General features: G+C 42.5%; 131 protein-coding genes, 1 tRNA gene and 1 pseudogene (2 of these 133 only partly in view). 21 read left to right on the top strand and 112 right to left on the bottom strand.

Features of this window, described 5'->3' with window-relative positions:
* A protein-coding gene (gene nagB / locus NRF22_RS08255) for a glucosamine-6-phosphate deaminase (protein ID WP_263780036.1) crosses the window boundary here: on the top strand, positions 1-486 show its 3' portion. It extends 228 nt beyond the left edge of the window; only the last 486 of its 714 coding nucleotides appear in the window; its start codon lies beyond the left edge, outside the window; the stop codon is at positions 484-486.
* Between the two features lie 134 nt (positions 487-620).
* Here the strand turns inward: nagB and NRF22_RS08250 are convergent, their stop codons facing one another.
* The 3 genes from NRF22_RS08250 to NRF22_RS08240 form a co-directional block, all read right to left on the bottom strand.
* Entirely contained in the window at positions 621-884 is a 264-nt protein-coding gene (locus NRF22_RS08250; protein ID WP_007745935.1) for a phosphocarrier protein HPr, read from the bottom strand.
* A 112-nt stretch (positions 885-996) separates the two neighbouring features.
* Positions 997-1,185 (bottom strand): hypothetical protein, encoded by a 189-nt coding sequence (locus NRF22_RS08245; RefSeq protein ID WP_263780035.1) that lies wholly within the window; start codon positions 1,183-1,185, stop codon positions 997-999.
* A complete protein-coding gene (locus NRF22_RS08240; protein WP_263780034.1) occupies positions 1,182-1,871 on the bottom strand; it encodes a hypothetical protein in 690 nt (229 codons plus the stop codon). The genes NRF22_RS08245 and NRF22_RS08240 overlap by 4 nt, the downstream gene beginning before the upstream one ends.
* 177 nt (positions 1,872-2,048) lie before the next feature.
* Between NRF22_RS08240 and NRF22_RS08235 the strand changes: the two genes are divergently transcribed.
* Entirely contained in the window at positions 2,049-4,172 is a 2,124-nt protein-coding gene (locus tag NRF22_RS08235) for an ATP-dependent Clp protease ATP-binding subunit (RefSeq protein WP_263780054.1), read from the top strand.
* A gap of 89 nt (positions 4,173-4,261) precedes the next feature.
* Positions 4,262-4,609 (top strand): YisL family protein, encoded by a 348-nt coding sequence (locus NRF22_RS08230; protein WP_263780033.1) that lies wholly within the window; start codon positions 4,262-4,264, stop codon positions 4,607-4,609.
* 55 nt (positions 4,610-4,664) lie between these two features.
* Here the strand turns inward: NRF22_RS08230 and NRF22_RS08225 are convergent, their stop codons facing one another.
* The 48 genes from NRF22_RS08225 to hisS all read right to left on the bottom strand — a co-directional run bounded on the left by NRF22_RS08225 (position 4,665) and on the right by hisS (position 39,425).
* Positions 4,665-5,879 (bottom strand): phosphoglycerate kinase, encoded by a 1,215-nt coding sequence (locus NRF22_RS08225; RefSeq protein ID WP_263780032.1) that lies wholly within the window; start codon positions 5,877-5,879, stop codon positions 4,665-4,667.
* 174 nt (positions 5,880-6,053) lie between these two features.
* Positions 6,054-6,371, bottom strand: coding sequence for a heavy metal-binding domain-containing protein (locus NRF22_RS08220; protein WP_263780031.1), 318 nt, complete (start codon positions 6,369-6,371; stop codon positions 6,054-6,056).
* A gap of 35 nt (positions 6,372-6,406) precedes the next feature.
* Positions 6,407-7,723, bottom strand: coding sequence for a glucose-6-phosphate isomerase (locus NRF22_RS08215; protein WP_263780030.1), 1,317 nt, complete (start codon positions 7,721-7,723; stop codon positions 6,407-6,409).
* 10 nt (positions 7,724-7,733) lie between these two features.
* The gene (gene glmS / locus NRF22_RS08210) at positions 7,734-9,539 is read right to left on the bottom strand and encodes a glutamine--fructose-6-phosphate transaminase (isomerizing) (RefSeq protein WP_263780029.1); all 1,806 of its coding nucleotides are present in this window, start codon (positions 9,537-9,539) and stop codon (positions 7,734-7,736) included.
* A 109-nt stretch (positions 9,540-9,648) separates the two neighbouring features.
* A complete protein-coding gene (locus NRF22_RS08205; protein WP_263780028.1) occupies positions 9,649-10,551 on the bottom strand; it encodes a DMT family transporter in 903 nt (300 codons plus the stop codon).
* Positions 10,551-11,639, bottom strand: a complete 1,089-nt coding sequence (locus tag NRF22_RS08200; protein WP_263780027.1) for an ABC transporter substrate-binding protein — start codon at positions 11,637-11,639, stop codon at positions 10,551-10,553. The genes NRF22_RS08205 and NRF22_RS08200 overlap by 1 nt, the downstream gene beginning before the upstream one ends.
* Positions 11,636-12,442 (bottom strand): ABC transporter permease, encoded by an 807-nt coding sequence (locus tag NRF22_RS08195; protein ID WP_263780026.1) that lies wholly within the window; start codon positions 12,440-12,442, stop codon positions 11,636-11,638. Before NRF22_RS08195 ends, NRF22_RS08200 begins: the two co-directional genes overlap by 4 nt.
* Positions 12,439-13,260: an ABC transporter permease gene (locus tag NRF22_RS08190; RefSeq protein WP_263780025.1), complete on the bottom strand. Its 822-nt coding sequence runs from the start codon at positions 13,258-13,260 to the stop codon at positions 12,439-12,441. The genes NRF22_RS08195 and NRF22_RS08190 overlap by 4 nt, the downstream gene beginning before the upstream one ends.
* A complete protein-coding gene (locus NRF22_RS08185; protein WP_263780024.1) occupies positions 13,257-14,363 on the bottom strand; it encodes an ABC transporter ATP-binding protein in 1,107 nt (368 codons plus the stop codon). The genes NRF22_RS08190 and NRF22_RS08185 overlap by 4 nt, the downstream gene beginning before the upstream one ends.
* A gap of 118 nt (positions 14,364-14,481) precedes the next feature.
* A complete protein-coding gene (gene rpsI / locus NRF22_RS08180; RefSeq protein WP_007745910.1) occupies positions 14,482-14,874 on the bottom strand; it encodes a 30S ribosomal protein S9 in 393 nt (130 codons plus the stop codon).
* A gap of 18 nt (positions 14,875-14,892) precedes the next feature.
* Positions 14,893-15,339, bottom strand: a complete 447-nt coding sequence (gene rplM / locus NRF22_RS08175; protein WP_007745909.1) for a 50S ribosomal protein L13 — start codon at positions 15,337-15,339, stop codon at positions 14,893-14,895.
* 93 nt (positions 15,340-15,432) lie between these two features.
* Positions 15,433-16,284, bottom strand: a complete 852-nt coding sequence (locus tag NRF22_RS08170) for an SseB family protein (RefSeq protein WP_263780023.1) — start codon at positions 16,282-16,284, stop codon at positions 15,433-15,435.
* On the bottom strand, positions 16,268-17,026 hold the full coding sequence (gene truA / locus NRF22_RS08165) for a tRNA pseudouridine(38-40) synthase TruA (protein WP_263780022.1): 759 nt from the start codon (positions 17,024-17,026) through the stop codon (positions 16,268-16,270). The genes NRF22_RS08170 and truA overlap by 17 nt, the downstream gene beginning before the upstream one ends.
* Positions 17,027-17,030: 4 nt before the next feature.
* On the bottom strand, positions 17,031-17,822 hold the full coding sequence (locus NRF22_RS08160) for an energy-coupling factor transporter transmembrane component T family protein (RefSeq protein ID WP_263780021.1): 792 nt from the start codon (positions 17,820-17,822) through the stop codon (positions 17,031-17,033).
* Positions 17,815-18,630 (bottom strand): ATP-binding cassette domain-containing protein, encoded by an 816-nt coding sequence (locus NRF22_RS08155; RefSeq protein ID WP_263780020.1) that lies wholly within the window; start codon positions 18,628-18,630, stop codon positions 17,815-17,817. Before NRF22_RS08155 ends, NRF22_RS08160 begins: the two co-directional genes overlap by 8 nt.
* A complete protein-coding gene (locus NRF22_RS08150) occupies positions 18,606-19,406 on the bottom strand; it encodes an ATP-binding cassette domain-containing protein (protein ID WP_263780019.1) in 801 nt (266 codons plus the stop codon). The genes NRF22_RS08155 and NRF22_RS08150 overlap by 25 nt, the downstream gene beginning before the upstream one ends.
* A gap of 93 nt (positions 19,407-19,499) precedes the next feature.
* Complete coding sequence (rplQ, locus tag NRF22_RS08145) at positions 19,500-19,895, bottom strand: 50S ribosomal protein L17 (RefSeq protein WP_007745900.1); 396 nt, start codon at positions 19,893-19,895, stop codon at positions 19,500-19,502.
* 26 nt (positions 19,896-19,921) lie between these two features.
* A complete protein-coding gene (locus tag NRF22_RS08140) occupies positions 19,922-20,869 on the bottom strand; it encodes a DNA-directed RNA polymerase subunit alpha (RefSeq protein WP_263780018.1) in 948 nt (315 codons plus the stop codon).
* Between the two features lie 24 nt (positions 20,870-20,893).
* Positions 20,894-21,292: a 30S ribosomal protein S11 gene (gene rpsK, locus NRF22_RS08135; protein WP_007745896.1), complete on the bottom strand. Its 399-nt coding sequence runs from the start codon at positions 21,290-21,292 to the stop codon at positions 20,894-20,896.
* A 26-nt stretch (positions 21,293-21,318) separates the two neighbouring features.
* Positions 21,319-21,690, bottom strand: coding sequence for a 30S ribosomal protein S13 (rpsM, locus tag NRF22_RS08130; RefSeq protein WP_007745894.1), 372 nt, complete (start codon positions 21,688-21,690; stop codon positions 21,319-21,321).
* A 58-nt stretch (positions 21,691-21,748) separates the two neighbouring features.
* Entirely contained in the window at positions 21,749-21,868 is a 120-nt protein-coding gene (gene rpmJ, locus NRF22_RS08125) for a 50S ribosomal protein L36 (protein ID WP_011677525.1), read from the bottom strand.
* Positions 21,869-21,909: 41 nt separating this feature from the next.
* Positions 21,910-22,128, bottom strand: coding sequence for a translation initiation factor IF-1 (gene infA / locus NRF22_RS08120; RefSeq protein WP_007745892.1), 219 nt, complete (start codon positions 22,126-22,128; stop codon positions 21,910-21,912).
* 68 nt (positions 22,129-22,196) lie between these two features.
* The gene (locus tag NRF22_RS08115) at positions 22,197-22,763 is read right to left on the bottom strand and encodes an adenylate kinase (RefSeq protein WP_263780017.1); all 567 of its coding nucleotides are present in this window, start codon (positions 22,761-22,763) and stop codon (positions 22,197-22,199) included.
* Between the two features lies 1 nt (position 22,764).
* A complete protein-coding gene (gene secY, locus NRF22_RS08110; protein WP_263780016.1) occupies positions 22,765-24,111 on the bottom strand; it encodes a preprotein translocase subunit SecY in 1,347 nt (448 codons plus the stop codon).
* Between the two features lie 4 nt (positions 24,112-24,115).
* Positions 24,116-24,577 carry a 50S ribosomal protein L15 gene (gene rplO, locus NRF22_RS08105; RefSeq protein WP_263780015.1) on the bottom strand — a complete coding sequence of 154 codons (462 nt, stop codon included), beginning with the start codon at positions 24,575-24,577 and terminating at the stop codon, positions 24,116-24,118.
* A complete protein-coding gene (gene rpmD / locus NRF22_RS08100; RefSeq protein ID WP_007745886.1) occupies positions 24,578-24,760 on the bottom strand; it encodes a 50S ribosomal protein L30 in 183 nt (60 codons plus the stop codon).
* Between the two features lie 10 nt (positions 24,761-24,770).
* On the bottom strand, positions 24,771-25,268 hold the full coding sequence (rpsE, locus tag NRF22_RS08095) for a 30S ribosomal protein S5 (protein WP_263780014.1): 498 nt from the start codon (positions 25,266-25,268) through the stop codon (positions 24,771-24,773).
* Positions 25,269-25,286: 18 nt separating this feature from the next.
* Positions 25,287-25,643 carry a 50S ribosomal protein L18 gene (gene rplR / locus NRF22_RS08090; protein ID WP_263780013.1) on the bottom strand — a complete coding sequence of 119 codons (357 nt, stop codon included), beginning with the start codon at positions 25,641-25,643 and terminating at the stop codon, positions 25,287-25,289.
* Between the two features lie 31 nt (positions 25,644-25,674).
* A complete protein-coding gene (gene rplF / locus NRF22_RS08085) occupies positions 25,675-26,211 on the bottom strand; it encodes a 50S ribosomal protein L6 (protein WP_263780012.1) in 537 nt (178 codons plus the stop codon).
* Positions 26,212-26,250: 39 nt separating this feature from the next.
* Positions 26,251-26,652, bottom strand: coding sequence for a 30S ribosomal protein S8 (gene rpsH, locus NRF22_RS08080; RefSeq protein ID WP_007745880.1), 402 nt, complete (start codon positions 26,650-26,652; stop codon positions 26,251-26,253).
* Positions 26,653-26,772: 120 nt separating this feature from the next.
* Positions 26,773-27,315: a 50S ribosomal protein L5 gene (gene rplE / locus NRF22_RS08075; protein ID WP_263780011.1), complete on the bottom strand. Its 543-nt coding sequence runs from the start codon at positions 27,313-27,315 to the stop codon at positions 26,773-26,775.
* 18 nt (positions 27,316-27,333) lie between these two features.
* Positions 27,334-27,603: a 50S ribosomal protein L24 gene (rplX, locus tag NRF22_RS08070; protein WP_263780010.1), complete on the bottom strand. Its 270-nt coding sequence runs from the start codon at positions 27,601-27,603 to the stop codon at positions 27,334-27,336.
* 11 nt (positions 27,604-27,614) lie between these two features.
* Positions 27,615-27,983 (bottom strand): 50S ribosomal protein L14, encoded by a 369-nt coding sequence (gene rplN / locus NRF22_RS08065; protein WP_007745876.1) that lies wholly within the window; start codon positions 27,981-27,983, stop codon positions 27,615-27,617.
* A 21-nt stretch (positions 27,984-28,004) separates the two neighbouring features.
* Positions 28,005-28,271: a 30S ribosomal protein S17 gene (rpsQ, locus tag NRF22_RS08060; protein WP_007745875.1), complete on the bottom strand. Its 267-nt coding sequence runs from the start codon at positions 28,269-28,271 to the stop codon at positions 28,005-28,007.
* Positions 28,272-28,281: 10 nt separating this feature from the next.
* Positions 28,282-28,491: a 50S ribosomal protein L29 gene (gene rpmC / locus NRF22_RS08055; RefSeq protein WP_263780009.1), complete on the bottom strand. Its 210-nt coding sequence runs from the start codon at positions 28,489-28,491 to the stop codon at positions 28,282-28,284.
* On the bottom strand, positions 28,491-28,922 hold the full coding sequence (gene rplP / locus NRF22_RS08050) for a 50S ribosomal protein L16 (protein WP_263780008.1): 432 nt from the start codon (positions 28,920-28,922) through the stop codon (positions 28,491-28,493). The genes rpmC and rplP overlap by 1 nt, the downstream gene beginning before the upstream one ends.
* A complete protein-coding gene (gene rpsC, locus NRF22_RS08045) occupies positions 28,922-29,734 on the bottom strand; it encodes a 30S ribosomal protein S3 (RefSeq protein ID WP_263780007.1) in 813 nt (270 codons plus the stop codon). Before rpsC ends, rplP begins: the two co-directional genes overlap by 1 nt.
* A gap of 2 nt (positions 29,735-29,736) precedes the next feature.
* Positions 29,737-30,099, bottom strand: a complete 363-nt coding sequence (gene rplV / locus NRF22_RS08040) for a 50S ribosomal protein L22 (RefSeq protein ID WP_007745867.1) — start codon at positions 30,097-30,099, stop codon at positions 29,737-29,739.
* Between the two features lie 10 nt (positions 30,100-30,109).
* Positions 30,110-30,391 (bottom strand): 30S ribosomal protein S19, encoded by a 282-nt coding sequence (gene rpsS, locus NRF22_RS08035; protein ID WP_007745865.1) that lies wholly within the window; start codon positions 30,389-30,391, stop codon positions 30,110-30,112.
* A 12-nt stretch (positions 30,392-30,403) separates the two neighbouring features.
* Positions 30,404-31,243 carry a 50S ribosomal protein L2 gene (gene rplB / locus NRF22_RS08030; protein ID WP_263780006.1) on the bottom strand — a complete coding sequence of 280 codons (840 nt, stop codon included), beginning with the start codon at positions 31,241-31,243 and terminating at the stop codon, positions 30,404-30,406.
* Positions 31,244-31,257: 14 nt separating this feature from the next.
* Positions 31,258-31,557 carry a 50S ribosomal protein L23 gene (rplW, locus tag NRF22_RS08025; RefSeq protein WP_263780005.1) on the bottom strand — a complete coding sequence of 100 codons (300 nt, stop codon included), beginning with the start codon at positions 31,555-31,557 and terminating at the stop codon, positions 31,258-31,260.
* A complete protein-coding gene (gene rplD, locus NRF22_RS08020; protein WP_263780004.1) occupies positions 31,557-32,180 on the bottom strand; it encodes a 50S ribosomal protein L4 in 624 nt (207 codons plus the stop codon). Before rplD ends, rplW begins: the two co-directional genes overlap by 1 nt.
* Positions 32,181-32,194: 14 nt before the next feature.
* On the bottom strand, positions 32,195-32,929 hold the full coding sequence (gene rplC, locus NRF22_RS08015; RefSeq protein WP_263780003.1) for a 50S ribosomal protein L3: 735 nt from the start codon (positions 32,927-32,929) through the stop codon (positions 32,195-32,197).
* A 19-nt stretch (positions 32,930-32,948) separates the two neighbouring features.
* Positions 32,949-33,257, bottom strand: a complete 309-nt coding sequence (rpsJ, locus tag NRF22_RS08010) for a 30S ribosomal protein S10 (RefSeq protein WP_007745858.1) — start codon at positions 33,255-33,257, stop codon at positions 32,949-32,951.
* Between the two features lie 229 nt (positions 33,258-33,486).
* The gene (locus NRF22_RS08005) at positions 33,487-34,260 is read right to left on the bottom strand and encodes a hypothetical protein (protein ID WP_263780002.1); all 774 of its coding nucleotides are present in this window, start codon (positions 34,258-34,260) and stop codon (positions 33,487-33,489) included.
* A gap of 161 nt (positions 34,261-34,421) precedes the next feature.
* The gene (locus NRF22_RS08000) at positions 34,422-36,320 is read right to left on the bottom strand and encodes an acyltransferase family protein (protein ID WP_263780001.1); all 1,899 of its coding nucleotides are present in this window, start codon (positions 36,318-36,320) and stop codon (positions 34,422-34,424) included.
* A 64-nt stretch (positions 36,321-36,384) separates the two neighbouring features.
* Entirely contained in the window at positions 36,385-38,160 is a 1,776-nt protein-coding gene (aspS, locus tag NRF22_RS07995) for an aspartate--tRNA ligase (protein WP_263780000.1), read from the bottom strand.
* Positions 38,157-39,425, bottom strand: a complete 1,269-nt coding sequence (gene hisS, locus NRF22_RS07990; RefSeq protein WP_263779999.1) for a histidine--tRNA ligase — start codon at positions 39,423-39,425, stop codon at positions 38,157-38,159. Before hisS ends, aspS begins: the two co-directional genes overlap by 4 nt.
* Before the next feature lie 62 nt (positions 39,426-39,487).
* Between hisS and NRF22_RS07985 the strand changes: the two genes are divergently transcribed.
* On the top strand, positions 39,488-40,420 hold the full coding sequence (locus NRF22_RS07985) for an N-acetylmuramoyl-L-alanine amidase (RefSeq protein ID WP_263779998.1): 933 nt from the start codon (positions 39,488-39,490) through the stop codon (positions 40,418-40,420).
* A gap of 31 nt (positions 40,421-40,451) precedes the next feature.
* Here the strand turns inward: NRF22_RS07985 and NRF22_RS07980 are convergent, their stop codons facing one another.
* The 14 genes and pseudogenes from NRF22_RS07980 to NRF22_RS07915 form a co-directional block, all read right to left on the bottom strand.
* Positions 40,452-42,698 carry a RelA/SpoT family protein gene (locus NRF22_RS07980; RefSeq protein WP_263780053.1) on the bottom strand — a complete coding sequence of 749 codons (2,247 nt, stop codon included), beginning with the start codon at positions 42,696-42,698 and terminating at the stop codon, positions 40,452-40,454.
* On the bottom strand, positions 42,698-43,099 hold the full coding sequence (locus NRF22_RS07975; protein ID WP_263779997.1) for a hypothetical protein: 402 nt from the start codon (positions 43,097-43,099) through the stop codon (positions 42,698-42,700). The genes NRF22_RS07980 and NRF22_RS07975 overlap by 1 nt, the downstream gene beginning before the upstream one ends.
* Before the next feature lie 3 nt (positions 43,100-43,102).
* Complete coding sequence (locus NRF22_RS07970) at positions 43,103-43,864, bottom strand: RsmE family RNA methyltransferase (protein WP_263779996.1); 762 nt, start codon at positions 43,862-43,864, stop codon at positions 43,103-43,105.
* A gap of 21 nt (positions 43,865-43,885) precedes the next feature.
* Positions 43,886-44,947: a zinc-binding alcohol dehydrogenase family protein gene (locus NRF22_RS07965; protein WP_263779995.1), complete on the bottom strand. Its 1,062-nt coding sequence runs from the start codon at positions 44,945-44,947 to the stop codon at positions 43,886-43,888.
* Positions 44,940-45,638 carry a hypothetical protein gene (locus NRF22_RS07960; RefSeq protein WP_263779994.1) on the bottom strand — a complete coding sequence of 233 codons (699 nt, stop codon included), beginning with the start codon at positions 45,636-45,638 and terminating at the stop codon, positions 44,940-44,942. Before NRF22_RS07960 ends, NRF22_RS07965 begins: the two co-directional genes overlap by 8 nt.
* On the bottom strand, positions 45,635-47,485 hold the full coding sequence (gene lepA, locus NRF22_RS07955) for a translation elongation factor 4 (protein ID WP_263779993.1): 1,851 nt from the start codon (positions 47,483-47,485) through the stop codon (positions 45,635-45,637). The genes NRF22_RS07960 and lepA overlap by 4 nt, the downstream gene beginning before the upstream one ends.
* A 54-nt stretch (positions 47,486-47,539) precedes the next feature.
* A complete protein-coding gene (locus NRF22_RS07950; RefSeq protein WP_263779992.1) occupies positions 47,540-47,935 on the bottom strand; it encodes a linear amide C-N hydrolase in 396 nt (131 codons plus the stop codon).
* Between the two features lie 61 nt (positions 47,936-47,996).
* A pseudogene (locus tag NRF22_RS07945) lies at positions 47,997-48,467 on the bottom strand (linear amide C-N hydrolase); the annotation flags it as partial.
* Positions 48,468-48,581: 114 nt separating this feature from the next.
* Complete coding sequence (queA, locus tag NRF22_RS07940; RefSeq protein ID WP_263779991.1) at positions 48,582-49,661, bottom strand: tRNA preQ1(34) S-adenosylmethionine ribosyltransferase-isomerase QueA; 1,080 nt, start codon at positions 49,659-49,661, stop codon at positions 48,582-48,584.
* Positions 49,654-50,271 carry a pyroglutamyl-peptidase I gene (locus NRF22_RS07935; protein ID WP_263779990.1) on the bottom strand — a complete coding sequence of 206 codons (618 nt, stop codon included), beginning with the start codon at positions 50,269-50,271 and terminating at the stop codon, positions 49,654-49,656. Before NRF22_RS07935 ends, queA begins: the two co-directional genes overlap by 8 nt.
* Before the next feature lie 17 nt (positions 50,272-50,288).
* On the bottom strand, positions 50,289-51,308 hold the full coding sequence (ruvB, locus tag NRF22_RS07930; protein WP_263779989.1) for a Holliday junction branch migration DNA helicase RuvB: 1,020 nt from the start codon (positions 51,306-51,308) through the stop codon (positions 50,289-50,291).
* Complete coding sequence (gene ruvA / locus NRF22_RS07925) at positions 51,305-51,889, bottom strand: Holliday junction branch migration protein RuvA (RefSeq protein WP_007745833.1); 585 nt, start codon at positions 51,887-51,889, stop codon at positions 51,305-51,307. The genes ruvB and ruvA overlap by 4 nt, the downstream gene beginning before the upstream one ends.
* 50 nt (positions 51,890-51,939) lie before the next feature.
* The gene (locus NRF22_RS07920) at positions 51,940-52,851 is read right to left on the bottom strand and encodes a proline iminopeptidase-family hydrolase (protein ID WP_007745832.1); all 912 of its coding nucleotides are present in this window, start codon (positions 52,849-52,851) and stop codon (positions 51,940-51,942) included.
* The gene (locus NRF22_RS07915; RefSeq protein ID WP_263779988.1) at positions 52,851-53,816 is read right to left on the bottom strand and encodes a phosphoglycerate dehydrogenase; all 966 of its coding nucleotides are present in this window, start codon (positions 53,814-53,816) and stop codon (positions 52,851-52,853) included. Before NRF22_RS07915 ends, NRF22_RS07920 begins: the two co-directional genes overlap by 1 nt.
* A gap of 40 nt (positions 53,817-53,856) precedes the next feature.
* Between NRF22_RS07915 and NRF22_RS07910 the strand changes: the two genes are divergently transcribed.
* Both NRF22_RS07910 and NRF22_RS07905 read left to right on the top strand, forming a co-directional pair.
* Positions 53,857-54,966 (top strand): aminopeptidase P family protein, encoded by a 1,110-nt coding sequence (locus NRF22_RS07910; RefSeq protein ID WP_263779987.1) that lies wholly within the window; start codon positions 53,857-53,859, stop codon positions 54,964-54,966.
* 108 nt (positions 54,967-55,074) lie between these two features.
* Complete coding sequence (locus NRF22_RS07905) at positions 55,075-56,040, top strand: LacI family DNA-binding transcriptional regulator (protein WP_263779986.1); 966 nt, start codon at positions 55,075-55,077, stop codon at positions 56,038-56,040.
* 51 nt (positions 56,041-56,091) lie between these two features.
* Here NRF22_RS07905 and NRF22_RS07900 read toward each other — a convergent pair whose 3' ends face one another.
* From NRF22_RS07900 to NRF22_RS07800, 21 genes are all read right to left on the bottom strand, one after another.
* Positions 56,092-58,227 (bottom strand): AAA family ATPase, encoded by a 2,136-nt coding sequence (locus tag NRF22_RS07900; protein ID WP_263779985.1) that lies wholly within the window; start codon positions 58,225-58,227, stop codon positions 56,092-56,094.
* Between the two features lie 15 nt (positions 58,228-58,242).
* On the bottom strand, positions 58,243-58,467 hold the full coding sequence (locus NRF22_RS07895) for a transcriptional regulator (RefSeq protein WP_263779984.1): 225 nt from the start codon (positions 58,465-58,467) through the stop codon (positions 58,243-58,245).
* A gap of 125 nt (positions 58,468-58,592) precedes the next feature.
* A complete protein-coding gene (locus NRF22_RS07890; RefSeq protein ID WP_007745822.1) occupies positions 58,593-59,195 on the bottom strand; it encodes an ATP-dependent Clp protease proteolytic subunit in 603 nt (200 codons plus the stop codon).
* A gap of 53 nt (positions 59,196-59,248) precedes the next feature.
* Positions 59,249-60,196 (bottom strand): DNA-binding protein WhiA, encoded by a 948-nt coding sequence (gene whiA / locus NRF22_RS07885; RefSeq protein ID WP_263779983.1) that lies wholly within the window; start codon positions 60,194-60,196, stop codon positions 59,249-59,251.
* Complete coding sequence (locus NRF22_RS07880; protein ID WP_263779982.1) at positions 60,196-61,176, bottom strand: gluconeogenesis factor YvcK family protein; 981 nt, start codon at positions 61,174-61,176, stop codon at positions 60,196-60,198. The genes whiA and NRF22_RS07880 overlap by 1 nt, the downstream gene beginning before the upstream one ends.
* Positions 61,173-61,604 carry an RNase adapter RapZ gene (locus NRF22_RS07875; RefSeq protein ID WP_007745818.1) on the bottom strand — a complete coding sequence of 144 codons (432 nt, stop codon included), beginning with the start codon at positions 61,602-61,604 and terminating at the stop codon, positions 61,173-61,175. The genes NRF22_RS07880 and NRF22_RS07875 overlap by 4 nt, the downstream gene beginning before the upstream one ends.
* Positions 61,605-61,629: 25 nt before the next feature.
* Positions 61,630-62,571, bottom strand: coding sequence for a thioredoxin-disulfide reductase (trxB, locus tag NRF22_RS07870; protein WP_007745817.1), 942 nt, complete (start codon positions 62,569-62,571; stop codon positions 61,630-61,632).
* Between the two features lie 103 nt (positions 62,572-62,674).
* Positions 62,675-63,550 (bottom strand): UTP--glucose-1-phosphate uridylyltransferase GalU, encoded by an 876-nt coding sequence (gene galU / locus NRF22_RS07865; protein WP_263779981.1) that lies wholly within the window; start codon positions 63,548-63,550, stop codon positions 62,675-62,677.
* A 5-nt stretch (positions 63,551-63,555) separates the two neighbouring features.
* Positions 63,556-64,578 carry an NAD(P)H-dependent glycerol-3-phosphate dehydrogenase gene (locus NRF22_RS07860; RefSeq protein WP_263779980.1) on the bottom strand — a complete coding sequence of 341 codons (1,023 nt, stop codon included), beginning with the start codon at positions 64,576-64,578 and terminating at the stop codon, positions 63,556-63,558.
* Positions 64,559-65,518 (bottom strand): HPr(Ser) kinase/phosphatase, encoded by a 960-nt coding sequence (gene hprK / locus NRF22_RS07855; protein WP_263779979.1) that lies wholly within the window; start codon positions 65,516-65,518, stop codon positions 64,559-64,561. The genes NRF22_RS07860 and hprK overlap by 20 nt, the downstream gene beginning before the upstream one ends.
* A 3-nt stretch (positions 65,519-65,521) precedes the next feature.
* Positions 65,522-65,866 (bottom strand): phage holin family protein, encoded by a 345-nt coding sequence (locus tag NRF22_RS07850; protein ID WP_007745811.1) that lies wholly within the window; start codon positions 65,864-65,866, stop codon positions 65,522-65,524.
* A 14-nt stretch (positions 65,867-65,880) separates the two neighbouring features.
* Complete coding sequence (gene phoU / locus NRF22_RS07845) at positions 65,881-66,567, bottom strand: phosphate signaling complex protein PhoU (protein WP_007745810.1); 687 nt, start codon at positions 66,565-66,567, stop codon at positions 65,881-65,883.
* Between the two features lie 27 nt (positions 66,568-66,594).
* Positions 66,595-67,359 carry a phosphate ABC transporter ATP-binding protein PstB gene (gene pstB / locus NRF22_RS07840; protein WP_263779978.1) on the bottom strand — a complete coding sequence of 255 codons (765 nt, stop codon included), beginning with the start codon at positions 67,357-67,359 and terminating at the stop codon, positions 66,595-66,597.
* Complete coding sequence (pstB, locus tag NRF22_RS07835; RefSeq protein WP_007745808.1) at positions 67,359-68,213, bottom strand: phosphate ABC transporter ATP-binding protein PstB; 855 nt, start codon at positions 68,211-68,213, stop codon at positions 67,359-67,361. The genes pstB (NRF22_RS07840) and pstB (NRF22_RS07835) overlap by 1 nt, the downstream gene beginning before the upstream one ends.
* 2 nt (positions 68,214-68,215) lie before the next feature.
* The gene (gene pstA, locus NRF22_RS07830; protein WP_007745807.1) at positions 68,216-69,112 is read right to left on the bottom strand and encodes a phosphate ABC transporter permease PstA; all 897 of its coding nucleotides are present in this window, start codon (positions 69,110-69,112) and stop codon (positions 68,216-68,218) included.
* On the bottom strand, positions 69,112-70,071 hold the full coding sequence (pstC, locus tag NRF22_RS07825) for a phosphate ABC transporter permease subunit PstC (RefSeq protein WP_007745806.1): 960 nt from the start codon (positions 70,069-70,071) through the stop codon (positions 69,112-69,114). Before pstC ends, pstA begins: the two co-directional genes overlap by 1 nt.
* A 3-nt stretch (positions 70,072-70,074) precedes the next feature.
* Complete coding sequence (locus tag NRF22_RS07820; protein WP_007745805.1) at positions 70,075-70,977, bottom strand: phosphate ABC transporter substrate-binding protein; 903 nt, start codon at positions 70,975-70,977, stop codon at positions 70,075-70,077.
* Positions 70,978-71,012: 35 nt separating this feature from the next.
* Entirely contained in the window at positions 71,013-71,903 is an 891-nt protein-coding gene (locus NRF22_RS07815) for a phosphate ABC transporter substrate-binding protein (RefSeq protein WP_263779977.1), read from the bottom strand.
* Positions 71,904-72,016: 113 nt separating this feature from the next.
* Positions 72,017-73,136 (bottom strand): peptide chain release factor 2 gene (gene prfB / locus NRF22_RS07810; protein WP_263779976.1). Its coding sequence is split into 2 segments (ribosomal slippage): positions 72,017-73,063 and positions 73,065-73,136, totalling 1,119 coding nucleotides; the frame shifts between segments, so codons are not numbered across the junction.
* A 124-nt stretch (positions 73,137-73,260) separates the two neighbouring features.
* Positions 73,261-73,482, bottom strand: a complete 222-nt coding sequence (locus NRF22_RS07805) for a hypothetical protein (RefSeq protein WP_263779975.1) — start codon at positions 73,480-73,482, stop codon at positions 73,261-73,263.
* 159 nt (positions 73,483-73,641) lie between these two features.
* On the bottom strand, positions 73,642-74,025 hold the full coding sequence (locus NRF22_RS07800) for a MerR family transcriptional regulator (protein WP_007745797.1): 384 nt from the start codon (positions 74,023-74,025) through the stop codon (positions 73,642-73,644).
* Between the two features lie 108 nt (positions 74,026-74,133).
* Here NRF22_RS07800 and NRF22_RS07795 point away from each other — a divergent pair, with 108 nt between their 5' ends.
* Both NRF22_RS07795 and NRF22_RS07790 read left to right on the top strand, forming a co-directional pair.
* Positions 74,134-74,565 carry a nuclear transport factor 2 family protein gene (locus NRF22_RS07795; RefSeq protein ID WP_263779974.1) on the top strand — a complete coding sequence of 144 codons (432 nt, stop codon included), beginning with the start codon at positions 74,134-74,136 and terminating at the stop codon, positions 74,563-74,565.
* Positions 74,566-74,600: 35 nt separating this feature from the next.
* Positions 74,601-75,221, top strand: a complete 621-nt coding sequence (locus NRF22_RS07790) for an NAD(P)-dependent oxidoreductase (protein WP_007745794.1) — start codon at positions 74,601-74,603, stop codon at positions 75,219-75,221.
* Positions 75,222-75,637: 416 nt separating this feature from the next.
* Here NRF22_RS07790 and NRF22_RS07785 read toward each other — a convergent pair whose 3' ends face one another.
* Both NRF22_RS07785 and NRF22_RS07780 read right to left on the bottom strand, forming a co-directional pair.
* On the bottom strand, positions 75,638-76,807 hold the full coding sequence (locus NRF22_RS07785; protein WP_263779973.1) for a tyrosine-type recombinase/integrase: 1,170 nt from the start codon (positions 76,805-76,807) through the stop codon (positions 75,638-75,640).
* A gap of 41 nt (positions 76,808-76,848) precedes the next feature.
* Positions 76,849-77,733: a helix-turn-helix domain-containing protein gene (locus NRF22_RS07780; protein WP_186414129.1), complete on the bottom strand. Its 885-nt coding sequence runs from the start codon at positions 77,731-77,733 to the stop codon at positions 76,849-76,851.
* Between the two features lie 129 nt (positions 77,734-77,862).
* Between NRF22_RS07780 and NRF22_RS07775 the strand changes: the two genes are divergently transcribed.
* The 6 genes from NRF22_RS07775 to NRF22_RS07750 all read left to right on the top strand — a co-directional run bounded on the left by NRF22_RS07775 (position 77,863) and on the right by NRF22_RS07750 (position 80,707).
* On the top strand, positions 77,863-78,048 hold the full coding sequence (locus NRF22_RS07775; RefSeq protein WP_186414128.1) for a hypothetical protein: 186 nt from the start codon (positions 77,863-77,865) through the stop codon (positions 78,046-78,048).
* Positions 78,049-78,120: 72 nt separating this feature from the next.
* Positions 78,121-78,318, top strand: a complete 198-nt coding sequence (locus tag NRF22_RS07770) for a hypothetical protein (RefSeq protein WP_243114846.1) — start codon at positions 78,121-78,123, stop codon at positions 78,316-78,318.
* 18 nt (positions 78,319-78,336) lie between these two features.
* A complete protein-coding gene (locus NRF22_RS07765; RefSeq protein ID WP_263779972.1) occupies positions 78,337-78,903 on the top strand; it encodes a hypothetical protein in 567 nt (188 codons plus the stop codon).
* Complete coding sequence (locus NRF22_RS07760; RefSeq protein ID WP_186414126.1) at positions 78,896-79,168, top strand: hypothetical protein; 273 nt, start codon at positions 78,896-78,898, stop codon at positions 79,166-79,168. The genes NRF22_RS07765 and NRF22_RS07760 overlap by 8 nt, the downstream gene beginning before the upstream one ends.
* A gap of 1 nt (position 79,169) precedes the next feature.
* Positions 79,170-79,385 carry a hypothetical protein gene (locus NRF22_RS07755; RefSeq protein ID WP_186414125.1) on the top strand — a complete coding sequence of 72 codons (216 nt, stop codon included), beginning with the start codon at positions 79,170-79,172 and terminating at the stop codon, positions 79,383-79,385.
* Positions 79,386-79,387: 2 nt separating this feature from the next.
* Complete coding sequence (locus NRF22_RS07750) at positions 79,388-80,707, top strand: virulence-associated E family protein (RefSeq protein ID WP_186414124.1); 1,320 nt, start codon at positions 79,388-79,390, stop codon at positions 80,705-80,707.
* A 375-nt stretch (positions 80,708-81,082) separates the two neighbouring features.
* Here NRF22_RS07750 and NRF22_RS07745 read toward each other — a convergent pair whose 3' ends face one another.
* The 7 genes from NRF22_RS07745 to NRF22_RS07720 form a co-directional block, all read right to left on the bottom strand.
* A complete protein-coding gene (locus NRF22_RS07745) occupies positions 81,083-81,439 on the bottom strand; it encodes a hypothetical protein (RefSeq protein ID WP_263779971.1) in 357 nt (118 codons plus the stop codon).
* A 43-nt stretch (positions 81,440-81,482) separates the two neighbouring features.
* Complete coding sequence (locus tag NRF22_RS07740) at positions 81,483-81,923, bottom strand: hypothetical protein (RefSeq protein ID WP_186414123.1); 441 nt, start codon at positions 81,921-81,923, stop codon at positions 81,483-81,485.
* Positions 81,924-83,278: 1,355 nt separating this feature from the next.
* Positions 83,279-83,623 (bottom strand): type II toxin-antitoxin system MqsA family antitoxin, encoded by a 345-nt coding sequence (locus tag NRF22_RS07735; RefSeq protein WP_050498730.1) that lies wholly within the window; start codon positions 83,621-83,623, stop codon positions 83,279-83,281.
* Complete coding sequence (locus tag NRF22_RS08885) at positions 83,616-83,918, bottom strand: type II toxin-antitoxin system RelE/ParE family toxin (protein ID WP_412178729.1); 303 nt, start codon at positions 83,916-83,918, stop codon at positions 83,616-83,618. Before NRF22_RS08885 ends, NRF22_RS07735 begins: the two co-directional genes overlap by 8 nt.
* 434 nt (positions 83,919-84,352) lie before the next feature.
* Positions 84,353-84,559 (bottom strand): hypothetical protein, encoded by a 207-nt coding sequence (locus tag NRF22_RS07730; RefSeq protein WP_186414122.1) that lies wholly within the window; start codon positions 84,557-84,559, stop codon positions 84,353-84,355.
* Complete coding sequence (locus NRF22_RS07725; RefSeq protein ID WP_186414121.1) at positions 84,552-84,836, bottom strand: hypothetical protein; 285 nt, start codon at positions 84,834-84,836, stop codon at positions 84,552-84,554. Before NRF22_RS07725 ends, NRF22_RS07730 begins: the two co-directional genes overlap by 8 nt.
* A gap of 191 nt (positions 84,837-85,027) precedes the next feature.
* A tRNA-Ser gene (locus NRF22_RS07720) sits at positions 85,028-85,115 on the bottom strand.
* A gap of 135 nt (positions 85,116-85,250) precedes the next feature.
* Between NRF22_RS07720 and NRF22_RS07715 the strand changes: the two genes are divergently transcribed.
* The gene (locus NRF22_RS07715) at positions 85,251-86,426 is read left to right on the top strand and encodes an AbrB/MazE/SpoVT family DNA-binding domain-containing protein (protein ID WP_263779970.1); all 1,176 of its coding nucleotides are present in this window, start codon (positions 85,251-85,253) and stop codon (positions 86,424-86,426) included.
* 50 nt (positions 86,427-86,476) lie between these two features.
* On the opposite strand, the gene adhP is transcribed toward NRF22_RS07715, so the two are convergent.
* The 11 genes from adhP to NRF22_RS07660 form a co-directional block, all read right to left on the bottom strand.
* Positions 86,477-87,529 carry an alcohol dehydrogenase AdhP gene (gene adhP / locus NRF22_RS07710; protein WP_007745756.1) on the bottom strand — a complete coding sequence of 351 codons (1,053 nt, stop codon included), beginning with the start codon at positions 87,527-87,529 and terminating at the stop codon, positions 86,477-86,479.
* 133 nt (positions 87,530-87,662) lie between these two features.
* Complete coding sequence (locus tag NRF22_RS07705) at positions 87,663-88,220, bottom strand: DNA-deoxyinosine glycosylase (protein WP_263779969.1); 558 nt, start codon at positions 88,218-88,220, stop codon at positions 87,663-87,665.
* Positions 88,177-88,566 (bottom strand): DUF488 domain-containing protein, encoded by a 390-nt coding sequence (locus NRF22_RS07700; protein WP_263779968.1) that lies wholly within the window; start codon positions 88,564-88,566, stop codon positions 88,177-88,179. Before NRF22_RS07700 ends, NRF22_RS07705 begins: the two co-directional genes overlap by 44 nt.
* Positions 88,567-88,842: 276 nt before the next feature.
* The gene (locus NRF22_RS07695) at positions 88,843-89,694 is read right to left on the bottom strand and encodes an aldo/keto reductase (protein WP_263779967.1); all 852 of its coding nucleotides are present in this window, start codon (positions 89,692-89,694) and stop codon (positions 88,843-88,845) included.
* Positions 89,691-91,037, bottom strand: coding sequence for an ABC-F family ATP-binding cassette domain-containing protein (locus tag NRF22_RS07690; RefSeq protein WP_263779966.1), 1,347 nt, complete (start codon positions 91,035-91,037; stop codon positions 89,691-89,693). Before NRF22_RS07690 ends, NRF22_RS07695 begins: the two co-directional genes overlap by 4 nt.
* Before the next feature lie 114 nt (positions 91,038-91,151).
* Complete coding sequence (locus tag NRF22_RS07685) at positions 91,152-91,598, bottom strand: NUDIX hydrolase (protein WP_263779965.1); 447 nt, start codon at positions 91,596-91,598, stop codon at positions 91,152-91,154.
* A 51-nt stretch (positions 91,599-91,649) separates the two neighbouring features.
* Positions 91,650-94,115, bottom strand: coding sequence for an ATP-dependent Clp protease ATP-binding subunit (locus NRF22_RS07680; protein ID WP_263779964.1), 2,466 nt, complete (start codon positions 94,113-94,115; stop codon positions 91,650-91,652).
* Positions 94,108-94,590, bottom strand: coding sequence for a CtsR family transcriptional regulator (locus tag NRF22_RS07675; protein WP_007745749.1), 483 nt, complete (start codon positions 94,588-94,590; stop codon positions 94,108-94,110). The genes NRF22_RS07680 and NRF22_RS07675 overlap by 8 nt, the downstream gene beginning before the upstream one ends.
* 74 nt (positions 94,591-94,664) lie before the next feature.
* On the bottom strand, positions 94,665-96,038 hold the full coding sequence (locus NRF22_RS07670) for an MATE family efflux transporter (protein ID WP_263779963.1): 1,374 nt from the start codon (positions 96,036-96,038) through the stop codon (positions 94,665-94,667).
* Between the two features lie 14 nt (positions 96,039-96,052).
* Positions 96,053-96,838: a hypothetical protein gene (locus NRF22_RS07665; RefSeq protein ID WP_263779962.1), complete on the bottom strand. Its 786-nt coding sequence runs from the start codon at positions 96,836-96,838 to the stop codon at positions 96,053-96,055.
* A gap of 237 nt (positions 96,839-97,075) precedes the next feature.
* Positions 97,076-102,661 carry a S8 family serine peptidase gene (locus tag NRF22_RS07660; protein WP_263779961.1) on the bottom strand — a complete coding sequence of 1,862 codons (5,586 nt, stop codon included), beginning with the start codon at positions 102,659-102,661 and terminating at the stop codon, positions 97,076-97,078.
* A 164-nt stretch (positions 102,662-102,825) separates the two neighbouring features.
* Here NRF22_RS07660 and NRF22_RS07655 point away from each other — a divergent pair, with 164 nt between their 5' ends.
* The 3 genes from NRF22_RS07655 (at position 102,826) to pdxT (ending at position 105,196) form a co-directional block, all read left to right on the top strand.
* On the top strand, positions 102,826-103,623 hold the full coding sequence (locus NRF22_RS07655; protein ID WP_263779960.1) for an AAA family ATPase: 798 nt from the start codon (positions 102,826-102,828) through the stop codon (positions 103,621-103,623).
* A 99-nt stretch (positions 103,624-103,722) separates the two neighbouring features.
* Positions 103,723-104,607 carry a pyridoxal 5'-phosphate synthase lyase subunit PdxS gene (pdxS, locus tag NRF22_RS07650; RefSeq protein ID WP_263779959.1) on the top strand — a complete coding sequence of 295 codons (885 nt, stop codon included), beginning with the start codon at positions 103,723-103,725 and terminating at the stop codon, positions 104,605-104,607.
* Positions 104,608-104,617: 10 nt separating this feature from the next.
* The gene (pdxT, locus tag NRF22_RS07645) at positions 104,618-105,196 is read left to right on the top strand and encodes a pyridoxal 5'-phosphate synthase glutaminase subunit PdxT (RefSeq protein WP_263779958.1); all 579 of its coding nucleotides are present in this window, start codon (positions 104,618-104,620) and stop codon (positions 105,194-105,196) included.
* 55 nt (positions 105,197-105,251) lie between these two features.
* On the opposite strand, the gene NRF22_RS07640 is transcribed toward pdxT, so the two are convergent.
* The gene (locus tag NRF22_RS07640; RefSeq protein ID WP_263779957.1) at positions 105,252-105,668 is read right to left on the bottom strand and encodes a MerR family transcriptional regulator; all 417 of its coding nucleotides are present in this window, start codon (positions 105,666-105,668) and stop codon (positions 105,252-105,254) included.
* A gap of 534 nt (positions 105,669-106,202) precedes the next feature.
* Between NRF22_RS07640 and NRF22_RS07635 the strand changes: the two genes are divergently transcribed.
* From NRF22_RS07635 to NRF22_RS07625, 3 genes are read left to right on the top strand one after another with little or no spacing between them, the layout of a single operon-like run.
* Positions 106,203-106,841 carry an NAD(P)H-binding protein gene (locus NRF22_RS07635; protein ID WP_263779956.1) on the top strand — a complete coding sequence of 213 codons (639 nt, stop codon included), beginning with the start codon at positions 106,203-106,205 and terminating at the stop codon, positions 106,839-106,841.
* Between the two features lie 54 nt (positions 106,842-106,895).
* Positions 106,896-107,582 (top strand): flavodoxin, encoded by a 687-nt coding sequence (locus NRF22_RS07630; RefSeq protein WP_263779955.1) that lies wholly within the window; start codon positions 106,896-106,898, stop codon positions 107,580-107,582.
* 16 nt (positions 107,583-107,598) lie between these two features.
* Complete coding sequence (locus NRF22_RS07625) at positions 107,599-108,903, top strand: iron reductase (RefSeq protein WP_263779954.1); 1,305 nt, start codon at positions 107,599-107,601, stop codon at positions 108,901-108,903.
* Between the two features lie 50 nt (positions 108,904-108,953).
* Here the strand turns inward: NRF22_RS07625 and NRF22_RS07620 are convergent, their stop codons facing one another.
* The 5 genes in view from NRF22_RS07620 to NRF22_RS07600 are tightly spaced (at most 29 nt apart) and all read right to left on the bottom strand, a layout consistent with a single transcriptional unit that may run on beyond the window.
* Positions 108,954-109,409 (bottom strand): flavodoxin, encoded by a 456-nt coding sequence (locus tag NRF22_RS07620; protein WP_263779953.1) that lies wholly within the window; start codon positions 109,407-109,409, stop codon positions 108,954-108,956.
* 24 nt (positions 109,410-109,433) lie between these two features.
* Entirely contained in the window at positions 109,434-111,965 is a 2,532-nt protein-coding gene (locus NRF22_RS07615; RefSeq protein ID WP_263779952.1) for an ATP-binding cassette domain-containing protein, read from the bottom strand.
* Between the two features lie 29 nt (positions 111,966-111,994).
* Positions 111,995-112,864 carry an alpha/beta hydrolase gene (locus NRF22_RS07610; protein WP_263779951.1) on the bottom strand — a complete coding sequence of 290 codons (870 nt, stop codon included), beginning with the start codon at positions 112,862-112,864 and terminating at the stop codon, positions 111,995-111,997.
* 11 nt (positions 112,865-112,875) lie between these two features.
* Complete coding sequence (locus NRF22_RS07605; RefSeq protein WP_263779950.1) at positions 112,876-113,862, bottom strand: aldo/keto reductase; 987 nt, start codon at positions 113,860-113,862, stop codon at positions 112,876-112,878.
* Positions 113,859-113,899 carry the 3' portion of a hypothetical protein gene (locus NRF22_RS07600; RefSeq protein WP_263779949.1) on the bottom strand. It continues 223 nt past the right edge of the window, so the window shows 41 of its 264 coding nt (coding positions 224-264); its start codon lies beyond the right edge, outside the window; its stop codon occupies positions 113,859-113,861. The genes NRF22_RS07605 and NRF22_RS07600 overlap by 4 nt, the downstream gene beginning before the upstream one ends.

Below are 113,899 nucleotides of genomic sequence, written 5' to 3'. Positions count from 1 at the left end.
TATTTTATGCGCGAACACCTTTTTGGCAAGAAGCCCTTTGCTCATTCATTTGTTCCTAATGGCGAAGCTGTTGACCTAAAATCCGAGATCGAACGCTACGATGAAATTATCAATGAAAATCCAATTGATTTACAGTTATTAGGCTTAGGACAAAACGGCCATATTGGTTTCAACGAACCAGGAACTTCCTTTGCTTCCAAAACACATATCGTCAATTTGACAGAAAACACGATTCGCGCAAATTCTCGATTCTTCGAATCGGAAGATCAAGTCCCCAAGCAAGCTATCTCTATGGGTATAGCATCAATTTTGCGAGCGAAAGAGATTTTAATCGCAGCATATGGCCAAAATAAAGCCAAAGCCGTGAAGGACTTTATTCAAGGCCCGGTAACTGAAGCGGTTCCAGCTTCAATCTTGCAAAAACACCCCAATGTGATCGTTATTTTAGATCCAGCTGCGGCTTCCCTATTGAAAAAAGTGAATTAAAATCATAAAAAAGCGTTAAGGCCGTTTCCTTAGCGCTTTTTATATTCGCCCCTAAAAGATCATCTTTCTACAGAATTATCTGTTAACCGAAAAATAAAAAACAGCGCCAAAGCGCTGCTAGCAAAGATAGGATCTTAAATTAAAGATTCGCTCTTGAGTGTACCTTCAACACCATCAAGTGCAGCCTGATCATCGCCGCCTTCTGCAACGATTTCGATCTTAGCACCCTTGCCGGCACCCAAACTCATCACACCCATGATGGACTTCAAGTTAACTTCTTTGCCATCATATTTCAGGGTCAACTTTGAATCAAACTCAGAAGCCTTTTGAACAAGCATCGTCGCTGGGCGTGCGTGTAAGCCTGAATCAGCGGTAATCGTAAATTCTTTTGAAACCATAATTCCTCCATATCCTCTATTCTAAGTCTATCAGTAATCTTATAATATGCAAGCGCTTACACGAAAGCTCTCCAGACCAAGTTCAGAACAAAGCTTTAAAAACGCTCTGACATTATTTTACCTTTTCTTTGCGCCGATAAATAACTTTTCCGCCTTTTTGTGCAAAACCTTTGACACCGGATTGATAATTATAAACATTCCAGATTTTATAAAAATCTGAAAAAGTATTACGATCAACCTCAAACTCGTCGATCTCGCCTTTTCGTAGAGCTTCTAACTTGTTCTTAAAATCAGTAGTCATTTCTTCTTGTCTTGATTCTCCTTAACATAAGTAACGATATTTTCATGTTTGCCAGCAGCGGCGACAATCAGCTTCCGAATATTTTCATCTGACATACCAGTCATATCAGCACCCGCTGCTTGGAGATTTTTACGAGCCTGATCGACAACAACGGTTGGGATGCTTGCCGGATCCGTATACTGACGTGTCCAGATATTGGCGGCGGCTGCTTTAGCGGCTGCTTCGCTGCTTGCAGCCGCTGATGATACAGCGGCGGCTGCATCTTTTTGAGCCTGCTCAGCTGCCGCGGCGGCTGCTTTTTGCTTATCAATGGCCACGTTAGCCTGCTTGATATTGTCATTGGACCGATCAGCCAGAACCTGATAACCGTTTCGATATGACGCAACCTTTTGAAAAGTGGTAATTGCATCACTATAATTTTGAACACGCAAAAAATTCAAACCCAATTGAAAACTGCTAATCTGCCTAATGCGTTTTTCTATTGGCGCCTGTTTAACCACAAAATCCAGTGAATCCGTTAATGCCCGCTTCGCTTCCGGATACCGCGCGTTAGTCACGTCTCGCCTTGCTTGAGACTGTAATTGTTGAAACCTATCGGACCGGGATCGTGTCAAATAATTAGCATATAAGTACACACCAGAAGCAATAATCAGCAGCAGTCCGAGAAAAATAAAAAACTTTTTCATCTTGATTGAATTATAACTGAAACCAAGATAAAAGTAGAACTACCGCTCGTTCGACACACTCTGACCTTTATTGACTATTAAAAATGATGGTGTATAATTTATTGCAAAGGTCAATAAAGGTCAAACATTTAGAATCAAAAAATGTTTGAAAATCAACCTTTATTAGACGGAGGAAAAATGGCTGATTACAATGAAAATCCCTTCGTTTTTGGAAACATGAACGTGGATGATATTTTTCGTCAATTAAATGGCCAAATGGCCAATATGCAGCAGCCCGGAAATCAAAATCCGACAGCTGCTCCAAGCCATTCCGGCGGGAACAATAATAATAAGAAACATGGTTTACTTGAACAATATGGTATCAATATCACGGATCAAGCCCGCAAGGGCAAATTAGATCCAGTGATTGGCCGTGATCTAGAAGTAGAACGTCTGATAGAGATCTTGAATCGTCGTACAAAAAATAATCCGGTTCTAATTGGCGAACCAGGTGTCGGCAAGACTTCCGTTGTTGAAGGTTTAGCTGAAGCCATCGTGGCAAAGAAAGTGCCTGAAAAACTCCTAAATAAAGAAGTTATTCGGCTTGATATGGTTTCTTTGGTGCAAGGCACCAGCATGCGTGGCCAATTTGAAGCTAGAATGCAGCAACTAATGAAGGAAGTCGAGTCTCGCGATGAAATCATCTTATTCATAGACGAGATTCACGAAATCATGGGTGCCGGAAATGCTGAAGGCGGTATGGACGCCGGAAACATCTTAAAGCCTGCTTTGGCTCGTGGTGAATTTCAGTTAATCGGTGCAACAACATTGAAGGAATATCGCAATATCGAAAAAGATGGCGCAATTGCGCGTCGTTTCCAAGAAGTCATGGTTGAAGAGCCAAGCAAAGATGAGACTTTTGAAATTTTAAAGGGTCTGCGCTCTAAATACGAGGATTTTCATCATGTTAAATATTCAGATGAAGTTCTCAAGGCTGCCGTTGACTTGTCTGACCGATATATTCCTGAGCGTTTTTTGCCAGATAAAGCCATTGATTTAATTGATGAAGCAGGTTCGCGAAAAAATCTTCATCTGGAATTTGTGAATCCTGAAGAAATTCAACAGAAAATCAATAATGCCGAAGCAATGAAACAGCAGGCGATTGAAAAGGAAGATTACGAGAAAGCTAGTTATTGGCGTGATCAAGTGGACACGTTACAAAAGCAGAAGATTGCAGCTGAGGCGAATCCCGAAAATGTTGCAAATGCAGCAAGTGTTCAAGTTAGCGACATCACAAAAATTATCGAAGAAAAAACACACATTCCGGTAGGTGATCTTAAAAAGAATGAAGCCGGACAACTCAAAGACTTGGATGCTCACTTAAAAGCACATGTCATTGGACAAGATGAAGCTGTCGCACGCGTTGCTAGAGCTGTCAGACGCAATCGAATCGGCTTGACAAAATCCGGCCGCCCAATTGGTTCTTTCTTGTTTGTTGGGCCAACTGGCGTTGGCAAGACCGAGACGGCCAAACAACTAGCTAAAGAAATGTTTGGCTCAACCGATGCCATGATTCGTTTCGATATGTCAGAATACATGGAACCTCAGAGTATCTCAAAATTAATTGGTGCGCCGGCTGGTTATGTTGGTTACGAAGAAGCTGGACAATTAACTGAACAGGTTCGTCGCCATCCCTATTCACTCATTCTGCTGGATGAAATCGAAAAAGCACATCGAGATGTGATGAATATGTTTTTGCAGATTCTCGATGATGGCCGCTTGACAGATTCTCAAGGACACGTGGTTAGTTTCAAAGATACAATTGTCATCGCAACATCCAACGCCGGAACGGGCGATGTTGGCAACAACACTGTTGGTTTCGCCGCCGAGACTCAAAGTATCTCCGCCGAACACCAATTAGTGGAAAAATTGAAGAACTACTTCAAGCCAGAATTCTTGAATCGTTTCGATGCCATCGTTGAATTTAAAGAATTAGGCAAGCCGCAGTTAAATAAAATTGCCGATTTGATGCTGGCAAATATGAACGCAATGCTGGCTGAGAACAAACTGCACGTTGATGTTGAACCTGCGGCAAAAGACAAGATAGTTGAGCTTGGATATAATCCAGAAATGGGAGCTCGCCCACTACGCCGTGTTGTTGAGGAACAAATCGAGGATAAAGTTGCTGACTTTTACTTGGATCATCAAGATGCACATAATTTGAAAGCAATTCTTGATAAGAATGGTGAAATCGTTTTAAAAGCAGAGAAATCCGCGGCTTCGGTGAAAAATATATCAGCAGATTTGCCTAACAACAACTGAAGAATTTTCTCATCGCTTTAGCATCCGTTTTTCGCGGATGCTTTTTATTTGGCCAATAGTCACTAATAAAGGGTTAGAATTGACTTATTATGATGCAAACAATACTTGGGATTCATATTCTTTCCGCTCTTGCGATTGCAGTTTTTGCAACCGCTTCACTAATTCTGCCACTTGAGAAAGACCACGCGGTCATTTTGACCAGCAGAATCATTTATCTGCCGCTCTTCATTACAGGATTAATATTGGCATTCCGAACCGTCCACACGCAACCAGTTATGACAATTTTAAAAATAGCAATTGTGCTCGCTTTTGTGGCCTTACTAGAGATTACCTTAGCCAACAAGTTAAAGCGCCGTCCTGGTATTATTTTCTTAACTCTGATTGCGGTATTATTTTTCTTAGCCGCTCTATTCGGCATTATTCTTTTCTTTAACTAAAATGATGGCAAATAAAAACCCGTGTGAAGCATAGCTCGCACGGGTTTTTAAATTATTATTTATCTGAAATCGCAGCAATTCCAGGAAGTGTCTTACCTTCCAGATATTCCAAGCTAGCACCACCACCAGTCGAAATATGAGTAAACTGATCGGCAATACCCAACTGTGCAACAGCGGCAGTTGAATCACCACCACCGACAATCGTCGTTGCCCCCTCAGCAGTTAAGGAACCAATAAACTTACCTAATTCCAATGTGCCGTTTGCAAAGTGGCTCATTTCAAAAACGCCCATAGGTCCATTCCAAACAACTGTTTTGGCGCCCTTTAACGTGTTTTCAAATTTTTTAATCGTCTTAGGTCCAATATCAAGACCCATCCAACCATCTGCAATGCCATTCTCAAATACCTTGGTTGGCACATCATTAGCAAAGCTCTCAGCGGAAACAGAATCTTCAGGCAGTACAAGCTTGTCGCCAGCCTCTGCCATGATTTCTTTGGCTAAATCAACCTTATCTGCTTCGAACAAAGAATTCCCAATGGAAACCCCGCGGGCAGCTGAGAAAGTATAACTCATGCCGCCGCCAACAATCACTTTGTCGGCTTTCGCCAGCAAATTCTTGATGACTTCAATTTTATCTGAAACCTTGGCACCGCCCAAAACAGCTACAAAAGGACGCTTTGGCTGATTAACGGCAACATCGAGGTATTTAATCTCTTTTTCCATCAAGAAGCCTGCAGCCGTTTTTGAAACATTTGAAGCAATACCGACATTAGACGCATGTGAACGGTGAGCTGTACCAAAAGCATCATTAATAAACAAATCATCACCCAAACTAGCCCAATATTTACCTAACTCAGGTGCATTGCCAGATTCGCGTTTGACATAGTTGCCATCGGCATCAACATCTTCGTAACGTGTATTTTCGACCATAAGGACCTGGCCTTCTTTTAAAGCGTTAACAGCATCTTCAAGTTCGCTGCCTTCAGTTTTTCCAGGAAAAACAACTTCCTGCCCAAGCAGATCGCCCAAGTGCTTAGCAACTGGAGCCAAACTCAGTCCAGGCTTATCTTCAGCCTTCTTCACACGGCCAAGGTGACTGAACAAAATAGCCTTACCGCCCTGTTCCAGAACATACTTAATTGTTGGCAATGCAGCCACAACACGATTGTCATTACCAATTACACCATCTTTGATCGGCACGTTAAAATCGACGCGCATCAGAACTTTTTTACCTTTTAAATCAAGGTCTTTTACAGTTAATTTTGCCATTTGGCCTCCTTACATACTCTTACTATTATAGTGTAAAAACTCACAATTCAGAAACTTTTACGAAAAATCGCGCTAATAGATTGTGCAGCGCTACCATAATCAAAAACGGAAAAAGGCGCTTAGAAAAATGGCTCCTATATCCTAGGAGCCTTTTCAAATTAAATTTACTGATAATTACAATTTTGACATTTTCACCGCTGTCCCATAGGCGACAACGCTCATAATACCGTTGGCCTCATTGGAATCAAAACGCATCATCGTAACTGCATCTGCACCCATTGAAGCCGCATTATCTTTTAAACGTCCAATCGATTCTTCGCGCGCTTGGTCCTGCAATTGCGTCCAAGTTACGACCTCACCACCAACTAACGTTTTCAGGCCGGCACCAAATGTTCGAACAATATTTCTGCTCCTTGTAGTTAGCCCAAAGACTTCGCCCAAAGTTTCATCAATCTGGTAACCAGCAATATTTTCAGTAGTAGCAACAGTCATCGCACCCTCCAGGTGTTTTAAATTTGTCAAAAATCTCAGTCGGTATAACCAGGTTTGCCCAAAATTCTGAACATATTCGTCTTGTAGACTTCGACTCCAGGCTGATTAAATGGGTTAATAGCATTCAAATAGCCAGAAACTGCAACGGCCGCTTCAAAGAAGTAGATAAGATTTCCCAAATTAAACTCGTCCAAATCATCCAATTGCAGCAGGATATTGGGAACACCAGCCGAAGTATGTGCCTGAGCTGTTGCCGTCAAAGCAGCTTCATTCACATCTTTCATTGGCTTATTCAGAATGTAATCCAAATGGTCTGTATTATCATCAGCTTGTGGCACAACACGATCACTGATTGGCTTTGTGATATCCAAAATTGTCTCAAAAAGAATCTTCTTGCCATCTTGAATATACTGACCGATCGAATGAAGATCAGTCGAGAAAATAGCTGAAGTTGGATAAATGCCCTTATTGTCTTTACCTTCGGACTCAGCCATCAATTGTTTCCACCATTCAAACAAGTATCTGAATTGCGGCTCGTAACCAACGATTGTCTCAACGTCAAAACCCTTGCGATAAAGGATGTTACGGTAAATCGCATACAAAATAGAAGGCTTGGCCAAGATGTCTTCATCTTTTGCAAAATCTTCTTGAGCGGATTTGGCGCCATCCATCAATTTTTTGATATCAATCCCAGCAACCGCAATCGGTAGAAGACCAACAGCACTGAGAACGGAATAACGTCCGCCAATACCATCAGGCACGACAAAGCGTTCATAACCGTTTTCCTTGGCCACATCTAATAAAGCGCCTTTATGTGCGTCAGTTGTCGCAAAAATTCGTTTTGCAGCAGCATCCTTACCATACTTCTTTTCAATCAAAGCCTTGAAAACACGAAAAGCGATCGCAGGCTCGGTTGTTGTACCTGACTTAGAAATAACATTGATGGAAAAGTCGCGATCCCCAATTAAATCAATGACATCATCTATATATCTGCCAGAGGCCGAGGTTCCAACAAAATAAATCTCAGGTAAACCAGCTTTAGCCGCCTGCTCGTTATGAAACTCGGATTTCAAAAATTCAATGACGGCACGCGCCCCTAAATAAGAACCGCCAATCCCGATCACAACGAGAACTTTGGAATCAGACTTTATTTTTTCTGCAGCTGTCAGGATTCTGACAAACTCATCTTGATCATAATCTGTTGGGAGCGTCAGCCAATCTTCCATCTCGTTGCCAACGCCGCTACGAGCCAATAGCGTGTCCCGGGCCAGACCGGCAGCAGGCTTTAACAGCTCGACTTCAGAATCATCGACAAACCCTTTTAAATAATCTTTCTTGAAAGTAACTTTCATAAATTTATCCTCACTGTACAGTTACGGATTTTGCTAGGTTGCGCGGATGATCAACATCCAACTTCCGGCCTAACGATGTGTAATAAGCCAAAAGCTGAATTGGAATCGCTTCCAAAATCGGACCGAACATTTCCATCTCACCAGTTAACTCTGGCAAAACAATTTCATCAGTCGCGTTAGCGAGATTTTTGGTTACAATCGTCATCGTTTTCGCACCGCGAGCTATTGTCTCTTCAAGATTAGACCGCGTCAAACCGGCCATTTTCGATTGCGAAATCAGGCCGATCACGGGCGTACCATGTTCAATCAGGGAAATCGTTCCGTGCTTTAACTCTCCGGCTGCAAAACCCTCAACTAAAGTATAGGATATTTCTTTCAGTTTTAACGCAGCTTCCAAAGTTACATCGGCATCTGCACCTCGTCCAATATAAAAAGCCCGATCGGTATTAACTAAATAATCATCTGCTAAAACTTTAATATGGTCCTTGCCATCAATCACCGCCTGCATATCAACAGCTAATCGGCTCAGCTCCCCCTGCAATTCGGTATGGCCGCCTGCTACAGCTGCAGCTAAAATAATTTGAGTAATAATCTGAGCAGTATAGGCCTTAGTCGAAGCCACAGCAATTTCAGGTCCGGCCAACAAAGGCAGCGCAAAGTCCACATCGCGCGTCAAAGTCGAATTCATGACATTAGCCAAAGTCAGACTGGCATAATGCGCCCTTTTAACCAGTTCCAGCACTTGAATACTGTCAGCAGTTTCACCGGACTGGCTGATAAAAATGAAGAATGGTTTTTGAGAAATCAAAGGATGATCATAAGCAAATTCAGAGGCAATATGAACTTCAGTCGGGATACCAGCCCATTTTTCAAAGAAGCGCCTGCCAATCAATCCGGCATGATAGCTGGTACCGGCAGCAATGATATATAGCCGATCTGCCTGTTTAATACTATTTAAAATTGCATCATCAATGTGGGGCAGGCCATCAACAAAATAATGCTGAATCAAATGACGTGCCACGATTGCCTGCTCATCAATCTCTTTTAGCATAAAAAAAGGATAGGCACCCTTTTCAGCCGCCTGGGGATCAATATTCAAATGGAAAGGTTGGCGAGTGAAGTATTCGCCTTGTTCGTTATATAATTTGACATCTGTTTTTGAAACAATTGCGATTTCGCCATCCTGCAGTTCAATAAAATCTTTTGTCAGATTTAGCATTGCCGTTGCATCTGATGTCACGACATTTGCGCTCTTCGAAACACCAACCAATAAAGGACTTTTAGATTTTGCCGTGTACAGCAAATCGGGTGTTTTCGTATCAACCAGCAAAAAAGCATATGACGAATTATCATTTAACAGGTTAATCATTTTGCGAAAAGCAGCTAATGTCGACAACCCTTCTGCCGCGAATTTGCCGACCAGCTGTACTGCAACCTCTGTATCGGTCTGAGATTTGAAAACCACACCCGACAAATAAGTTTGTTTGAGTTCCTTGTAGTTTTCAATCACGCCATTATGAACTAAGTAATATCTGCCGTCATCACTAACGTGAGGATGTGCATTAGCAACACTCGGCTCACCGTGAGTCGCCCAGCGTGTGTGTGCTATACCGGATTTTCCGCTTAAATCGTAGCTCTTTGTCTTCTCTTCCAGATCTTTGACGCGGCCCTTTTCTTTAACCAGCATATCCCGGCCATCATCAGTATGGACGTAAACGCCAGCCGAATCATAACCGCGATATTCAAGCTTTTCCAGCCCACTTAGTAAAAAAGGCAACGCTTCATTAATGCCTGTATATCCAATGATTCCGCACATATTTTTCACTCCTAAATAAAAATTTCTTTCGAATACCGCCCTTTAGGATAACGGAAAAAAATAAAGAAATCAGAAAACATGGAACATAAAGGAACATTGGTATAGGCCATTATCGAACATGTTGATGCTTAAATGCCTGCAGACACATCATCAAAAGAATTAGGCTGGCTCCCAATACATCAATCCCTTGGACGGATAAATGCAGCAGGGTGATACTTAAAATCGCTGCTGTCAATGGCTCGACTGCCGATAATAAGCTCATGGTTGTAGCTCCGACTAAATGCAGGCTCAAAAACCACATCGCTGTTCCAAAAGCTGTACTAACAATCGTAAAGAAAATCAGCAAAAACCAATTGATTCCCGACATTTTGGGTACCTGTTCAAAAAAAGGCCGATAACAGTTGAATAAGATTCCCGAGACAAACAAGGACAACGCTGTGACAGGCAGCGGTCCATATTTGCTAACCAGCTTAATCGGATAGATGGTGCCAAAAGCATAGACCAAGGCTGCAAAAAGCCCCCAAAACAAGCCTGCCAGCGATAACTGCAAATGACCGATATGACCATGGGTAACCAACAAAAATGTGCCCGCTAACGCAACAATGAGTGAAAGCGAATCAATTCTTTGCGGCAAATGACGCTGAACGATCACATAAAAGAAAATGACAAATAATGGGCTTAGAGAAGTTAAAATGGTTGCCAATGCCGCATTTGATTCAGAAATGGCAACGATGTAGCTGTATTGCGACATGAAGTCACCGAAAATCATAAAGATAATCAAACGCCAGCGAACGCTTCTGTCTTTAATTAAGTTAAATAAATTCTGACGATCAAAGACCAGTACATAGATAAATAGAGCCAGCCCGGCAAAAAACAGACGAACGGACAAAACCCAATTGACATCCAATCCAACCTGGTTAAACAAATATTGTGTAACAACACCATTCAGGCCCCATAAGAAAGGTCCCAACACGGCGTAAAACAAACCCAATCGCTTCCGACTATTTACCATCAGCGATTCGTCATCTTGAATTCCAAGAACAAGTCATTATAAATCTGAGTCCAGCGCGAACCCAAATCTGAATAAACTTCCAAGTGTTTGATCGTCTGATCGTCCGGGTAAAACTGCCGATCACTCGTAACTGATTTAGGTAATAGTTTGACAGCACCTTTATTCGGGGTAGCATATTCGACATATTCAGCGTTTTGAGCTGCGTTTTTTGGCTCAGACATGAAATTCAAGAATTTATAGATAGCTGTGAAGTGCTTAGCAGTCTTAGGGATTGCAAGATTATCAAACCACAAATTCGATCCTTCGCTAGGGACGACATAATGCAAATGCTTATTTTGAGCGATCATCTCAGCAGCCTGTCCAGACCAGCTAATACCGATAGGCGCTTCTTCTTGAGCCAAATACATGACCATTTCATCAGCCAAAATAGCTTTGACATTCGGCATTAAAGCATCTAATTTCGCTTTTGCAGCTAAAACGTCCGGCATGCGCTTGCTATTAACCGACTTGTTCATTGAAATCAAAGATAAGCCAAAAGCATCACGTGCCGAATCAACTAACAGGATTTTGTTTCTAAAACGGCTTGACCATAATTGATCCCAATGCGATACCTCCGATTTTTTGACAAATTTATCGTTGTAAATGATACCTAAGGTCCCCCAAAAATATGGAATTGAGTATCTATTATGCGGATCAAAAGCGTCATTTAAGAAACGCGGATCATAATACTTAAAACCTGTAAAACGTTTTTTATCAATCGGATCTAACAAATGTTCCTTACGCATCTTTTCAATCATATATTCAGAAGGAACGATGATATCGTAGGCTGTACCGCCTTGACGAACCTTTGTATACATCGCTTCGTTGGAATCGAAAGTCTCATAGTTGACTTGATAACCAGTTTCTTTCGTAAATTTCTTAATCAAAGCTGGATCAATATAGTCGCCCCAATTGTATACATTTAAAACTTTTGTTTTGTTGGATGATCCGGCTGCAGCGTTTTCTTTAGCTACCAGATAGTGCTGAAAAGCAAAAAGTGCCAAAATGACCAAAATTAAAGCAAAAAAGGCCGATAAAATTTTTTTCATTTCGTGACCTCCAAATCAGGCGTCCTTTTTTTATTGCCAGATCTGGAAATAAAATAATAAACCAGAACTAGGGCGAGACTGACAAGAAACATGAGTGCCGATAAGGCATTGATTTCCAAACTAATTCCCTCTCGAGCACGCGAATAGATTTCGACCGACAGGGTTGAAAAGCCATTACCAGTGACAAAGAAAGTGACCGCAAAATCGTCCAAAGAATAGGTTAAAGCCATAAAAAAACCAGCCATAATACCGGAAGAAATATATGGCAATGTAATCTTGCTAAGGACCTGCAGGGGACTTGCTCCCAAATCCTCAGCAGCTTCAGCTAATGCTGGCGGCATTTCTTGGAGCCTCGGCAAGACCATTAGAACAACAATTGGAATACTAAAAGCAATATGGCTTAACAGCACTGAAATAAAGCCCAAAGATAAGCCGATAGCCGTAAAAAAGATGAGGAAACTAGCACCAATGATAACGTCTGGGCTCACTAATAAGACAGAATTCAAGTTCAGTAAAATGTTTTTACCGAACTGCTTTTTAGCATACTTGATCCACAAGGCACCAAGTGTACCAATCGCTGTCGCCAATAAAGAGGATAAAAAGGCGACAATCAGTGTATCGACCAGAATTTCAATCATGCGGGTATCGCCCCAAAGCTGATTGTAATGAACCAATGAAAAGCCATTCCAACCAGTCATGTATTTGCCTGAATTAAAGGAATACAAAATAAGATAGAAAATCGGTGCATAAAGCAGGACGAAGATAATAAAAAGATAAAGGTGGCTGAATTTAAATTTTCTCATAAGCGGCCTCCCCGACGCAGAATGGTCTTTTTACGGTCACGTGTCAATATCATGGTTGCAACCATAGCAATAATCAGAATCACACCAATGGTAGAACCCATATGCCAATTCTGGGTGGTTAAAAAATGCTCCTCAATCGCCGTGCCCAGCGTGATCACACGATTGCCGCCAATTAAGCGTGTAATCATGAAAAGACTCAGCGATGGAATAAACACGGACTGCACACCGGATTTAACGCCTGGCATCGACAAAGGCACAATAAGGCGCCACAAAGTCTGCCATGAATTAGCTCCTAAATCACGACTAGCCTGTATCAGGTCTTTATCCATATCATTTAAAACGTTAAAAATAGGCAAAATCATAAAGGGAATTTCAATATAGCTCGAGACCAGGATGAAACTGGCGTTTGTAAACAGTAATTGCTGTGGGGCAATTCCAAATAACGAAATGAACGAATTGGCCGTGCCATCCCGCGATAAAATGCCGATAAAAGCATATGCCTTCAATAACAGATTAATCCAAGTAGGCAAAATAACCAGTAAAAGCCAAAATTGGCGATTTTTTAAGTTTGCCAGAAAATAAGCTGTTGGATACGAAATTACCAGCGTAATAACCGTAATCAAAAATGCATAAACAACCGAATTCAAGGTCATTCTCAGATAGGTACCAGAAGCAAAGTAAGCAGCAAAATTAGCCAAAGTCAAATGACCTGAGGCATTGGTCATGGCCTGAAAAAATAAAAGCAGTAGCGGAATAACCACAAAAAAGGCCAGCCACAAGGTATATGGGATTGAAAAAAGCAGTTTTTCTTTTTTCATTGATCTTCGCCCTCATAAGATTCCAAACGAGCGTCAAAATCCTCTTCTGACTCATTCAGACGCATAATGTGTATATCCTCAGGGTCAAACTTAAGTCCGCGTCTCTGGCCTATTTTAGCCGGATTTGTTGCCTGAACGGCCCACTCGTTACCAGCATCATCAATCGCCGTGATTTCATAAAAATCTCCTCTGAATGATTGATCATCAATCGTGACCTGAAGTTTGCCACGACTCGGAACAACGATGTCCAAATCTTCAGGACGAATCACGACTTCAACACGCTCATTGGGGCGCATACCAGCATCCACATTCTTGAAATCTTTTCCTGCGAAACTAACTAGATTGTCTTCTTTCATAATGCCAGGGACAATATTAGCCTCGCCAATAAAGTCAGCCACAAAATGATTGATGGGCTCATCATAAATGTCCACAGGCGAACCTGACTGCTGTATGCGGCCATCATCAATGACAAAAATCCAGTCCGACATTGCCAAAGCTTCTTCTTGGTCATGTGTCACAAAAATAAATGTGATCCCTAGACGTTGCTGTAGTTCGCGTAATTCATACTGCATTTCTTTGCGTAATTTGTAGTCCAAGGCCGACAAAGGCTCATCCAATAAAAGAACTTTCGGCTCATTTGCCAAAGCCCTTGCAATTGCGACACGCTGCTGCTGTCCGCCTGAAATCTCTGAGATTTCTCGATCGGCCAAATCATCCATTTTCACAAGTTTTAACATTGACTCGACTAAATCGTCGATCTTCTTTTTTGAAAATCCTTTAATTGACGGACCAAAAGCCACGTTATCGTAGACGTTCATATTCGGAAAAAGTGCATAGTTTTGAAAAACGGTATTGACCTTTCTTTGATCAGACGGTAAACCATTAACGTTTTGGCCTTCAATTAGGATATTCCCGTCAGTCGGCTGTAAACGGCCGGCGATTAGACTCAAAATCGTCGATTTTCCTGAACCCGATGGACCTAGAAGTGTGTAAAATTTACCCTCTTCAATCTCAAGATCGACCTTTTTTAAAACCTTGGTCTCGCCATAATCCAAGCTGACGTCTTTAAATTCAATCAATGGTTGCTTTGTTTCTTCAGTCATTAATTAATCCCCTAGTCCAAATAAATTCAGATGATTACAAGTATAAAGAATTTTTAATTAATTGTCATATTTTTAAGCACAAAAAAACTCGGCAAAGGCCGAGTAATATCTGTATATATTAACGCTTACTGAACTGAGAAGCACGACGAGCCTTTTTAAGACCAGGCTTCTTACGTTCAACCATCCGAGAATCACGAGTCAGCAAACCTGCTGACTTCAATGCTGGACGGAAATCCGGATCAACTTGAAGCAATGCTCGTGCAATACCATGACGAGTTGCGCCAGCTTGACCAGCAAAGCCGCCGCCGATCACATTAACGTTGACATCGTAAGTACCATCCGTAGATGTGACTGCAAAGGGTTGAGTCACGACAGCTCTGAGGTTAGCAGCTGGGATATATTCCTCAAATGATCGATCATTAATCGTAATTTTACCGCTACCAGGTGTTAAACGCACACGTGCAACAGAGTTCTTACGTCGGCCAGTTCCTGCATATTGATTATTTGCCATTATTTACCAGTTCCTTTCTTAGAGTAAATCCTTGATATCTAATTCGCGAGGTTTCTGGGCTGTCTGACCAACCTTTTCGCCACTTGCATAAACATGCAGTTTCAATCCTTGAGCACGCCCCAAGGTATTCTTTGGCAACATGCCTTGAACAGCAAGTTCGATAAGCTTCTTTGGATTATTCTCACGAAGATCACCAGCTTGACGCGCTTTAAGTCCGCCAGGAAAACCAGAGTGATGATAATAATATTTATCCGTCACCTTTTTTCCAGTCAAACGAACCAAATCAGCATTGACAACAATGACATAATCACCGGTATCAACCGAAGGCGTAAAAGTGGGTTTGTTCTTGCCGCGAAGAACGGTCGCAACAACACTGCTCAGGCGACCCAAAGGCACGTCAGTAGCGTCAACGATATACCAATCGCGTTTAATTTCTTGTGGTTTTGCTAAAAATGTACTACGCATAATTTTTTATCCTTTTCACTACATCCGTACCAGGGCTTGGAGTAAATAAGACCGATAAATATGATACTAGTCTTTGTCCCCTAATGTCAAGCCTCAGGCGTCATCCTTCTGATTCGAATCAGACAGATCCAAAATAAAATCGTTCGTTGTCGGATTCAAAACGATATTCGAAACAGCATCTCCTATGTTACCACGAATTTCCTTCAAACCCTCAGCAGGAACTGCAATAATTTCGGCATTATCATCTTCGTTGTAACCGTTGGCACTTGCAGAGAAATACCACTGTGCTAAATGATCCCAATCAGAAAAAATCGGCAGATAACTGACCTGAGGCTGATCTTGCTGTGACAATAAGAAAAAGTCTATTTTTTCCTGTCGGATTCTCCTTTTTTTGATACGTGTCGGCATCAGGAAAACAGCATTTGAAAGAAGACTATTAATATTTGTGTCATCCAATTGATCAGCATCTAGTGTTGTTTGCAAGGCTGGATTTTCAATTTTTTCAGTATCCTTGGTCTGCAGTTTGTAAAAACGATTCAAGGCTTCATGGCTGGGCTGCTGAACAGTTAAATCCGAATTTTCTTGATCTTTTGCCATGGCCTGCTGGACAAATTGTGCTAATTGTGCTGTGGGTACAGGCAAAAAGCCTTTGATAGCCGTGTCGAAAAATATAACCACATCATAAACGGGGTCGGAACTCAAACGGCTAAATACTTCTAAACCTACTTGTGCAAAAAAATCTTCCGCCATTGTCATGGTCAAAAATCGGTCGTACTTTTTTGTTTCATCATTAAAAGGTGAAAATAATTGCGAGTCTTCCAGTAATTTATCAAGTTGGCGACCATCGGGATCATCTTCAGGATGATTAATCTCGATAACAGCAATATTAGGTGTTTGATCGTCTTGACCAACAAAATATTCGATTGTTTTAATCCATTGGCTCATAGTAAACCTCGTCTAAGTATAACCCAGATGCCGGAGCGGTAAAACGCGCTTGTTGGCGGTCTTTTACTTCGATTAAACGTCGAATATCATGGACCGGACGTGTTTTATTACCAATTTCTAATAATACACCGACCATAATTCTAATTTGGTTATACAAAAATGCATTTCCTTGGAAGATAAATAATAGCTCATCTCGATCTGGAGCGGCTTGCAAACGAGCAGATGTTATCCGCCTAATCGTCGTCGCGGTCTGGTTGCCCGAAGCTGCAAAGGAAGCGAAATCATGTTCACCCAATAGATCAGGAAGCGCTTGATTAATTCTATCTAGATCCAAATGCCAAAAATAGTGGCCAGTATAAAATCTTTTGAAGGGATCAATGAATTTACTCGTTGATACACGGTAGAGGTAACGTTTTTCGTGGCTGCTCCGGCGAGCATTAAAGGTTAGCGGCACATATTCAACCTTCCGAACAAGAATGTCCGTCGGCAATTGACTGTTCATCCCCATTAGTATTGCCTGCTCACTTAAGTTGAAGGGAAAAATAAAGTTAATTACTTGACCATTGGCATGCACACCAGCATCAGTTCGGCTGGCACCAATAACTTTCATTGACCGTTTGGCCATTTTGGACACAACTTTATTCAATTCATCCTGAACAGTCCGACTACCAGGACGATTCTGACTTTGAAAGCCTTCAAAAGCATGCCCATCATATGAAATTGTAACCTTATAATTTTGCATTGAATTAAACGACGATCCAAAGAACAATAACGAAGAAAATGACTAAAATTAACCAATCCAAACTCTGAAAATGCAAATGATGAAAACTGGTTCGATTTTTTGCATTGACAAAGCCACGTACCTCCATTGTATCGGCTAGAGCCAGAGCTTTGTTAAAAGCAACACTGATCAAGGGGATTATCATAGGGATAAGTGCTTTAACTCTTTTAATAAGCCCGCCTGCTCGAAGACTAAGGCCTCGAGAACGCTGCGCATCGACAATGGTCGCAAATTCGTCAGATAAAATCGGTACAAACCTCAAAGACATGGAAATTAAAAGTGCAAACGTTTTTGTATCCAATCCTAATTTACCAAGTGGTTTTAAGAGACTCGCAATACCATCAGCGATGGCCGTTGGCGCAGTGGTAGCTGTCATCAATGTTGTTACCAAAATCATAAAAAAGAATCTCAGTGCGAATATGGCCGCATTGCTTAAGGCAGATAATGAAATTTTAAACCAGCCAAAGCTAAAAAGAATGTCTGCCTGATTAATCGGTGGTGTCAACAAAAATTGAACCAAAATCATAAACGTAACTAGAAAAATAATAGATTTTAAGCCCGACAAAAAAATTTTGAGGGGAATTTTGGAAAAAATAATCGCGCAGATAACAAATAAAGCTAATACGCCATAGTCTAACCAAGACTGGGTTAAAAATAAAATAAGCACGAAGAAAAAGTCAATAATAATTTTTGTCCGAGGATCTAGGCGGGCAATAAAAGAATCAGTTGGAATAAAGCGTCCAAACAAGCTATTCATTAATCGCCTCAGCTAACTCCTTCAATGACAAAGGTGTTTTTTTTAATCCCAGCCGGCGCGCATAATAAACAGCAGTCGGCAATTGAAGACCTTGAATATTTTTTTGGGAATATAGCTGCGCAGGGCTTTGGTCGAAAAGCAATTGACCATCAGAAAAGAAAAACATCCTGTTAGCAAAAGGCACAAAAATATCCAAGTCGTGGCTCACAACAATAATGGTCGAACCATCTTTATGAAGCTGTTCCAAAAGTTCCAGCAAATCCTTTTTAGCGTATTCATCCATTCCAGCAGTCGGCTCATCTAATAATAAATATTGTGGGTGATTCACTAAAGAACCTGCAATAGCAGCTTTGCGCATCTGTCCCACTGATAAATTAAAGACTGGCCGTTGCCAAAGTGCTTGTTCTAATCCAACTCGTTCTAAGATTTCAGCAGCTTTTTTTTCAGCGACCACTTTGCTATCCCCAAAATTAAGAGAAGAGAAGGCAACATCTTCTAAAACCGTATTTGCAAAAAGCTGGCGTTGGGGAAACTGCAAAACGAAGGCAAAAAGACGGCGAATTTTCATCAAAGCTTTCTCAGGGCTTCTATGATTGATGACCTGATCTTGAAAAATAATTTGACCCTCGCTGGGTAGAATTAACGTATCCAATAATTTCAAGAAAGTTGTTTTGCCAGAACCGGTTGAACCGGCAACAAGAATAAAATCACCCTCATTAATGCGCAGAGATAATTTTTCTAACGAAAAAACCTTCTCTTGCGGAAGTGTTTTATAACGGTAATTCACTTGTTGAAATTCAATAGCCATGAGATTAATTGTTCATTGGAAATCACATTCTTTGGAATTTGCGATTGGCTTGGTCTCTTCATGTTTAGTTGTCCTGCCAATTTTGAGGCAAACGTCTCAGCCAAGTGATGTTCCCTTAAAAAGGGTCTATCAGTCATCAAGGCAGCTGTGGGTCTATCTGCAATAATTTTCCCGTCTTCAAGTACCAAAATACGTTTGCCTGAAACGATTTCATCTGCATCGTGGGTAATATTAATGATGGTGAGATTTGGATTTTGCCTATGCAAATCAGACAACAAATGCAGAATAGACTTTCTGCCTACGGGATCTAGCATGCTAGTCGCTTCATCGAAGATTAAAATATCGGCATTAATAATTAGAGCTGATCCAATTGCAATTCTTTGTTTTTGGCCACCAGATAATTGATCCGGCAAGCTTTTATCATATCCCGGCATACCAACTTCATTTAAAACACGCTTAATTTTCTCAGGCATCAAATCCGGATTCAGTTCTTGGTTTTCCAATCCAAATGCTAATTCATCCTCGACTGTCGCTCCAATAAATTGATCATCCGGATTCTGAAAAACGGCACCCAGCCTGCCATTAATTTCAATCGTTCCCGCCTGAGCCGTTTCCAGTCCTAAGATCAAACGCATCAGCGTTGTTTTCCCAGAACCATTTCTGCCTACAACCGAAAGCCATTCACCTTTTTTAATTGTCAGTGAGAGGTTGCGGAAGAGTGGCAACCCATCTTCAAATGTAAAAGATAAATTATAAATTGCAATTGCTGAGGCCATCACTAGAATTTTAACAAAGGCCAGCGTAAAAAAACAAAAATGGCGTAATAAAAAGGCCTCCATTTAGAAGCCTTTTGAATTACGCTTATGATTTTAATCAACCAATTCCAATAAAGCCATTGGAGCAGCATCACCGCGACGCTGTCCGAGCTTATAAATCCTAGTGTAACCACCATTTCTGCTCTGGAAACGGGGTGCAACATCGCCGAACAAAGTTTTTACAGCTTTTTGTTCAACGACATCTTCTGCGCTAGTCGCATTCTTGATTTTATTTTCATCTTCAACATCGCGAAGATATGCTGCAGCTAAACGTCGAGCAGCAAGATCGCCACGTTTTCCAAGCGTAATCATTTTTTCAGCTTGACGACGAACTTCTTTAGCACGAGCTTCAGTTGTCTGAATTCGTCCATTAAGAATTAAATTAGTCGTCAAATCACGTAAAAGTGCTTTTCGCTGAGATTTGGTTCTTTGTAATTTACGATATCCCATGATTACTCCTTTCTGAACTACTTCAATTATTGGTCTTCAACATCCTGCTTAAACGAATGCCCCCGCTCGGCGAGCTTTTGAATGATCTCTTCAAGAGATTTACGACCCAAGTTTCGAACTTCGCCCATATCGTGAAGGGTCTTGTTCGTCAGATCCTCGATCGTATTAATTCCAGCACGCTTTAGGCAATTGAAAGAACGAACTGAGAGTTCAAGCTCTTCAATCGGTTCCTTTTTCTCCATAACGGTCTCAACCGCGTCAGGATCCAACATCATCTCTTTTTGCCCAGCATTACTAAGGTCAATGAACAGAGAAAGATGTTCTGTCAAGATCTTGGATCCAAGACTCAAAGCTTCACTAGGCGTAACAGACCCATCAGTCCAAACCTCTAGAGTAAGCTTATCATAATCATCACGATGACCAACACGTGTCTTCTCGACAGTGTAGTTAACCTTAGAAATTGGCGTGTAAATAGAATCAATTGCGAGCACACCAATACCAAGTTCCATTTTGGCCTTGTTTTCTTCCGCCGAATCATATCCACGGCCACGAACGGCAGTCAAAGTCATATGCAGACTTTTACCGGCCGAAACAGTTGCTAGATGCAAGTCAGGATTCAGAATTTCAACGTCACCATCACCCTTGATATCACCGGCAGTTAAATCTCCAGCGCCACTAAAGTCAACTTCAAGCGTCTTCTGTTCATCAGAATCAATCCTTAAAGCGACCTTCTTAAGATTCAAAATGATTTGCGTAACATCTTCAGTTACACCATCAATCGTTGTGAATTCATGAAGTACGCCATCGATCTGTACGGAATTAATTGCTGCACCCGGGAGGCTGGAAAGCAAAACTCTTCTCAAAGAATTACCGAGAGTCGTACCATAGCCACGCTCAAGAGGTTCGGCAACAAACTTCCCATATTTTTCTGATTCTTCGACGGTCGAAATTGTTGGCTTTTGAAATTCGATCATATATTTGCCTCTCCTATATATTTATTATGCTCGACGCTGTTTCGGTGGACGAGAACCGTTATGAGGAACTGGGGTTACGTCACTGATCGCAGTTATTTCAAGACCAGCAGCAGCAACGGCACGAATTGCAGATTCACGTCCGGGACCAGGTCCCTTCACACTGATTGCAACGCTATGCATATTTTGTTCGATTGCAGCCTTTGCAGCAGCTTCACCAGCAAGTTGAGCAGCAAAAGGAGTAGACTTACGAGAACCCTTAAAGCCCAGCGAACCGGCTGATGACCAGGAAACGGCGTTTCCAACTTCATCAGTAATCATAACGATCGTGTTATTAAAAGTCGAATGGATATGTGCAACACCCTTTTCGATATTCTTTTTAACACGGCGCTTACGACTACTTGTACGACTTGTACGACTTGCCATATTGAAAAATCTCCTTTCTTAATTAGTTACTTCTTCTTGCCAGCAATTGCTTTAGCTGGGCCTTTGCGTGTACGCGCATTATTCTTCGTATGCTGTCCGCGAACGGGCAAGCCACGACGATGACGAATGCCTCGGTATGAGGCGATTTCTTGAAGTCCTTTGATATTCAAACTGACTTCTCTACGAAGATCGCCCTCTAATGTCAAGTTAAGCTTGTCAACCGTGGCACGAACCTTATCCTCATCTTCAGGGCTAAGGTCGCGTACACGAACATCTTCACTGACACCAGCTTCTGCTAAAATTTTCTCAGCAGTTGTATTACCGATTCCATATATATAAGTAAGACCAATCACGAGTCTTTTATCACGTGGTAAATCTATTCCTGCAATACGAGCCATAACAATTCCTCCTTTCTATGTATGTCGGTTCTTTATGCCACCGGCCTGCCAAAAAAAATTACTTGCCTTGGCGCTGCTTGTGCTTTGGATTTGCTGAACAAATGACCATAACACGACCATTCCGCTTAATGACACGGCACTGGTCACACATCGGCTTTACAGATGGACGTACTTTCACAATCTATTCCTCCTATTCGGTTAACTGATTGTTGTCTCGTCTTATTTGTGACGATAAGTGATTCGACCCTTAGTCAAATCATATGGCGACATTTCAACCGTAACACGATCTCCAACGAGAATACGGATGTAATTCTTTCGAATCTTGCCAGAAACCCCGGCCTGTATTTGTGCACCGTTCTCCAACTCAACAATGAAGTTAGCATTCGGCTTCGTCTCCTTAATTACTCCTTCAATCTCAATAACATCGTTACCTGCCACTCTTACCTCCAAATTTTATACGGTCAACCTTCAAATTATATCAGCGAACAGAAAAAAAATCAAACCTTTTATAGATTTGAAACAACTTCTTCTACTTTAGCATAAACGTCCTTAACTTCACCAGCTGCTTCTACAACAAACAAGTTACCCTGATGGCGATAATAGTCAACAAGAGGCATAGTTTCCGATTTAGCGACCTCAATGCGATGCGCAATAACTTCAGGCAAGTCGTCTGCCCGTCCACGGGCAAGCATCCTTGCAGTCACAAGTTCCTGTGATGCCTGAAGATAAATAACCGCATCAACCTCTTGATTCTTTTTTTTCAAAAAAGCTGCCAGCGAATCAGCCTGTTCGGGATTCCGAGGGTAGCCATCAAGAATAAAGCCTGAAGCAGACAAGACATCAGCTTCGTCTAAGCGTTGGTTAACGATGCCGTTAGTCACATCATCAGGAACCAGATTGCCTGCATCGATGAAAGACTTAGCTTTATCACCTAATTCAGTATGCTGGGACATAGCTGCACGAAAAATATCGCCCGTGGAGATATGTGGCAGTTTAAAGTCTTTCGCCAATACTTCGGCATTAGTTCCTTTACCAACCCCAGGGAGGCCCAGCATTACAATATTCTTTGACATCTCAAATTCTTCCTTCCGAAATTTCCTTATCAAAATAAGGATGAGAACGGATTAAACCAATATAATTTTTCTTTTCGGTAAGCCCTTCGATCTGACGCATCAGATCAACGGCCACCCCGATAACAATCAAAAGGCTGGTACCGCCAAGACCAATGCCAGAGTTTGCATCCAAAAATCCAAAGTTCTGTGCAAGCAACGGCACAACAGCGACAACAGCGAGGAATACAGAGCCTGGGCCAGATAAACGATTCAACAAACGACTTAAGAACTTTTTGGTCTCCTCACCCGGTCGGACACCGATGATATATGAGCCCTGCTTCTGTAAATTCTCAGACACTTTTTCCGGGTTAACCTGGACAAAAGCATAGAAGAAGGTAAATAGAACAATCATAATACCGTATGCAAACGTACCCTGCCAAGTTTGCAAACTAAAAATATTGGATGCAACACGATACCAAGGCTGATTGCCCCATGACCCAACAAAAGCCTGCAAAATCGTTTGAGGAGTCGTGATTAGGGACGAAGCAAAAATAACGGGAATAACGCCAGAAACATTAACGCGCAACGGCAAATAACTTTCATCACCATAGTCTCGTTCAGATCGCGTATATTGCATTGGCAGACGGCGAACAGCACCATAAAACCATGTAACCAATGTAATCACAATCAATAGAGCCAGGAAAAGAACACCAAAACTGATCCATCCATTTATGCCTGGGCCCTCTATCACGTCAGCTTGGAAAAGCTGCCACAGACTAGGAAAAAGCTGAGCGACAATTCCGGCGAAGATGATCATGGATACGCCGTTACCAATACCCTTATCTTGGATCTGCTCACCAAGCCATACCGAAAACATCGAACCAATAGTCATGATAATAGCGATCACGAAATAGGAATTAAACGAACTATCCTTCAGCAACGTTACACCAATGGGCTGTCCAAGAGCATTCAAACCAGCGGTTATACCAATCGATTGAAAAAAGGCCAAAACGATCGTTAAATACCTTGTAATCTGATTTGTCTTGCGTCTGCCTGTTTCACCTTGCTTCGACCACTCAACCAATTTCGGTACAATATCCATTTGTAACAGTTGAATAACAATTTGAGCTGTAACGTAAGGACTAACACCCAGGGCAAACAAAGAATACGCCGACAAACCGCCACCTGAAAACAAATTCAGAATAGACAGCAAAGACGTTTGATCCATTAACCTGGTCAAGGCACTTGCATTGACTCCTGGAACCGTTATGTAGGCGCCAAATCTATAGACGAATAAAATAAACAAGGTCCAATAGATTCGAACACGAATTTCCTTTTGTTTAAGGGCTTTTGATAATAAATTAAACATGTAGTTAGTTTTCTGAATCATCCTGAGCACTTGTTAATACAAGTGTACTGCCTGCTTGTGCAATGGCAGCTTGAGCAGCCTTAGAGGCTTTACTTACCTGAATTGTAAGCTTCTTCTCTAGTTTACCAGACGCCAAAACTTTTACGCCTGACAACTCTTTTTTAATTAGACCTGCATCAACCAAAGAAGCAGCCGAAACTGTGTCACCATCGTCAAACTTATTCAACATATCCAAGTTGACAATTGCAAACTCTTTACGAGAAAAATTATTGAAACCTCGTTTAGGCATACGCCTCATCAAAGGCATTTGGCCACCTTCAAAACTCAAACGAAGTTTCTTACCTTCACGAGCCTTTTGACCTTTTTGTCCACGACCAGCAGTCTTACCTTTGCCGCCAAAACCACGGGCTTTACGAGTAGCTGCTTTTCTTGAACCAACTACTGGTTTTAAAGTTGATAAATCCATTTAGTTAACCTCCTCAACCGTCACAAGATGAGCGATCTTGAAAATAATGCCACGAGTTGCGGCATTGTCAGGGCGGACAACAGAGGAGTGCACGCGACCCAAGCCAAGGGACTTTGCGATCACTCTTTGTCTAGGCTCACGGTGTGCAATACTTTTAATTAAAGTAATTTTTAAATCAGCCATTTCTCCTCCATTATTCTCCAAGATCAACACCGCGTAATGCAGCGACGACCTTGGCTTCCTTCAAATTGGTCAAAGCATCAAAAGTTGCGCGAACAACGTTGACAGCTGTAGATGAACCAAGTGACTTAGCCGTAACATCAGCAACACCGGCTAACTCCATAATTGGACGAGTAGAGCCACCTGCAGCAACTCCAGAACCTTCAGAGGCTGGCTTTAAGAGCACTTTTCCGCCACCGTCGACCCCAAGGACATCGTGAGGAATCGTTGTTCCAACAGTTGGAACCTCAACTAAATGACGCTTAGCATCTTCAACTGCTTTTCGAATTGCTTCGGGAACTTCTTGTGCTTTACCTGTGCCATAACCAACATGACCATTTTTATCGCCAACGATAACTAGCGCAGCAAAACGCAAACGCCGGCCACCTTTAACAACTTTTGTAACACGGTTGATCGAAACAACATTCTCTTCAAGATCACCGAGTGCATTTGGGTTAATATATTCTGCCATAACTTATCCTCCTCCCCTTTAGAATTTCAAGCCTGCTTCACGAGCGCCATCAGCTAATGCTTCAACGCGACCATGGTAGAGATATCCACTACGGTCAAAAACAACTTCCGTGATATTTTTTTTCGTAGCTGCTTTAGCGACGGATTCGCCAACTTTTGCAGCTTGTTCAGATTTTGTTCCACCTTGGTTTTCTTGATCCAAAGTAGAGGCACTTGCTAGCGTCACACCCGCTACGTCATCAATTACTTGTGCGTAGATGTTTGAATTCGAACGGAATACGCTCAAACGGGGGCGCTGTGCAGTACCAGAAATCTTTCCGCGCACACGCGCGTGACGCCTTTGACGCGTCTTATTTTTATCTGGTTTTGTGATCATAGCAATGCTTCCTTTTCATTTTTAAGACTGGTTATTTACCAGTCTTACCTTCCTTGCGGCGTACAACTTCACCTTCGTAACGAATTCCCTTGCCTTTATAGGGTTCAGGAGGGCGAACACCGCGAATCTCAGCGGCAAAATCTCCTACTCCTTGTTTAGAGATACCTTCAATTGAAATGTGAACTGAATCAGGCACGTTAACGGTTAATCCCTCACGTGCGGCAAATTCAACTGGATGCGAGAATCCGACTGTTAAAACAAGTTTGTCGCCTTGCTTAGAAGCACGATATCCCACACCAACAAGCTCAAGATTCTTTTTGAAGCCGTTAGAGACACCCTCAATCATATTAGCAACATTTGCTCGAGTTGTTCCATGCAAAGCCTTGTTGCGATTTGAATCATCAGGGCGGCTGAACTTAATTTCATTGCCATTAATTGTCATCGAGATTTCACTCGCGATCGGCCGAGAAATTTCACCTTTCGGTCCCTTCACAGTTACAATCTCTTGATCCTGCTTAACTTCAACACCGGCAGGAACGGTGATTTCTTTATTTCCAATACGACTCATGGTTTTCTCCTTTTCTAGATAAATGAACCATGTATTAAATTACCAGACGAAAGCGATAACTTCGCCGCCAATTTTCTTTGCACGAGCTGCCTTATCAGTTAAAACACCTTCCGATGTTGATAAGATTGCAATTCCCAGACCATTTAAAACTTTAGGAACAGCATCTGAAGAGACATAAGAACGAAGACCAGGTTTCGAAATACGCTTCAATCCCGTGATAACGCGTTCACGATTGGGACCATATTTTAAGTTTAACGAAATCAAGCCTTGCTTGTTTGGTGTATCAACGATTTGGTAATCATTAATAAAGCCTTCGTCCTTGAGGATTTGAGCCATACTAACTTTGATCTTTGAAGCAGGTACTTCAACGTTTTCGTGACGAACCATGTTCGCATTACGAATACGAGTCAGAAAATCTGCGATGGGATCAGTCATTGTCATAATTTTTATCCTTCCTACAGTTGTCGCGTAGCAAATAACTTTTTAGACAAAACATCCTTGGATAATCTATCTAAAAAGCACTCTTGCCCAATAGCGGTACTTTGTTTCTGTTCATAATGATTATTTTGCAAACGGCAAACCAAGCTGACTCAGCAAAGCCAAGCCCTCTTCGTCAGTGTTGGCCGTGGTAACAATAACAATATCTAGACCACGCACGCGATTGACATCATCATAGTTAATTTCTGGAAAAATGAGCTGCTCTTTGATACCTAACGTGTAGTTCCCACGACCATCGAAAGACTTCTTTGATGTTCCACGAAAATCACGTACACGAGGCAATGCAACGTTGATCAGTTTATCCAGAAAATCATACATGCGGTCACCACGCAATGTTACTTTGCTTCCAATACTCATACCTTCACGAAGGCGAAAACCAGCAATTGATTTCTTAGCCTTTGTGATAACTGGTTGCTGACCAGCAATTAATCTGAGTTCAGAAACAGCTTCGTCTAAGTTGTTTGAATTAGTAACAGCATCACCAACACCCATATTCAAGACAATTTTCTCGAGTTTTGGTGCTTGCATTGATGATCGATAACTAAACTTAGAAATCAAAGCCGGTTGAACTTCATTAACATATTTTTCTTTTAATGCATTTGCCATGAAAATGATTTCTCCCGATTATTTTTTAACCTCATCGTTTTTGTTAACACGATGATTCTTTTGAGATGAGGCATCTAACAGTTTCACATTAGAAACATGCAAAGCGGCTTCTTTCTCAACAATACCGCCCTTAGGTTCTGCCTGAGTCGGCTTTTGGTGCTTTTTTACCTTGTTCACGCCCTCGACAATAACACGATCAGTTTTCAAAATAACCTTGGTAACCGTGCCTTCTTTGCCTTTGTCCTTGCCAGCGATCACGCGGACTTTATCTCCGGTTTTAATATTCATGTGATCCTCCTTTATAGAACTTCCGGCGCAAGACTAACGATACGCATGTATTCATTATCACGTAGTTCACGAGCTACTGGTCCGAAGATACGTGTGCCAACCGGTGTCTTGTCATCTCTGACAATGACCGCGGCATTTTCGTCAAACTTGATATATGATCCGTCAATACGATGAATGCCACGTACCGTACGAACAATAACAGCTTTAACGACATCGCCTTTCTTGACAGTACCGCCCGGAATAGCTTGCTTAACTGTAGCGACAATCATGTCTCCGATGTTGGCAAATTTCCTACCGGAACCACCAAGAACTTTAATTGTTAAAATTTCACGAGCGCCCGAGTTATCTGCAACTTTTAGGCGACTTTCTTGCTGAATCATAGTTCCGCTCCTTTCAAATTATTATAAGATCACTGCTTCTTCAACTACGCGAACCAAACGAAAACGTTTAGTAGCGGATAGTGGACGGGTCTCCATGATTTCAACAATATCATTCAACTTAGCGGTATTGTTCTCATCATGTGCCTTAAGCTTTTTCGTGTACTTAACTCGCTTGCCGTATACAGGATGATTCTTATAAGTTTCAACTGCGACGGAAATCGTCTTATCCATCTTATCGGAAACGACGCGTCCACGGTAAACTTTACGTGCATTACGTTCTTCACTCATAATAACCTCCTTATGCCTTGGCCTTTTCAGCCGCGATTTCTTGAGCACGAAGCTCTGTCTTGATTCTTGCAATGTCTTTTTTAACTGTTGAAAGACGAGCAGTGTTCTCTAACTGTCCGGCAGCTTGTTGGAAACGCAAATTGAAGAGCTCAGTTTTTGCATCTTTTTCACGCTTCAACAAATCATCGCGAGACAGACCTTTAAGTTCTGAAGCTTTCATTATGCGCTTACCTCCTCTGCTGCTTCAGCTTTGCTAACGATCTTAGCTTTAACTGGCAATTTGTGCATTGCCAAACGCAAAGCTTCCTTAGCAGTGGCTTCGTTCACACCACCAACTTCGAACATAATTGTTCCCCGTTTAGTTGGCGCAACCCAGCCTTCTGGAGCACCTTTTCCGTTACCCATACGAACACCCACACCTTTTGAAGTGTAAGATTTCTGTGGGAAAATCTTGATCCAAACTTTACCGCCACGCTTCATGTAACGAGTCATGGCAACACGGGCAGCTTCAATTTGGCGATTTGTAATCCAATTATTTTCAGTTGCCTGCAAACCATAATCACCGAAAGCAACCGTACGTCCGCCTTTAGCTTCACCCCGCATATGACCACGGTGAACACGACGGTATTTAACACGTTTAGGAACTAACATTAGTTATTACCTCCTTGTGTTCTTGCTTGAGTAGACTGCTCAGAACGAGGACGGCGAGGACGGTTGCCTTGGCGGCCACCTGCATTGCCACGCCCACGAGATCCACTGCGAGAACCACGACTATTGGCCGAAGCTTCTGCATCTTCATCTTTGATAAACTGGCCATGTTCGGCATCACCACGATAAATCCAGGTCTTAATTCCTAAATTACCGTATGAAGTCATAGCCTCATCCCACGAATAATCAATATCTGCACGCAGAGTATGAAGCGGAACAGTACCTTCGGTATATTGCTCCTTACGAGCAATGTCCGCACCATTCAAACGGCCAGAAACCATGGTACGAATACCCTTAGCGCCAGCCCTTTGTGCTCTTTGAATGGCACCGCGCATAGCACGGCGAAAAGCAACTCGGCGCTCCAAATCAGCAGCAATCTGCTGTCCAACAAGATGAGCATTTAAGTCAGGCTTGCGAATCTCAACAATATTAATATTGACACGCTTTGGCTGTCCTTTATAAGGTGTCGTCAACTTTGATAGTTCACTACGCAGACGCTCAACATCTGCACCGCCGCGACCAATAACAATACCAGGTTTTGCAGTATGGATCGTTAAGTTGATGCGAGTCGGCTCAGTACGTTCGATCATCACACGATCAACAGCAGCATCTTTTAAATTCTTTTCAAGATACTTGCGAATACGCAGATCTTCTTGCAAAGTTGGAACATATTCTTTTCTATCGGCATACCATTTGGCATCCCAATCACGAATGATTCCAACACGGAATCCAATAGGATTAATCTTTTGGCCCATCCTTAAGCTCCTTTCTTATCGTTCTCAGCAACGATGATTGTAATATGACTTGTGCGTTTATTGATTTTGGAAGCAACACCCTTAGCGCGAGGACGAAAACGCTTCAAAGTTGGTCCTTCGTTAGCATAAGCTTCTTTCACAATAAGGTCTGCCCGGTCAAGGGCAAAGTTATTCTCAGCATTAGCAACCGCTGAATTGAGCACCTTATAGACTGGCTCAGTTCCTGTATTTGGCAGGAATTTCAGGATCGCATAAGCTTCGTTGACACTCTTTCCACGAACTGTATCGAGAACCAATCGCGCTTTGCGAGCTGCGATTCGAACCTGATAAGCGGTGGCTTTTGCAGATGTAACATTATCAGCCATTACTTACTCCTTACTTTCCTGTCTTCTTATCATCACTACCGGCATGACCGCGGAAGGTACGTGTTGGGACAAACTCACCAAGCTTGTGGCCAACCATATCGTCTTGGATATAAACCGGAACGTGCTTACGCCCGTCATAAACAGCAATTGTAAATCCAATAAAGCTTGGAAAAATCGTTGAACGACGTGACCAAGTACGGATGACTGGTTTTTTATTTTGGCCTGAAAACTGATCAATCTTTTTTAATAATGACGGATCAGCAAAAGGTCCTTTTTTCAAACTACGACTCATCTAAACCTCCGATTACTTACCCTTCCGTCCACGAACAATGAACTTAGTAGATGGCTTCTTCTTATCACGCGTCTTATTTCCATAAGACTTTTTGCCCCACGGGCTCATAGGACTTGGATGACCAACAGGAGCTTTACCTTCACCACCACCATGTGGATGGTCATTCGGGTTCATAACCGAACCACGAACATGCGGTGTCTTGCCACGCCAACGCGAACGACCTGCTTTTCCCCAACTAATCAATGAATGTTCGGCATTACCAACTTCACCAATAGTAGCTCGTGCAGTAGCTAAGATCATACGTACTTCGCCGGAAGACAAACGGACAATCACATACTTACCGGCATCATCTTTACCAAGGATTTGTGCAGAAGTACCAGCAGAACGAGCTAACTGGCCTCCTTTTCCAGGCTTTAATTCAATATTGTGAATCAAAGTTCCTTCGGGAATGTTGCTCAACGGCAACGCATTACCGACCTTAATGTCGGCATCGGGACCAGATTGGATTTTAGTGCCAACTTCTAGACCCTTAGGCGCCAAGATGTAACTCTTCACACCGTCTTCATAAACAAGCAAAGCAATATTAGAGGTACGATTTGGATCATATTCAATCGCTTTAACTAAGGCAGTCGAATTGTCTTTGGTCCGTTTAAAATCAATAACTCTGTATTGCTGCTTATGCCCGCCGCCATGATGGCGAACGGTCATTCGACCTTCAGCATTTCTCGCTCCGGTCTTTGATTTCTTTGCCAACAAACTTTTTTCCGGAGTCTTCTTTGTAATAACGGAAAAATCAAATCCGCTCATATTACGACGACCGTTGGTTGTTGGTTTATAAGTCTTGATAGCCATGCGTTACTCCTTTCTTATTTTTTTTCTTCTTTATTTTGAAATACTTCGATAGCTTGTGAATCTGCTGTTAAACTAACGGTAGCTTTTTTGCGGTTACGAGTCAGTCCTTCATATCGTCCCATGCGCTTGTTTTTTCCACGAACGTTGGCAATATTAACTTTTTTCACTGTGACATTGAAGATTTCAGCAATAGCAGCTTTAACATCTGTCTTAGTTGCTTTGCGGTTTACTTCGAAAACATAAACCTTTTTATCAGCACCGCTCATAGAAGCTTCAGTGATAATTGGCCGTAAAATAACATCGCGTGCTTGCATTAACTCAATCCCTCCTCAACCTGCTTTGCGGCTGATTCTGCGATAACCACTTTTTGTGCGCGGACCAAGTCATAAACGTTAACGCCTTGGGCAGTCACAACCTGCACGTTTGGCAGATTTCTCGCTGACAATTTGACATTCTCATCTGCTGGATCAATGACTAGCAAAGTCTTTTTTGTCGAATTCAATTTAGACAAATTCTCTGCGAAAAGTTTCGTAGACGGCTTGTCGAAATCGAATTTATCAACAACGATAAAATTCTGTTGCGCGACCTTATCAGACAAGGCACTTTTAAGTGCGAGGCGATAAGCTTTGCGATTGATCTTATAAGAATAAGAACGAGGCGTAGGGCCCATCGAAATACCACCGCCACGCCACTGAGGAGCACGGATAGATCCCTGACGGGCATTACCGGTCCCCTTCTGACGCCATGGCTTTCTTCCACCACCAGAAACAGCAGAACGATTTTTGACTGAGTGAGTACCTTGACGCATTGAAGCACGCTGCATCAAAACGGCATCTGTCACAACAGCTTCATTAGGCTCGATCGCAAAAACAGCATCGTTTAATTCGACTTCGCCAGCTTTAGCACCATCTTGTTTAAATAAAGCAACTTTAGTCATTTGGTTCTCCTTTCTCATTTCGCGGAAGCAGCGCCATTATTAGCATCTGCTTGAGTATTTTGTGTATCAGCCTCTTTGGCTTTGATCTCTTGGCCAACAGTACCAGCCAATTTAATATCGCTTGCTTTGTAGGCTTTGACTGTGGACTTAATTGTGACAAAGCTCTTGTTAGCACCAGGAACATTGCCCTTGATCAAAATTAAGTTACTGCTTTTATCAATAGCAACAACTAATAGTTTCTGAGCGGTACGAATGTCGCCACCCATCTGTCCAGGAAGCAGCTTGCCCTTGAAAACTTTGTTAATAATCGCACCCATAGAGCCAGGACGACGGTGATAACGAGAGCCGTGAGCCATAGGTCCACGGGACTGTCCTAAACGCTTAATAGACCCTTGGAAACCATGTCCTTTTGTAATTCCTTGGACATCAACATATTCACCAGCATCAAAAATGCTGACTTCAACTTGATCTCCCTGTTTGTAATCGCCTTCCGCGTCACGAATTTCGCGAATGTAGCGCTTAGGGGTCGCATTAGCTTTTTTTGCGTGACCTTGTTCAGGTTTGTTTGCAGCAATCTTGCGCTTGTCGAAAACACCGAGTTGAATAGCTGAATAACCATCCGTCTCTGGAGTCTTGACTTGAAGAACTGTGTTAGGCAGGACTTCAATGACAGTTACAGGAACTAATTCACCTTTGCTGGTGAAAACCTGAGTCATACCGATTTTTCGGCCTAAGATACCTTTTGTCATGACTTTCTCCTTTTATAAATTACAATTTGATTTCGATTGCGACACCAGCTGGAAGATCAAGTTTTCTCAAAGAGTCAACTGTCTTATCAGTAGGGTTAACAACATCAATCAAACGCTTATGTGTACGCATTTCGAATTGTTCACGCGAATCCTTATGCTTATGCGGCGAACGCAGAATCGTGTAGAGTGTGCGTTCTGTTGGCAAAGGAATTGGTCCAACTACTTGTGCGCCAGTGCGCTTTGCTGTCTCGACAATCTTTGCTGCTGAGACATCGATTGTACGATGCTCGTAAGCCTTTAACCGGATTCGAATTTTTCTTTCTGCCATAATTTATCCTTTCGTTGATTTTCAAAATCAGCTCGCTCCATTCAAAAACCGACATCTTGACGCCATGGCAACGGTGCCGAGCGTGTCGCAACCTTGAATATCATCACTAAACCTTGATATACCGGCGTTTTTGGCCGTATTAAACCTTAAAACGTAAAAGGCATACCTGTATATAGTACAGTAAAAGCCCCTGCAGGGCAAGGACTTTCATGACTTTTTTGATATGTAATTAATACCAGCCATTCTGCTGCCAAAAAACAATGGCCTGTGCTACAGAACCATAACGGTCCTGAATGTAAGCCTGCATTGCCTGCAGCTGCAAGTCATAGTTACCCTTGACTTGTGCCCAGGTCCGATTTAAATACTTCTGATAAGCTGCTTCCGATAACTGACCAATACCTTTATAGTTACCATTTTCAGCATCAGGATTCCCAGAAGATTCTTTCTGAATCAGCCAATTAATATCAGTTATAGCAGAAACGGCAGATGTACTGCTTTGACTCGCAGCTGATGATTGTATTGATCCAGACGGTTTTACCGGCACCGAAACTTTAGCTGGTACGGACGCCCTAGCAGGTGCAGGCGTCTGAATTTTTGAAATCTGAGATTGGGAACTCGATACAAGGGCTGAAGAACTAACAGAAGTAGTATTAATTGGTGCGCTGGCAGATACAGCCGAACTAACGCTGGCCGAGCTAGCAGGCACCGTTGAAGAACTGTTGACGGGTACAGAGGAGCTGAGGGCAGTTTTGGTAAAGTCCTGATCAAGTAATATTTTTTTATCTTTAACTGGCTGGATCGGTTCCGCAGCGAAAGTAGTGGATGTTTGTTCAATAGATCGAGCCAACCCTCTGGCAGCTGAAAGTGCCGCCGCTGGCGACCTTTTTTCTGCGGATCCCACCGTAGATGGTGAAAAGAAGGTAATCAAACCAAAAAAAGCTAGAACACAAAGTGCTTTAATGCACCTTTGCCTTTTTCTCTTTAACCGCCGAGCTTCCCTCATATAAACCAAATTGTGGCTTTTAATCTTTGCTTAATTATTTCAAAAAAAATCTATTCTGATTTCAATGCAATAATTTTGTAAAATTGCAGAATACAAAAAGGAAATCAAAAGAATTAATTAACAAGGCTCAGCAGTCTTTTTTGTGATAAAAATGTAAACATTTATTTAACACCGGATGCAATTGAATTAATAATCATGGTGGTCATCGCTCGATTTCCCGCTCGCTGGGGGTGCACCCCATCGGGTTCAAACCACTCTGGGTGCGCATGTGCGCCGCTATACCAATCAATCACATGCAGGTTCGAATCCTGTTTGTCGAAACTGCTTAAGAGATTATTATTCGGTCCTTCCCAAGGCTTCCCACCAGAAAAAGAATTAACCCAGAAAACTTGGCGGTTTCCAGCGATGCGCCGTACCTGCTGGATATTATCAGCGGAAATCTCGCCGTTAGTGCCAATGACCATCAAAATAATCGGATCTAACTTCTTCTCATCTTTCAAAGCCTGCAAAGAGTCGATAGCCTCTTGCGTATGCCGGCCAATTCTAGCATTAACAATTGCTTTTGGCATCGCCATCTGTAGATCTGGGCCCACATCCAATAAAACAGAATCGCCTATTGCTGTAACACTAAGCTGACGCACTTTGGCAATATTCTCAGGACTCGTCTGGAAAATGCCTGCCAACTGCTGATCGGCACCTGAAGCCGCACTAGATTGCGAGGATTTAGCAGATTGGCTGGATACCGCGCTTTGGCGAGCTGATACGGCCTGGCTGTTTTGCCGCGAAATTTTTTGAGATTCACTTTGCAAATGCCGACGCAGCTGGTCAGCCGATTTTGAACGTGTGGCATCTTTAGAAATAAAGCCGAGAAAGGTACCTGTTAAGGTCAATACGATTAAAAGCGAAGTAAGCACAGTCTTCACACTCATAAACGACTGCCGCGTCATATGAATCATGCCGTGACGAAATGGCATCTCAACCCAACGATAAGACAAATCGGCTAAAAGCATAATCAGTAATATGCTGAAGAGCGAGACCCAAAAATGAACCAAAGGCGAAAAATTACGAAAGATTTCTTCTAAGATGACAAATACCGGCAATTGATAGAGATAAATCGAGTACGAACGAGATCCGATATATCTAAAGAAATGGTTTCCCATAATGAGATTAAAATGGTTTTCCGGTACCATCACAAAATAGTAAATTAATAAAGCCGTAAAAATACTCAGCAAGAGCATACCGAAATCATAGACCCACGCCTGCACGCCATTTGCAATCACGAACAATATTAATGCACCGCTAAAACTTGCTGATATAATCCACACCGAGTACTCAGCAAGCAACTGCTGAAAACGTCTCAGAATTTTAGGGCAGGCTTGAGAACGAAGCAATGTGATTAAAATCGCCACCATACCGCCTATGATGAACGAAAAAACACGTGAATCCGTTCCATAGTAAGCACGATTAGTTGAAACCGGAGAATACAGTACGGCCAAGAGAAATGATGAGATTAACGCCAAAATCGCCGGTATCAACAAAGAGAGCTGCCATTTTTTATCAGCAAGATAGAGAATCGCCGTCACCAACAGAGGCCAAATCACATAAAACTGGGCTTCAACAGACAGGGACCACAAATGAGTGAAAACAGACCAGTGAGCACCGGCAGCGAAGTATGAGACTTGATGAAGAATTTGATACCAATTATTCACATAAAATAAATTACTAATCAGTGTTCCGCGAATACCGAATAATCCTGCCGGAAAAAAGAAAAATAAAAGCGCCGTTGTCAAGAAAATCATCACAATAAAAGCCGGATATAAACGCCAAAAACGGCGTAAATAAAAGCGTTTCAAACGCAAATGCCCAAATGCTGCAAGATCTTTTAAGACAATGCTGGTCATCAAAAAACCAGAGACCACAAAAAAGACCGTTACACCTGAAAAACCGCCAGCAAAAATTTTCGGCCATAAATGAAAAAGAATTACCCCAAGAACAGAAAGTGTCCGAAGACCCTCAATTCCAGGAATAAAACTTGTCTTGTTTGTTTCTCTGCTCACCATTCTAATATTACATTAATTTTACAAAACAGTATCAATTATTAACCAAATGTGACATACATAACAATCAATCCGGAACACGCAGGCCTAATTCTTGAAGCTGTTTCTCAGAAACGCGAGACGGTGCTTTTGTCATAGGCTCAGTCGCATTCGAATTCTTCGGAAAAGCGATGACTTCACGAATATTATCTTTTTTCGCCAGCAGCATACTCAAACGATCCAAACCTAACGCAATGCCGCCCATCGGTGGAAAGCCGTACTCCATAGCTTCAAGCAGAAAACCAAATGCCTGTTCGGCTTTTTCAGGCGTGAAGCCTAATGCTTTTAACATCTTTTCTTGTATATCCATTGTATGAATACGAATGGATCCCGACCCTAACTCGTAGCCGTTTAGCACCAAATCATAAGACTGGGCATGAGCTTTATGTGGATCTTCACCATCGTCCAAATAGTGAAGGTCTTCCTCATTTGGCATTGTGAAAGGATGATGTGCAGCAATCCAACGGCCAAAATCTTCTGAATATTCAAATAGCGGCCAATCGACAATCCAAGCAAAATCCCATTTATTTTCATCGATTAAATGCAGCTCTTCAGCCACATACTTACGTAAATAACCCAAAGTATCAGAAACAACGGAAAAAGTACCGGCAGCAAAGAAAACCATATCACCGTCTTTCAGAGACAATGCATCCACCAACTGATCTTTGACGGCTATAAGGAATTTAGCAATAGGTCCAGTCAGTTCACCATTATTATATTTGACCCAAGCCAAACCCTTGGCTTTAAATCGTTTGATGTAATCCGTCTGCGCGTCGATCATTTTCCGCGTAAAATGCTGGGAACCATTTGGTGCCACAATTGCTTTAACAAAACCATCTTGTTCGATGGCAGAAGTAAAGACAGAGAAATCAGTCTGCTTCATAATGCCGGAAAGATCGTGCAATTCAATGCCAAAACGCAGATCAGGCTTGTCAGACCCAAAACGGTCCATTGCTTCCTGCCAATGAAGGATTGGGAACTGAGTTGGATCAACTTTGGCGCCAATCACATCTGACATGACCTGTGCGACCCAACGATTGACCAAATCCCTGATCTCACTTTGGTTCATGAAAGAGGTTTCCATGTCCAGCTGTGTAAACTCTGGCTGACGATCACCACGCAGATCCTCATCACGAAAACAGCGTGCAATTTGGAAGTAACGATCAAAACCAGCACCCATCAAAAGCTGCTTGAACAATTGTGGAGATTGCGGAAGCGCATAAAAGCTGCCCGGATACACACGAGATGGCACCAGGTAGTCTCTGGCACCTTCGGGCGTACTTTTAGCCAAATAGGGCGTCTCGATGTTCAAAAAACCATTTGTTTCCATAAAACGCATCGTCGACAGCATGATCTTCGAACGAAGTACGAGCCCTTTTTGCATCTCAGGACGGCGCAAATCCAAATAACGATATTTCAATTTCAATTCTTCATTCACATCGACGCCATCTTCAATATCGAAAGGTGGTGTTTTCGACTCGGCCAGAATTGTTGCCTCGTGAACCAGAACCTCAATCTTGCCAGTCTTCATCTTAGGATTAATAGCCGAATCAGCTCTCAATGAAACTGTACCAGTGACAGCGATCACAAATTCGCTGCGGATTTTCTCAGCTGTTTGCCTAGCTTGAGCCGAAAATTCATCAGAAAAAGTAAGTTGAACAATCCCTTCACGATCGCGCAAATCGACGAAAATTAAACCACCTAGATCACGGCGCTTTTGTACCCATCCCTTTAATGTGACCTGCTGGCCAGCAAGCGTCTCGTCCACCAGCCCGGCATAAATTGTTCTTTGTTTTGTCGTCATGAAAAATCCTCAATTCTTAAATTATCCAATAATACTTTTCTCTGACTGCCATCAGTCATCTTTTTCAATGTCAATTCTTTGCTTTGCACTTCTTGATCGCCAATCACAATCGAATAACGCGCTTGCGTCCGATCGGCAGACCGGAATTGCGATTTCATCGAGCGATTCGTATAATCCAGCAAAACAGAAAAATGGAAAACCTCACGCAAATGTTTTGCCAATAAATTAGCAAAAGCACTCACAGAGGAATCTGTCTGTACGATATAAACATCCACCTGATCTCGCTCTTTGACTTCACCAATTAAAGTAATCAAACGTTCCAGACCAATGCCAAAGCCAATTGCCGGTGTATCCGGTCCGCCAAATTCTTCAACCATCCCTGAATAACGGCCACCGCCGCAAATCGTAGCTGCTGACTTAAGTTTTGGATCCTGCGTTTCGATCTCAAAAATCGTGTTGTTGTAATAATCCAGACCGCGAACCAGCTTCTCGTCAATTTCATAATTAACGCCAAAGGCATCCAGCGCATCCGTGACTTGTTTGAAACGGTTTTTAGAATCCTGATCCAGATAGTCCAAGATCTTTGGCGCGCCAACGAGCAGCTTTTGATCATTAGCATCCTTTGAGTCCAAAATCCTCAGCGGATTGGTCTTCAAACGAATTTTTGAATCCCGGCTCAGCTGTTCCTCGTATTGACTTAAATAATCAACTAATGCTTGGCGAAAAGCTGCACGTGAGGCATCGTTCCCCAGCGAATTAATCTTCACGAGCAAATTATTCAGCTTAAAAGCCTTGAAGAAATCAATCGCCATTTGAATCACTTGTGCATCCAAAAAAGGTGAATCCGATCCAAAACTTTCTGCTCCGAGTTGATGAAATTCCCGCATTCTCCCAGCTTGCGGCCGTTCATAACGAAACATCGATTCCAGATAATATAGATTGACCGGTTTCTCATATTCAGGCCCGTACAATTTATTTTCGACGTAAGCACGGACAACACCGGCCGTCCCTTCCGGGCGCAAAGCCATGTGCCGTTTGCCCTTATCGTAAAAATCATACATTTCCTTACTGACAACATCAGATGAATCACCAGAAGTTCGCGCAAAAATATCGTAATTCTCAAATAAAGGCGTATCAATACGGCCGAAATTATATCGGTGTTCGAAAATTTCTTGTGCAACAGCTGTAATTTTTTGCCAAACTGGCTGGATAGACGGAAGCAGGTCCGCCGTCCCTTTAGGTTTTTGAAAAAGTTTCTCAGACATACATATTGAATTTTAACACTGCGATAATATTTGCCAAAGGTGGCTTGAGATATAATTTGCATGTGCTGAAACAAATTTTAAAAAAACCAGTGCCATTATTCATCTCTGCCGGCTTCGTTTTTGCTTGTGCACTGCTAATCATGTCATTGTATGCGACTGATTCGCCAGCCCTTAAAATTTTTTCTAGTGCCAACACAATCCGTTTGCGAGCCACCCGTACTATCTTAAGAAGCGGCCCTGGACCCATGTACGATCAGCTGGCCGTTCTGCCTCGTAATCAGCGGCTGACGGTCCTCCAACGGGCACACGGCTGGCTGCAGGTTCGAATTGGCGCCCGAGGTGACAAAGGTTGGGTCGCTGGCTGGCACCTAAATAATGAGAACACCAGTGGCACACCTGATCGAATGGCAGAGGCGACCATTGTACTAGATGCCGGGCATGGCGGATCCGATCCAGGATCTTTGGCTGTCGACGGCACAACAGATCCCAGATATTTTGAGAAAACATATACTTTAAAAACCGTCCGTCAAATTAGAGATGCCCTAGCATCCACAGGTGCTCGTGTTATTTTGACACGCAACAGTGACCGTTTGCTTTGGCCTTTATCCAAAATCACAGATATCTCTAAAAGATATCACGCTGACGCTTTTATCAGTATCCATTATGATAACTTTGAAGTGGCAAATGCGGCATCAGGTGTTACAGAATATTACTATCATCGGGATACAAGTAATTCCTATGAATTAGCCAACACCATTAAAAACCATTTCACCAATTTGCCAATTGCTAATCGCGGCGCACAATTTGGCGATTTCTATGTGATTCGAGAAAGTTATCTGCCTTCAGTCCTATTGGAAATGGGTTACTTAAATAATACTAGCGATTTCCAGTACATCCAGTCCGACAGCTACCGGCAAACAGTGGCTAATGACCTAAGAAACGCCTTAGAAGATTGGTTTAACAATGTCCAACCAAAATTGAAGAAGACCGAATAAAAAGCGACTTCCCCTAAGAGAAATCGCTTTTTTAATGAAATGCGCGAGCTGCTTCGTAAACATCGTGGACACCAACAATGGCATCGATAATATGCTGCAGCTGATCAACATTCTTCACGCCGACAGTCAGGCTGATAATCACAGCGCCATCTTTTTCATTGCGAGCCGAAACAGCATTTAAATAATGAGTATTGGCGTTGACCGAACGAATCACGTCATTGAGAATACCCGGCCTGTCTGAACCGGTCACAATCAAATCAGCATCATAATTTGGCCGATTACCATCAGGATTATTCCAATCGATGGCAATAATACGATCATTCTGTTCCAGAGTCTTTTTGATATTTGGACAGTTTGCGCGATGCACTGTCACGCCTCGGCCACGCGTAATATAACCCGTAATCTCATCCCCTGGAATCGGTGTACAGCATTTAGACAGATGGATCAGCAAAGAATCAATTCCGGCAATCGTAATATCTTCTTCGGGCCGGTTCTTTTTAGCGGGTGCACTACCCTTGCGAATCAGGCCTTTAGCAGCATCTTCTTTGCCGGCCAGCAACGCCTCTTGAACTTCTTCGGCTTTCTTCTCAGCTATTTTCTTACGAATATCTTCTGTCAGCCGATTGCCAGCTTGCTGCAGAGAAACTTCGCCATAGCCGATCATAGCCAATAGATCCTCGCCGGAAAAAAGATGCATTTTTGATGCAGCTAGGGTCAAGTTTTCATCGGTCATAGCTTCTTCAACAGGCAATTGCTTGTCCTGAAGATATTTCTCCAGCATCTGCCGTCCGCCCTCGATATTGCTAGCACGATCCTGCTGTCTGAAGTAGGCACGAATCTTGTTGCGGGCACGACGGCTGGCAACCAAACTCAGCCAGTCACGTGAGACTTTCGGTGTCTGTGCTGTAATGATTTCAACAATATCGCCTGTATTGATTTCATAATCCAGAGGAACTATTTTGCCATTCACTTTAGCGCCGACCGTATGCAGGCCAACATCAGAGTGAATCGCAAAGGCCATATCAATCGGTTTGGACCCGACCGGCAGCTCAAAAACATCCCCTTTAGGCGTAAAAGCGTAGACACGATCAGAGAATAAATCGCCCTTGACCGAATCAACAAATTGCTCAGCGTTCGTGGTGCCTTCCTGTAATTCCAAAATACCCTGGATAGCGTTTAAATGCTGCTGATCGGAATCAGCAACCTTGGCGCGTTTGTCGGAACCTTTATTCTCTTTATAGGCCCAGTGCGCGGCAACTCCGAATTCGGCAACGCGGTGCATCTCAAAGGTTCTGATCTGAACCTCCAAGGGGTGGCCGTTTGGCCCAATAATCGTCGTATGCAGAGATTGATAGCCGTTAGGCTTGGGCAGCGCAATATAGTCTTTGAAACGTCCCGGAAGCGGCTTCCACTTGGCATGAATAGCGCCTAAAGCAGCATAACAATCAGCGACCGTACTGACCAGCACGCGGATAGCCAGTAGATCATAGATTTCTGAAAACTGTTTGTGCTTATCGGTCATCTTACGATAAATCGAATAGATGTGTTTAGGACGACCGGTCACTTCGTATGAACCGATTTTTAAGTCTGCAATCGCTTTATCAATTTGTTTGGTTGCAGCAGCGACATCAGCATCCCTTTCCTCACGGCGAGAATGCATCATTTTGGCAATCCGGTGATACTCGTCTGGGTCCAAGTATCGCAGGCTGAGATCCTCCAGCTCCCATTTGATATTAGCAAGGCCCAAACGATGAGCCAAGGGCGCATAAATATCCAATGTCTCACTGGCGATCCGGTGCTGTTTTTCCAAACGATGAACCTGCAGTGTCCGCATATTATGCAAGCGGTCAGCTAGTTTCACAATGATGACACGAACATCTTTGGCCATCGCTAACAACAGTTTGCGGTGGTTTTCAGCCATATTTTCTTCGGTGGATTCATAGTGAATACGGCCTAATTTTGTCACGCCATCCACGATTTGAGCGACATCATCGCCAAAAGCTGCTTGAATTTCTTCATTTGTTTCCGGCGTATCTTCAACGACATCATGCAAAAAGCCAGCAATAATTGTATCTGGATCCATTTTCAAATCAGCTAGGATACCAGCAACCTGAATCGGGTGATAGATATAGTCTTCACCAGTCTTGCGTTTCTGGCCGGCATGCATCTTCTTGGCTAATTCATATGCTGCGTCAATCCGTTTGACCTGATCCGCCGGCAAGTAGCTTTTATACACATCATGAACTTCTTGAAAAGAACGATTCTCAACTTGTGCCATCATTTCACCTCCTTAAATCCGCCATCAACCGGCATATCATTGTGGTTATCACTATCATCTGCATCACTGACAAAAGTAAATAAACTCAGTACCAGGTAAAATGCGGCAAAAAAATAGGCATAATTACGCGAAACCAGCGATCCGCCAAACAAGACGCGCCAAAGCAGATTAATTGTACTGAAAGTGAGTGGGAAAATAAAAATTCCCCAAAATTTTAAACCATAACGACGGAAATAAAAGCCCGAATAAAGAGAAAAGCCGCCGAAAATCAACCCCAACAAAATAACAATCCGTCTAAAACCGTCTAAAAAATTCAACCTAAAAAACAAGGGCCCAAAAATACTGAGAAGAACAGAAAGGATAAACCAGAATAAATACCGTTTTTTAATCAATTTCGCCATAAGTTAGCTCAATTCTATCAAAAGACTGGCTGCAGAGAGCAAATAAAGTGGCGCGGTTTCCGCCCGCAGAATTCTGGGACCAAGACCAACACAAATAAAACCGGCATTTTGAAGGAGCGCGATTTCGTTTCGGCTAATGCCTCCCTCTGGCCCCAATACCGCCACAAGCCCTGAAATAGCGGGATTTTGGGCGGCTTTTTGCAAGGAGGCGTGTAAGTTACTGGTTTCACCGGATTTAGCGCTTTCTTCCCAGGCAACAAGGCCAATCTGGCTGGCCGAAAGCCGAACTGTCTGAAGATAATCTTTTTGAAAAGAGAGATCCGGCAGCACTAAGCGATGCGACTGTTCGGCAGCATTCTTAATAATTTTTTTCCAGCGAGGCAGCTTGCGATCAATTTTAGAAGCCTGAGCCACACTATAAACAAAGTTCGTCAAGATAATTTGTCCGCATCCAAGTTCAGTCGCTTTTTGTATCAACCAGTCGAGATGATCAGATTTAAGCAGCGGCAGCACTAAAGTTATCTTCTTGGGCATTTCCGGATTCTTAGCAATGGCAGTAATGCTTTGGAATTTTATTCGATCAACCGTTAGATCACTGACCGATGCCAAATAAGCGGCCCCTTGCGCTACTAATTCGACTTGGTCGCCAGCACGAGCACGCAAAACATCCTTAAGATGATGAAAAACATCCGGATTATGTGTTTGTGTAATTGAAGCTTCCCTACTAAACTCGGCGGGATCTTCAAGAAAAAAACGTGCTGTCATGCTTGCTCACTTTCAAAATAATTATTGGAAAGGTGCCGTTAAGACAATCTTTCCTTGTGTTTTTCCTGAATCCAACAGTGCATAGGCTTGAATCAAGTTGCCAGCACTCAAATGATCAAAAGTCTGATTCAAAGTTGATTTTAAAACACCAGCATCTAACAGCAGCGCTACTTCGTCCAGAGCTTGCCCCTGGCTTAAGAGGTCATGATTGAAATCCGACTTTGCAAACATATATTCCCAACTAAATTGGGCAGCAATATTCTTCAAAGGCCCCATATTCAGCGGTGTCTCCGTACCGACAATGGAAACCAGCCTGCCGTAAGGCTTGATGTGTTCGATTGCTGTCTGCCAATATGGCGCCGGGTCATACAGGAAAACAATGTAATCAAACTTTTGATCAGCTAAATTCTCGTTTAAATCATGATAATCGTAAATTCGGTCAATCGGGTATTGTTTGAGCCAATTTATCGAAGCTTCTGAATGGGCAGTGACAGACACTTCAATGCCTAAATAGGCTGCCATCTGTACCAAAATCGAGCCTACGCCGCCAGCACCGTTAATCACCAGCATTTTGCTGCCTTGTGCCGACTTGCTTTGAAAATCAAGCCCCAAATGATCAACTAAAATTTCATAAGCAGTCAGACTGGTTAACGGCATAGCAGCTGATCGCGCTGCGGTCAGTTTTTGAGCTGGATGGCCTGCCAGACGTTCATCAACAGACTGATATTGTTCATTGCTGCCGTTTCTGGCCGTCGTTCCTGCGTAGTAAGCCGAATCGCCAACATGAAAACGTGTGACGCTTTTACCGACTTGAAGGACTTTTCCAAAAGCATCGTAACCAAGAACGGCAACTTTTTCTGGATTTGTGACAGTACGTAATTTGCCATCCACAGGATTCACAGAAACTGCTTGCACCTGGACAAAAATATCATGCTCGCCAATAGCAGGCAGGCCGATTTCCTTTTTGAAAATAGCACCTTCTTGTGGAATAAGCAATTTAGGATTAAAAGAATAGGCAGTTTGTTTTTCCGAAACAAGATTCTTAGCAGCCTGCCGAACTTGATTTGAAATATGATTATTCATCAGACACCCCACTTGATTGAATTAATTGCAGCGTTTTGCGGTCAATCACAAAGCGCTTTTTTCTCGGATCAAAGACCATTGTAAAACTTGATCGGACAATTGGGGCCTTCCCATTATAAGTGGCAATATAACGCCGCCAGTTGTTTGAGATCAGAATATATTGAAGCAGCGCAATTTGCGATTGGCTTAAATTAGATAGACGCGGGCTTCGCTGTGCTTTTGTCAAATCGTTTTCAGAGAGACTAATCAAATGATCTAAAATCCGGCCCAGATCGATTTTCTGGACCTGATAATCAACACGTGCTGTATGTGTATTGTTTAGTAGTATACGGCCGAGACTGTCTGGCCTTTTAGAAAATTGCAGACGATACATTTTACCAGCAATATCATGCAGTACCGTTTGCCTCTGGTAGTGAATTTTTTTATAGGTTAAAGATGGGCTTAAAACAAGATTGCGTCCCAAATTAATCTGAATACTATGAATATAGTCAGACTTGTTGACTGGACGACCGGAATAAATGTAGGCCGAATCTAAGCGATTCGTTAAAGCCCCGCGGCAAATAATAGCCGCATCGCGCCTGGCTAATTGACTGTTTGGCTGATTGTAAAGATAGAAAAAAAGTGAAAAAAGGACGACCAAAAAAATCATCCCCGAAGCAAACATGATTAATTTTTTAACATGGCCAATCACGAAAGCCCCTTATTATATTGCTCATCATCTTCGTTTTTCAGAATAGACATGAACGCTGTCTGCGGAATATCGACTTTACCAACTGACTTCATACGCGCTTTGCCTCGACGCTGCTTGTCCAATAATTTAGCACGTCTATCAGGATCTCCTGTATGAATTCTGGCCGTCACATCTTTTCGGTAAGCCTTAATATTGGTCCGCGCGATGATTTTTGATCCAATAGCTGCCTGGATCGGAATCTCAAAATTCTGGCGCGGAATCGTCTCTTTTAGTTTGCTTGTCACCACGCGAGCACGATTCTCGGCAAAATCTTTGTATGCAATAAAGCTCAAGGCATCAATTTTATCGCCATTTAAGAGGATATCAATCCGTTTTAAATCGCTGGCCACAAAGCCATCCAAACTATAATCCAAGCTGGCATAGCCCTTAGTCGATGATTTCAGTTTGTCAAAGAAATCGAAAATAATTTCCGACAAGGGTATTTTATATTCAACATTGACACGGGATTTGTCCAGATAATTCATCGTGATAAAAATACCGCGTTTGGCCTGAGCTAATTCCATGACCGGCCCGACAAATTCCTCGGGTACCATGATTGTCGCATGAACAAAGGGCTCGCGAATTTCTTTAATTTGACTGGCATCCGGTAATTCAGATGGATTGGAAACATCGACTTCGCTGCCGTCACTTTTAAGCACATGGTAAGTGACTGTCGGCGCTGTAATGACAATTTCCAAATCAAATTCGCGTTCCAGACGTTCTTGGACAACATCCATGTGCAGCAGGCCTAGAAAACCAACACGAAAACCAAAGCCTAAAGCTGTTGAAGTTTCCGGTTCATATTCCAGGCTGGCATCATTTAAGCTTAATTTGTCCAGTGCATCGCGCAAATCGTTATAACGGGCGTTGTCACTGGGATAAATACCAGCATAAACCATGGATGTCATCGGCCGGTACCCTTTTAGAGGATGCGCTGCCGGGCGATCTGCCAAGGTAACCGTATCACCAGAACGAGCGCTGTGAATATCTTTAATCGCTGCTGTCAAATAGCCGACATCCCCGGCGATCAATTCCTCTAAAGGACGCGCATCCGGCGAGAAAACCCCTAACTCAGTCACTTCATAATCCGTCTGTGAATTCATCAAACGAATCTTGTCACCGACATGTACCTGCCCTTCTTTAACACGAATAGACAAAACAACACCGCGGTAAGGGTCATATTTTGAATCAAACACTAGAGCCTGCAGCGGTGCTAATAAATCTCCGCTAGGCGCCGGGATTATATGGACAATCTGTTCTAATAAACGGTCTATGCCTAAGCCGCTTTTAGCTGAGACATCGACAGCTTCGCTCGTATCAATACCGATATCATCCTCAATTTCTGCTTTGGTACCGGCCGGATCCGCTGAAGGCAGATCAATCTTATTGATAACCGGCAGAATTTCCAGATTATTATCTAAAGCCAAATAAACATTGGCTAAAGTCTGTGCCTGTACGCCCTGACTTGCATCCACAACCAATAAAGCACCATCAGCTGCCGCTAGTGCCCGGGAAACTTCATAGGAAAAATCGACATGCCCAGGGGTATCAATCAGATGAAAGATGTAGCGTTGGCCATCTTTGGCATCATAATGTACCTCAACAGCATTCATTTTGATCGTGATGCCGCGCTCGCGTTCCAAGGGCATATCATCAAGAATCTGAGCCTTCATTTGCCGCTCGGCGACCGTATGCGTCATTTCCAAAATGCGGTCAGCAATCGTGGATTTGCCATGATCAATATGGGCCACGATACTAAAGTTTCGAATATGTTTTTGACGATCTAATTGTTTTTCAAGAGAACTCATTATCTTAATCTTATCAATCCATTCGGGAAAACAAAAACTCGCAGCCGTCGCAAGCTAATCCAATGATTGTACATGAAAATCACGAATTTGTTTTTCAAAAGATATAGCCTTTGTCTGAGCTGCCAAATGATCATCCAAAACGATTTTGTAAATTTGCTGACTATCGTAGCTTTCATAATAAAGTGTTTTTGATTCAAGTGCGACTGCCGAACGGTAAACTGTGTAAGTCTGCGAGCGAGCTGGCATCTTCGGCACAGTCACAGCATTTAAAATATGCCAAGCTGCGACTAACTGATGCTGTTCGTCTGCAGCTGCCGTCATGCGTTCTTTTAAATAAGCTGCGCGAATGAATCTGGCACTGGGTGTATAACCGCCGGGAAACTGCTTTTTTCCAGAAAAAATCACCAGTCGATACGTGCTGCGAATTATATGGCAGCCGACCAGCTGCATATTCCGGAAGCAGTGTCATATAATCAGCTAGTTTAGCAGCCTCTTTTTGAAAATCACCGGCATTCGTCACAACACCTAGCGGGTTTTCAATCACGCGCATCGGCATGCTTAAGGGTTCGATAATCACAAAACGGCCAGTCGGGTCAGCCGCGGCAAAATGAAGATCAGCCTCTCCATACTCACGGACAGCTTCTTGATCATTCATAATTTCCAATGTCGGCAAAGCTGCCAGCAAGGAGCTCACTGAATCAAACTGCGTCATGGCCCACAAGGGAAACTCAAAAGGCGCAATTTGTGTGTAGCTAGCTTTGCGGCTTTGAGCAAAATGATCTTTGCCAGCCGAAAAAGTAAGTTTCTGGACCGATAACCCGTGCTCATTCACGCCATCAGAAATATCGGCACGGTCGGCAACTGCATGACCGCTGCCAATTAAGGCATAGCGGGAATTGTAGGTTTTCCCATCAAAAGCAGAGCGCCACTGATAGTTGCGTGGTAAAAACGTTGGAAAAGCATATAGGCCTTCCCAATCCATCGTCCGAGAAAATAAATGCTGACCGTTTTTGGCTGTTTGAAAAATTGATGTACACATGCTTCTATTTTAGAGTCGCAGCAAATAAAAAACAGCTTTTCGGCTGTTTAGCAGGATTTATCTGTGAATGAACATCGCATCGCCAAATGAGAAGAAACGATATTTTTCTTTAATCGCGTGGGCATAGGCGTTCAAAATGTTTTCCCGACCTGTAAAGGCAGCGACCAGCATGACTAAGGTCGATTTAGGCAAGTGGAAATTTGTAATAAAGGCATCGACAGTTGTCCATTTAAAACCGGGTTTGATGAAAATATCGGTCCAGCCAGAATCAGCTTTTAATTCCTGTCCATATTGATCGCCATTAAATTTATGGCCAATGGTCTCCAAAGTCCGAATCGTCGTAGTTCCCGTAGCAACAATTTTTCCGCCTTGCTTGCGGACCTGATTGATTTCATCGGCTGCCCGCTGACTCAACTGATAGAATTCCGAGTGCATCTTGTGATGATCGATATCTTCTTCTTCGACTGGACGAAAAGTTCCTAAGCCAACGTGCAAAGTTAGTTCAATCGTCTTGACACCCTTGGCACGGACTTTATCCAGTAGTTCCGGCGTCCAATGAAGGCCGGCAGTTGGTGCAGCGGCAGAACCTTCGACTTTGGAATAGACCGTTTGATAACGTTCTTGGTCGGCCAGCTTTTCTTTAATATATGGCGGCAGCGGCATCTCGCCTAATTTATCGAGCAGTTCCATGAAAATGCCATCATAATGAAATTCAACATAACGTCCGCCGTGCTCGAGTTCGCCAACAACTTCACCAGTCATGACCGTCTGATTTTCGTCACCAAAATCAATCGTTGAGCCAATCGGAAATTTTTTGGCCGGCTTGACTAACGTCTCCCAAACATCACCGTGATCCTGCCGCAGTAACAAGACCTCCACATGCCCTTTCGTATCAGGCCGCCAGCCGTGCAAACGTGCAGGAATCACACGCGAATTATTCATCACCAAAGCATCACCGGGATTTAAATAATCGAGAATATCATAAAAATGCTTGTCCTCATAGGCACCGCTGTCGGCGTTTAAAACCAGCATGCGGGAACTGTCACGCTGCTTTAAGGGTGTCTGAGCAATTAATTCTTTGGGCAGATCATAATCAAAATCGCTCAAAGTGTAGTGTGGTGTTTTTTCTTCAGTCATGTTTCTCCTCTTTTAAATCCTGAATCATTTCTGTTAAATAAGCCGTGATTGTCTGTACATCAACTGCTAAGGGCAAACTGGGCTGATCAACGTAACCCATTTCTGGCGTATAAGGCACATGGATAAAGGCGCCAACCGCTTTTGGATACTGATGATGCAATATGTTTAACAAAAAATAGCTTGTCGCATTGCAGACATAAGCACCAGCCGACAAAGACATGGCTACGGGTAAATGCTGGCTCTGTAAACGATCGACTAGTTCTTTAACTTTATAATTTTCAAAATAAGCATCCGGACCGAGCGGGTCCAAGGATCCAATTGGCTGTGCACCGCTATTATCCGGAATCCGAGCATCAACATAATTAATCGCGACTTTTTCCAACGTAATTTTAGAACGTCCGCCTGCCAGGCCCAAACATAAAACCAAGTCCGGCTGGATTTCGTGAATATCCGCTTCCAGCTGATCTTTTGCCTCAGCAAAAACTGTCGGCAGCATTTTTTTAATAATTTGACTGCCAGAAATCTTGTCCGGCAAGGCTGCTGCAGTCTGCCAGGAAGGATTAACTTTATCCGGGCCGAAAGGATCAAACCCTGTAACCAAAATTTTCATCGTTTGGCTCCCTTTAATTATGCCTGCAGCCCTGTTTGATATGGGATATGCAGATGCTCATAAGCGGCTTCAGTAGCTTGCCGACCGCGCGGCGTTCTTTGAATAAAACCAATCTGCAATAAATAAGGCTCAATCATTTCTTCGACAGTCTCGGTGTCTTCGCCGATATTAGAGGCTAAGGCATTCACACCGGCCGGGCCGCCCTTATACTGCTGAATCAAAGTTTTCAAATACTTGAGATCCGTCTCATCAAGACCGCGGCCATCCACTTGTAATTTATTTAAAGCCGAGTCAACCGTCTGCTGGTCAATTTCAGATTTGCCGGCCACTTGAGCAAAATCCCGCACGCGTTTTAACAACCGATTCACGATACGCGGCGTACCCCGGGAACGCAAAGCCAGTTCAGCTGCACCAGAAGCCGCAATCGAGGTATTGAAAATTTCAGCCGAGCGCCGGGCAATCAGCTGCAAGTCGCTGACCGGATAAAAACGCATGTGAGCGACAATCCCAAAGCGGTCACGCAAAGGTGCCGACAGCATGCCGGCTCGCGTCGTAGCACCAATCAAAGTAAAAGGCGGCAAAGGGAAATGGATCGCGTGCGCTGTTTCGCCTTGGCCGACCACGATATCGACGTAAAAGTCTTCCATGGCTGAGTAAAGAACTTCTTCGACGCTTTTGGGTAAACGGTGAATTTCATCTATAAATAAAATATCGCCAGCTTCCAACTCATTGAGCAGCGCCACCAGATCACCGGCCTTTTCAATCGCTGGGCCGGAGGTCGTCTTAATATTGGCACCCATTTCATTAGCGATCACGACAGCTAAAGTTGTCTTGCCTAATCCAGGCGGCCCGAAAAGCAGAACATGATCCAATGCTTCCTTGCGCTGTTTAGCCGCTTTTAAATAGACTGACAGCTGATCTTTGATTTCCTTTTGTCCGATATATTCGCTCAAATACTGGGGACGCAAAGTCAACTCGGCGTCATTATCATCGGCCAATGCTTGTGCATCTAAAATTTTTTTATCATCTTCATTCATTTAGTTAATAGTTTAAGCCCTTTTTGAATATAAGCGTCCGTTGTTAAGTCAGGCAAAGCTGCCAAACTTTTGTTAATCCGATGCACGTCTTTTTCGGAAAATCCTAAAGCGACTAAAGCAGCTAAAGCATCTTCTAGTGCTTGAGACATGGTCGTGGCAACAGCTAAATCTGTTTGGTCACTCAGCAAAGCGCCTAATTTACCCTTCAAATCCAGCACAATTTGCTGGGCCGTCTTTTTGCCAATCCCAGGGAACTTAGTCAGATAGTCTGGTTTTCCTTGTTCAACAGCTGCGATCAGGCCATTGCGATCACCACCAGCAATAATCGCCAAAGCTGATTTTGGCCCGATACCCGAGACATTTAATAATTTTTGAAACAAATTGCGGTCATCAGCTGTCGCAAAACCATAAAGACTGATCTCGTTTTCGCGAACAATTTGTTCAGTAAAAATCGTCGTTTGGCTCTCTTGCTTGTAGCCGTATGGATTAGGCGTAAAAATTTTAAAGCCGACACCATTAACGTCCAGCCCAATATAATTGGCGCCATGTGTTTTGATCTGGCCGATCAGAAAATCATACATATGAAAATTATAGCGGTAATAAAAAAGACCCGCAGGCGGATCCAGAAAAATTACTGTGCAGCTTCAACACGTTTGAGAAAAGCTGCTAAATTATTATAAAAAGCAACAGGGTGATCGACCGCGTGATGATGGCCGCCATCTTTATTGACAAACAATTCGGCACCAGGAATCTCTTTAGCCGTGGCTTCCATTGACCAGACCGGCATCGTATCTTTTTCGCCCGTGGTTAGCAGCATTGGGCGTGTGATTTCATGCAGACGTGGACGAATATTCCAATCTTTTAAAATACCAGTGACGACAAATTCATTGTTTCCTTGGAAATGGTTGTAAACGTCTGTCGCCAGCAAATCCGGCCCGGCATCAGGATCGTAACTATCGGTTCTCTCAATATTCTCATGGTAGAGTTTATTGACATCTTTGTGATAGCGCGGATCCGTGAAATCGTTTTTCGCTTCAATCGATTTCATATAATCAACTTCATCTTGGCCCAATAGATCCAAACGTTCCTGATTAATCGAAGTCACATAATCTTTAATATTATCGGTCATTGAATAGACGATCGATCCTTTTAAATGCTCCGGATGGGCCAGCGTATATTCATAGGTGAGCACGCCGCCCCAGGAATGGCCCAGCAGATAAAAGTGATCCAGGCCCATCAAAGAGCGCACTTCTTCTAATTCGTCCAAATAATACTCGTAATTCAAATATTTATCAACGTTTTCCTGCTTGCTCCAATCAGGCGATTCAGACCAAAAAGAACCCAGCTGATCATAGGTGAAGACTTGAACATCCATACCAACGTATTTTTGGAAATTTTCGGCCCATGGCCAAAATTCTTTTGAAGTGCCGCCGGGGCCGCCATGTAAAGCTAAGAGTTTGATCGGCGCATCGGGATTACCAAAAGATGCAGACCAAATATCATAGCCGTTTTTTAAATGGAGAATTTTTGTTTCGTGTTTCATTAATAGCCCTCTTTCAAATTAACTTGATTAATGGCTAGTTTTCCAGTCTTCAAATAACTTGTCAAATTTTTACCAAAAATTTTGTAGGCATCCCGGCGATAGTGTTCCAACAAAGCTGACGAATGCGGCGTTACGATTACATTTTCACGATCCCAAAGTGGTGAATCCGATTCTAGCGGTTCCTTTTCAAACACATCCAAAGCTGCTCCGGAAATTAAGCCAGCATCTAAAGCTTTGACCAAATCAGCTTGTACGACACTGGGGCCGCGGCCAACATTAATGAACACCGGTGCCGCCGTTAACGTTTTAAAGAAGTCCGCGTTAAAATATCCCCGCGTCTGATCGGTCAAAGGCATATCGTTGATGACATAATCTGCGTCTCTAACCGCATCTAGCTGATCATGAGTAACAACTTGATCAAAATCCGTTAAAGGCTGGCCGTGACGATTAACACCGATAACCTTCACATCAAAAGGCTTCAGCAGTTTGGCCACAGCCGAACCAATTGCACCAGTTCCAAAAATAGCTATTTTTTTCTGCTGCAATTGTCTAATTCCCGATAGATTCAAATCCCAAACATGTTTGGCCTGATTAGAAAGGGCCTGCTTGATGCCGCGATTCAGTATCAAGATATAAGCCAAGACATTTTCAGAAATTGCCTCAGAATGCAGGCCGCTCATATTAGAGACAATCACACCGCGTTTTGCCAACTCAGTTAAAGGCAGAAAATCAATACCTGCAGAAATTGTCTGCAGCCATTTCAGTGATTTGCCGTTCGGCACCACTTTTTTAAACCAAGGGCTGAATCCCTGGCCCTTAGCAAACTGTCCATAAACAATATCGATCTGGTCAATCAGGTCATCGCGCATCTCATCAACATTAATAAGTTCCAAATCAGGAAAATCCCGACGAATTTGAGCCGCATTCTCTTCCTTGATTTTTTCCAATAGCAATAATTTTGTCATACCTACATTCTACAAAAGTTGTTTGCACTATACTCGAATTATGACAAAATTCAATGAAACACGGCTGAACAAATTGCGCCAATCCATCGTTGACAACAAGCTTGATTTCGCCTATATTTCCGACTTTAAAACAATTCAATATCTGACGACTTTCGGCTCCAATCCCTATGAAAGAATTTTGGCCATGATTGTGTTTGCCGACCATGACCCCTTCATTTTTGCACCGGCTTTGGAAATCGAGGTCGTTAAATCCAGCGGCTGGCCATATGATTTATATGGTTATCAGGATAACGAAGATGGCCTGCAGATGATTTACGACCATATCAAAGAACGTGTTGCTAATCCCAAAAGAATTGCCACAGAGCAAGGGAATCTTACCTTAGCACGCTTCAGCCGCCTGCATGACAATTTCCCAGAGGCTGATTACAGTTTTGACCTGACACCTATCGTCGAACATCAGCGCCTGATCAAGGATGCTGACGAAATTGCCAAACTGGATCAAGCAGGGAAAGACGCTGATCTAGCGTTTGCAGCTGGTTTTAAAGCCTTAAAAGCCGGCAAGACGGAACTGCAGATTGCTGCCGAACTGGAATTTGCAACAAAGAACCGCAACGTGACAGAAATGTCCTTTGGTACCTTGGTTCAAACAGCTGAACACGCCGCCGATCCGCATGGCGAGACTTCCGACCTGCCATTAAAGGACAATGCGTTAGTTCTGTTTGATCTAGGAACAGTCTATAAAGGGTATATTTCTGATGCCAGCCGGACTGTCGCTTTAGGCCAGCCAACTGACCACATGCGCGAAGTTCATGAAGTTGTCTTACAAGCTCAACTAGCCGCACAGGCAGCCGTTAAACCTGGCGTGACCGCTGCTTCAATTGATAAAATCGCGCGCGACATCATCACCAAAGCTGGTTTCGGCCAATACTTTATCCATCGCCTCGGTCATGGCATGGGCATGTCCGAACATGAATATCCATCAATCATGGCCGGAAATGATTTGATCTTGGAACCAGGTATGTGCTTTAGCATTGAACCAGGTGTCTACATTCCAGGAGATTTGGGTGTCCGCATTGAAGATTGTATTCACGTGACAGCCGACGGATGCCTGCCCTTTACCCACATGGATAAAAAACTGCAGCTGTTCTAATCCGGCACACAGGCTTCACAGCCTGTTTTTTTAACCCAAAAAAGGTAAACGCTGTCAAACGTTAACAAGGATTGCAAAAATTGTTAAAATATAACAAGAGGAGATTTTATGGTTGCCAAGTTGCAGGATGTTGCTAAGAAGGCTGGCGTGACGATCACGACAGTATCTCGTGTGTTAAATGATTTTCCGCATGTTTCCAAAAAGACCCACGATAAAGTCTATGCAGCTATTCGTGAATTAAATTATCATCCTAACGCTTTGGCTCGTTCACTGCAGGGGAAGTCTTCCAAATTTATCGGTTTGATTTTTCCGAAAATTGCCAATCCCTTTTTCTCTGAGCTATTAAACGAACTAGAGACCAAGCTTTCGGCCAAGGGCTATAAGATTATCATCGCCAGTTCGGCCAATAATATCGAAGCCGAACGCCGTTATTTGGGAATGCTGGCTGCTAATATGGTCGAAGGTATTATCACCAGTTCGCACAATTTGGGCATTGAGGAATATGATGAAGTTAATATGCCGATTGTTTCCTTTGACCGCTTTCTCTCTAACAAAATTCCGATTGTCTCATCAGATAATTTACAAGGCGGCAGACTGGCAGCAGGCTATCTCATTAAGCAAGGTGCCAAACATATTGCCATTATTGCCGATAATGATAATTCGCAGTCGCCAACCTCTCTACGCGCTGCTGGTGCCTTAAAAGTCCTGCAGGATCATGATGTTCAAAGCGAGACTATCCCGATGTCAGATAAACTTTACAGTGAAGATCAAAAAGTCGAAACTTTAACAAAAATATTAGCTGAGCAAAAATTTGACGGCTTTTTTGCAAATAACGACACAACTGCCCTCCTGATCAAAAAAATACTTAAAGAGAACCATTTGCCAGACCTGCCTGTGGTGGGATATGACGGTACAACTTTCATTCGCCGTTATATCACCGGGGTTGCCACAATCGTGCAGCCAATTCCGCAAATCGCTGATAATTTGATTGAGCTGCTGTTTAAAAGAATCGCAAAACCAGCTGAGCATTTCGATAATCCAGAAGTTTTGCCTGTGACTTTATTTGCAAATTAAAAAATACGCTGCTTGTTTTTTCAACAAACACGTATTTTTATATCCAGATGATTACTTAGCTGTAATTTTGATGCTGCCATCTACCAGATCAGCTTTCAAATGTTTCACATCCAGGTGATCCAGATAAAAATCAGTGACCTTATCGCGAATCTGCTGCTCAATCACACGGCGCAGCGGACGCGCACCCATCGCTTCATCGTAGCCTTGTTCCATCAGATAATTCTTAGCTGCAGATGTCACTTCGAGCGTCAAATCTTTTTTAGCAAGCGTCTGATCAACTTCTGTTAACATCAAATTAACAATCTGTTTCAAATCCGTCTTGCTCAAATGACTAAATTCGACAATCGCGTTAAAACGATTCAGGAATTCCGGACGGAAATATGGTGCCAAACGATCCATAATCGCTTCTTTTTTGGTTGCTTCAATCAGTTTCTCATTGCCAAATCCGGCATTAGAAGTTGCGATCACGACCGTATTCTTAAAGTTGACAACATTCCCCTGTCCGTCTGTCAAACGACCATCATCCAATACCTGCAATAATAACGTCAGCACTTGCGGATTGGCTTTCTCAATCTCATCAAGCAGCACAATCGAATAAGGATTGCGGCGCACCTTTTCCGTTAAGGTATTCTGGTTGTCATCATAACCAATATAACCAGCCGTTGTACCAACCAATTTAGAAACAGCTGTCGGATCAGAGTATTCAGACATATCCAAACGAATAATCGCCTCTTTAGAACCAAACATGTCCAAAGCCAGCTGCTTTGCCAGTTCCGTTTTGCCAACGCCAGTCGGGCCGACGAATAGGAAACTGCCGATCGGCCGATTACCTTCATCAAATCCAGCCCGATTCCGCCGAACAGCGCGTGCCACAGCTTCGACAGCTTCGTCCTGGCCGATAACTTTACCTTTTAAGCGCCCAGCAATGCCTTTTAAACGTTCGATATCACTGGCACCCATTTTGGCAACAGGAATACCAGTCAAACGTTCAACGGACTGGGCAATATCGTTTGCCGTCACAATAACTTCAGTCTGTTTGCTCTGTTCGCTGGCCGTTTTTAATTGTTCTTCTATTTTTTCGACCTGTTTCTTAGCCTTGGCAGCCTGCTGATAATCCTCTTTAGCAACAGCTTGTTGTTGATCACTTTGAGCTTGTTTTAAGTCATTTTCCAGACTGACTTTATCACTGACCGGATGCTGTGCCGATAAGTGTGCAGCTGTCATATCAACCAAATCAATGGCTTTGTCCGGCAGCGAACGCTGTGGGATATACTGAATTGAATAATCCACAGCTGCCTTTAAGGCTGCATCAGGAAACTTAACGTGATGATGCTGCTCGTAAAGGGAACGAACACCCTTTAAAATTGCCAGCGTATCTTCCGGACTTGGTGCATTGACTGTGACTTCATTAAAACGACGTGCTAAAGCCGCATTTTTCATAATCGTATTGCGATACTCGTCTTGTGTCGTTGCACCGATCACAGAAATTTCACCTCGGCTTAAAGCTGGTTTGAGCATATCAGCCATGCCCTTGGATCCAGATTCATCGCCCGTATTGCCGGCACCGAGAATTTGATGAATTTCATCAAAGAACAAGATCACATTTCCGGCTTGTTTGACTTCTTGAATCATTTTTTGAATATTTTCTTCAAAACTGCCGCGATACTGCGTGCCGGCCTCTAAAGATGAAATATCAATCGAGTAAATCTGCTTGCCCTTGATTGCAGCGGGCACGTGACCAGCCACAATCGCTTGTGCCAATCCTTCGACAACAGCCGTCTTACCAACACCGGCATCTCCCACAAGAATGGGATTATTTTTTGTCCGCCGGCTCAATATTTCAGCCGTTTCCTGAATTTCTTTATTTCTCCCGATGACGGGATCCAATTTTCCTTGACGCGCTTCTTCAGTCAGGTTCCGGCCTAACTTGGCCAAAATTCCTGTTTTCTTAATCTGCTCAGGCCGCTGTGCAACAACCGTCTGGCCATCTGCCATTTCCTGGAATTGTCCTTCCAGAGGCTGGCCGCCCTTTTGACGATAAGCGGCAAACTCTTCCGGACTCACTTGCTGACCATTGATCAGATAGCGTGATTCAGAATTTAAACCGTTCATCCGCCCCATTAAATTATTGAATATATCATCCATCGAATTAAAGGGGTCATTATCAAAATAATTACGATCTGCCATTATTTTTTCCTCCAATTAATTTTGTAAATAGTGTGTTTCCAACTCTCTTAATACTTCCCACATACTGGACTGAGTTGCCTGTGCTAATGCATCGAGGTCCCTCAGGTTAAGACTGGTAGCCTCTGTTTGCGGTTTATTAAAAGACTTGTGAATTGTGGTATAACCATATCCGCCCGCCTTAGCGACCTGATAAATTGTTAAGTCGTGGTCAACGAGGTAGGCCTTGATATCGATCTCCATAAGAACCTCCTTTCGTTATCTAATATATCACATATGTGAAACAATGACAAGTGTGAAATACCACAAATGTGAACTAATCTTCTAAATGAGCCACAAAAAAAGAGCTTTTCCAGCTCTCTTCACTCTTACTTTTTCTTATCAGCTTTTTCTTTGTTGATCAAAATCTTATCAATCAGGCCATACTTCAGTGTCTCATCAGAGTCCATCCAATGGTCACGTTCAGTATCCTGCTCGATCTTGGCCAATTTTTGACCAGAATTGTCAGCTAAGATTTGGTTCAAACGCTTACGGGTCTTTAACAGTTGGTCAGCAATAATCGACATATCTGTCTGTTGCGTTCCAGCACCGGCACCACCCATCGGCTGATGAATCAAGTATTCGGCATTTGGCAGCATAAAGCGCTTTGTCTTCGTACCAGACGACGCAATAATTGTTGCCATAGAAGCAGCCATCCCCATCACGATTGTCTGGACATCAGAACGAATAAAGTTCATCGTATCGACAATCGCCATACCGGCTGTCACAGATCCACCAGGTGAATTAATATACATATATATATCTTTATTTGGATCTTGTGCATCCAAAAAAAGCAGCTGCGCAACGATACTAGTTGCCATTTGGTCTTCGACTTCGCCCTGAACCAAAATAATTCGGTCCTTGAGAAGCCGGCTCGGCAAATCGTAACTTTCGCGTCCGTTAGCAGTTTGTTCAATAACTCCAGGCCACATATCATGCCTCCTTAAATTTAATAAAGTAAGTATAGTTCATTGGTCAAGAAAGGTCAAACTTTTTCCTGCTCAATTTCCGATGCTAATTGCATCAATTTACGCATACGATGATTGATACCTGATTTAGTTAATTCTTGGCCTGCTACCATGTCAGCCATATCACTGAGACTGGCTTCCGGATTATTCAGCCGTAATAAAGCAACCTCTTTTAATTTGTCCGGCAGCGAATCAAAATAATTTTTTTCGCGTAAAAGCAGCAGCGCGTCATATTGCTTTTGAGCGGCCTCGGCCATGCGGCTGACGTTGGCATTATCAGCATTAGCCAAACGGTTGGCCGAATTGCGCATGTCTGACATAATTCGGGCATCCTCGAACTGCAGCATCGAGGCAGTTGCTTGAATAATCGACAAAAAATCAGAGATACGTTCACCGGTTTTCAGATAAACAATCAGCCTATCGCGACGTTGAGCAATCTTGGCGCCTAAGTTGAAAAGAGGGTCATTCATAATTGACAAAATCTGCTCGATTAAATCCTCATCGGCTGAAGCAATTTCCAAGTGATAATTTTTGGAATGCGGCGCATTAACTGATCCAGTAGATAAAAAAGCCGCTCGTAAAAAAGCTTGTTTTTTTGCCTGTGTATCCAGAAAAGCCCGCGGCACAAGACGCGAAGCAGAAAAGGGATCTAGCTTTAAATCGGCCAAAATTGTATCAGCATCCGTCATAATGATCACACCATAACGATGGCGGCCAGCCTGTTTGAAAGACCGTCCCTGCTCAATATTGGTCTGGATATCGGCCTGATAGCATTGTGCGAGCAATTGGTAGGTTCGTCTGGCACTCGCCGGATTCTGTGTCTGAATTTCCAGCGTATTGTGCCGGCTGCCGCCAAGATGATAAATCCCGTTTAAGCGCAAAACCGCCGATAGTTCGGATTTAGCAGTATCCAGACTAATCGGCAGAATTGAAAGTTCTTTTTTAACAGCTTGCGTAAAGGTCATCAGACTTCGCCATCAAGGATTTGCAGCAGTTTCTCGGCAATTTTCTGACCGTCATGAAAGGCGCCTTGATCGCGTAATTCCAAAAAATCTCCGGTAATCGGCGTGACACCGAGTTTTTTGTCTTCGGCCAGATCCACTTTGACTTGTGTCGAAATCTCATCCCACTTTTGAAAGTCGATATAATCTTCCGGCACAACCGCTGTGTTTGTCAAAACATAATCAATAATCCCATCCGTCACATTGTGGTAGATAGCTTTGATATGGCTGGCATCCGTGTAATGGTCTGTTTCACCTTTTTGCGTCATGATATTGGCAATATAAACCTTTTTTGCCGGACTAGCCTTAACCGCTTTGCCAACAGATGGAATCACAAGGTTGGGCAGAATTGATGTATATAGAGAGCCTGGCCCGAACACAATCATGTCGGCATGGTCAATCGCCAAAAGAACTTCGGATGTTGGTGTCGGCTGTTCGCCATTCTCCGTCGTGATTGATAGATGCTCAATCACTTTGTGAGCAACTGTAATCTCATGTTCGCCGCTGCCCTGTGTGCCATCTGTAAAAGCAGCGTGCAGCACCAAGGGATCTGTAGCAACGGGATAGACCTTACCGGAAATCATCATGAAACGGCCCAACTTTTGAACGGCACCGAAAATATCACCAGACATTTCGGTCATGGCCGCAATAATTAAATTTCCTAGAGCATGATTTTTAAAAAACTCATCAGAAGATTCAAAACGATATTGGAAAATCTTCAAAAAATCATCCGGCAATAATGACAAAGAAACCAGCGCATTGCGAATATCTCCAGGCGGCACAATATTCATAAAGTTTCGTATCACACCTGACGAACCGCCATCGTCAGCCACGGTCACAACGGCAGTCACTTCGACATTGCAATCGCGCAGAGGACGTAAAATAACCGGTAATCCGGAGCCTCCGCCAATCACGACGACATTTCTTTTTTTGCCAGTACTCATGCTTTGGTCTCCTCTTTTAGCCGCGCGATCTCGCGTTTTTGAGATTTTGCTAAATCCCGATGACAAATGGCTGCGTCATATCCTTCAGCAGCTAAATCTTGACCTAATCTTTGGGCAAAAGCAACTGAACGATGTTGGCCACCGGTACAGCCAAAGGCAATCGTTACTTCATCAGCGACATGGCCACCAGCTGTCTCTTTGGCCTGAGCTAATTTTAAAGCTAGGCCGACCATCTGCTTGAGCTGCTGATAAAAATCTTCAGAGCCGGCAGCTGACATGACAAAATCAAAAACAGCCTGATCCAAACCGCTCAAAGTACGCATGCCAGGCTGCCAATATGGGTTTTTTAGGAAACGCAAGTCAAAAACAAAAGACGCTTTTGGCATATTTTCGTATTTATAGCCAAACGAAATAACCTTAATTTTCATGCTAAGTCAAATTATATCATCAGCTTCAAGCCTTAACCTGCGAATCGGTCAAAGTTTGAATGTAATCAAACAGTAATTTGCCGGCGACAGCACCATCGCCAACTGCTGAAGCAATTTGACGAATGGAAGGCTTGCGGACATCACCAACAGCAAAAACACCGTTCACTTTCGTCTGCATATTCTCGTCAGTCAGCACCCAGCCCTTATCATCCAGAATACCCAATTTTTCTAAACCTTGTGTATTAGGCGTAATCCCGACATAAATGAAGACACCATCGCTTTTAATAATCGATTCTTCCTGCTTGTCCTTATCAAACACGCGAATACCAGTGACTTTTTCCCCATCGCCCAGGATTTCTTTGGTCTCCTTATTCCAAGAAAAATCGATATTTGCTTTATCAAAGGCCCGTTTTTGAGCAATTTTAGAGGCACGAAGCGTATCACGGCGATGAACAATTGTCACCTGTTTAGCCAAATTAGCTAAGTAAGTCGCTTCTTCAATCGCTGAATCACCACCGCCAATAACCGTTACTTGTTCGCCCTTAAAGAAGGCACCATCACAAACAGCACAGTAGGAAACCCCGCGGCCGGCATACTCCTCTTCGCCGGGCACTGATAAATGACGATGTGTAGCGCCACTGGCAACGACAACAACCTTGGTTTCATACTGTTCGTCGTCAGTCACAACCAATTTGCTGGCACCATGGTCAATCACATTCTCGACTTCGCCAAAAACATATTCAGCACCAAAACGCGTCGAACTGGCATACATTTTTTCCGCCAATTCATTACCCAAAATAGAATCAAAACCAGGGTAATTTTCAACTTCGGCCGTATCATTCATTTGTCCGCCGTAGATGCCCTTATCGATCATGAGAACCGATAAATTAGCTCGGCTGGCGTATGTAGCTGCTGCCATGCCTGCTGGGCCTGCACCAATAATGATCACATCATATTTCTGTGCCATAAAATCTCCTGCTTACTATTTGTTAGTTTATCACAGAGCTGTCATTTGCTCAAATATATAAAAAATCGTCCTAACGGACGATCAATGACAGATATGGCAAACTTTACAGAGTCTTTGCAAGCTCTTTGATATACTTGCGAAGCTCGTCACCAGTATCCGGATGAACTAATCCAAACTCAATATTTGTTTCCAAGAAACCGATTTTAGAACCGATATCATACCTTTTACCTGTAAATTGATGAGCGTATACATGCTCTTTGTGATTCAAAGACTCAATCGCATCGGTTAACTGAATTTCGTTGCCTTTACCTGGCATCGTGTTTTCCAGTTCTTCAAAGATTGTCGGCGTAAACAAGTAACGTCCAATAATCGCCAAATCAGAAGGTGCATCTTGCGGACGCGGTTTCTCAACAAAGTTTTTCACCTCAAACAAACCCGGTTTAACTTCTTTAGCAGGATCAATCACACCGTACTTGGAAGTCTCTTCGTGAGGTACCTGCATCACGGCTAGTGTCGATTGTTCAGTTTCGTTATAGCGGTCGATCAGCTGACGAGTCAAGGGCACTTCATCCGTCATCAAATCATCACCCAGCATCACAACAAATGGTTCATCACCAATAAATGATTTGGCCTTTAAGACAGCATCCCCAAGGCCACGCGGATGCGATTGACGAATAAAGTAAATATTCAAATCAGTTGTGTCCTGAACCAGTTTGAGTAGTTTATCCTTACCCTTTGCAGAAAGGTTATCTTCAAGTTCAGCATTGGAATCAAAATGGTCTTCGATAGACCGTTTTGATTTACCATCGACAATCAAAATATCTTCAATACCAGATTTGATTGCTTCTTCAACAATGAATTGAATTGTCGGTGTATCGACAATTGGCAGCATCTCCTTGGCCAAGGCTTTTGTAGCCGGCAAAAAACGCGTTCCCAAACCGGCTGCTGGAATCACGGCCTTTTTAACTTTTTTAAGCATCTCGATTATTCCTCCGAAATCAGTGGTCGATTCATTAGATCGGCAACAACATCTTCTATTTTCGCATTTTCATAGAGAATTTTGTAGACAGACTGGCTAATTGGCATACTAATTTTGTTATTTTTTGACAATTGGTCTACCGCTTTAGCTGTTCGAACGCCTTCGATGACCATACCCATCTCTTTTTGAACTTGTTCTATGTTTTTGTTACCGGCCAATGCGACACCTGCGCGAAAATTGCGAGAATTGGCTGAAGTAGCAGTCACAATCAAATCACCGAGACCGGCTAGACCATCAAAAGTGGCTGACTGGCCGCCTAAAACGATACCCAAACGACGCATTTCTGCTAATCCACGTGTAATCAAGGCTGCTTGTGTATTGTCAGCCATTCCTAAGCCTTGTAGTATGCCCCCAGCAATCGCAAGCACATTTTTCAGGGCCGCAGCATACTCCGAACCCGGTAAGTCAGAATTTGTATAAACACGGAAAAACGAATTGGATAATGCCTGTTGAACTTTTTGTGCATTTCCTTTATTAGCACTTGCAACAGCTACCAAAGTGATCGCATGCCGAATCACCGATTCAGCATGTGAAGGACCGGAAATAAAAAATAAATCGCTCTCATTTAACAATGGCATTTCTTCGCAAATCATCTGACTAATACGTTTATTAGAATCAACCTCAATACCTTTTATTGCATGGCCGAAAAATGCATCAGGGGCAGTCAAAGACAAAAGTTTCCCAACTTCACGTGCGACCTCACGAATTGCTACCGTTGGTACGACAAATAAAACAATTTCAGCGCCATTTAACGCTGCTGCTAGATCAGTGCTCGCCTGCAGCTTATCATCTAAAAGAGCATCTTTTAAATAACGGCTATTGTGATGAGAACGATTGATTTCGTCAACATCATTAGCATTATGGCCCCAAAGCATCACTTGATTGCCGTTGCCAGAGAATGTTGAAGCCAGAGCTGTGCCCCAAGATCCAGCACCAATGACGGCTATTTTAGTTGTTTTGCTGGTCATGGACTTCATTTTCCTTAATCAGCTTGCGCTGGCGTTCTTCTAATGTGGATAATGCGTCAAAACCCATCCGTTCGGTACGATATTTCAAAGCCGCCGCATCAATCACGCTGGCTGTATTACGCCCAGAAGTAACCGGCAGCTCCATTTTGGGAATTTTTATCCCAAGAATTTCAAAACTAGCACCGCCGTCACCCAAGCGATCAAAGTTTGACACTTTCTCATTAGAACGTTTTAAATCGATATTCAGCACAATCGTTGTATGGTCACGAATTGCAGCGGCACCATATGTTTGAAGAACATCGATAATACCAATACCGCGTACCTCCATCAAATTGGCGAGAACTTCAGAAGGAGCCCCCACTAGACGCTGTTCATCTTCGGCGTATATATCAACCCGGTCATCAGCAATCAAACGAGCTTTTCCTTGTTGAATCAGTTCCAAAGCAGCTTCAGTTTTCCCAATTCCAGGGTCACCCGTCAATAACACACCTATGCCGTTGATATCGATCAGCACGCCATGGACAGCTTTTCTTTCCGATAACTGAGCACCTAAATAATAAGTCATATTCAACAGTAGTCTAGACGAAGTTAAGGAGCTGGTCAAAACTGGAATTTTTGCGGCCTTAGCGGCATCAATCAATTCATCAGGGACTTGCAGATCAGTTGAGACAACAAAAGCCGGAGTCAATGGCGTTGACATTTTTTTAAAAACATACATTTTCTGCTCATGCGACATCGTCTTAGCATATTCCGTCTCATTAACACCATATAACTGCACGCGTTTTGGTTCAAAGTAATCCAAAAATCCCGTTAATTGCAAACCGGGACGCGCAATATCAGGAACCGTGATCGGCCGGTCCAAATCATCTTCTCCCCAAACTACACGCAACGCAGTATTCTGTACCAAATCTTTAACCGTAACTGTTATTTGTTCATCCATTTTTTACCTCACTTTCTCAGTACTTGTGATCCAACTTTGTGCAAAACTAAAAATCAAACTCAGTACAAATACCCAGCCCCAACCATGAATCGTCACGCCAGAAACTAAAGCATCGTCAACGGCTAAAACAACCATATTGATAACAATACTAAAAAGGCCAAGCGTCAAAATTGTGATCGGAAAGGACACAATATGCAGCAAAGGTTTTAAAAAGGTATTCAATAAAGCAAGGACGACCGCTGCTACGATTGCAGCTGTCCAATCTTTAACTGTCAGAGCATTAGGAAACAAATAGTGAAACACAACAAAAATTAATGTATTGACAATCAGCCTATAAACAAAATGCATACTGGTACTTCTCCTTAAATAAAACTGGAAGATCCCGGATTTAATTCCACAATTTTGCCGCTTCTCTTGTAGACCAGCCACTCGGCAATATCAGTCGCATGATCAGCGGTCCGCTTAAGATAACCAACTACCACTAAGTAATCAGCGCCAGTATCAACTGTGTCAGCATCATCCTTCATGGAAGCCAAAATATCTTTTCGAATCGTTGATGATAGCTGGCCAACATGCTGCGAGTGCGTGGCAACCTTTTGAGCATCATCAATCGAATCAGAAACATAGGCATCCAGTATTTCATCGACAGTTCTTGTTGCCATCAAGCCCATCTCAGAAATTTTTCTTTCAATCGCAGGCATTCTGCGATCGCCATTCTGCCGGTGATGAATACGAATGGTCGATTGTGCAATATCGCGTGCATAATCGCCCATCCTTTCAAGAACAGAAACAGCTTTTAAGATAGTCACGACTTCACGTAAATCGGTTGTCACAGGCTGATACAACGCAATCATTTCAAAAGTCTTTTTTTCAATAGCAGACTCGCGTTCGTTAATCTCATGATCACGATTAATAATTTCATCAGCGGCCTTGGTATCATGTGCCATAAAAGCCACGACTGATTTATCAATCGTCCGTGCAACCATCTTCCCCATGCTGCGGAACTGGTCGTCCAAATCTTCCATTTCGATGTCAAAAATTCGGCTCATTCCCCATCATCTCCTTTTCTATTCATTTTATCCAAAACGGCCGCTCACATAATCCTGAGTTTCCTTTTCTTTAGGATCCAGGAAAATATCACGAGTATTGCCTACTTCGACCAATCGCCCTTCATTTAAAAAGGCCGTTGTCTGGCTGATACGAGCAGCCTGCTGCATGTTATGCGTCACAACAATTAAACAATAATGATCGCGTAAATCCAGCAACGAGTCTTCAACCACACGGCTGGAGATTGGATCCAAAGCGCTGGTTGGCTCGTCTAGCAACAAGATATCCGGTTTGGTCGCCAACACACGTGCCACACTGACACGCTGCTGCTGGCCGCCAGATAAACCCAAGGCATTGGCACCCAAACGATCCTTGACCTCATTCCAGACACCGGCCTGTGTGAGCGCCTTTTCAACTTCCTCATCCAATTCGTGTTTCGGCATTTTTTTTCCTAATTTAAGTCCGAAAGCAACGTTCTCATAAACACTGAATGGAAAAGGCGTCGGCTGCTGAAAGACCATCCCGATACGCTTGCGTAAATCAACCAAATCGACATTATCGGCGTAAATATCCTGCCCGTGAAATAAAAACTTGCCTTCCACACGAACACCAGGCGTCAAATCATGCATACGATTTATCGCACGAAGATATGTTGATTTTCCGGACCCAGATGGTCCGATTAAAGCCGTGATACCTGTTTTTGGAAAATGAAGACTAATATCATGCAGTGCTTCTTTTTCACCGTAGAAAAGCTTGACATGTTCAGTTGTTAATAGATATTTTTCGTCTGCCATCAGCCAAAATTCCCCGAAACATAATCATCCGTCAATTTGACTTTTGGTCTCGTAAAGATTTTTCTTGTTAAATCGAATTCAATGACTTTGCCCAAATGAAAGAAAGCCGTGTAATCACCAATCCGGGCAGCCTGCTGCATATTGTGTGTAACAACGATGATCGTGTACTTTTTCTTTAATTCCATCATTGTCTCTTCAATCTGCATCGTCGATTTTGGATCCAAAGCGCTGGTTGGTTCATCCATTAATAAAATATCAGGTTTCAATGCAAGCGCACGCGCAATGACCAGCCTTTGAGCCTGCCCGCCTGACAATTCAAGCGCTGATTTCTGCAAGTCATCTTTCACTTGATCCCACAAAGCAGCTTGCTTTAAGGCCGATTCGACAATTTCGTCTAACTGTTCTTTGCTATATTTTTTCCGCTGCGTCAAAGCGAATGCAATGTTATTATAAATAGACTTTGCGAAGGGATTGGGCATCTGAAAAACCATGCCAATATGTCGACGCACTTCGTAAACATCAACATCCGGAGAATTCAGGTCTAACCCGCGATACATAATTTTACCCGTCACACGAGCAACACCATCGTTCATACGATTCAAAGAACGCAGAAAAGTAGACTTCCCTGAGCCGGATGCCCCAATTAAAGTCGTAATTTTAAAACGCTCAAAAGCGAGATTCGCATCTGTTAAGGCCTGATTATCCCCATAGAAAACTGAAACATTTTCAGTTTTCAAAGCTACTTCATGTCTCGCGGGATCAGGTTCGGAAATGTAACTATCCGGATTATCCAAGCGAATCAGTTTTTTTATATCTTTCACATAATTAATTGCAGGTGTTTTTGATTTAGCCATGATCACCTCGCCGATCCCGATGTCATTTTCTTGTACAATTTACTTCCTAGGTATCTCGCCAACAGATTAAAAATCAGAACCATGATAATCAGCACAGCAGACGCACCAGCGGAAATTCGAGCTGCATCCGGCATCGTACCTTCGGAATTAACTTTCCAAATATGTACGGCTAAAGTTTCAGCTGGCCGCATTGGATTCAAAGGGCTATTGGAATCAAAAGGATTCCAATTTAGCCAATTTAATTGTGGAGCCGATTGGCCTGCTGTAAACAGTAAAGCAGCCGCTTCACCAAAAACACGTCCAGCTGCCAAAACAATACCAGTCACGATCGAAGGAACAGCGGCCGGCAAAATCACTTTGCCAGTCGTTTCCCATTTTGAAAGGCCCAAAGCCAGGCCTGCTTCTCTTTGAAGATTTGGAATAGCAGCTAGCGAATTTTCAATGGAGCTGGTCAAAAGAGGCAGATTAAAAAAAGTGAGGGCAACCGCGCCGGATAAAACAGAAAACCCAAAATGAAACTTTAAAACAAAGAGTAAGAAGCCAAACAAGCCAACTACTACCGATGGGAGGGAACTCAAAACTTCGATTGCAGAACGAAAAATCGAAATAAACTCTGATTGCTGATTAGCAAATTCATTTAAATAAATTGCTGAACCCAAAGCAATGGGCAAAGAGATCAGCATCGACAATATCAAGAGATAAAAGGAATTAAACAGTTGATCAGAAATACCACCGCCGGCTGTAAAAGCAGATGAGTGGCTAGTCAAAAAATGCCAACTGACGTTTGGCAGCCCTCTGCCAAGAATCGACACCAGTAAAGCTGCTAGAATAACAACTACTAGAGCCGAAATAAAATAAATCGTCACGATAGCAATCTTATTTGTTGACTTCGTATTCATTATTTCGCTCCTCGAGAAATATTTGTCCTTTTTCCAATCATCCGAATAACCAGGTTAAAGATAAGAGACATGATCAATAGCAGCATCGCTAAAGTCCATAAAACATCGTTTTGCACAGAGCCGTCGGCAGTATTGCCGATTCCCTGAGTCAGCACAGAAGTAAGCGTTGAAGCAGAATTCATCAAACCAGTTGGCATAATCGCCGCGTTGCCGACAACCATTTGCACAGCTAATGCCTCACCAAACGCACGAGCCATGCCAAATACAATAGCCGTCAGGATTCCGGGTGTTGCTGCCCGCAAAATGACTTTATAAATCATCTGCCAGCGTGTTGCACCGATCGCAAGTGCAGACTCCCGATAATGATTGGGAACATTTTTTAGCGCATCAACAGTCATTGATGTAATTGTCGGCAGAATCATAACAAACAGGACAATCGTGCCTGCTAAAATACCAAATCCAGAACCACCAAAAATGCTGCGTAAAAATGGCACCACTATGGTGAGGCCAATAAAGCCATACACAACAGAAGGAATACCAACCAATAATTCAACGACGGGTTGCATAATTTTTTTGCCTAGCGTTGGTTGGAGTTCAACCATAAATAAAGAAGTGGCAATTGCAAATGGTGTGGCAACAAGTGCACTGAGAAAAGTAACAAGAAAAGAACCGACAATCATCGGCAACGCGCCAAATTGCAAGTTCCCTTGTGCATCAGGTGCCGTTGGATTCCAGACAGTGCCGAAAATAAACCTGAAGGGGTTGATATGGTCTAAAGTGAACGTCATCAAGCCCCGGCTGACAACAAAGAAGAAAATAGATAAGACAACAAGACTAATGAGAGTCAGTGCCGAAAGACTCAGACGACTCCCAAATTTGTCTTTTTTAGCTGAAATAGACTTTCTTAATAATGATTCCCTGATTGGATCCTGATTACTCTTGTTGTTTCTTCTTGGCATAGCTTATCTGTCCGAAACCTTTCCTTGCGCATTTTTATCAACCTTCATGCCAGCTAGCGGAATGTAACCGAGCTGCTGTACAATGCCCTGCTGAATTCTTTTGGATTGGAAAAATGTAATAAAACGGCGAGTCTCACCTTGTGCTTTGCCATGTGTATACATAAACTCATAACCCCAAATTCGCCATCTATTAGTTTCGACATTGCTTCTGGTCGGACTAACACCGTTGATATCCAAAGCTTGTATATTCTGAGCAGACATATAGCTGAAACTTAGGTACGAAATAGCGCCCGGAGTCGCAGAAACAATCTTTTGTACCGTGCCGTTCGAGTCTTGTTCCTGTGCTTTGGTGGCAGCTTGTCCGGCTAACACCGCTCCTTCAAAAACCGATCTCGTTCCCGAACCAGCCGAACGATTGACCACTGTAATCGTGAGATTTGGGCCCCCAAGCTGTTTCCAGTTTGTCACGCGGCCTGTAAAAATATCCTGCAACTGAGTTGATGTTAAATTCTTAAGGCCCACGCCTTTATTGACCACTGGGGCTATGCCCACCACAGCAACTTTATGGCCAACGATCTTGCTGGTATCAATTCCGTCACTATTTTCCGCGAAAATATCGGAATTGCCTATTTGCACAGAACCTGCTGCTACCTGTGTCAAGCCAGCACCGGATCCACCACCTTGAACAGTAATTTGGGTGTTGCGATTGGCTTTTTCATATTCGGCACCGGCGCGTTCTGCTAAAGGCTGCAGCGCCGTTGAGCCTACGATCAAGATATTTTTAGTCGTCGCATTAGGCGAGACAGCAGAATTACTGGTCAGGCCGCGGTGGGTCGACCCGTAATATAGTGCTAAAACAACGATTGCGATGATACCGATTCTTGTCAAAAGTTTTTTTCTAGTCATAGTTATGTAGTCCGGGGCCAGCCCCCGGATAATTGTTACTTAGTTGTTACCACACCATCTGCGTCTTTAGTCACTTTCATTTCAGAAAGCGGAATATAACCTAATCGACGAATGATGCCTTTGACACTTTTTTTATGAAAATAACTGATAAAGGCTTTTGTAGCACCCTTGGCTTTGCCCCGGGTATACATATGCTCATATCCCCAGATTGGCCACTTATTCGTGCGCACATTTTTAGCTGTTGGCGCAATTTTCTTTAATTTCAAAGCCCTAAGACCAGTCTGTCCCTTAATGTAGCCAAAAGCTAAATATGAGATAGAACCTGGTGTTGTTGAAATTATTTTTTGAACCGTACCATTAGAATCTTGTTCCTGAGCCGTTGCTGCAGTGGCATCTCCCAGCACAGCTTTTTCAAAAACAGCTCTCGTACCAGAACCAGCTGCTCGGTTAATCAGGACAATCTTCTCGTCTTTTCCACCAACCTGATTCCAATTTGTAACTTTTCCTGTAAAAATATCTTTTAATTGACTCTTCGTCAGACTTCGAACACTTACATCTGAGTTAACCACTGGTGCAATTCCAACAACTGCGACTTTGTGGTCAACTAAAACACTGGCATCAATACCATCCTTTTCTTCAGCAAAAACATCAGAATTACCTACTTGGACCGAACCAGCTTGAACTTGTGTCAAGCCAGCACCGGATCCACCACCTTGCACGGTAACCTGTACTGCAGGATGTGCACTTGAAAAGCGCTCGCCGATCTGCTCGGCAAGGGGTTGAAGCGCTGTTGAACCAACAGCTAAGACCTTTCCAGTCAACTTTGACTTAGAAGCTGCGAAGGCGCTTGTACCATGATTAACGCTCGTCAATGACGCACCGCTAATAGCAACCAACGCAAGTAAACTCAATAACCATTTCCTCATAATTATGAAACTCCTTGTGTCTTATTAATATTCAGTTTTCATGTGCGGGAACGAATGCCTCCGCACATAAAAGATACCACAAAATAGGGTCTCATATGTTTCAGAGATGCAAACTAGTCAGGATTTTTTTCGGCTAATTGCCATTGCAAATAGGCGTTTATGAACGGATCTAAATTCCCATCCATGACGCCGTCAGTATCACCTGTTTCATAACCTGATCGTAAATCCTTAACCATGCGGTAAGGTTGAAAAACGTACGAACGGATTTGTGATCCCCAAGCGACCTCTAACTTCGTGCCAGAAATTTTCGCATGTTCTTCAGCACGTTTCTGTTCCTCTATCTCGTAGAGTTTGGCTTTCAGCATTTTCATTGCAATATCACGGTTGCCATATTGTGTACGCTCTACTTGAGAAGCGACCACAATACCGGTCGGCAGATGAGTGAGTCGTACGGCAGTGGAAACTTTATTGACGTTCTGCCCACCGGCTCCGCCTGAACGGTAAACATCCATTTTAATGTCCTGGGGACGAATTTCAATTTCAATCTCATCGTCATCTAATTCCGGCATGACATCAATCGACACAAAAGAAGTGTGCCGGCGGCCAGCAGAGTCAAAAGGACTGATTCTCACAAAACGATGAACGCCTTTTTCACTGCGCAAAAAACCATATGCATTATGACCAATAATTCGCAAAGTTGCTGAAGCGAGACCGGCTACATCACCAGACTGGTAATCAGTTACTTCCACTTTAAAATCATGTGATTGTGCCCAACGCGTATACATGCGATAGAGATTGCCTGCCCAGTCTGCAGATTCAGTACCGCCTTCGCCGGGATGAATTTCCAAAATCGCATTATTGGCATCATACTTACCGGTTAGCAACTGTTGAAGATTGTATGCCTGTAAATCTTTTTCTGTTTTTTCAATACCATTTTCCAGTTCAGCATGCATTTCCGGATCATCCTCTTCGGATAGCAATTCGATCAATGCTGTCAAATCCTGGACTTGTTTATCTAAACTGAGAAAAGAGTCGCGTCTATCCTTTAAAACGTTTGTTTCATCAATAACTTTTTGAGCGGCTTCGTTATCATTCCAAAAATCCGGCTGGCTCATTTTATCTTCATTATCTGCAATTGATGCATCTAAGGCATCAAGGTCAAAGAGACCCCCTAAAACCGTCAATCCGGCTTTGCATATTCCCAATACTCTTTTTTGCTTCTGCTAATTCCATTATTTCTCCTTATACAAGCGTCTAGCTTCTCCTCGTTACCAACGGTATAGCCATATTTTAACTTTAACAATCATTGAAGGCGATGCCAATAGAATACATGCTTTCCTCGGGATAATTGCAGAATTTAATGGTGATTCATTTTGAAATCCCGTTTTAAATTTTTAGCTGTCCAATAAAGTGCCAGCAAAGCAGCAATCACGTAAATCGCTGACAAAGCCACGCTATGTCCATGCATATAAGCTCTTACAAAAGTCACAGTTCCCATGATCAGCATATAGAAAAAAGCTACGGCACAAACAGAATCGGCCGCAATATAGAGTTGACGTCTCGTTTTGGGATTTTTCATCATGCCTTCTTTCTTTTATTTATAAGCGTTTTGATTCAAGCAATCAAGAGACGCTGCCACCTAAGTGAATAAACAAGGAATACGATCAATAAAGCAAGCGTTACATTGATAAACTAGCGCCCAAAGAGTAAGCAACAAATCGAAACTGGCCTATATCGCTTATCGCGTGTGGCTTTCTTTTTCATTTAAATGTGTTTGATGATAATCTATTTTGAAATTCAAATATTTCATTGTCTCCATCAAATCAGATATCTTCTGATTCAGATCCCGCTTGGCTTTGAAAAGAATTTGTAGATGCTGTTCATCCTGATCGGGAGTCACAAAAATATGTTGAATTTGTTTAATTGTTAAACCAGCTCGCCGATAGTGCACAATCGCATCCACACGCGCTAGATTATCAGCATCAAATAAACGGATGCCGTTCTCATCTCTAGGAACGTTTAATAAACCGATTTTTTCATAATATCGTAGAGCATAAATACTAAGCCCGAATTCTGCTGATACGTCTCCAATATATCTATTTTTTTCAACTTTACTAGTCATGATCTCTTTTTTCTCTTGCACTAGACCAACTCTAGCATGCTAGCATCAATTTGTCATTTGGAAAATGATAATAAATTTTAGAAATCAAAATCTTAAGAGGCACTGGCTATGAACGATACTCAAGAAATAGAAAATTTAATTGATGATTACGCAACTTTTGCCGACACCAGACAGGCTGATTCCCAGTTGGCTTTATTTACTGATGATGCAAAAACAGCTGTTTATTTCCCTGGAAAACCGAATGACCCGCAAATTATTTCAGGATCCCAAGCTTTACTAGATGGTTTTTCGGGACTAAACCAATACGAAAAAACCTTCCATTTTATCGGCCAAAAGAAAATCACAATCAAAAACGAAAATGAGGCCAAGGCTTACGTTTACACAATTGCGCATCATATTAAAAACGAGGGAAAAGACGCAAAGAGTCTAATGGTCATGTATATCCGATATGAGGACACCTTGATAAAAAAAGATAATCGCTGGCTGTTTAAAGAACGTGATTTACACATTGATTTTATTGAAAATAGAAGTTTAAAGTAACTTGCTAAGAGAAATGAAAAAGAAAGAGGCAATTCATGAAAGTTGGAATTATTGCTGCAAGCGGCAAGTCTGGTAGTCTCATCACCGACAAATGTTTACAAGCAGGTATGGATGTCACGGCTTTTGTTCGGCACCCTAAGAAATTAGTAAAAAATGTGCCCTATCAGAAGCGGGATATTTTCGATATTTCAAAAAAGGATGTATCCGATTTAGATATCCTCATCAATGCAATCGGTTTTCCCATAGGTGATGAGAAAAAGCATATTGACGTAGCTCAGCATCTGGTCTCGATATTAAATGGATCTCAGACTAGATTATTAGTAGTGGGCTCTGCTGGCCATTTATATACGGACGACTCGAGGACCGGCAAAATCTACGATAATTTAGGATTTATGAGGACACCTTCAATTAATTTTGAAAAAGCCTATCGATATCTCAAAGAAAATGCCCAATTCCCATGGACCTTTTTTGCTCCAGCTGTCAATTTTGAGTATTCCCGTCCAGAAACGGATGACTATTCACTCGGAACCGATGTTGTGCTAACAAACCAAAATAGCGAATCAATTATCGGCTATCAGGATTATACAACTGCACTAGTTAACGAAATTAAATCACCTAAATTTATCAATAGCATGATGACAATATCCGAAAACTAGATACTGGCAAAGACGATCTACCTGGGCACTGGGATCACAAGGCAGATCGTTTTTGTATATCCTCAAAGGAGCCAATTTTAAATTTAACTATCAGATTCCAGATATATCACATTGAAATCTCATAACTCGAGTTGATGCTGATTACGGTCAGATCAACATAAAACGTTTAGCCAACAAAAAGACAGAGGTTGAACTGTGTGTAATGAAGGTTGCCATAGTACTAAGCAAATTTATATATGACCGACTTCAACAGTTGCAAAAACAAGGCAAAGTAGTAAACGGAACTTTGAATGTCAATCAGTAAAAATAAAAGCGCTCAACCGTACGGTTAAAGTGCCTTGTCAACATATCAATATGGATGGAGAGAGATTCGAACTATAAACGCTCTATCCCTTGTGTCACAAGGCTTTAGAAATTCAGGGCTTTGCGGTATTACTTTTAATATTACTTTCGTTGACGAAATTAGCAAAAATCTTCGCTGTTTCTGTTTTCTGTTTCTTGGTTACTTCAGCGTATATCTGCAAAGTTGTATGCACATCGTTATGACCAAGCTGGTACTGGAGCTGTTTAATATCCATCCCCGATTGGACAGCTAACGTGGCATAAGTATGCCGAAAGCCATGGATAATGATTGGTGGTAGGTCAGCCGCCTTAGCTATCGCTCTCGCCCACGCTCTAGGACGGCTCAAACTAATAAATGAATTGACCTCGCTATTAAAAACGTAGCTGCACGGGGATGCCGAGTAGCCTAGTGCTTTATACAGATCATGCTGCCTGAGCTTCCATTCAGCCAACGCTGACACGGTCTCATCGTCCAACGTCATCAAGCGGTTGCTGGCTTTGGTTTTAGGCTCATCAGAAATAACTTCGCCACTCTCAACCGTGACAACCGTCTTAGAGATCGACAGCGTTTTATTGCTGAAATCAACATCATCCCAGTTCAAAGCTAACGCTTCGCCTTTTCTCATCCCTGTAAAGGCTAATAGCCTGAAAAACAAGTATCGGCTATAATGGTCCTTGGAATATAGCTGATAAGCACTGTTTAGAAACCGTCTGAGTTGTTCGACATCATAGAACTTCACAGAGGCACTAAATGGTGCTTTTTTAGCTCTCGGTTTATCCACATTAGCAAAGGGATTGTCTTTAACATAACCGTACTGTACAGCCTTTTTATAGACTTGATTCACAATATCTAAAGAGTCGGTGTAGCCAACTAGCTTAGCTGCAAGGCCATTAACAAACTTTTGTGCTTTGATCGGCGTGAGTTCATCTAAATAGATACCTTTGAAGTACGGTTCAATATGCAGCTTATAGCGCTCTTCAATCTTCCTGTAAGTGGATGGCTTGACCTCTTTAGCTTTCATGGTTAGCCACTGATCGGCCAATTCCTTAAAGGTTACCCGTTTAACTTGCTGGCTTTCTAGCTGCCCATGCGCTTCAGCCACTTTGTAAGCCCGATAGGCGTTTACAGCCTCTTTATTGCTGATATAACCGCTTTTCATGGTTGGTTTGCCATTCAACACGATTCTAAAATAATAGGACTTAAGTCCATTTTTCAAGGTTTTACTTCTAATTTTCATTGTCATTTATTCAATGACAGTACACACATCATCAGTCACGAGAGTTTTTAAGAGTTGTCTTTCTCTGAAATTGCTGCCCGATATCTAGCTTTAATCTCATCTAATTTCTTGAAATAGGCTTGTGTTTCGCTTTCAAATTCCCAGTAACAATTAGCAACTTCCGAGGAGTCACCTATTGAACCACCCGCACCTTCAGGTAAGTCTAATTGAGCATTGTATTCAGTCTTATTGATTAAATAATCTAACCGCTTGTAGATAGGGCGATAATCTGGATTTTGATAATCGATATCTGTGCTAAGAAGATGATTGATTGAAAAAAGTAGTTGATCCTGAAAACGGTCTTGTATGCTTTGACTACCTTGGATATTAAATGGTATCGACAACCCTGCCTTAAGATCACGAACCAATAAAGTGAACCACTCACTAGTAGTCGTAAATTCAATTACAGCCAGACGCCAATTAGCATGGTCTTTTCTAGATATTTCGTCTTCTCTATACATCAGCATGTTCATAGAAGACTTTTTCATAAGATCAAACCTTGGTTTGTAGTTATCAATGATATAGGAAAATAATTTGTCTAATTGAATGAACAATTTATCATTTTGCGTTTTCCCAAAAAGATAGTTAAAAGTTAGATCATCCTGTACATAATCGTCCAAAATCGAGGACTTAAATTCAATATTTTCAATAGCTTGTTTAGTATATTTAGCAATATCACCATAAAGCAATTCGAAAACAGAAACTTTCAACACTTTAGCCAGAGCGGTAGCCGATTCATCAGACAAGTTTGATTTTCCACTTTCATACTTACTAATTGCCATAGTCGAATAGCCTAAGGTGTCTGCAACATCTTTTTGAGTTAAACCCAGCTTTGTTCTGAGATCGTGAATACGTTGGCTCACTATTTTCTTGTCTATTTTTAAGTTCTTCATAAACTGCCTCAACTAAACTGTTTTAATTTAATGTGTTTAATCTATATTACTCTTTTTATTGCCCTTATGGTTTATATTATTACATGTAAGCAGCGAAAGCAATTAGTTCTTACAAGAAATGAGGAAAATATGGCAAAGAATTACCGAAAGATGATTAAAGATTCAGGAGTAAAAATGTATGAGGTAGCCCACGAGGCGCACACCAACGCTTCAAACCTCTCGGTATGGCTCAGATATCCTGAAGACTTGAACAACAGTCAAAAAGAACGCCTTGAGAATGCTCTACAAAAATTGAATATCGGATCAAGTAATTAATTAGAAAGGAAACAATGGCAGCCACTATGAAAACATCATCAGTCATTTTGTTTCAAATATGGAGGCTCATTTATGAATATGGAAAATGAAAATAAATTCTGGCCTGTAACTTTTAGGCGTAAAGACATCCCCAAGTTATTCGGCTTTAACGTTCGTTCCTTCGACACATTGGTTAATCAAGGCAAACTACACCCGATTGTCTTCGGCAGCTTAAAACTGTATAAAACAACGGATATGCTGGCGTATCTGGATAAAAAACAAATCAAATAGAAATCAGGACAATCAAAAATGACAAATAAAGATATAAAAAAATCTGCTAACGCTTCAGCTTTGGACGGCACTGGCGCTAACAGATCGAAGAAACAGCTAGACAAAAAGAGTCTAACTACCTTTAATAATAGCGAAAACACAAGCGAAAAGCAGGCTAGTAAGTTCCAACAGCTTGAATTAGCTGGCATGCCGGAAATCAGCACACACGGTTATTTCGATAATTTCAAGATTCCCACTTATCTCAAAGTGGTGGCTAACACTGTTCCTCTGGGTCTGGCTAATGCCCGTACAGTTAGTACGCTGGCTAAGCTGCTGCACTTAAACGAGCGGACATTCTCGGCTTACACGCATATTCTCACAGCTAAGTATCATCTACCCCTAGCCACAATTACAGTCGGCGATAACAAAGGCAACTATATCCCGATTGATGATAACGAGTTGGCTGCTTTTGTTGCTCAAGCTCAAGCAAGAGTAGATCACAGCAACGAGCGTATGCATGGCGTGATCGCTGGCTACAATCTCTATAAAAAGGTCATTCAAGCTCTAGCTAACAGCCAACGACAGAAAGGCCTTCAGCATGATTAACGGCTTAACAGAAACCAATTACAAGGCCTTATATAGGAGCTTAGAAACGTATCTACATCGGATCAACTTAAGAGCGTTATTCGGACAGCAGTTCTTAGCTGCTGAATATGAGTCGTTACTAGCAAAAGGATATCCAAAACTGGCAGCTAAGTATTATCGGCAGCTAGAAAATTATGCCGTTATCGAACAACTTGCCCAACAATTAGAGCAGCATTGCGGGGATGAGCTGGTAGATATTCGGGCGATTGATCGGGAGGTAAATTAACATGGCAGACTACAAAACAATCGAGTCCAAAGATAAACAGTTCTTTAGTAACTATTCTTTGAAAGGGCTGAAAATCTTGGCAGAAACTTATCAGCATGCGCTGGCAGAATTGAATAATCAAGTTGCTGGCTATCTGAATATTCCAAATCAAGACCCCGATTTAACAAAACTGCTGGCTTCATTCTATGAGCTGACTCAAAAGGCAGATACGAGATAAGCATGAAGATTGTCAAGCCACAAATTCAGACCCTAGCAAGCGATCAGGAAATCGAGCAATTAGCAACATCCCCGATTCGTGATTCTTTCCATAGAAATATGGACGGTTCTCTGAAAGCCAATGACCTAACCAATGCGAAGCAGATTCTATCTGTTATGCTGCGACCCTTTGGCCAAACCGTGATTAAATATAACGACTTTGCCCAACAGATCGAAATTGTTTATCCTACAGACTTACAAATCGGTTCATTCACGATTCACACAGGCGCTTTCAATGATGACTTGATAAGTGCTTTGATATCTTATGCTGATTCACAATTTATCTATCAGATCAGAACCGACCTTGCTTTTCAAGCCGTTAACGACTTGGCACACGCCAACCACTATAATCCGCTAAAAGATTACCTGAATACAGCGTTTAAGGACTGGGATCAACAAGACCATCTCACAGGCTTTATGCATAAATGGCTAGGCGTGGAGCAGACAGAGATCAATGTGAGAATGTTTGCTATCTGGTTAGTCGGCGCAGTCACAAAGGTTTTTCAGCCCACAGCTAAATTTGACTTTGTTTTACTTTTGCAAGGCGCTCCTGGCACTGGCAAAACAACATTCTTCAATATGTTAGCCATTCGTCCTGAATGGTATACGGATAATATCAGCGACTTTAAGGACAAAGACAATCAAGCCATTATGTTAGGCGCTTGGATCGTCAATGATGATGAGATGAAAGCAAGCAAGCATACAGGCTTTGAAGATACGAAGAGTTTTATCACAGAAACAACTTTGCAATTCAGAGCGCCTTATGAAAGAACCTCCCGTAAGTATGCTAAGAACTTTGTCATCGGCATGACGACTAATGACCCGATACCGTTAAAAGATCGGACTGGTAACCGTAGATACTTTGTTTTACATCCTAACGCTGATAAGCGCACAGCCGATATCACAGACCTTAGTCAAACAGATCAGCTTCATAACGAGATAACACAGCTCTGGGGACAAGCTGTTTCTCTGTATCGTGACGCTTATTCCATCTTCCCGACCAAAGCCGAAACCAAACAGATCGAAAGTTTGCAAAATGACTATCTGGCAAGCGATGATATCACAGACAGCTTGGATGATATTCTAGCCGATACACTCATCGGAACACATTTCTCACTGAGAGAATTATTAGGACAAGTCATAGATCGTACAGGTCAGCAATATCTCAAACCAAAAGAAAGGACAACGATAAGAAATGAAATCAACATGATTATGGCAGCTAATCCCGATTGGCAATATGCTAACTGGAGTCATTTACCAGGCTACACAAAAATAAAAGCCTAAGACCGAAAGGTCTTTTTTATTATCTGAACTCAAAAAACTCACATAAAAGCTTAAATAACTCACATAAAACGACTAAAAACTCACATAAAAGTCAGAAAACTCACATTGTGAAAACTGTTCAAGCCTTGCTATAAAGGCATTTTTAACGTATCTATGTGAGTATGTGAGTTAATTTTCTCTAAAAGTCTTGAAATAGAAAAAATAAAAAAATAAAAAAATAAAAAGTAATTATAGATAGTTTGAGCAAAAATAACTCACATACTCACATTTACCCCTCTAATGCCCGTGGTTGCTGGGTTTGTCCGTGTGAGTCGCCATGTTACCTATGTGAGTTTTTTACCTGATATGTTAAAAATGATCCTCGACGGGGATGGTTTAAATATTTAGCACAATGCCTTTATAATTCCTATCTTGTATCTCATTGCCTAACTGGCTCAGATCAAACAGCTTAAAATGGGCGGCAAAATAAGCCCGTTCAATTCTTAGCCGTCTGCTGATCGTAGTCTCTGAACAATGAAAAGCTGTGCAGAGTTCTTTGATTGATAAAGTTCTTCTGCTGTACTTGGCTTTTAACACAGGGCAAGCCTGAAATAAGTGATACAGCGTTCTTAATAGCTCATCTTGTCTAGCAAACGATTCATCATCATCAGCGCTTCTACGGGCTTTTTTATAGGCAAAATAAGGACTCAGCGTATCTTCAAAACGCCACAAGCGCCGACAAGCTAAGATCAAGTATTGACCACAGACACAGTCAATAGCTCTGTTTAAGGGCTTCTCAGTCAACTTTCATCAACGTCTTTCTCGGGTTATAGGCAAAAATATGATCGAGCATGCAGACCTTTTGTATAGGCGAGCGCTTAACCGCTTCAGCCACTGCCATTACATTCACTAAGGTCAGCGCTTTGATAAATGTTTCCCGTTCAATATTCAGCATGATACAGGTCTGTGTTCGGCCTCTATGGATCATGGCTTGGATATCCTTTAAGGACAAAGCAAGTTTAAACGTATTCTTGGCTTCAGGACTGGTATACCTAGCCGTTAATAGTGGACAATCTTTTAAGGCTGAAACAATGGCAGCAGCCAAGTCGCCACAACGATAAACATTCTCATCAGCCAAGACAAAGGGTCTATCAGGAAACGACTGGCAGTAATGCAGACTCTGGCAAAGAATACGGATCGTTTTAATCACAAACTTATCAATCACTGGCTGACTCATAAGTCTATTTTAATTCGTAGAAGCCAAAAAATAGCGATTACAGTACGTTTAAGCTATTCGTGTGCTTGTACATCTTTAAGTAAAAAGTCATGATATAGGGTCATACGGGGGCTAGGGTGCTGCTAAAAGAAGAACGGCGCATAGATGACGCTTTACGTAAAATTGCCAAAAAATGAAATTTAGGGAGTCAATCTGCTGCAACACAACCTAAAAACGTTGCACACAAACGCTGCAACCAAGAAACAAAAGGTTGCAAAGGTTGCAAGCCGTCATATCGGCACTCTAAAGGCGTTAGATCAGGCTTACATGCTAAGAATTGTTAAGGTTGCATGCTGGTATTTGATGGTCTAAGACCCTTGCAAAACCTAACGTTAAATGATGGCAAAAGATGGCCTAAATGCTTGCTTTTGCTAGCCTAAAACCTGCAAAAACCTAACATAAAAATGACTAAAAAGAGTTAAATAATTCGGTAAAACAGTTCTATTTAGACAGTAAAACCTGCAAAAACCTGCAATGAAACAGGACAACATTTAACCACTATCTTCAGCTCGAGTAGTTGCCTGAACTGGCTGCTGATAAACATTGCCCGCCCCCATGTTGGTTCACGGAGGTACCGTACTCAACAACCCTGACTTGTAAAAAATATCGATTTTGCAAAACTTTTTACCTACCGGGGGGTCAGGCCTACAAACGCCTATCTAACGGCATTTTTGTTTTAAACATGCCGTAATATTCTACCCGTTTTAGAGCATAAAAGCCCCGCACGTATAAGGGCATAACAGAGCAGTAGCCCTTTCAGCGATAGCTATAAGACCATACCACTACCCTCTGACAAGGTAATGGTTCTCTGAGTCGGTAAATAGTCGAGTCAGCTTGTCTGTATGGTTGTTTTGATGACAAGTTTTAGCAGGTTCTGAGCAGCGTTGGCAGCAGCGGCAGATCAGGCCTATGGCCACTTATCATGTAATAGGAAAGTGGTGTTAATCTAGCTAAAACAGCGTAAAAATAGCTAAAAACAAGTCAATAATCGACAGATATCGCCCACTTTACCACTAAACTAGTGATAGTCTGTTGGCTTCTCAGATACGCCATATAACCATAGATATAACTTGTTTCATTGTCTCTACCTAACAGATCAGATTGACTCTAACAGCCTGACAGCAGTCCTTTAGGCTGCCTGAGTGTAGATAGCCATCCCCCCTACGGTTTTTCTGCTAAGCAATGATCGGCTACTGAACGGTATGCTTCACCCTTCTAAAAAAAGTCGTTTTTCATAAAAATTCATTCCGCTAGGCAATAAAAAACCGCCTTAGTATGACTAAAACGGTTGTGGAATGGTTATCTATGCACTCAGATTAAGCAGTTTTAACCAGTCGGGGATGACGATTAATTAAAGACAGTAGCCGCAAGCTGCTGCCTGATGGCTTATTTCTGCCTCGCTCCCATGCTTTAACTGTATTGACTGAAACACCCATAAAATTAGCGAAATTATCTTGGTCCATGTTTAAAGTGATTCTAATTTTCTTCAGTGATTCTTTATTGAAATCGTCATCATTCAGTTTCCTCACTTTAACAGAATGACGGACACGGGTGTTTTCATCAATATGCACAATCTCAGCAATACCACTCAGATCGCCCGTCAATGCTTTAGAAACATCCCCGATACTCTCTTCTAACAACTTCATATCTTCTTTATCCATGTTTTTGTTCAATCCTTTCTACTAACTTTTTGATTAGTTTCTTTTCATCAGAGCTTAAATTCTCTTCAGACGCTTTAGCAAAGATAATGAGTGCAAAGATATCTTGCCCTCTTTTGGCGTAATAGATAATCCGGTAATCGTTCTCGATGACTCTAATCTTCCAAACATGGCCGATACCTGCACCCGACTTAGGAAATATCCTTGTATCTGGTCTTTGAGAAAGGTACTCGATAATTTTATTCTCAAACTCTTGTTTGACTTGTTCCTCATCCCTAGCGAGATGATTCTTCTTGATCGACTTCTCAAAAGATTGTGTGTAGTATATTTCCGTAAGTTCATTATCTAGTATCTAATACTCTTTGTCAATCACTCAAAAGCATATTTCAGCTTAGCTGAATGAACTTGAAAAGCTGCTTTTAGGGTTGGAATAAGCAGTAATTTTGAGTCATTTTAATAGGCAAAAACGCCTTAACCGCATGGTTTAGACGCTGCTAGAGCCCCCTATAAAAAATATTTAAAAATTTTACTTTGACACGAGACAACGGCAATGTGTGCGCTCTTCCTGCAAGCAAAGATAGGGGGGGCAGTCAAAGTTTTAAGCCGGCATTATTTTGATGGCCGTGGATACGTCCACACAGCAAAATATTAACAACCGTGCTTGCAAGCACACTTAAAACATCCCCGTTAAGCAAACAAAAACGCCCATAATGGACGCTTTTTCTTTATTCGTTAACTTGGTCTGGCTATCTGAGTAACCTCTTTAAAGGTCTTGATATCATCTCTAATGGCTTGCGAGAGCGACAAGATCACGCTTAGCCTGATGATAGCTTGCTTGCTATTTAACTCATCTAGTTTTAAGCTGCCGATCATTTTCTCTAGTCGGGTACTGTATGAACTTGCCCTATCGAGTAAGTTCCATGCTTCATTTTCAATCATGACTAGATACCTCTACAGTTTTCCTATAAGCCATATCTTCTTTGGCCATTTTACTCAAATTGCCGTCAATCTCAGAAACAAGGCTGACAATCGTACTGGTCACGCTGTTAACGTGCTGATAAGCGTCAAAGAGCTTTAAAGCCTCATCATGGTTAAAGGGGTTCATATTTTCTGTTCTTAAATCGCCATAGTTGCTCAAGATAAACATTAAATCATGGAGCTGACCAGCTTTGTAATCTGTTTCTTCAAACGTTTCTTTATTTACTGTGTAGGACATATTTTTATCTCTTTTCTAATTTAGTTAAGAGACTGATGGTGTGTGCAAAGTCATATTCATAACCTCACTTTCAAAAACTCATATTACTTTTCGTATTACTTTTGTAAGTAATATCAGGACTTATCCACAACCCTTTAAAACTTATAAAAGCCTTAACCACGGGCTTTATACGCCCTTAGAACATATCATTATGGATGGAGAGAGATTCGAACTCTCGCGCCGCATACACGACCTATCGGTTTTCTAGACCGACCCCTTCAGCCACTTGGGTATCCATCCGAACTTAAATATTCTACACTTTTAGTCTATCAAAAGTCAGCTAATCGTCCAAATTTTCAAAAAAGCTTGATAAAAGGAATCGGGCACGCCTCATCCTGAGCCTAAATGAAGTCATAAATAGTTTAGAATTAGTGCGTGGTAGAAAATCAGCAAATACATATTTCAATTCCAAAGAAAGCTTTGGATAAATTGTCCCTGAATTACGGTGATGAATTGCTGGCTCAAATTGATCGTGACCGAATCATTATTCAGCCAAAGCCTGAAAAAGCCAATAGTCAGACACAATCACTGCGATGGTTTATGCTGCCTGCTCTGTTGGCTGGCGTTGTTGCACTAATCAACTTTTTCATTCAAAAAACACGTTACGTTAAACTATCAGGTGGAAATTCGATCAGTCAAATAACCATCTATCTAGCTGTCGTCTTTGGTTTTGTTGTCTTTTTAGCTGCGCTGCTTCTGTTAGGCGGCAAACAATTAGTCATGGCCAGCCTTTGGAGCAAAATTCGATCCGTTCTGACATTATCAATCGCATTTACGATTTTGAACTTCTCAATCACTTCATTCTGCTTTTATTTCATCGATTTAGCCTTCCATGGCGTCATGCTTGATCGTTATACCAGTTCAGCCTTAATAGCCGGTTTTGTGGGCATTTCCTGTTATTTAATGATGAATGCTGCATTATCGATTAATTTCTCTACAATCACGACTACGCTGATTTTGACCTTAGTGGGCGGCATCTTTTTATCCATGATTACAAATAAACAGCAAAATTGGTGGCAAATTAATTTCTCCTACCTCGGTTCTAATCTATCAAACAACTGGTGGCAGTTTAATTTCACCCTCATTTTTTCAGCCTCGATTATGCTGACTTTGATTGATTATATTTTTTCACTGCTGTCTTTAATTCCTAAATTCATTACAATTCAAACACGGATTCTACGGATTTTGCTGACAGGCTCGTCAATCGCCTTCGGGTTAGTCGGTGTTTTTCAAAATAATCGCGCCATCGATTGGCTGCATCAGCTGCATTGGTGGACATCCAATCTGCTTGTTGCATTTATTCTACTGATAATTATTGGTATTCGCTGGTTGCTGCCAGGTATTACAAGAGAATTTCTGCTAACAGCCTATGGTTTTGCCGGCTTGCTAGCCTTATCGGAAATCTTGTTTCAGTGGGTTCATTACCTGTCGCTAACGGCTTTTGAAATCATTTCATTTGGGCTAGCTTTTGGCTGGTTAATTTTACTAATGCAGAATTTAAATAACCTCTACCTGGAAAACGCCGAAATCTTCACGATTGAAATAAAATAAAAAGCTCTGGCAAGAAATCACCAGAGCTTTTTTAATCATTCTTTTTAGATTTACATATGAGTAAAATCAAAGACTTTACGTCCGGTAATTTTACCTTCTTTCATCTCTTCAATCACATCATTGATATCTTTCAAATCAACTTTTTCAACGATTGGTGTGACTTTGCCTTCAGCGCCAAACTGGAAGGCTTCTTTCAAATCTGCACGTGTGCCAACCAAAGAACCGCGAACTTCAATACCATCTAAGACTGTCTTAGCAATATTCAAAGCCATATCGCCTTGAGGTAATGCAACGGCAACTAGTTTGCCCAATGGGCGAAGAACGTTAACAGCTTGAGAGAAGGCTGCATCATTGACAGCCGTTACTTGGGCATTATGAACACCACCAGTTAATTTGTTAACTTTAGCAACGACATCTTCAGTTTTGCGATTAACAATAATATCGGCACCGTTTTCTTTAGCGGCTTCCAATTTATCAGGGTTGCCATCAATAGCAACAACGTGCGCGCCGAAAACATTATGTGCATATTGAACAGCTAGGTTGCCAAGTCCGCCAGCACCATGGACTGATACCCACTGACCAGGCTTCGTCTCACCGACTTTCAATGCTTTATACATCGTGACACCGGCACACGTGATGGAAGAAGCAGCCGCTGGATCCAAATCGGATGGCACCTTCACTGCATATTTTGCGTTCACAACAACTTGTTGAGCCATCGCACCATCAACAGTATAGCCAGAATTTCTTACCTTACGGCAGAACGTCTCATTGCCTGAAACACAATAATCACACACACCACAAGCATCATAGAACCAAGCAATTGAAACACGGTCACCGACTTTCAAATACTGATCCGCACCTTCACCAAGTTTAGAAACAATACCGACACCTTCATGACCGATAACACGGCGCCAACTGCCGTTGCGCGTTCCCATGGTATTAGGATCACCAAAATCTCCGCTTGCACAATGCAAATCCGTGTGGCATAAACCACAGTATTCAACATCGACCAAAGCATCACCAAAAGCCAGTTTACGAGGCTCCCAGTCATCTACTAAATCAACAAATCCATCATTTTTTTCTCGAACAAGAGCTGCTTTCATTTTTGTCTCCGACCTCTTTTTAGGTAGTTTATTTCGATTTTTGTATTAGTTTGTACAAAAATTTACAAACTCAATATAGCATACATTTGTGAAAATAAAAACATTGTGAAAACTGTCAATAAAAAAAGCTGTCTCATTGGACAGCCTGACCCTCAAGTGCTTGTTTAACTAAAGACCAACGAGCCATGAAAATTGGTTTCGCCTGTGTGGCACGATTGGCTGGCGAAGTCGAAGGCAAGTAAATAGCTTTTTGGCCAATTGTCGGTGCCACTAGCTGATTGAAGAGCTCTGTTGATTTTTTGCCTTCTGTAAAAATCGTTTGAATTTGTGAGCTTGCTAATAAATTTGTAAAATCATTTGCAACCGGGTTTTTAATTGTCGCATCCTGGGAACCGATAATATCGGCTTCTGCGAGCGTCTGCCAAATAGCAACATGATTCCTTAAAGCAAAATTGCGACGCGATTCTATGGTCTTATCAGCCTCTTTTTGGCCGAGGACTTTAGCTAAAGTCTGCCAAAAAATGTTTTGCGGACTGCCATAATAAAAACCGAAAGATAAAGATTTGGGTGATGGCAGCGACCCAAGCAGCAAAACTTGAGAGTGTACATCATAAAGTGGCGGCCAGGGATGCACAACATGCTGATAATCAAGCTTGTGTTGTTTCGTTTGTGCTGCTTGAACCCGTTTCAAAAGCAACTCCCTGACGTGTTAGATAATTTGCGAGAACTTTAGCATTATTCTCATGGTTCTCTCTAGAGGCATACAGCAAAATACTATCTGGATGATCTTTTAAAGTCTGCAAAAACTCGACAGTAGCTGGATTGCTGGATAATTCTGTCAAATAAATTGCGCGAAAAGCCATCTCATCTAAATCTTCATCGTGGTACTTCTGCCGCAAATCTTCGGATGGCGCAATCTCTTTTGCCCAAAGATCAATCGCAGCTTTCTCTTTACTGACACCACGCGGCCAAAGCCTATCAATTAAAACCCGATACCCTTTTGATTCGGATCCGTAAATTCTCTCAAATTTGATCATATACCCCTTATTCTAGCTTGCAAATTTTTTTTGGCTAATCATTTATGAGACATTTAAGATTGCCAAAACATTAAAAGAAAGTCTAATAAAGACTAACATGTATTTCTCGTAACACATGAAATAAAGAAAGAATTACTTAAAATTGTAAACACTACTTGAAAAAGATTGTCTCGGCTAATCGCTGGTTTTCGAGCTTCCTTTACATCATTCTCAGCTTTTTGATGTCCAAGGTACCCTCTGACATAGTTGCTGACATAGTTGCATTCATCCGCCGGCTTAGCCCATTGTCACATTATGGCGAGCCTGGCCTGTATCGGGAATTCGGTCCAAGATAGCCATGTCAGCGTCTGAAAGTTGGAAATCAAGCGTCGCATTGGATTTGGCATGTTCGGATCTTGTTGCTCTTGGCAAAGGCAGAATATCTTTTTGCAGCACATATTTCAGCGCGATTTGCGGAACAGAAACCTGATATTTTTCCGCAATTTTCTGGATCTCATCTTGCGTTGCCAAGCCGCCGGTCGCCAGCGGTGAATAGGCTTCGACTTGGATACCGAGTGATTTCGTAAAGGCCGTAATTTTTGGTTGTGTCCAGCCAATATAATATTCAATCTGATTGACAGCCGGCTTCACGGTCCACATGGTTTGCAGATTTTTCAAATCGTGGACATCGAAATTCGAAACACCGATTGCCTTGGCACGGCCGGAATGATAAATCTCTTCCATTGTCTGCCAAGCTTCCTGATTAGCACCATCATAGCGATAATCTAGATTAATATCAGACCATGGCCATGGTGCATGAATCAAATAGAGATCAACATAATCTGTCTGTAAGCGGTCCAAAGATTCCTGGAAATTCTTCAAAATATCATCATGATTTTTAATTTCAGCCGGCAATTTTGTCGTCAGAAAAATATCTTTTCTATCAATGCCAGAATCTTTGATTGCACGGCCGACAGAAGGCTCATTAAAATAATGAAAAGCCGTATCAATGTGGCGGTAGCCAATTTTCAAAGCTTCCGCGACAGCATGATAGGCTTGGTCCCCATCGGCTAATCGCCAAGTGCCAAAAGCAATTTTTGGAATTTTGTTTTGATTATTCAATTGAAAAGTTTCATCTAAAATACTCATACCTCAATTATACGTTGTGCCTCGATTTTTAAAATCTTATTTGAAACTGCCTGAATCAAAGTCAAATCATGAGAAATGATCAGTACACCGCCTGTATAATCAGTCAAGAAATCTTGTAAAGCCTCAATCGCCGATAAGTCGAGAAAATTTGTCGGTTCGTCTAAAATCAGCAGATTAGCATCCGATAATAGGACTTTAATCAAAGCTAATTTGATTTTCTCACCGCCTGATAAACTGCCGCTTTTTTGAAAAACTTTATCTCGGCGTATACCAAAAGCGCCTAAAAAGTCTCGCGCTGTCTGTTCATTTTCCAAAGAACCATCAAGCACATTTTCTAAGAGATTGCGATCATTGCGTATTTGGCTGAGGTCTTGATGAAAGTAGCCGATTTTCAGATTATCGGCTCTTGTAACTTGCGGCGGCTGAGCTTGTAAAATTTTTTCGATGGAAGTCGTCTTGCCAGAACCATTTTCTCCGATTAAAGCTGCTTTATCACCAGCAGCGATGGAAAAAGTCAGATCGGAAACCAGTGTCTGCCCATCTCGGACAACGTCCAAATTCAAAATTTTTATCAGGTTTTTGCCGGCAGCCATATGAAGCGGATGCTGCAGTTTCAGCTTTTTTTGGACAAAAGGTTTTGAAACGTCATTTAAATTATCCATATGTTGGTGCAGATTTTTCGCCACTTGAAACATCTGTTTGGCGACTTTAGCATGAAAAGGATCCCGTACACTATGATTGCTAATCCTTTGTGCTTCGCCACGAACCCTGTTTTCCGCCTTCTGGAGCTTCTTTTTCTTGTTACGGCTTTCCTTGAATGCCGCAGCTTGACTTTCGGCTTGTGCTGCCCGTGTGTCCAAAAAATTTTTTAAAGTTGACGAAAACACTGTCAACTGATGGTTCTGAAAAGCCCAGATTTCTTGAGCAAACTGGTCAAGAAAATAGCGGTCATGAGAAACAGCCAGCACGCTGCCGGAAAACTTTTTCAATCTGCCCAGCAGCCAATTGACGTTTTCCTGATCCAGATGTGTCGTGGGTTCATCCAAGATCAATAAATCCGGACGCTTTAATAGAGCTTCTTCGATCAAACGTCGAACACGCTGTCCGCCAGATAGCTGATCAAAATCATTTATTTGAGCAACAAAGGCCAAAGAACCACTAACGTGCAGCTGCCCGCTAAAATCCTTATCTCGGCCAGCAATTATATTTAAGAGCGTGGTCTTGCCCTGACCGTTATCTCCGATAACCCCAACACGCGCCCGATTTTCGATAAACGCTTTGTCAACTGCAAACAGCTGTTGGCCATCAACTCTTTTTTCTAATTTTGTAATATTTAGAGACATAAAAACCACCTTTTAGAAATCGGTGGTTTCAAACAATATTAAAAATACACCAATCTCGAATTTTATCTATTTAAAATCAATGTATTCTTCACTGGACTTACCTCTTTAAAATTATTATAACAAAGTCTGCAAATAGGCCAGAATTTTTTTGTGTGATGCGAAATGGATCTCAGGCAAATGATCAAAATCAAAAAAAGCGATGGCTTTTGTTTCATGTTTATCAAATGCAGCCGGCTGATTTTTAACAGCTGTTACGAGATAAAAAGGTGTCAATACTTGTGTCTGATCACCGTTTGGATAAGTGAAAAATTCCTGATCAAAATTAGTTAGGAAACGATAGGACAAAATTTCCAAGCCGGCATCTTCTTTAAATTCCCGTTTGAGCGTCTCTTCAACACGTTCGCCATATTCCATATAGCCGCCTGGCAGCCCCCAGCCGCCGGTGTCGGCACGTTCTTGCAGCAGAATTTTATCATCTTTGATATATGCCCCACCAACGCCAACCATGATGAGCGGCATGTGTCCAACCTTTGCACGAATATCTTTTACATAATCAGCCATAATACCATTATATTGAAAAAAGCCTACCAATTAGTGGCAGGCCCTGATCACTCATTTACTTTTTTCCGCTTGTTTGTGGATTAATAGATCGATTTTTCCTTTTTTAGCACCTACCGTCACCGAATCACCAGCCTTGATTCTGCCGGACAGTAATGCGTCAGACACTACATCTTCGACATTATTTTGGAAGGCGCGGCGAATTGGACGAGCACCATATTCGGGATCAAATCCAGCTTGAGCAACTAAGTCAATGGCCGTTTTACTCATTTTAATCGCAACACCTTGTTCAGCGACACGCTCCAAAATACCATGGCTCATTAATTCAACGATTTTATGCAGTTCAGTCTTGTTCAGAGAATGGAAGATAATTGTCTCATCAATTCGATTGATAAATTCCGGACGGAACCTTTCTTTTAAGGCTGCGCGAATTTCACTGGACATCGCCTGATAATTATCCTGCGGCTCAATGGCGCCAAAACCAACATGCTTGTTATCGCGCACACGCGTCGCACCTAAATTCGACGTCATAATGATAATCGTGTTTCTAAAATCAACCTTGCGTCCTTTAGAATCCGTCATATAGCCATCATCAAATACTTGAAGCAATAAATTAAAGATATCAGGATGCGCCTTTTCAGCCTCATCTAGCAAAACAACCGAGTAAGGATGATTGCGAACGCGCTCAGTTAATTGTCCGCCTTCGTCATAGCCGACATAGCCGGGTGCTGAACCGATTAAACGCGAAGCAGAGTATGACTCTTGGTATTCAGACATATCAACACGAATCATATTATCTTCCGAATCAAACATTGCCTCAGCTAGTGCTTTAGCCAATTCAGTCTTTCCAACACCAGTCGGCCCAAGGAACATAAAGGTACCAATTGGCCGACTAGGATCTTTGATACCGGACCGTGCGCGACGAATAGCCCGTGCCACAGCAGAGATGGCTTCGTTTTGGCCAACAACTCGGCGATGCAGAATCGCCTCCAAATGCAGCAAACGATCAGATTCCGACTTCTGCAGCTGTGTCACTGGTACGCCAGTTTGCTGACCAACGACTTCAGCAATATCTTTTTCAGTCACGGTTAAACCATAGCCATGACCTTTGCTGCCATTAATTAACGTATCCGTCTCAATCAAGGCTAATTGTTTTCTAATCTTGATTTCATCCTGACGGATTTTAGTGGCTTTATCAAAATCCCCAGAGGAAACAGCATCATCCAACTGATCCCGCAACTGTGCCAGGTGTTTTTCCAATTCGGCTTTTTTATCTTCGGGCTGAACCGTATCAATTCTGACTTTAGCTGCCGCTTCATCCATCAAATCAATCGCTTTATCCGGCAGGAACCGATCCGTGATATAACGCGAACTTAATTTAACCGCTGCTTCAATTGACTGATCAGAAATATTAACATGATGATGTTCTTCATATCGAGGGCGTAAACCCTTTAAAATCTGTACCGAATCATCTTCATTCGGTTCATCAATCGTTACACTGGCAAAACGCCGTTCCAAAGCCTGATCAGATTCAATATACTTCTGATATTCATCAAAGGTCGTCGCACCGATTGTCTGCAGTTCACCTCGAGCTAAAGCTGGCTTTAGTAAATTTGAAGCGTCCAATGCACCTTCAGCACCGCCTGCACCTATTAATGTATGCAATTCATCAATAAACAGAATGACCTGCCCATCATTGTGAATTTCATTAATAATTTTCTTTAAACGATCTTCAAACTCACCACGATATTTGGTACCAGCAATCAAAGCACCCATATCCAATGCCATTAAACGCTTATGAGCTAAATCAAAAGGTACTTGGCCACTGACGATTTTCTCGGCTAATCCTTCGGCAATCGCCGTCTTTCCGACACCAGGTTCACCAATCAAGACAGGATTATTTTTCGTTCGGCGACTCAAGATCTGAATCACCCGATGGACTTCTTGGTCTCGTCCGACGACTGGATCAATTTGGCCTGCCTGAGCCATCGCAGTTAAATCCCGAGACATTGAATCAAGTGTCGGCGTTCCGGCTTGATTAGACTGATTTTGTACCTGAGCTGCCCGCTGCTGCGTTGGATCAACACCAATTCGCTTGAAAACAGCTTTCGTCAAATCCTGCAGACGAACATCAAGACTGGCCAAAATCCTCGAACTAAGAATGGACTCGTCATTTAGCAGAGCCAACAACAGATGTTCTGTCGCAATTTTTTTTGCACCCAAGCTTTGTGCCTGTAAGGCAGCATTTTTTAAAATTTCCTGTGCCTTTGGCGAATAAGCCAAAAAGCCGGCTGTCACATTCTCATGCGAACCGTAGCCTGTAAATTGTTCGATTTCATTTCTAATGTCATCATCGGTAACGTTATAGTCTTGAAGAACTTTGCTGGCCAAGCCATCTTTTTCGAGTGCCAAAGCCAATAACAAATGTTCGGAACCGACAATTTCATGTTTAAAATACTTCGCCTGTTCTTGGGCTAGAAGTAAAACATTTTTTGCTGAAGTTGTGTATTGATTATCCATGTGTGTTTGTACTCTCAAATCTCAGTCGATTGACCATGCCAACAAGGACACGAGCCCTAACCGTGTTTTCAGATACTTTATCAGAAATCCGCAAAGAATTCTTGTCAATGGCTGCCGCCATCAGATTTGCCTCACGTTCGCTGACCACTTTATCATTCAATAGTGCCGTAATAATTTGTCCAGCATTATTCTCACCAATCGAATCACCGATATAATCGATCAGTTCATCGAAAATTTTGGTATCGTCAACCAAGTCAACATGTTCAATACGAATATATCCGCCGCCGCCTCGCTTGGATTCGACAACATAACCGTTTTGCAGTGTAAATCGTGTATTAATCACGTAATTAATCTGGCTTGGCACAACAGCAAAACGACTGGCGATTTCGCTGCGTTTAATTTCAGCAAAATCATCCTGACTGAGGATTTCCTTTAAGTATTGTTCAATTAAATCTGATATATTCGCTTCTGCCATTATTTGACCATTCCTGACTATTATTATAAACAGAAACGGCCGGAAAGGCCAACCCTAAAAAAACTGGCCCTTGTTTAACGGCCTTCTAGGTGTATATCAACTTCCTGACCATCTTTTAATTTAGTCAATTTTCGTCGTGCCGAAAACCAAGCTGGCGTCAAAGCTAGCAAAGATCCCGCCCAAGCTAAAGGCGACCCAAGAACTGCACCGGTATAACCAAACAAGCCAACAAGAACGAGGCCGGCGAAAGCTCTCATAGATAATTCAAAGATACCGGCTACCGTGGGTACCGATGCATTGCCCAGGCCTTGTAAGGTATACCGTATCAGGAATAGAGTGGCCAGCAAGATATAGGGCCCGCCGTTAACCAGAAAATAGGTGCGGGAAAGTGCCAGTACATTGTTTTGCTGACTTCCGGAGCCCAAAATGAACTGAATCAGATAATGGCCGAAATTAATTTCCAAAATCGACATTAAGACAGCCCAGCTGCCGCTGACAAACAAAGCCTGTTTCACTCCCTCTAAAATGCGTGAGTATTTTTTTGCGCCAAGATTCTGGGCTGTAAAAGTGGCCATTGTGATCCCCACACTCATCATTGGCAAAGTTGCCAGTTGGTCAATTCGTGAAGCTGCACCTGAAGACGCAACAGAATCGGTGCCTAAGGTATTCAAAGCTGTTTGCAGAATAACGGCACCAATCGCGATAATTGAATTCTGAAAAGCCATCGGCAAACCAGAATGAAGATGCTCTTTAATGTCTAACCAGCTTGTATGCCAATCATGGCGATGAACTTGCAAAACAGGCAAAACCCGATAGATATAGACAAAACTAATTGCACCGGAAATAAATTGCGCAATCACGGTTGCAAAGGCTGCACCGGAAACTCCCCAAGAAAAAACAACAATGAAGAGTAATTCAAGAACAATATTGAAAAAAACAGCCACAATCAGAAAAATCAACGGCGCACGCGAATTGCCAACAGCACGCATGGCATTGGCCGCGAGATTATAACTCATCGTTGTAAACATAAATCCTAACAAGATTGTGAGGAAAATATTTGCCTGCTCCATAACGGCTTGCGGTGTTTGCATTAATTGCAGAATTTCCTTATTAAAGACAACAGCAATAAAGGTCATAATAGCTGTCAGCGCGGCTGTACAGAAAATTGTCGTCACCATAGACTGGCGAACGCCTCTTAAATCTCCGGCACCAAAACGTTTAGCCGTAATAATTGCAGTGCCTGCAGTAAATCCTTGTGCAAAACCCACCAGCAGCCAATTGAGAGTTGTAGCCAAAGAGACTGCAGCTAGAGCATTAACACCTAGCGTGCGTCCGACAATAACTGTATCCGTCAGCGTATACAATTGCTGAAAGAGATTCCCTAAGAGCAGCGGAATCGTAAAGAAAATTATTAATTTAAGAGGCTTTCCTTCAGTCAGGCTATGCATAAAGTTGTCCTTTGTTATGTGTAAATTCTGTAATTAATCCAAAGATCCCGGTTTGAAGGTAGTGCTGATTGCTTCTGGCTGAATGCTAAGAAAAAATTAAGGGTTAAAAATGAATGTGACGCAAATGATTTTTTTTGAAACATCAGCTGCTGGGCGTTGCTATAGATCTCCAGACGTTGTGTTTCAGTTTGGTTTTGAAACACTAGCGCTGCTTGTTCCCGTTCATCTCGCGCCGCTAGAGCAAAAAGTAATGCTGGCATGTTATCCGTTTGGTCCAAAAAACTCTGCCAATCAAAAAATTGTGTTCGATCAGGCCAGGGCCGCATTCCGCTGTTAGAAAAATCCGTTCGGATTTTTCCCAGAGACAGTTCGGATAGAGTGATTGGCTGGTAATTATCAGCCCATAGCTGTAATTGAGGCCAAAGACCATGTTCTAAATTCAAATTCTGTTCAGTGGATTGGCCATTACTGAATTTAGCCGATAGAGAGTCATCTTCAAACAAACTGTATGAAATTTGTTTTTCTGGATCACCGCTTTTTTGCTTTAGTGGTGACAACGTGAATGTCAATGAATTTTCATGAACAGTAACTTCTGCATGCTGGTCATGAGCATACTGTCGCGTGTGAAATATGCTCTGGTCCAAAGAGATTGATCGGTCAATCGACTGAGAAAAAGCATACCCGTCCAAAGACGCCGTAAGACCATTGACTGAAATTCGAACACCGTGAGCATTTTCTAGCGAATACTCTTTAATCGCCTGGTCAGAATTGTCATAAATTTTAGTTATTGCGGATTTCATAACTTTTTGTTGACTACTCGCAATCTCGTACCAAAATATTTTCTGGTCTAACGAGTTTGCAAATGAAACATTATCCTAAGTGCAATAAGTATATATTATAGAGTTTTTTTCTCACTTTGAAAGAGAAATGACTGTGTTTTTAAAAGCAATCTTTATCACAATAGTTTTCGTAGGTACCTACAAGCACAAAATCCCAGCAACTCAAGGTTGCTGGGATTCAATGACTCATTTTCAAAATTATCGTTTGATTTTTTTCGCCGCATAGAACGCTAATCCGGCTGTAAACATTGTGACAGCTGCAAAAATAGTTGTCCAAGTGTCAATCAGAGCTGCAGTAGCTGGAAAAGCATCATGCACATTTTTAGATGTGGATTCCTGGCCCGAGCTTGTACTGATTCCAGTGTGATTTTCCGGTTTGCTTGGTGTCCCAGCAGTTCCATCGTGAGTAGTAGAACCATTCGGTCTAGTGTCGTGATGTACAATCTTGTTCTTGACCGTTACTGTTGATTGAGCAGACGTCCCCTTATAGGAATAGACGACTTTATAGCTTCCGGCTACTCGAGTGTTGACTTTCCCTTCGACATGAATGTCTTTGAAAGCAATTGAATTGCCAAAAATATCTTTTGCATCAACGAAACTATCAGAGGGCTGCCACTTACCGGCAGTGTCAATCGTAACATCTTTAACTTTGATGACTGTGTTTTCACCCAAAGGTAGTTGCACAGCAACGTTATGGCCAACATTGCCAGCTTGGTCGTAGCTTCTGAACAAGATATCGCTAGCTTTGCTTATAACAAGCGCAGCACTGTAATCCTGCCATGTTTTACCACCATCCTCACTATATTGAATGGCTGTTATTGCTTGAGCCGATTCGCTCATCTGTTTGTCATAGACTGCGGACAAAGTGACTTGTTTCTTATTTGGATCCAACTGCTGGGTCACAACCACTTGTGCAGCAATAGATGGATAAATATTATCAATTTTTGCCACTACATTCTTCGACTGGTTGCCATACTGATCAACCGTTCTAAATAGAAGCTGACCATTAGTTTGCACATTTACAGCCTGATCGTAAGGCAGCCAAGTCTTACCATCGTCTTGACTATATTGGATTGATAGGTTTTCGTCAGCTGGTGCCGATTCAGCCTTATCTGCCGTCTTAGCTGAAACTTGAACAGTTTTATTGGTTGGTTTATCTGTCGACAAAGAGAAAGTCGGTGCAGCTAATTCCGCTGAATAATAATGAACGTTCAGTTTTCTGCTTACTTGGTTGCCCAATGCATCAATAAGGTCAATCTCAGCAACATTGTTACCATCTGACAAATCGAAAGGTACATCGAATCCGCTCTTTTTGCCGTTCGGACCGTGTCCATAAACAAACGAGAATGGCTCGTTATCAACCACATCCCCATTCACAACTAAGGTATAGCCATCATAATTGTCATCGGCTTCTCCTTTTAAGTGATAGGGGCTTTTATTGGTAAACAAGTTATAAGTCCCATCAGCATCTGCACTCAGCGACTGATCAGAAAAAATATTCAAATCAGGCAAACTTGTATCAATGTAGAACCGCAAACTGTTATCTACGATTGTCTGACCTTGGTATTTAATCTGTACTGGGACTGAAATCTTCGTATTCGGCGCTGCTTTAATTTGCGTAGTGAAAGTCAAGTCATCAGGTTTCACTGCAACAACCTGTCGAGTCGGATTGCTGCCAGTGGTCTCACCGATCATCAAACCATTTTTATCAACAGCATGACGCAGATGTCCACTGATTGTCAGCATTTGCGTTGCTCGATCATAGTAACTGCTTGCAGCTGAAACGATGTTGGAACCATATGCCAATCCATTATCGAAGACAGCCACTGTTGATGGATCGGCAGCAAAACGAGCATCGGCCGTGGAATTGACCGTATATCTTTGGACATTATTCACATTGCCATCTTTATCTGAAGACTGCGCAACAATTGAATTTGTGCCAAACTGCAGGGGCAGATCATAGTCAAAGCTGGCCTTATTGTCAGCCTGCGGCACTAACAATTGAGTAACATCAACAACGTTGCCCGTTGTTATATTGCCCACAACGATATTATCCAAATTAGAGAAATCATCAACCGTACCAGTGACATGGATCGTCGTATCATCACTAGTCAACTGCTGCCCGGCATGATCCAGTGTCATGACAGGTTCAGTAACTGCCAGACGAGTGTGAATCGTTCTGATCACATTTTTTCCATCAGCATCGCTAGAAAAGATAAAAGTGCCATCTTTAGGCAAAGGAATGCCGTTGCGACCATCTTCCATGTCGAAGGTTTGGGTGCTCTTATCAATCTGTACTAGGTGGCCATTAACATAGAAGTCTTCTGGGTAAGATCCCATCAAAGTGACTGTATTGTAACGCTGGTGATAAATAGCTGAATTTGTTGTAATCACCTGTCCTTCAGACAAGTTGTATAAGACCAAACCAAAGGTTGTCTGACCAGGGGCCTGCAGTTGGCTGTCGCCTTCGCCAAAATTACCAGCGTTATCAGTGGTACCCATTTGAATTTGGTTCTTTCCAGCTGTTAAGGCTTGTGCTTGGCTATTATTCAGCTGGATGTCTACTGATTGTTTTGTGACATAACTTTCGTCAGTCGAAATTGGATAAATAGCTGTCACACCATTCACTGCAACAATGGCAGTTTGTGTCGCTGCGATACCACTTAAGTTATCGGTTAAATCTGCTTTCAAGTGAAAATAACCATCAGCGTCTTTGCTCAAAGCATCAGACCCCAGCGTGATCACGGGTGCTGTGTCGTCCACTTTGATAGGAAGCGTCTGTGTTTGGACAGCATTAGGATTGCCATCTGGCGAAGCAGAAATTTGGTAATAATATTGACCATCAGCTGCGGGCTCATCCTGCCCGGATTTAGGATTCCAAAGACCGCCATCCCAAGCGATGGCACTGTTGGAATATGACGTGAATGCTGCACTGCTGGTGTTATAGTAACTTTTTGTGACTGACGGATCAATGTAAAGAGTCCTGACCGCTTTTGCATCGGGTGTCTTGTCCGGATCATTGCGGAAAATCTTTGCCTGAACATGATTGCCGTTCCGCAAAAGATTGAAAATCGGTGTTGCGGTGTCAGCTATTCCGTCGCCGTCGGGAGAAATGGCAACCAACTGCGGATCCACCATAGAACCATCGTGGTTTAATCCAAGAGGCTGGTCATTATCCAAATCTTGAAAATAAGAAGTGTTGAAGACTGAATCTGCTGATCCAACCGGAGAATCAAAGATTTTCTGACTGTCCCAGTTGCCATAATATCCCATGTATGGTATCACAAGATTTTGAACATCTTGGTCGTTATCTGCTGACTCACGTTGAGCCATAAAGCCCAAATAGCCTTCAACAAAAGATTGTGTGGCCTGAGACGGCAGCTGTAGATCGAAATGAACTTGCACTTTTGATCCAGCGGCCACTGTAATTGACTGATCAGCATGCAGCTGATCTTTGCCGGCAGCATCTTGTGCACTGACAATCTTAATAGAAGATGAGGCTAGTTTTTCATCATATGCAGTTGCATCGGCTCGATTGGAACCGGTCCAAACACCACCATAATCATTAAACTTGTAAGCTGCTGATTTTTTGGAAGTGTTATTCAAAGTCACAGTCATATTCTGTGAAGATGAACGAATTTGTTTTAAGGCAATCGCTGCATCCCCTGAAGCATCGCTAGCAAACACCTTATTGTTAACTGCACTATCGACTTGAACCAAACCAGCTCCCTGCTGACGAGGTGAAACGATCGAATCAGGATGATCTTGGTCGAAGAACGGCAGAGCTGTATTCATCAAATCATTCTTCACAAAACGCGCCAGATCAGTTTTAGCAACAGAATGCTGCAATGACTCGACAACCAGAGCTGACGAACCGGCTATAAAAGGCGAGGCCATCGAAGTACCATTCATACTTTGATAACCATTATTATTAGCTGTGGACCAGATTTCCCCACCAGGAGCTGTAATATCCGGTTTAAAATTCAAATCGGGAAGCGGGCCATAAGAAGTAAAAGTAGACATCTTGCCACGGTTCGGATTATCGACACTTACATTCTGAGCCGAGAAAGTGTAACGGTCATCTGGATTAGCTTTGGCATAATTCAGCAGAGTCAAACCGTCAGCATTCAGTAAACCGAAGGTCGGCGTTGTTTCCGTAATCCTGAAGGCTAAAGTGGTGTCGCTCGTGTTATTGTCAATAATAATTACGCCAGCAGCACCAGCAGCCATGGCATTCGCTTGTTTAGCTGTAAAAGCCAAGCCGCCACGCATAACAACAGCTACTTTCCCAACCGCATTACCATCGAAGTCGGCAGGATCGCCAATGCCGGGTAAACCATTAGAACCATTTTTTGCTAGATAGAGCTGCTTGCCATTTAGAACTGAAATATCGGCATTCTGAGAAGTCTGAGTCAGAGCTGGACGGCTGAACAGGCTGCCATGCTGTCCAGCGATTGCAATCGCAGGCGTAATCATGCTGTTATTTTCGGAAGATGCTACGGTAATCGCATTGGCCGCCACACCAGGCGCACCAATACTGCCTTCATCATTGCCAGAACTAATAATGTTACTATTTGTCGCATCGGCAGAAGTCGACAGTCCGTTGTTACCGGCAGAAATAGCAGGAATAACGCCTTGAGCAGCCGCTTGGTTCACCGCTTCCTGCTCTGGATCATCCGGACTTTGACTGCCGGCGACCGAACCAAGAGACATGTTCAAAACATCGGCACCTAATTTAACAGAATCTTCAATGGCTGAAATCAAATCATCAGAAGTCGCTCCGCCGCCGCCATTTGAAAACACTTTCATATCTAATAATTGTGCGTCAGGTGCAACACCAACAACATATTTACTCTCATCATTGCCAGTTGATGCATCCGCTTTTCCATTAGCAGCTGCGATGCCGGCAACGTGCATGCCGTGCATTTCAGAAGCGCCCGTGTCCAGTATCGTATTACTAGTACCGTCGGCATAGTTATAGGCAAAAGGCACTTTATCTGTCTGCCACTTGCCGTAACCTATTTTCTGAATTGCATCGTTTGCAGCACTATGGCTGATCTTTTCGTCACTGTTGTTATCCAGAGTTAAATCTTTATGGCTGGGATCAATACCAGAATCTATGATCGCGATAACTGTACCCTGGCCCTTCATATGATGCTGTTCCCACACATTTTGTACCTTAGCAATACGGTCAGCGGCCGCATCTGCCGGATAAAAAACATTAGCAGCGGTTACGGATTTGACCCCTTTGATTTTTCTAATCGCGTTGAGTTGGCCGACTTTTGCCTGAATAGAGAAACCATCCAGCAAGTAGCCAAATGATCGCTTGACCTGACTGCCTGTCAAATCCTCGACTTGCTGCTGAATCGATTTTTGAGAAGAGATAACTTTATCTGAAGCTTTATCAATCGCATTGATCGAAGCAGCAGAACCAGTTGGCAGGCTGCTGCTTTTGCTAGCGGCCTTGCGATCCAACTCAACAATAAAAGTAATTTTCTGCTGATTCAGTTTATCAGCGGGCACCTTACCATTAAGGCCCTTGGCCGAAAGCTGCGCTTGAACGGCCTTATTAAATGTACTGTTCTGCTGCTTCTTAACCTCATCGAGGTTCTTGCGAAAAGTTTTCTCCAGACTAGTCTTTGAAACACGTCTAGTACTATCTTGGCTAGCCGTATCAGCTTGAGCCGAAATAGACGAAATAGTTGTCGCCGACGTTGCCGATAGAGAGGCTAATAAAGTTCCCAATAATAGTAGTGCTGAAAAACGCTCTTTAAATTTCCTCATGAAGGGTGCTCCTGACATTTGTAAATTAAAGTAATATTATATTATCTTGGTGTTTTATACAATCTTTTTTTGATTTTTTTTGAATCGTTTAACAAAATCCATTTAAGTGACACAAATTCCTCAGAACCATATGTATTAGGATGCCCGAGTTTTAAACTTAGTTTATGCTGCTAAAAGAAATCATTTTCAAGACGAGCACCAAGAAGGCAGATACCTATCCTTTAAATCTGCCCTGGTTTTTGCAAACGAAAAAAATAAGCTTCTCGACTCCCGTGACAATTCTCGTGGGTGACAACGGATCAGGCAAATCTTCTCTTATGGAAGCTATTGCCTTATCGAATCAAGCGATAGCCATGACTGGACAGCCTTTATTGCATAATCCCGAATATGCTGCAATCGAAAAAATCGAACCTTATCTGAGTCTGCACTGGCAGCAGCAGAATAAACGTGGTTTCTTTTTTCGAGCCGATGACTTTATTTCTTTTATCAGAGAGACGCAGCAAAGAAAATATGATGCACAGCAGGAACTAGATCAGATTGACGACCCGCATAGTTTGGCCCGTATTCCCTATCTGCATACCTTGTATGATTTGGCACACTTGTATCCGATTGATTTGGATAAGGTGTCGCATGGCGAGGCTTTTCTGGAAATTTTTAAAACACGTTTCAGGCCCAATGGCCTCTACCTATTAGACGAGCCCGAGGCTCCGCTGACATCGGAAAACCAATTATCCCTTATTTATCTGATTCATGAAGCTGTCCTGCAAGGAGCTCAATTTATTATTGCAACACATTCGCCGATTATCATGGCTTACCCGAAAGCAGACATTATTCAGTTATCGGACGACGGGCTGCGAAAAATCAGTTACGACCAGATTCCGCAAGTATCTTTTTTACGCAATTTCTTGGATTCGCCGGAAAGGTATTTCTCAAAACTTTTTTCTGACTCAGACGATTTGTGATTTCAAAACATCATTAGCAAATGCATACTTTTTGCTTGTACATATTTAAACTAGATGGTGTTTAAGCTATTATTAAAGACAATTATTCGGAGGTAAAAATTGGCAGAAAAAGGAACACAAATCGTTAAAAGAGGCATGGCCGAAATGCAAAAAGGCGGCGTCATCATGGACGTCATCAATGCAGAACAAGCTAAGATCGCCGAAGAGGCTGGTGCAACAGCCGTTATGGCTTTGGAACGCGTCCCATCAGATATTCGAAAAGCCGGCGGCGTTGCAAGAATGGCTGACCCAGCTATTGTTGAACAGGTACAAAATGCTGTATCGATACCAGTCATGGCTAAAGCGCGAATCGGGCATATCGTCGAAGCTAGAGTTCTCGAGGCTATGAAAGTCGACTATATCGACGAAAGTGAGGTTTTGACGCCCGCCGATGATGTTTATCATATTGATAAGAAGGCTTTTACAATTCCCTTTGTCTGCGGCTGCCGTGATTTAGGCGAAGCTGCAAGAAGAATTGGTGAAGGTGCTGCAATGCTGCGTACTAAAGGCGAGCCCGGCACTGGTAATATTGTGGAAGCTGTTCGCCACATGCGTTTGGTTAACAGTCAAGTTCGCAAATTGGTTGGCATGTCCTCAGATGAAGTGATGGTTTATGCCAAAGAATTGGGTGCGCCTTACGATGTTTTAATGGAAATTAAAAAAGCTGGCCGCCTGCCCGTCGTTAACTTTGCTGCTGGCGGCGTGGCAACACCATCTGATGCTGCTTTAATGATGGAATTGGGTGCCGATGGCGTATTCGTCGGATCAGGCATTTTCAAATCCGAAAATCCGGCTAAATTTGCTAAAGCAATCGTTGAAGCAACAACCTATTATAAAGATTACGCTCGCATCGCCGAGCTTTCCAAGGGATTAGGCAACCCGATGAAGGGCATCGATATGAGTGTCCTGACGCCGGCTGAACACATGCAGGAACGCGGGATTTAAGGAGTTGTCCATGACGGTAAAAATCGGTGTCTTGGCGCTTCAAGGCGCTGTTAGCGAACACGTAAAAGCATTAGAAAAATCCGGCGCACAAGCAGTAACAGTCAAACATCCGGCAGAACTCTCTGGTTTGGACGGCTTAGTACTGCCCGGTGGCGAAAGTACAACGATGCGGCGCTTAATGGACCGCAGTGGTCTTTTTGAAGCAGTTAAAAAATTTGCCGAAACAAAGGCTGTTTTTGGCACTTGTGCTGGGCTGATTCTAATGGCTAAACAAATTGAAGGACGTAAAGGTCCCCATCTCGGCTTACTAGATATTGATGTCAAGCGCAACGCATTCGGCAGTCAAGTAGATAGTTTCCAAACAACACTGGATATCAAGGATGTTGCAGAAAACTTTGATGGTATTTTTATCCGTGCGCCATATATAAAAAGCGTGGCGGACAATGTACAAGTTCTATCGACCTACGAAGACCATATAGTGGCCTGCCGGCAGGGCCGCTTCTTAGCCTGTGCCTTTCATCCGGAACTAGCTGGTGATAGTCGTTTCCATGATTATTTTGTGAAAATTATCGAAAACGAAAAGCAATAACTGCTTTTTCTATATTAAAAACACGTCGAATTGGCGTGTTTTTTTGTAGACAGATTCAATCAATCAATAGTCTGATCTTGGACGTGCTTTTTTTCAAACGGGCCAATTCCGCTTCGGCTTTGACCATGTGGTCTTCGTAATGATCCAGTTTCCAAGTCAAATGATCGATGGCAGCTTGCAGGTCATCTCGCTTTTCTTCCATGACCGATAACTGCTGTTTCAATAAATCCTTTTGTTCAGCGATATGGTCCTCACTGGAATCTACTAAATGGATATAGAGCAATAGATTTTCAATACTCATACCAGCCGACCGCATCTGACGAACAAAGGTGATTCTACCAATAATTCGCTCATCTATATCGCGAATACCGGAACTCGTCCGATTAATTGGCGGAATCAAACCAATTTTTTCGTAGTAGCGGATTGTATCAGAACTAACTTTAGTTATTTCACTTGCCTCTTTTATATTCATAAAATAATTGTCCCTTCCGTATTAACTTTTAGGCCGATCAAATGACATACTATCGAGCCAGCAATATTAATTGCGATTATGCCAGAATAATTCATTGCAAAATGGGATGAGAAATTTGCAAAAATACGGTCAATTAGCCTGAAAGTATCGTCCGAAGCGTTTCCTGAACAATCATCACTAACTGATATTCTTTGATAAAGCTCTCAAATGTGCTGTACTGATCCTCATAACTTATCTGGCCCAGTCGAGAAATATTATAGTCCACTAAATTCAGACTGTCTTATCTGCCACCTAACCAATCCGCTGCTTTCTATTTTTTAGCTGATACCAGTCAATCCGACTATTTTAAGTGTTTAGAAAAAAATGAATTTGACGAGTTTTGTCAGCAACATTTTAATTTTTAAGATTTTTTAAGGCAATGAACATAGTCCTAACCAGGTGCTTATAATGAAACAACTGATTTCCTTCAAGACCTTGACCTGGAGTGTACTCCAAGGTTTATCATTTGGTAATTAGATCAAAAAGGAGCAATACATGAAAATTATTATTCTCGGGGCTGCGGGTCAAATCTCGCGGCAATTGACAGAACGATTGCTAAAAGAAACAACGCACGATTTGACTTTATTTGCACGAAACGCTGATACGCGTTTGCAAGATTACGCAGCTAGCAATCGTGTCACACTTATTTCCGGTGATCTGACCGATCAGCAAGCCGTCACTAATGCAATCGCAAAACAAGATTTGGTTTACTCGGACTTTGATCGTTTGCCAGTAGTCAGCACAATGATTTCGGCAATGGATACTAACCATGTGAAGCGCCTAATCATCGCTGGTGCTTTGAGTATCTATAACGAAGTTGTTGGTGAATTTGGGCGTTGGAATAAACGCATGATGGGTGAAATCTCGCCTGAACGTCGCGAAATGATCAATAAGATTGAAAATAGCGATTTGGACTATACCTATATGCGCATGACTTGGTTATATAACCAAATTGGCAACACAAGATACTTTACAATGCAAAAGGGAGAACCATTTCGCGGTGCACAGGTCACACGACAGGCGATCACGCAATATGTCTTAGATTTAATCGCCGATCCAACACGGGATCTTCGAGCTTCGGTTAGAATTGCAGAGCCCGGAACCGAGGACTATCCCAAACCAAGTTTTTACTAAATCGCGTTCTTAAAAAAGAGCGGACCCCCATCCTATTTTAGAAAGAGGTTACTCATGAAAACCCGTGTTACCCTATTTATCGCCGCTATCGCCATTATCGCGACCGCCGTTATCGGATTCGATCTTCTGCGCGGCCAGAACAAAAATTCACCAACCACAACCGTCAATCAAAATGTATCATCTAATAATCAAGGCGGCAAAGTTAAAGGAAAACAGAAAACACTGATCGTTTATTTTTCTAGGCGTGAAGCTGCATCCAGTATTTACAAGGATAGAGTTTTAAAAATCGGAAATACGAAGCAGATCGCCGATATGATCAAAAGCAAAACCAATGGCGTCGAATATGAAATAGTCCCTGTCAAAGACTATCCAAAGAGCTTTGACAGAACATCGGAGGTTGCCCAGCAGGAACAAAATGACAACGCACGACCGAAAATTAAAAATCCTATCCCTGATGTCAGTCAGTATGACACAATCTTTATCGGTGCACCAGTATGGTGGGGAGATTATCCAATGGTCGTTCATACATTCTTGGACGCAGTGGATTTGAATGGCAAAAATGTCGTTCCCTTCTCGACACACGAGGGGTCCGGCTTAGCTAACTACCCCGAAGTACTACGCAGGCAATATCCCAAAGCCCGTATTTTGAAAGGTTTGGCCATTCGAGGAAGCGATGTTGCATATTCCCGCGGCGACGTCCAAGGCAGAGTTGATCGTTGGCTTACGTCACTTGGATACTAAAATTATGAGGTGAATTATGTTAAAGAGACATGAAGCGGCCCTGTACGCAACTTGGCTGATCATCCTAGTAGCCATTCCAGCGCCGCTTGTTTATTTCCTAAATCAAAATTTGGTTGATACCAGACAAAATATTTTAATCTATAGTTTCGGCGTGGTTGCTTATGTCTGGTGGCTGACAATTGTCTTCTTATCGACGAGGCCAAGATGGTTAGATCGTTTGATCGGGCTCCCAAGCATGTATTTTGCTCACGCATTATTGGGCGTCTTGGCTTTATCCTTTGCAACACTGCACAAATTACAGGCTTTTTCGATTGATGAAACAATTAAAAATCTTGGTAACTATGCCTGGTATTTGTCAATTTTCAGCATTGCTTATGCTATTTTCTTCATGTCAGGCTGGCTAGTAGATCGAATGAGGTTCCTTAAAAGAATCAAAAACCAGCTTCATTTTATATTCAAACACCAACTATCTTTGTGGATTCACCGATTGAATTTCGTCATCATCGGACTCATTTGGCTGCACGTTCACTTGATCGGACGAATCAGCGGTATTACAAACTTCATCATCATTTTTGATATTTATACGATCTTCGCTCTGTCTGCTTATGCTTGGCATCAATTCATTTCATATGATCAAAAGAAATATAGCGGACAGGTAATTGGCAACTTCCCACTAGATGCAACCACGCAGCAATTGGTTATTAAATTGGGACAGAAGGCCGCGGATTACCGAGCTGGCGATATTTTCTTTTTGAAATTCAAAAAGAACCCCGTTATATCTAGCGAGGCACACCCCTTTTCTGTCACTTCTTCTCCAGACGAATCACACAGGGTTGTGACTTTTACAATTCAGCGTTTGGGGGACTTCACCAAAGCAATTAATCGCGTTGCTATCGGCAGCGATGTGCAATTAGAAGGGCCATTCGGTATGTTGGACGCAATTGTAGCTGATAGTGCCAAGAAAAAACAGCCAGTGGTTTTATATGGTTTGGGCACTGGTATTGCACCTTTACGAAGTTTGGCAGTTAAATACGCTAACAAGGCAGCAATACATGTAATCTGGAGTACGCATCGCAACTCAGAAATTTACTATGATGAGGACTTTCTTTCGTTAAAAAATAATGATGCCCATTTCAAATACGACGTAAAAAAAGCTCGTTTCGCACAAGAAAATCTGATGTCAATTTTAGACAAAACAGAAATTAGTGCTGCACGATTTATTATTGTTGGTTCTGCTGCTATCGTCCTAAATGTCGAAAGCAATTTAAGAAAAATTGGTGTGGCAGGTAATCGTTTAATTGATGAACGCCTCACGATGTAAAAAAGTGTTAAAAAAAGCCAAGAGCAATAAAAGCTCTTGGCTTTTTTAATTTAAAGATCATTCTCATTGACGAATTTCGTAATAGCTGCTGTTGCATTAGCTGTTAAAGCAGCACCGACATGTGCTCCTGATGCAATCGCCCACTTTTTGACTGAAGGCAGACTTTCTTTGATCGAGCTTTGTCCACTTGTCGTAAAGGGCAGAATTTCCTTGTCCTTTAAGTCGTAATTATCAAAGAAACTAGCGATAATCATTGGTGCTTGATGCCACCAAGTCGGAAAGCCAAGCATGATTTTCGTTTCTCCGGATAAATCAAGTTTCTGATCTTGAAGCTGCGGATGAATATCTTGTTCAACTTCAGATTTAGCCCGATCAGCAAGTGTCGAAAAATCACTTGGATAAGCCTTCACAGGCTCTAAACGATAAATCGCTGCCTGAGTCAGCTTGTGCAGCTCGTTAGCTGCTTGAGCCGTCGTGCCGGACTGTGAAAAATAAACAATAATCATTTTTAAAATTCCTCTTCTTTTCTTTTATACGCTTGTCTGTGCCTGAAAATGATCCCAGTACTTCTGTAAATAGGTCAAAGTGATGCTGGTAGGATGCTGAATTAATTGCAAGGGCTGTCCAAATGCCATCACTTTACCACCGTCACTGCCGCCCTTTGGCCCCAGATCAATTAAATAATCAGAATTAATCATAATAGTCATATCGTGTGTGATCACGATAATCGTTGCACCATTTTCTTTCAGCTTGTCTAAGACACCTAACAGGATCTGAACGTCCCTGGGATGAAGGCCGATGGATGGCTCGTCAAAGACAAACAGTGCCCCTTTTTGGCCGCGCGTTAAATGTTTGGCTAGTTTTAGCCGCTGGGCCTCACCACCTGACAAGCTCGGGGTACTTTCACCAAGATGCAGGTAACCCAGACCAACCTCTGCTAAAAGCTGAAGCTGCCGCTCAATAGCCGTCTCCGATTTAAAAACCGGTAAAGCAGCTTCGACAGACAGATTCAATAAATCAACAATTGAATAACCGTGCCAGAGTATTTTTTGAACATCATCAATGAAACGTGTGCCATGACAATAGGGACAGACCTCTTCAATATCTGGTAAATATTGAACGTCTAGAGTCATTGTGCCAGTTCCGCCGCAGTGTGGGCAAGCGCCTTCTTTGCTGTTGTATGAAAAGTAAGAAATACCGAAATGTTTGGCCTTTGCGGCTGGTAATGACGCGAAAATATGCCGCAAATTGTCCATGATACTTGTATATGTGGCCAAGGTCGAACGGCCATTTTTACCAACTGGCGATGAATCCACACTGATCACTTCATGCAGATCAGTATTTAATTCAGTCACCTGTTTTGGCAATTTGAGACCGCGTTTTTTATCTTGGATCGCATTGACCAAGCTATCTAAAATCAAACTAGTCTTGCCAGCACCGGAAAAACCCGTGACGGCTGTCAGACGATTATCAGGAAATTCGATAGCAACATTATGCAGATTAAAATAATTCGATACGGTTAAATGCGTTTCGTGCAATTTTTTCGACAAATCTGTCAATGCTGCTTGTTTGGGCCGCAAAATCTGAGCCTTGCCTGAAATAAAGGGGCCAATCAAAGATTTTGGATTATGTGTCAAAGATTCAGGCGTCCCTTCAGCAATCACGCGTCCGCCAGCATCCCCAGATCCCGGGCCAATCTCAATCACCCAATCTGCTGCCGCAATAATCGAGCTCTCGTGGTCCACGACGACAAGTGAATTGCCTTGTGCAATCAAGGCACGCATGACATGAATCAGACCGCGAATATTGTCCGGATGCAGGCCAATTGAAGGCTCATCCAAGACATACAAAACACCAGTTGTTTCCGTTCTGAGCGTTCTGGCAAGTTCAATCCGCTGTAATTCACCCGTTGACAGGCTGTTGCCGTTTCGAGATAAAGTCAAATAGCTAAGGCCCAACTCTAATAAAGGCTGCAGATTATTATCAAGATCGGCAAACAAGGCCCCGGCCATCTTTTGCATATCCGCTGGCAGTTGGGCTTTAGTTTGGCGCTCCCATTCGGGTAATTGGCTTAAAGTCAGATTGCCAACTTGTACAATCGTCAGGCCAGCTACTAATTGCGTTAATAAGTCCGGATTCAAGCGTGTGCCATGGCAAACTGGACAAGTTGAAAAATGAAAGAAGACGTTTAATCGAGCTACTGACCGATCGCTTTTAGAACTTTTAACAGAATCATAGACTGCATCATAGGCATTTTCATAGAGAGCTTTGTCCGTATGGAACACGCGGCCTGTACTGCTTCTGAAATCGACTTTGTATTGTTTTTTCTCACCATGCAGGACGATATCTTTTTCTTTATCCGTCAAATCTTTATAAGGGACATCCGTGCGAACGCCGATATTAGCAACCACAGTCGGCATAAAATTCCGTCCTGGCAAACGCCAAGAAGCTACAGCGCCTTCAGCTAGCGTCTTATTCTCATCGTCAATAATTTTCTCCGGATCAAGTTCGCGGATACGCCCCAAGCCATGGCATTCGGGACAAGCACCGGTCGAATTAAACGAAAAATCCTCAGCACTTTTTGCCATAAAAGCAGCACCGCAGACCGGGCATGTTATCTGTCCCATTTTCTCGCCCGACATAGCCATTGCTTGAGCGATCGCCATACTTGGTTCCAAACGATGTCCGTTGGGGCAGACGACCGAACCTAGACGAGAAAAAATCAAACGAACAACATTAAAAATTTCGCTCATTGAACCAACTGTTGAACGATCCGAAGGAATGCTTGGCCGTTGGCGTAAGGCCAAAGCTGAAGGGATATGTTTGACAGACCGTACCTGAGCACTTTTGGCCTGTCCAATACGATTCTTGGTATATGTCGACAAAGCATCAAGATAACGCTTAGAACCTTCCGAATAGAGAATGCCCATGGCTAATGAACTTTTTCCTGAACCCGAAGGCCCGGAAATGGCCACAAATTTATTCAGCGGAATATCAACGTCAATATTTTTCAAATTATTGACGTTACCGCCCCGCACTTCAATATGATCGATCTCACTCACCTGTATTGCCCCTTTTAATCAATTCCAATTTATTTGTTCCAAAGAAAACGCCCGATCAAACGATTAACCTGATTATTGCGATGCAGCCGGCTGTGCTGTGCTTGACGGCCCTTAATCTCGACTTCGCGATAACTTTTATAGCGGCCATTCAACAAATATTTTAAAGAACGTGCCGAGACATTAGTGACATCCCCATCAGAATTGCTGCCGTTTTCCAAATTACCAAAAATATTTAAAATATCAACACGATTTTCAGGAAAGCGATTACGGCGGGCGAGCATCACTCGATAATAACTATTCAAGTAACGCGGCCGACCCTTAGCCAATAAACGATTACGGTTTGGCTGATCGTCGATTCCAACAATGCCGTCAAAGTGCCCGGCAATGTCAACTTGTTTATTAATTTGCGGCAAACGCGGATTATTGCCATCAGCTAATTGATAATACATCAGCGCCAAATTACCCATTGAATGAGCCACAACATTGACGCGCTTGATCTGATAATTCTTTCTCAAATCCTGAAGAATATTGCGCAGCCAACGGCCGTCTTCATTGTAGTTGCCATTGCGGTTATTCTGGAACAGAACTTGGATCAAAGGCTGCTTGGCATTTTTAGGCCAGCTGCCCTGTAAGTGAACTTTGCCAAAAGGCGAAACGCGGGCAGTCAAGACTTTCGTCGCGCCTTGATGCTTGACAGCATAAGCAATCATGTCATTGCTAGAATTGGCCGTGCCGCCGAAACCATGCAAGTACAAAGTCGGTACACTTTTAGCACGATTACCAGCTTTAGCTGGTCGGCCATAAATCAGAAAATAAGCAAGGACAAAAAGAAGCAGCAGCAGAACTGCTGCTGTTATAGTCAGAAGAATTTTTTTATTGTGTCCTTTAGCTTGAACCATCCTTTGATAGATTACTTCCCAGCCCTTTTGGCAAGTTCGGCAGAATAGCGATTGCCGGTAATTTTAATCTCTTTGGAGGATTCATTCAAATTATTTAATTCGTCCTCTGTGAATTTAACATCCAAAGCACCAAGATTTTCTTTCAAACGAGATAACTTGGTCGTACCAGGAATCGGCACAATCCATGGCTTTTGCGCCAGAATCCAGGCCAAAGCAATCTGTGCCGATGTTGCCTGCTTAGCCTTGGCAAAACGATCAATCAGATCAAGCAGTTTTTCATTGGCGGCAATTGCTTCTTTGGTAAAACGAGGCAGATTGCTGCGGCCGTCATTCTCAGCAAACTGAGTGTTAGCATTGATCGCACCAGTTAGATAACCTTTACCCAAGGGACTAAATGGGATAAATCCAATGCCAAGACGCTCCAATAATGGGAAAAGTTCCTTTTCCGGTTCCCTGGTCCAAAGCGAGTATTCGCTTTCGACAGCAACCAAAGGCGTCACAGCGTTAGCGCGTTTAATCGTTTCCAAGCCAGCTTCAGAGAGACCCCAATGCTTGATTTTACCTTCTTTTTTGAATTGGCCCATTAATTCAGCCACATCTTCAATCGGTACTTTAGGATCTACCCGGTGAAGGAAGTAAAGGTCGATCGAGTCGCGATCTAGGTGCTTAAGCGAACCCTCTAATGACTTTCTAATACCGTCTAAATTGGCATCGACAATTTGTTTGCCGTTTTCAATGCGAATACCGCATTTGCTGGCGATCGTGACTTGATCCTTGTAAGGTGCTAAAGCCTTACCCAACAGTGCTTCATTAGTAAAGGGGCCGTAAACTTCAGCTGTGTCAAAGAAGGTCTCGCCTAATTCGACCGCTTGCTGAAGCAGATAAGTCATCTCTTTGGGATCTTTAGGGTCGCCATAAGCAAAACTCATCCCCATGCAGCCAAGGCCCATGGCATCAACTAGTAAGCCGTTACGGCCTAATTCGCGTTTTTCTTTCATTTGTTATTCCTCTTTTCTATGAATTGCAGCTGTTCTA

This window comes from Oenococcus kitaharae (assembly GCF_025758695.1).
In the GTDB taxonomy this organism is placed as follows: Bacteria; Bacillota; Bacilli; order Lactobacillales; family Lactobacillaceae; genus Oenococcus; species Oenococcus kitaharae_A.
The sequence above is the reverse complement of the archived record's forward strand: the minus strand, read 5'-3'. Positions and strand labels throughout refer to the sequence as shown.

Coding starts and splice junctions, on each gene's coding strand:
- NRF22_RS08250 (WP_007745935.1), bottom strand. CDS start 884: ATGGTTTCAAAAGAATTTACGATTACCGCTGATTCAGGCTTACACGCA.
- NRF22_RS08245 (WP_263780035.1), bottom strand. CDS start 1,185: ATGACTACTGATTTTAAGAACAAGTTAGAAGCTCTACGAAAAGGCGAG.
- NRF22_RS08240 (WP_263780034.1), bottom strand. CDS start 1,871: ATGAAAAAGTTTTTTATTTTTCTCGGACTGCTGCTGATTATTGCTTCT.
- NRF22_RS08235 (WP_263780054.1), top strand. CDS start 2,049: ATGGCTGATTACAATGAAAATCCCTTCGTTTTTGGAAACATGAACGTG.
- NRF22_RS08230 (WP_263780033.1), top strand. CDS start 4,262: ATGATGCAAACAATACTTGGGATTCATATTCTTTCCGCTCTTGCGATT.
- NRF22_RS08225 (WP_263780032.1), bottom strand. CDS start 5,879: ATGGCAAAATTAACTGTAAAAGACCTTGATTTAAAAGGTAAAAAAGTT.
- NRF22_RS08220 (WP_263780031.1), bottom strand. CDS start 6,371: ATGACTGTTGCTACTACTGAAAATATTGCTGGTTACCAGATTGATGAA.
- NRF22_RS08215 (WP_263780030.1), bottom strand. CDS start 7,723: ATGAAAGTTACTTTCAAGAAAGATTATTTAAAAGGGTTTGTCGATGAT.
- glmS (WP_263780029.1), bottom strand. CDS start 9,539: ATGTGCGGAATCATTGGATATACAGGCATTAATGAAGCGTTGCCTTTT.
- NRF22_RS08205 (WP_263780028.1), bottom strand. CDS start 10,551: ATGGTAAATAGTCGGAAGCGATTGGGTTTGTTTTACGCCGTGTTGGGA.
- NRF22_RS08200 (WP_263780027.1), bottom strand. CDS start 11,639: ATGAAAAAAATTTTATCGGCCTTTTTTGCTTTAATTTTGGTCATTTTG.
- NRF22_RS08195 (WP_263780026.1), bottom strand. CDS start 12,442: ATGAGAAAATTTAAATTCAGCCACCTTTATCTTTTTATTATCTTCGTC.
- NRF22_RS08190 (WP_263780025.1), bottom strand. CDS start 13,260: ATGAAAAAAGAAAAACTGCTTTTTTCAATCCCATATACCTTGTGGCTG.
- NRF22_RS08185 (WP_263780024.1), bottom strand. CDS start 14,363: ATGACTGAAGAAACAAAGCAACCATTGATTGAATTTAAAGACGTCAGC.
- rpsI (WP_007745910.1), bottom strand. CDS start 14,874: ATGGCAAATAATCAATATGCAGGAACTGGCCGACGTAAGAACTCTGTT.
- rplM (WP_007745909.1), bottom strand. CDS start 15,339: ATGCGTAGTACATTTTTAGCAAAACCACAAGAAATTAAACGCGATTGG.
- NRF22_RS08170 (WP_263780023.1), bottom strand. CDS start 16,284: ATGAGCCAATGGATTAAAACAATCGAATATTTTGTTGGTCAAGACGAT.
- truA (WP_263780022.1), bottom strand. CDS start 17,026: ATGCAAAATTATAAGGTTACAATTTCATATGATGGGCATGCTTTTGAA.
- NRF22_RS08160 (WP_263780021.1), bottom strand. CDS start 17,822: ATGAATAGCTTGTTTGGACGCTTTATTCCAACTGATTCTTTTATTGCC.
- NRF22_RS08155 (WP_263780020.1), bottom strand. CDS start 18,630: ATGGCTATTGAATTTCAACAAGTGAATTACCGTTATAAAACACTTCCG.
- NRF22_RS08150 (WP_263780019.1), bottom strand. CDS start 19,406: ATGGCCTCAGCAATTGCAATTTATAATTTATCTTTTACATTTGAAGAT.
- rplQ (WP_007745900.1), bottom strand. CDS start 19,895: ATGGGATATCGTAAATTACAAAGAACCAAATCTCAGCGAAAAGCACTT.
- NRF22_RS08140 (WP_263780018.1), bottom strand. CDS start 20,869: ATGATCGAATTTCAAAAGCCAACAATTTCGACCGTCGAAGAATCAGAA.
- rpsK (WP_007745896.1), bottom strand. CDS start 21,292: ATGGCAAGTCGTACAAGTCGTACAAGTAGTCGTAAGCGCCGTGTTAAA.
- rpsM (WP_007745894.1), bottom strand. CDS start 21,690: ATGGCTCGTATTGCAGGAATAGATTTACCACGTGATAAAAGACTCGTG.
- NRF22_RS08115 (WP_263780017.1), bottom strand. CDS start 22,763: ATGTCAAAGAATATTGTAATGCTGGGCCTCCCTGGGGTTGGTAAAGGA.
- secY (WP_263780016.1), bottom strand. CDS start 24,111: ATGTTTAATTTATTATCAAAAGCCCTTAAACAAAAGGAAATTCGTGTT.
- rplO (WP_263780015.1), bottom strand. CDS start 24,577: ATGGATTTATCAACTTTAAAACCAGTAGTTGGTTCAAGAAAAGCAGCT.
- rpmD (WP_007745886.1), bottom strand. CDS start 24,760: ATGGCTGATTTAAAAATTACTTTAATTAAAAGTATTGCACACCGTGAG.
- rpsE (WP_263780014.1), bottom strand. CDS start 25,268: ATGGCAGAATATATTAACCCAAATGCACTCGGTGATCTTGAAGAGAAT.
- rplR (WP_263780013.1), bottom strand. CDS start 25,643: ATGATCACAAAACCAGATAAAAATAAGACGCGTCAAAGGCGTCACGCG.
- rplF (WP_263780012.1), bottom strand. CDS start 26,211: ATGAGTCGTATTGGAAATAAAGAAATCACCGTTCCTGCCGGTGTTGAA.
- rpsH (WP_007745880.1), bottom strand. CDS start 26,652: ATGACAATGACTGATCCCATCGCAGATTTTCTGACTCGTATTCGTAAT.
- rplE (WP_263780011.1), bottom strand. CDS start 27,315: ATGGCAAATGCATTAAAAGAAAAATATGTTAATGAAGTTCAACCGGCT.
- rplX (WP_263780010.1), bottom strand. CDS start 27,603: ATGAATATTAAAACCGGAGATAAAGTCCGCGTGATCGCTGGCAAGGAC.
- rplN (WP_007745876.1), bottom strand. CDS start 27,983: ATGATTCAGCAAGAAAGTCGCCTAAAAGTTGCAGATAACTCGGGCGCT.
- rpsQ (WP_007745875.1), bottom strand. CDS start 28,271: ATGAGTGAAGAACGTAATGCACGTAAAGTTTACCGTGGACGCGTCGTT.
- rpmC (WP_263780009.1), bottom strand. CDS start 28,491: ATGAAAGCTTCAGAACTTAAAGGTCTGTCTCGCGATGATTTGTTGAAG.
- rplP (WP_263780008.1), bottom strand. CDS start 28,922: ATGTTAGTTCCTAAACGTGTTAAATACCGTCGTGTTCACCGTGGTCAT.
- rpsC (WP_263780007.1), bottom strand. CDS start 29,734: ATGGGCCAAAAGATTAATCCTATTGGATTCCGTGTTGGAATCATTCGT.
- rplV (WP_007745867.1), bottom strand. CDS start 30,099: ATGGCTGATAATGTTACATCTGCAAAAGCCACCGCTTATCAGGTTCGA.
- rpsS (WP_007745865.1), bottom strand. CDS start 30,391: ATGAGTCGTAGTTTGAAAAAAGGACCTTTTGCTGATCCGTCATTATTA.
- rplB (WP_263780006.1), bottom strand. CDS start 31,243: ATGGCTATCAAGACTTATAAACCAACAACCAACGGTCGTCGTAATATG.
- rplW (WP_263780005.1), bottom strand. CDS start 31,557: ATGCAAGCACGCGATGTTATTTTACGGCCAATTATCACTGAAGCTTCT.
- rplD (WP_263780004.1), bottom strand. CDS start 32,180: ATGACTAAAGTTGCTTTATTTAAACAAGATGGTGCTAAAGCTGGCGAA.
- rplC (WP_263780003.1), bottom strand. CDS start 32,929: ATGACAAAAGGTATCTTAGGCCGAAAAATCGGTATGACTCAGGTTTTC.
- rpsJ (WP_007745858.1), bottom strand. CDS start 33,257: ATGGCAGAAAGAAAAATTCGAATCCGGTTAAAGGCTTACGAGCATCGT.
- NRF22_RS08005 (WP_263780002.1), bottom strand. CDS start 34,260: ATGAGGGAAGCTCGGCGGTTAAAGAGAAAAAGGCAAAGGTGCATTAAA.
- NRF22_RS08000 (WP_263780001.1), bottom strand. CDS start 36,320: ATGGTGAGCAGAGAAACAAACAAGACAAGTTTTATTCCTGGAATTGAG.
- aspS (WP_263780000.1), bottom strand. CDS start 38,160: ATGACGACAAAACAAAGAACAATTTATGCCGGGCTGGTGGACGAGACG.
- hisS (WP_263779999.1), bottom strand. CDS start 39,425: ATGTCTGAGAAACTTTTTCAAAAACCTAAAGGGACGGCGGACCTGCTT.
- NRF22_RS07980 (WP_263780053.1), bottom strand. CDS start 42,698: ATGGCACAAGTTGAGAATCGTTCTTTTCAAGAAGTTCATGATGTGTAT.
- NRF22_RS07975 (WP_263779997.1), bottom strand. CDS start 43,099: ATGGCGAAATTGATTAAAAAACGGTATTTATTCTGGTTTATCCTTTCT.
- NRF22_RS07970 (WP_263779996.1), bottom strand. CDS start 43,864: ATGACAGCACGTTTTTTTCTTGAAGATCCCGCCGAGTTTAGTAGGGAA.
- NRF22_RS07965 (WP_263779995.1), bottom strand. CDS start 44,947: ATGAATAATCATATTTCAAATCAAGTTCGGCAGGCTGCTAAGAATCTT.
- lepA (WP_263779993.1), bottom strand. CDS start 47,485: ATGAGTTCTCTTGAAAAACAATTAGATCGTCAAAAACATATTCGAAAC.
- NRF22_RS07950 (WP_263779992.1), bottom strand. CDS start 47,935: ATGCAGCTGGTCGGCTGCCATATAATTCGCAGCACGTATCGACTGGTG.
- queA (WP_263779991.1), bottom strand. CDS start 49,661: ATGACTGAAGAAAAAACACCACACTACACTTTGAGCGATTTTGATTAT.
- NRF22_RS07935 (WP_263779990.1), bottom strand. CDS start 50,271: ATGAAAATTTTGGTTACAGGGTTTGATCCTTTCGGCCCGGATAAAGTT.
- ruvB (WP_263779989.1), bottom strand. CDS start 51,308: ATGAATGAAGATGATAAAAAAATTTTAGATGCACAAGCATTGGCCGAT.
- ruvA (WP_007745833.1), bottom strand. CDS start 51,889: ATGTATGATTTTCTGATCGGCCAGATCAAAACACATGGCGCCAATTAT.
- NRF22_RS07920 (WP_007745832.1), bottom strand. CDS start 52,851: ATGAAACACGAAACAAAAATTCTCCATTTAAAAAACGGCTATGATATT.
- NRF22_RS07915 (WP_263779988.1), bottom strand. CDS start 53,816: ATGACAAAATTATTGCTATTGGAAAAAATCAAGGAAGAGAATGCGGCT.
- NRF22_RS07910 (WP_263779987.1), top strand. CDS start 53,857: ATGACAAAATTCAATGAAACACGGCTGAACAAATTGCGCCAATCCATC.
- NRF22_RS07905 (WP_263779986.1), top strand. CDS start 55,075: ATGGTTGCCAAGTTGCAGGATGTTGCTAAGAAGGCTGGCGTGACGATC.
- NRF22_RS07900 (WP_263779985.1), bottom strand. CDS start 58,227: ATGGCAGATCGTAATTATTTTGATAATGACCCCTTTAATTCGATGGAT.
- NRF22_RS07895 (WP_263779984.1), bottom strand. CDS start 58,467: ATGGAGATCGATATCAAGGCCTACCTCGTTGACCACGACTTAACAATT.
- NRF22_RS07890 (WP_007745822.1), bottom strand. CDS start 59,195: ATGTGGCCTGGAGTTATTGAACAAACTGCTAACGGACGCGAAAGTTAC.
- whiA (WP_263779983.1), bottom strand. CDS start 60,196: ATGACCTTTACGCAAGCTGTTAAAAAAGAACTTTCAATTCTGCCGATT.
- NRF22_RS07880 (WP_263779982.1), bottom strand. CDS start 61,176: ATGAGTACTGGCAAAAAAAGAAATGTCGTCGTGATTGGCGGAGGCTCC.
- NRF22_RS07875 (WP_007745818.1), bottom strand. CDS start 61,604: ATGAAAATTAAGGTTATTTCGTTTGGCTATAAATACGAAAATATGCCA.
- trxB (WP_007745817.1), bottom strand. CDS start 62,571: ATGGCACAGAAATATGATGTGATCATTATTGGTGCAGGCCCAGCAGGC.
- galU (WP_263779981.1), bottom strand. CDS start 63,550: ATGCTTAAAAAAGTTAAAAAGGCCGTGATTCCAGCAGCCGGTTTGGGA.
- NRF22_RS07860 (WP_263779980.1), bottom strand. CDS start 64,578: ATGACCAGCAAAACAACTAAAATAGCCGTCATTGGTGCTGGATCTTGG.
- hprK (WP_263779979.1), bottom strand. CDS start 65,518: ATGGATGAACAAATAACAGTTACGGTTAAAGATTTGGTACAGAATACT.
- NRF22_RS07850 (WP_007745811.1), bottom strand. CDS start 65,866: ATGCATTTTGTTTATAGGCTGATTGTCAATACATTAATTTTTGTTGTG.
- phoU (WP_007745810.1), bottom strand. CDS start 66,567: ATGAGCCGAATTTTTGACATCGAAATGGAAGATTTGGACGACCAGTTC.
- pstB (WP_263779978.1), bottom strand. CDS start 67,359: ATGGCAGACGAAAAATATCTATTAACAACTGAACATGTCAAGCTTTTC.
- pstB (WP_007745808.1), bottom strand. CDS start 68,213: ATGGCTAAATCAAAAACACCTGCAATTAATTATGTGAAAGATATAAAA.
- pstA (WP_007745807.1), bottom strand. CDS start 69,112: ATGAATACGAAGTCAACAAATAAGATTGCTATCGTGACGATTTATTTT.
- pstC (WP_007745806.1), bottom strand. CDS start 70,071: ATGCCAAGAAGAAACAACAAGAGTAATCAGGATCCAATCAGGGAATCA.
- NRF22_RS07820 (WP_007745805.1), bottom strand. CDS start 70,977: ATGACTAGAAAAAAACTTTTGACAAGAATCGGTATCATCGCAATCGTT.
- NRF22_RS07815 (WP_263779977.1), bottom strand. CDS start 71,903: ATGAGGAAATGGTTATTGAGTTTACTTGCGTTGGTTGCTATTAGCGGT.
- NRF22_RS07805 (WP_263779975.1), bottom strand. CDS start 73,482: ATGAAAAATCCCAAAACGAGACGTCAACTCTATATTGCGGCCGATTCT.
- NRF22_RS07800 (WP_007745797.1), bottom strand. CDS start 74,025: ATGACTAGTAAAGTTGAAAAAAATAGATATATTGGAGACGTATCAGCA.
- NRF22_RS07795 (WP_263779974.1), top strand. CDS start 74,134: ATGAACGATACTCAAGAAATAGAAAATTTAATTGATGATTACGCAACT.
- NRF22_RS07790 (WP_007745794.1), top strand. CDS start 74,601: ATGAAAGTTGGAATTATTGCTGCAAGCGGCAAGTCTGGTAGTCTCATC.
- NRF22_RS07785 (WP_263779973.1), bottom strand. CDS start 76,807: ATGACAATGAAAATTAGAAGTAAAACCTTGAAAAATGGACTTAAGTCC.
- NRF22_RS07780 (WP_186414129.1), bottom strand. CDS start 77,733: ATGAAGAACTTAAAAATAGACAAGAAAATAGTGAGCCAACGTATTCAC.
- NRF22_RS07775 (WP_186414128.1), top strand. CDS start 77,863: ATGGCAAAGAATTACCGAAAGATGATTAAAGATTCAGGAGTAAAAATG.
- NRF22_RS07770 (WP_243114846.1), top strand. CDS start 78,121: ATGAATATGGAAAATGAAAATAAATTCTGGCCTGTAACTTTTAGGCGT.
- NRF22_RS07765 (WP_263779972.1), top strand. CDS start 78,337: ATGACAAATAAAGATATAAAAAAATCTGCTAACGCTTCAGCTTTGGAC.
- NRF22_RS07760 (WP_186414126.1), top strand. CDS start 78,896: ATGATTAACGGCTTAACAGAAACCAATTACAAGGCCTTATATAGGAGC.
- NRF22_RS07755 (WP_186414125.1), top strand. CDS start 79,170: ATGGCAGACTACAAAACAATCGAGTCCAAAGATAAACAGTTCTTTAGT.
- NRF22_RS07750 (WP_186414124.1), top strand. CDS start 79,388: ATGAAGATTGTCAAGCCACAAATTCAGACCCTAGCAAGCGATCAGGAA.
- NRF22_RS07740 (WP_186414123.1), bottom strand. CDS start 81,923: ATGAGTCAGCCAGTGATTGATAAGTTTGTGATTAAAACGATCCGTATT.
- NRF22_RS07735 (WP_050498730.1), bottom strand. CDS start 83,623: ATGGATAAAGAAGATATGAAGTTGTTAGAAGAGAGTATCGGGGATGTT.
- NRF22_RS07730 (WP_186414122.1), bottom strand. CDS start 84,559: ATGATTGAAAATGAAGCATGGAACTTACTCGATAGGGCAAGTTCATAC.
- NRF22_RS07725 (WP_186414121.1), bottom strand. CDS start 84,836: ATGTCCTACACAGTAAATAAAGAAACGTTTGAAGAAACAGATTACAAA.
- adhP (WP_007745756.1), bottom strand. CDS start 87,529: ATGAAAGCAGCTCTTGTTCGAGAAAAAAATGATGGATTTGTTGATTTA.
- NRF22_RS07700 (WP_263779968.1), bottom strand. CDS start 88,566: ATGATCAAATTTGAGAGAATTTACGGATCCGAATCAAAAGGGTATCGG.
- NRF22_RS07695 (WP_263779967.1), bottom strand. CDS start 89,694: ATGAGTATTTTAGATGAAACTTTTCAATTGAATAATCAAAACAAAATT.
- NRF22_RS07690 (WP_263779966.1), bottom strand. CDS start 91,037: ATGTCTCTAAATATTACAAAATTAGAAAAAAGAGTTGATGGCCAACAG.
- NRF22_RS07685 (WP_263779965.1), bottom strand. CDS start 91,598: ATGGCTGATTATGTAAAAGATATTCGTGCAAAGGTTGGACACATGCCG.
- NRF22_RS07680 (WP_263779964.1), bottom strand. CDS start 94,115: ATGGATAATCAATACACAACTTCAGCAAAAAATGTTTTACTTCTAGCC.
- NRF22_RS07675 (WP_007745749.1), bottom strand. CDS start 94,590: ATGGCAGAAGCGAATATATCAGATTTAATTGAACAATACTTAAAGGAA.
- NRF22_RS07670 (WP_263779963.1), bottom strand. CDS start 96,038: ATGCATAGCCTGACTGAAGGAAAGCCTCTTAAATTAATAATTTTCTTT.
- NRF22_RS07665 (WP_263779962.1), bottom strand. CDS start 96,838: ATGAAATCCGCAATAACTAAAATTTATGACAATTCTGACCAGGCGATT.
- NRF22_RS07660 (WP_263779961.1), bottom strand. CDS start 102,661: ATGAGGAAATTTAAAGAGCGTTTTTCAGCACTACTATTATTGGGAACT.
- NRF22_RS07655 (WP_263779960.1), top strand. CDS start 102,826: ATGCTGCTAAAAGAAATCATTTTCAAGACGAGCACCAAGAAGGCAGAT.
- pdxT (WP_263779958.1), top strand. CDS start 104,618: ATGACGGTAAAAATCGGTGTCTTGGCGCTTCAAGGCGCTGTTAGCGAA.
- NRF22_RS07640 (WP_263779957.1), bottom strand. CDS start 105,668: ATGAATATAAAAGAGGCAAGTGAAATAACTAAAGTTAGTTCTGATACA.
- NRF22_RS07635 (WP_263779956.1), top strand. CDS start 106,203: ATGAAAATTATTATTCTCGGGGCTGCGGGTCAAATCTCGCGGCAATTG.
- NRF22_RS07630 (WP_263779955.1), top strand. CDS start 106,896: ATGAAAACCCGTGTTACCCTATTTATCGCCGCTATCGCCATTATCGCG.
- NRF22_RS07625 (WP_263779954.1), top strand. CDS start 107,599: ATGTTAAAGAGACATGAAGCGGCCCTGTACGCAACTTGGCTGATCATC.
- NRF22_RS07620 (WP_263779953.1), bottom strand. CDS start 109,409: ATGATTATTGTTTATTTTTCACAGTCCGGCACGACGGCTCAAGCAGCT.
- NRF22_RS07610 (WP_263779951.1), bottom strand. CDS start 112,864: ATGGTTCAAGCTAAAGGACACAATAAAAAAATTCTTCTGACTATAACA.
- NRF22_RS07605 (WP_263779950.1), bottom strand. CDS start 113,862: ATGAAAGAAAAACGCGAATTAGGCCGTAACGGCTTACTAGTTGATGCC.